Origin of the sequence: Lactobacillus sp. ESL0233 (assembly GCF_003692995.1) — a bacterium.
Taxonomy (GTDB): Bacteria; Bacillota; Bacilli; order Lactobacillales; family Lactobacillaceae; genus Lactobacillus; species Lactobacillus bombicola.
On record NZ_REHH01000009.1, the window covers coordinates 115,343 to 230,685 of the forward strand.

The following is a 115,343-nucleotide window of genomic DNA, read 5'->3' on the forward strand; positions in this document are numbered from 1 at the left end:
TGAATAACAGTTTTAGTGCTGGACCACTTGAAGAGAACCTTGAATAGCAATATCAAAAATATGATATAACCTATTTGAATTACGACAATCTGTAAAAATAATTGCCAAGAAGGAGTTTGTACTAGCATGCCGACCGCACTAAATGAATATTGAAAAGGCAAATAGGACGCTACCTGTTTTAATACTTGCGGATAAAAGTAAGCCGGAAAGACATTACCCGCCAAGATCAAAAGTAGGGCTTCCTTGAAAGTGGCAATCCCCCAGATACTATAGGTATAAAAAGTAAAAGTACCCAAAATCAATTCTAGCTCAAAATATAAAATGTAGGCTAAAACACCTGTAACTAGCACTAACAAAACTGCCAGTAAGTTGAATTGAAAATCCAACACCCAAAAGTAAAGGGCAAGATCAACTCCCTCACGATTACTAACTTGGTGATAGAATAACCTAAACTTTCCCAAAATAATTGGGTGGCAATTGATACTGGTTTTAATAAATCAAGTGCAATATCGCCTGAGCGAATTTGATCATTAAGATCATAGCTTGACTTAGGAAACAAAATACTCAAAAGTTGCATTAAAATAAGATAGCTTAGTGTTTGCTTAAATTCTATTATTGGACGATTAACTAAAACAGCCTGCCATAAAAAATATTGCACCACAATTGAAATTAGTGAAGAAAAAAGATAAAAAAGCAAAATATATTTCGAGGAAAAGCCTTTTTTTAGCCCAAGCTTGAGCAACATCATGCGATAACTCATTGGCGTTCACCTGCTTTACCGACATGGGCGAGAAGGTACTCTAATTTCCCACTTTTGACTTCAATATTATCAATTGGAATTTTAGCCGTAATTTTACTCAAAGTAGCCATAATTTCGTTATGACTAATCCCACTAAGTTGATAGTTGCCATTTTCAAGCAATTGCAACTGTGACCAATTTTTTTGTAAGTCATTGTACCGGCTCTTTTTACTAGTAAATGTGATTGTAGCTGGTACATCAAGATTAGCTAGCTCTTGACTACTCTTATCTAAAACTAGGTATCCTTAATTGAGAATAATTGTACGTGAACAAACTTTTTCTACCTCATCCAAATCATGTGACGTAAAGATAATTGTTTTATTAGTTAGCGTCTTTAAAAAATGAACAATGCTATTCTTACTTAAAACATCTAAGCCAATCGTGGGTTCATCCAAAATAATTAAATCTGGATCATGAATTAAAGCTGCAATAAATTCAACTTTCATTCGTTGCCCCAGACTAAGGCTGCGCACTGGTTGAAAGAGAAAATCTTTCGCATCAAGCATCTGAGATAACTCCCTTACTCGCTGCTCAAAACTTGTTTGTGGTACTTGATAAAGTTCTTGATTTAAACGAAAAGTATCCATCGCCGGTAAATCCCAGCGTAATTGGCTTCTTTGCCCAAAGACCACCCCGATTTTCAGAGCATTTTTTTGACGATTATCTACTGGCACGCAACCAAAGGTTTCTACTTTACCGCTAGTTGGTTGCAAAATACCAAGAATCATTTTAATCAAAGTAGACTTACCCGACCCATTTAAGCCAACCAAGCCGACATGTTCACCTGCTTTAATTTGAAAGGAAACATCATGGACAGCTAGAATTTGCTGGTATTTTTTATGAAATAGTGTGGCTGATACTACTTTTTGGTATTCTTTATAAAGGTTTTTGGTTTCAACAATCATTTATTATTCTCCATTATTAATATTTTTCTTCATAACTACATAAACTCTGCTTTTAGATAGCAATTGAAAGAAAAATATTAGCAATCTGTCATATTTTTATTGATGTAAACCTTAATTATTTTCGCTTTAATTAATATAAACATTTTAATTATATGCAAGCATGATTAAATTATCAATGTTATTTTTATTTTTATTTAATGAATCAAAAATAAAAAAGTATCAAACTACTTAGTAGCCTGATACTTAAATTGGTTAATATTTAACTAAATTACTAAAATGTTGCTTTTTAGTCTAGTGTTGATCTTCTTGATAACGCGTATTAAATAGTGGACTCAATGGCTCATTCTTTTGAATACATTTAATCGCATCACCCATCAATGGACCAACCGAAACTAATAAAGTTTTATCCAATTTCTTTTCTTCAGGTTGGTTAATTGAGTCAGTCAAAACCAAATTCTTAATTGGGGAATCATTTAACCTTTTAATAGCTGGACCTGATAAAACAGCATGAGTTGCACTTGCATAAACCTCTGTAGCACCAGCATCAATTAAAGCTTGGGCTGCCAATGTAATGGTGCCCGCAGTATCAATCATATCATCAATAATAATTGCCCGTTTACCTTTAACGTCACCGATAATATTCATTACTTCAGCAACATTAGCTCGTGGTCGCCGTTTATCTACAATCGCAATGGACGTGCCTAAAAACTCAGCTAATTTTCGTGCTCGCGTAACACCACCATGATCTGGAGAAACAACCACAGCATCTTTTTCCAAATGATTGCATAAAAAGTAATCAGCTAATAATGGTGCGCCCATTAAATTATCAACTGGAATATCGAAAAAGCCTTGAATTTGTGGTGCATGCAAATCTAATGATAAGACTCTAGTTGCACCAGCTTCTTGCAACATATCAGCAACAAGCTTAGCTGTAATTGGCTCACGTGGGCGAGTTTTACGATCTTGACGTGCATAACCATAATATGGGATTACAATATTAATTGTTTGCGCACTAGCCCGACGCACAGCATCAATCATAATTAATAATTCCATTAAGTTATCATTTACTGGAACGCTCAATGACTGAATCAAATAAACGTCTTTCCCACGAACTGATTCATCAATATTAATTTGAATTTCACCATCACTAAAGCGCTGAACACTTGACTTACTTAACGGTATTCCAACTCGCTCGGCAATCTTTTGGGCAAGCGGTACATTTGAATTCAGGGCAAACAACATCATGTTGTCTTTATAAGACATAATTTCCTCCGTCTAATCTTTGGTTAACAACTTATTATTTTAGCAAAAGTTGTCTGAAAAAGTTATTCCTATCTTATTATTCAACTTTACAAAGCGACATTCAAGCCTTTAAGACCAGATATTGTGTATTTTTTTATTTAAACTATTTACTATCAAAATAAAAACCTTAACTTTCAATAGAAATTTAAGGTTTTTATTTTTTAGCCGTTACAATCACTGTAACAATTTATTTAGTTGTTTTTGGCATTTTTAAGAATAAAAGTGCTCCACGGTTCAATTGCATCCAATAAGTCAAGATCGTCTTCTCTTAAATGACCAACCAAGTTACGCCGACCATCATTTTCAAATGGAGTCAAAACCAGTTGCAACTCACCTTTATAACGTGGATATTTGTCATTCACAATTACCACATCACCATAATCAAAAACTTCTTTAATTTCAGTTTGTGCTGGAATCGCTTCGTTTGCATAAACTACTCGTGGTTTAGTATCCCGCAACAAATATGCTGAAGCATCACCACGATACAGATGAACATCTTTTAAGCAAATTGTTTGTTCAATTGGCAAAACATTACCTGTAAATTCTATGCTCAAAGTAGGAAAAGGACTATTAAAAGCAGCAGCCGCTTGAGCCAACTCCTCTTCAGTAGCAAAAGCATTGCCAATAATGATATCATCAATCATTTTACTTAATCTTAAGTGAGTTACTTGACTAAAAATATTTCTGTCGCGATCATTTTCCATCGTTGGCAAACCTTCGTGGACTGGCCAAGGACCAAATTGAGCATGCTTAGATGAAATAAAAGCAGCAGTATGCAACCCATAGTCACGGTATTTTTGTGAATATTCGTAAAAAATCTCTTCACTTAGACCAGTATATTCTTGCGGATAGAAGTTATGACAACCAATTAAATTATCTTCTTCCGGGTCATAAGACATAATACTGTCTAAATAATTAGTACCCCGACTCATATTTAATTCGATTTTTAAGCCATAAGGATTATGCGTCATCGCCGCTTCTTCAATACCACTAAATCCCTCATCTAGCCGTAATCCCCAAACACCTAAATCTTGGAAAAAGCTAAGATCATTATAGTCAATTCTTAATTCTTTAAATAGTGCGGGATTTATATCAACAACTGTTTTGAAGCCTAATTGATTAGCATAATCAACGTCTTCTTTAAGACGGGCCAACAAATCCTCTCCACTATCACTTTTTAATTGTAAAAGTGACGTAAAAATACGCTGGTAGCCATATTTTTTGGCTAAATCCATATATTCCTTATCTTGTATAAAAGTACTTTGTTCAGGATAAAGTGAAATTCCTAATTGTTTCATTAAATATAACTCCTATTAAGCCTCAGCTTGTGTATTAACGTTGTTAGCAGCTTTAACAAATGGCACATAGATTAAGAAACCAATTACCATATTAACTAGTTGCAAAACGACTGCGCGCCAATCCATTGTACCAATAAAAGCATTCAAAATAGGCGGCATCGACCATACAATTTGTGTTCTGACACGTGAAACTAATCCCATGGTTAAAGCAGCATAAGACGTTGATACCATAATCAGAGGTGAAATAACAAATGGAATAAAGTAAATCGGATCTAGCACGATTGGCATTCCAAACATGACTGGTTCATTAATATTAAAAATTCCAGGAACAAGTGATAGCTTAGCTACTGCTCGTTGATCTTCACGCGTTGAAAAGGCTAAAATTGCTAAAATTAGTAACAAGGTGGAGCCAGCACCACCAATCCAAACATAAAGATCAAAATCCGATCTTGTCCACAAATATGGCAAAGATTGACCTTTATGAGCAGCATTCATATTAGCAATTAAAGCTGTAGTCCAGATACTTTCAATTACAGGAGCCAAAACATTTGTACCATGAATGCCGAAGAACCAGAATAATTGCACTAAGAAAGTTATTAATAAAACTGACCAATATCCTTGACTAACTTTCATTAATGGTTCTTGAATTGTCTTTGAAATAAAGTCAATTACAGTCATTTGATTAAGACTGAAAAGATAGTTAATTATTCCCACAAGGTATAAACCTGCAGTTGCTGGAATAATACCGGTAAAAGCTTTTGCTACTGCTGGTGGGACGGTATCGGGCATCTTAATAGTAATATTTTTTTTCATAAGCCAAATATAAATAGTTACCGAAATGGCCCCCATAATCATTACCGTAAAGAAACCAGCAGCTCCAAAATATTTTCCAAAATTAAAATAACCCCATGCACTAACATTTTTACCAGCAACAGTTGCTCCAGCATCAGTCATAGTCTTAATATCACCTTTAGTCAAAACTTCCTTTAAAACTAAAGAAAAATTTTGCGGCAAGCCCATGATAAAGGTTCCTAAAGTTACCAGTCCACCAGTAATGGGTTCAACCTTGTACTGAACACACATTTGGTAGCCAAATGTAAATGAAAATAACAACCCTAAGATAGCAGTTGATCCTGTCCAAACCATTGCATTAATGCCAATTAACCATTGCATTGAGTTGACAAAACCAGTCCAGCCAAATTGATTTGGTAAATCTCTGATTAAAGAATTAATAACATTGGCAACTGAACCCGCTAACATTAATGGCATCATTGCAATGAAGGCATCACGCAAGGCAATTAGCCAGCGTATTGAACCAATCTTAGCAGCGACTGGAACAACATGCTTATTTAACCAATTAATTAAAGCATTCATAATTTTCCTCCTACTATTTTTACTCCCTGTATATTATAGCATAGTATTTGTATCCGCTTTACATTATATAAAAAAACAGATATTAATATTTATTATATAGCAGGCAATGTTTCCTTAACTACATTTAATTAATCATTTAAGGCTTTATTAGCTTACACAATCTAAAGTAATAAATCTAGCTATTTATTAATTCCAGTATATTAGTTTTAACTTTAACCATTAAAAAAAGCAGGTAAAAGTCATATTTGCCTTTTACCTGCTTTTTGAGCTATATCTTTGATTATCTTAATTACTTAACAATAGTTGCATAATCTTCAATATTTAATGTTTGTTCAAACCCATTAGCACTAGTAATCGTTAAAACAGTATTGTTATTACTAAATTTAACAGTATTCTTGTCAACACCGTTAGCAGTAGCTACTAATTGTACTATTTGATTTGCTTCATCCATGGTTAAGTTTTTCAAATCATTAACTACAACCTTCTTACCATTAAGCGCAGCCTTAGCCTTGCTAATTTTATTTACTTCATCTTTAACACTAGCAACAGTTGCATTAGCACTGTTCACTTGGCTACCGGAAGTAATGGCTGCATCGTAAGCATCACGTAAAGCTTTACTTGATAATTTGTAGCTATCACTTGTTTTAATAGTCGTGGCTTCAGTTAACGCAGCTTGTAAAGTCTTCTTATCTGCATCAGTCGCCATAACAGTTTCTTCTTTTGCGGCTTCCGCTGTATTAACAGGGATTAATTTATCACCTGCAATTGTACTAATATCACTTGCTTTAAGGTAGCCATTCTTATCACTTTGTAACTTATAGAATAATTCAGCCTTATTTTCACTTTCAATCCAAATATAACGTAATTCATTTACACGGGCTGTATGACCTTTAGCAAAAGTCTTAGTTGATTGCATAACCCCTTTGCTATTATAAACGTTAGCATCCTGACCTAATGTGGCAATTGTCCCGTTTTGTTTATCATCAGGTTTAGCATTAGAAGGCGTTAATTGCTTACCAGTAATGATGCCAACATTATTTTTCTTAATCCAATTATCATCACCAGGATAATTTTTATCATTTACATGATAAAAGAGATTTTTACCAATGTACTGCAACTTATCAACTTGAATCTTTTGACCGCTCTTAACTACTTTGCTTTTTGAGCTACCTTTACCATCATAAAGATATGAATTATGATTTAAGGTAATTACCGTTGGGTCATTTTGATTGTCTGACGGTGTTTTGTCATCATCTTTTTCTGGCTTCTTATTAATTGGTTTTAATGCAGTACCAGTAGTTGACCCTACATTATTAGCCTTAATGAATTGATTCTTTTCACCACTAATCCGATAATAAAGTTTACCACCAATATAAACTAATTGATCAACTGCAATTACTTGACCCTTCTTGATTTTTTTCTTATTAGTTTTGCCTTTTTCATCATAAATATAGGCATTACTCTTTAATTTAGCTGTGGTAGATGACTGGTCTGTTTTTTCACTTTTTTTAGGATTAACTTTCTTGCCGTCAACATAACCTACATTAGCAGCTTTGACATAAGCATTACCACCAAGGTCATAAAAATCAACATCATTAATTGTCTTTTTAGTATTGTAGTTTAAAGTAACACCCTTAGCTATTACAGTATACTTAGCACTACCCATGTAGCTCTTAAGCCGTTTGCCATTTTTATCATAAACATAAGCATTCCGACTTAATTTAATTGTGCCTCGCTTTGAAGTACTATTCTTTTTTGAACTGGTTTTCTTTGCAGTATCTTTTTTAGAAACAGACTTATTAGTTTTGGTATCAGTTTTATTAGTCTTAGCAGCTTGTACTAATGATGCTTGACTTGCACTCAAAATTGGACTAACGCCAAGAAGCGCAGCAGTTGATACCATCAATAACTTATGACTTAATTTCATTTATCTATTTACCTCACTAAAATTTAATTTACTAATTCTTATTATATACTAAAATGTAATTCTAATAAATCGACTTTAAAATAGCTTACTTTTTCTTAATACTCTACTTACTCTAGGAAACTCAAATTAATTATTTCCAATTTATAAATTAATTTGTGATTTTTTTTGCATTTTTGTTTCACTAACTGCTGTATAAAGTAAAAAAACAAGTGCTAGAATTGATGCACCATATAAGACAGTATTACTTGCTAGCCAACCAAATTTTGCAACTAAAATACCAATCAGTGCTGTAGCTAAAGATTCACCAAAAATATATTGGAAAAAGCCCATAAAGCCAGTAGATGCTCCCACAGCAAATTTAGGGACAACTTCATTAATCATTAATCCAACCAAAGTCAATGGTGCATAAATCAAATTGCCCATGATTATTAAAGCGGCAATAATTAAAGTATGATTATTATTAAAAAAATAAATCGTTAAACAAATTAATGTGCCAAGCACACAAAAAATTGAAACTAATGCTCGTCGACCCTTTAAAGCATCTGAAATAGCACCCATAATGATTACTCCTGGAACAGATGCTAATTCAAAAATACCAATTAACCATTTTGCATTTGCAGGATCAAAGCCCTTATTTTGAACTAAATAAGCGGGAATCCAGCTTTGAATACCATACCTAACTAAATAAAGTGACATCGAAGTTAATGTTACAGCCCAAACTAGTTTATTTTTTAAAATATACTTAATAAAAATTTGGCCAACATTCAAGTCAGTTTGATCAGAAGTTGAAATTTGCCCATCGTTTAGAATAACTCGATCATCCGTATAAGTTGCAATATCTGGGAGTCCAACAACTTTTGGTCGATCTGCTCCTAAAACTAGGATTAATATACAAAGCACAAATGAAACAGCTGATGCCGTATAAAAGACAGCTGCAATTGAACCAGAAAATAAAAAAACAGCCAGTTGAACAATTGCTACACAAATAAAGGAGCCAGCATTATGGGCTGACGACCAAATCGAATACATTGTGCCTCGCATTCGTGGCCCCCACCAAAGTTGAATCATTTTTTGGCATGCAGCAGCCCCCATTCCCTGCGTTATTGCCATTATAAACATCAATGCCATCATGATGTATAAGTTGCTGGTCGACCCTAAAAAGATATTTATAAATGCTGATAATAATAAGCCAACCATTAGGTAGCGATTGGCATCACATTTATCAGCTAATACCCCCATAAATAGCTTAGCTACACCATAACCAATTCCAAAACAAGATAAAATCAACCCAACATTAGCAGTTGTAAAGTGATATGCTTTCATAATGTCATTTTGTTCAGCTGTAAAAACTAGACGAATAATATAGTAACCAATATAACCTATGCAAGTAGCTAACAAGACACCTAATTGATGCCATCTGTAGGTCTTGGCAATTTTTTCTGGTGGTATTTGCTCCTCCTTATCTGGTTGTTTTAAAAGCCAACTAATCATTATCATTCCCCCTTTCATCACTTATGATAGCACTTTCTTATTAAGGACAACATTTATTTTTTAGTAATTAAAAAGCTCTAGTTTAAACTAGAGCTTTTAGCGTTTACTGCCAATTGGGATCATTAGCTAAAGGAAGCCTATGCCAATAATTAGGTTTATTTACTTGTTTACCGCGAGCGATTGCCATATCATATTGACTAACATCTTTAGTTATAGTTGAATCAGCGGCTATAAAAGCATGATCAGCCACATTTACTGGAGCAACCAATGTCGAGCCTGAGCCAATAAAAGATCGGTTACCAACGGTTGTATGATCCTTTTGCACACCATCGTAGTTAGCAAAAATTGTCCCACAACCTACATTGACATCTTTACCCAAAGTAGCATCACCCACATAAGTCAAATGACCAACTTTAGAATTCTGCCCAATTTCAGCATTTTTAACCTCAACAAAGTTACCAATATGAACGCCTGCTTCGATAATAGAATTGGTGCGTAGATGTGAGTTAGGACCTATATCACTATGATCGGCCATTTTTGCTCCTTCAATAGTTGACGAAGTAATAGTCACCTTATTGCTAATTTGAGAATCAATAATACGCGAACCAGCAGTAATTAAACAATTATTACCGATTACTGTTTTACCTTTAATTACGACATTACCCTCAATTACGGTGTCACTACCAATTTTTACATCTGCATCAATATAGGCAGTATCTGGATCAACAAAAGTGACCCCTTCTCGCATATGCTGCTCATTAATTCTTTTTTGCATAATTTTAGTAGCTTGTGCTAAAGCTATGCGGTCATTTACCCCTATGCTTTCACTAAAGTCATGCATTTTATAAGCACCAATACGCTGATTATTATTACGCAGAATTTCTAATACATCAGTTAAGTAGTATTCACCTTGTGCATTATCGTTAGTTACCTGCTTAAGGGCAGTAAAAAGCTGCTTATTATCAAAGCAAAAGACACCTGTATTGATTTCTTTAATTTTCAATTCTTCAGGACTACCATCTTTTTGTTCTACAATCCGTAAAACATTATCTTGTTCATCCCGAATAATTCGACCATAACCATATGGATTAGGTGCTTGTGCTGTTAAAACAGTAGCAGCATTACCTTTATTTTGATGGTAGTCAAACAACTTTTGTAAAGTCTTACTTGTAAAAAGTGGAGTATCTCCTGTAATTACTAAGGTAGCGCCGTCCTCTTGAGCTAACTGCTTTTCTGCTGTTAAAACTGCATCGCCCGTGCCTAACTGTTTTTTTTGTAAAACAAACTCAGATTTCCCAGCTAAAACAGTTTTTACTTTTTCTGCTCCATTACCAACTACTGTAACTATTTTATCTGGTTCTATTGCTTGAGCTGCTTCAACTACATGTTCGACCATTGATTTTCCACAAACTTGATGCAAAACTTTATATAGCTTTGACTTCATTCGTGTACCCTTACCGGCTGCAAGTACAACTACAAATTTTTTCATTAAATTCAGCCTCTTTTATATTCTTAAGTTACTACCATATTTTAACATATCATTTTATATGCTAAAAGCGGTTAAAGTTAGTATGTCCAAGTAGTGTACCGGGTTCAGCTACAATTATCTTTTGCTTATCATTTACATCTTTTATCCTAATTAAAGATAAGTGTCCCTCAATTACTTTTTCATCATCAAAGTCCGCTTCACATAAAACACAAATTCCAGCAATATTACTATTAAACTCTTTTACTAACTGTCTCATCCCCGTCAAGGTACCACCAGCCATCATAAAATCATCTACTAGTAAGACATTTGAATTTTCTTTTAAAGCTCTAGTGGGAAGTTCCATTTTGGAAACACGATCAAGCGAAGAAGAAATATAATTAACGGAGACAGTAGCTCCTTCAGTTACCTTTGACCGCTTGCGGGCTGTAATAAATGGTACATTCAAATACCGTGCAACTGCTTGAGCTAATGATATTCCCTTAGTCTCGATTGTCATTACCACATCAATATTGGAATAAGCATAACGGGTAGCAATTATTTTCCCAATTTTATCTAAGTCTTGTGGATTACCTAAAATATCTGAAAGATAAACAAAACCACCTGCTAAAATTCGTTCTGAACTTTCAATTCTTTTAGCTAAGTCTTGTAAATATTGGGTAACATTTTTTTTGCCCCAAAACGGAATGTACCTTACTCCTCCAGCAGCTCCAGCAACTGTTTCTAAAATACCATCTTGATTATCAGCCAAAGTATGCTTTAAAATAGTTAAATCCTCAGAAATTGATGACTTAGCGGCTCCATAGCGCGTTGCAAAAAAAGGTAATGAAATCAGATTGTGTGGTCGCTCCATTAAATATTTCGTCATATCAACTAGTCTTTCTGAACGTTTCATAAATTATCCTCTCTAATGTTTACTTTTTCTACTATACTCTGAACCACAAAAAAAGGCACTAACATTTTAAAATGTTACTACCAAAAAATTATTTTTACTTTTTACTGTAACTATTCCGTCACATCATCGAACTTTAAAGTGATGTTTTTGGTTAACAAGTCGGTATAACTATATGAGACATGCTCAAAATTATTCTGATCTTGATCTAAGTCAACCACAAAAACTGCTGGAAATGTTTCCCGCAAAATTCCCCGTCTCTTAGTAACCTTCTTCCGACCTGCTCTTGCAACCACAGTTAATGAATCACCCAAATGTGAATCCAATTTTTGCTTAATGGTAATAATTGATGTTGGCACTGATAACAACTCCTTTGGGGGAATTTTACCATGTTATCATTATTTTTTCAATCATTTTTAAAGCTAAATCCGAATATTTTGGTTAATTTTTAATTGGTATGGCTCGGGCTAGGTCAACAAACTGGTCAATCGTCAATTGTTCTGGCCTAGTATGTAAGTCAACACCCAAGTTACTAATCAGTGCTTCCCGTTGGAAGGTATTAGGAATTAAAGTTTTTAAATTATTATTTAATGTTTTGCGTCTTTGGGCAAAACAACATTTGACTACCCAATTAAAATGTTTAATATTACCAACATCTGTTTTTTTAGGCAAAGGCTGCAAAACAACTACACTAGAATCAACCTTAGGTCTTGGAATGAAAGACTTGCTTTTTACCTGTAAGGCAAGGTTTACTTTCATTTGCGTTTGGACAGAGATTGTAAGTGGACCATATTCTTTAGTAGCTGGATGCGCACTAAGCCGCTCGGCTACTTCTTTTTGCATCATTAAAGTTAAACTGGAAAAATTTAACTTTGTATCATTTAAAAAGAAAATAATTGGCGTCGTAATATAATATGGCAAATTTGCCACTACTTTAACTGGTTGAGTTAAATCAAAAAAATCCGCCAAATCAGTAGCAAAATCCGCCTTTAAGATATCCTTAATCATAAGCTTAAAACGCTCTTTTATCGGGACACCATTGATTTTTGCAGGTAATTCATTTTGTAAAATTTCGGGCAAAGTTTCGTCGACTTCATAGGCAAAGACTTTTGCCCCTGCCAATAGTAATTGTTCAGTTAATGAACCTATTCCTGGACCAATTTCAATTACTTGATCATTGGACTTAATCTCTGCAGCTTGAACAATTCCTTCGAGAGCATCTAAGTCAACCAAAAAATTTTGGCCGAGATTTTTCTTAGCTCGTAAAAAATAACGATTAATAATGGCTTGGGTTCTTACACTTGAACCAATTGGCATATCACTATTCATTATTAACCTCCTCTACTACTTTCTCAAGTTGAGCACTAGTTACCCCAAAAGTTTGTAACCGTTTATAAAATTGTTGTGCATTCCCGTAACCTATTCGCAATTTAATTCCTACTTTTTCCCGTAATTTACGCGAATTTAAGTCACTAGCTAAACCTAATTTTCGATATATTGCTCTAGTCAAATCACTGCTTTGCATTTTACTTTCATGTAAATCACTCAAAGCTGTAGTCAGCGTAGCCTTTGAGGCATGCTCAACTCCTAACGAATTTCCTTTTTTACGTGGTCGACCTTCTTGACGAGTGATAAATGCTTGCTTCGCGTTTGGCACTACTTCAGTAACCAACCGTCTAATCCGTTCTCCGTTTAAATCAGGATCAGTTAAAACAATTATATCGCGCTTTTTAGCTAATTCTTTTAATTCTACTAAAACGGCATCTGGCACATCGGAACCATTTGTTTCGATTGTTTCAATTCCCGGGAAAAATTGTTTTAACCTAATTGTGTCATCTTTTCCTTCAACAACAACTACTGCATTAAAATGTTTTTTAGTTAAGCCCATAAATCCTCATTGTATTAGCATAAGTTGCTTGAGCAACCTCTTGTATTGGTATATCTTTCAATTCAGCAATAGCTTGTGCAACATAATAAACGTTACCCGGCTCATTTTGCTTGCCTCTGTATGGCTTAGGTGTCAAAAATGGTGCATCCGTTTCAATCAGTAACCGATCTAGTGGAGTATTTTTGACAGATTCATGCACCTGCGTCGCTTTAGTAAAAGACGCCACACCTGAATAGGAGAAGTTAACATTTAAAGCTAAAAACTTTGCTAACCATTCAACACTGCCATTAAAACTATGCAAGACTGCACCATATTCTAGATTACTATGCCTGAGAATTTCGTAACAATCCGCAAAAGCGTCACGCGTATGGATATCAACTGGCATTTTTAATTCATGTGCAACCTCAATTTGTCGAGCAAATACCTCTTTTTGCTTTTCTCGCGGCGTTTCATCCCAATAATAGTCGAGCCCAATCTCTCCCATCGCTACCACACCAGGAGTTTGCAACTGCTCAATTAATAAATCTTCAGCCTTTTGATTATAAGCTTTAGCAATATCAGGACAATAGCCAACCATTGCGTAAACTTGATCAAAACGCTGGCTTAAGGCAATTGCTTGTTGGTTAAAAGTAGGGTCTTGCCCAGCACAAATTACTTTGGTTACCCCTAATTTATGTGCACGTTCAAGGTAAAACTCTTCTTTTCCTTGAAAAGGTTTGTCTTGTAAATGGGTGTGATTATCAATTAATTCCATTAACCTAATTCTGCCCCAATTTCATGCTCATCACCAACAATAGCTAATTTTACTTGTCCTGCTTTTTCACTAGATAAAAGCATGCCTTGACTAAGTTTTCCTAGCATCTTACGTGGCTTTAAATTAGTTACTGCCAGTACTTTTTTACCTACTAATTCACTTGCTTCTGGATAATATTTCCTAATTCCACTTAAAATTTGACGTTTGTTTCCTGCACCAAAATCTAATTGGAATTGTAATAACTTATTAGAGCCCTTAACTGGCTCAACTGCTAAAATTTGCCCAACTTGAATTTTAATTTTAGCAAAATCATCAATTGTAATTTCTTTGCTTTGCTCTTTTTCACTGCGGGATTGCTTCTTGGGCTTAGCTTTTGCCATTTCATCTTTAATATATTTAATTTCTTCTTCTGGCTTTAAACGTGGATAAATTGGCTGTGCTTTTGCAGCAACTTTGATATTCCAATCGTAGCCACCAAATTTAAGTTGCTTTTGCGCAGAATTATTCCAATCAAGTCCTAATTGCTTGTATATTTTGCCTGCAGTCCGCGTCATAATCGGTGCGATTAATAATGCAATAATACGTAAACTTTCTGCTAAATTAGCCATGACTCGCGCTAAATCATTCTTTTTGTCTTCTTTATTTAAGATCCAAGGCGCTGTCTCATCAATGTATTTATTAGCACGACTGACTAATTGCCATATGTCATCAATTGCTTGCGTAAAGTGAAGCGTGTCCATTTCTTGTTGATAACTATTAATCACTTTATGCGCAGTTTCAGCTAAATTTTTGCCCAATTCATCTTGTTCACTAACTGGCTTAACAAGACCCATTTGATACTGATTAATCATCGAAACGGTCCGATTTAGCAAGTTACCTAAATCATTGGCTAAATCATAGTTAACTCGTTCAACAAAGTCTTCCGGTGTAAAAATACCGTCAGAACCAAATGGTAATGCTCGCATTAAGTAGTAACGTAAAGCGTCTACACCATAACGGCTGGTAATTGACTCCGGATAAACGGCATTACCCTTTGATTTAGACATCTTACCATCCTTCATTAATACCCAACCATGACCAATAATATGTTTAGGTAGCGGTAAATCAAGAGCCATTAACATAATTGGCCAATAAATTGTATGAAAACGAACAATTTCCTTACCAACCAAGTGAACATCAGCTGGCCAATATTTTTTAAACAAAGAATTATCAGCAGAGCCATAACCCAAGGCGGTAATATAGTTTGATAAAGCATCAATCCAGACATAAACAACATGCTTAGGATCACTTGGTACCGGAATTCCCCAAGAAACTGTGGTTCTAGTAACCGACAAATCCTCTAGCCCCGGCTTAATAAAATTATTGACCATTTCCTTTTCGCGCGAATTAGGCAGAATAAATTCAGGATGATCTTGATAGTAGCGGTAAAGTCGATCAGCATACTTGCTCATTTTGAAAAAATATGATGGTTCCTTAACCAGTTGAACCTTATGACCAGATGGTGCCTTACCACCAACCACCTTGCCCGCAGCATCACGATAAACTTCGGCCAATTGTGACTCAGTAAAGTATTCCTCATCTTCAACTGAATACCAGCCAGTATATTCACCAAGGTAAATGTCACCTTGTTTTAACAAACGTTCAAATATTTTTTGAACGCCTTTAACATGTTGCTCATCAGTGGTGCGAATAAACTTATCATAAGAAATATCCAGGCTTTTCCATAATTTTTTGTAATCTGCTGCCATACTATCAACAAACTCTTGTGGCTTGATTCCTTGCTGTTCAGCTTTTTGCTCAATCTTTAGCCCGTGTTCATCAGTTCCAGTTAAAAAGAAAGTATCATAACCCTGACTACGCTTGTATCGAGCCATAACATCAGCAGCAATAGTAGTGTAAGCATTACCAATGGTCAGGCGGCCAGATGGATAATAGATTGGGGTCGTAATGTAAAAAGTTTTTTTATCAGCCATTTTCATTTTTCTCCTTAAGATTCGTATAATTCATTATATTATATAATACTACACCAACAAAAAAGAGAATTCCTCCTGGAATTCCCTTTTTAACCTTTAGCCATATTTTCTAAATTAGAAATTTTTCATCTTTTAAGTAAAAATGCTTTACCAAAGTCGTCAGTAAGATATAAAGGATTAAAATTCCTAAAATAATCCACATAAAGCTTAATGGCATCTTACCAAAACCAAGCTTACCTGCTAAAGAGGAAAATGGAATCAATGTTCCGATAATCCCAGCACCGAAAGTAGACAAGACAACGGTGGTTGTAGCATGTTGCTTAATAAACGGCAAGCGCCGGTCACGCAAGGCATGAATAACCATTTCTTGCGTCCACAGTGATTCAATAAACCACCCCGTATGGAATAAAGCTATAAAAGCTATTTTTTGACTAGGGCTAATTGCATTAAAGCTACCACCAACTAAATACGGACAAATTATAAAGTATAATAAGCCAAATGTTAGAATATCAAAAACTGAAGAAGTTGGACCAAAGTAAAACATAAATTTTGGTAATTTCTTAGTCGACCAAATTCGTGGCTCTTTGAGATAATCATCAGACATTTCATCAAATGGTAATGATAAGCAACTAGTTCCATATAATAAATCTAAAACCAATAGTTGCAAGGGCAGCATTGGTAAAAATGGTAAAAATGAGGACGCAACTAGAATCGATAAAATATTACCAAAGTTTGAAGATAGGGTAATCTTAATGTATTTAGTAGTATTACCAAAGACTTTACGTCCAATTCTAACCCCTGTTTCTAAGACATTCATATCCTTATGTAGCAAAATGATATCGGCTGATTCTTTCGCAATATCTACAGCTGTATCTACTGAAATCGAAACATCTGCCGCTTTCATTGCTGGTGCATCATTAATACCGTCACCCATGTAGCCTACTGTATGACCATTTTGTTTCAACAAGTTGATAATCTTAGTTTTGTCTTCTGGTGATAACTTCACAAAAATATTACATTCTTCTACCATCTTTGCCAATTCATCCGGTTTTTTCCCTTCTAAATCAGCCCCAGAGTAAACCGTATCTACATTTAAACCTACTTGCAAACCAATTGTTCGCGTAACTGCTTCATTATCGCCAGTTAAAATTTTAACTGTAATACCGTCTTCTTTAAGCTTTGCCAAAGCCGCTTTGGCACTTTCCTTTGGGGGATCAAGAAAGGCTAAGAAACCACATAATATCAAGTCTTCTTCATCTTTAACAGAAAATTCTCCCACAGGAGCTGGATTACGCTTATAACCCAACATGATAACCCGCAATCCATCGCTATTCATTTCGTTAACTTTTTCCATTACTTTTTGTTTACGTTCTGGCGTTAGCGGTAAAATTTGCCCATCGACTTCAATTTTAGTGGCAACAGCCATCATCTCTTCAGAAGCGCCTTTAGTTACTAGCAAGTGTTCGCCATGTTCAAGATCAGCATTTTCAACGACTACACTCATTCTTCTTCTAGAAAAATCAAACGGAATTTCATCAATCTTATTATAATCACGTTGAATTTCATTAATATCTAATTCATCACCAGCTGCCTCAATGATTGCTTTATCAATCAAATTTTTCATTCCAGTCTGGTAATATGAGTTAAGATACCCTAATTCTAAAATATGAGGATTTTCATGTAAATTTAAATCATAGTGCCGTTCTAAAACCACTTTATCTTGAGTCAAAGTTCCTGTTTTATCAGTACATAAAATATCGGCTGAGCCAAAATTTTGAATCGAATTCATCTTTTTAACAATTGTGCCCTTTTTGGACATTTCAATTGAACCTTTGACTAAATTAGTTGTCACAATTACAGGCAGCATTTCTGGCGTCAACCCAACTGCAGTTGCAATTGAAAAAATTAAGGCATTAACCCAATCTCCCTTAGTTAAACCATTAATAATAAAAACCAATGGGGCAATAATAGCCGTCATAATTATTAATAGCTTAGACACATTTTTAATTCCCACATCAAATGCAGTGTTTTTTACATCTTGATTTGAAATATCATGTGCCAGCTTGCCGAACATTGTCCGCTCACCTGTAGCAAATACAACACCAAGTCCAGATCCAGAAACAATCGTTGTCCCTTCATAAAGAATATTTGGGTAATCTAAATAATCACGATCTGCGCCAATTTTAGGTTTCTTGGTTGCAATCTTTTCAACTGGATTCGATTCTCCATTTAATGAACTCGATGAGCAAAATAAATCTTTACTCGTTAAAAGACGCATATCAGCTGGAACCATATCACCAGCTGCAAGCCGAATTACATCACCAACTACCACTTCACTAGTATCAATTTCTTGATCCTTACCGTCTCTAATAATGTCAGTTGTAATTGAAACCATCTTTAAGAGTGAATCAACAGCATTTGATGATCTGATATTCTGAATGAAATTAGTTATCCCTGAAATAAAGACCATCGTTAACATAATTATTACCGTTGTTAAATCTTTTTCACCGGCTGGAACAAAAATATAATCGGTACATAATGATAAAAATGCTAAAACAATTAATACTAAACTAAAAGGAGTAATAAAAGCTTCTGTCAAAAAATGCAATTTAGAATTATGTTTGTTAGACGTAATTGTATTTGCACCATATTCTTCTCTATTGCGAACAGCTTGTTCACTTGTTAACCCATCACTGCTAGTATGTAGTCGTGCTAGTGTCTCAGTTCTACTTTCCTTAGCAATACTTTTAACCAGCTCCAAATCTTGGTTAGTAGCTGATTCATTGGCTTTTTTCAACATTATTCTCACTCCTTCTTTTCCAAAATTCAAACAAACTAAAAGAGAGCCCCAATCTGCTTTATCCGCTAGGCGCTCCCTCCTTTTAAACAAGGTATTATCAAGTACTCGTCGTTCAGTTTTAACACTACGTGACGTAAGCCTTAAGCTAGCTATCTGGTTAGCGCCTTAAATCGACGATAACTATTTGACTCATTGGCATCTCTGGATGTTTCTGAGCGATAGCATATGTTCACGTAGGAGTCTCACCTAACAGTTTATTTGTTTTATTTAATTAGCAAATCGATAGTAACACACACGCTTAAGGTGGTCAATCCTTTTACTTATTTTTTATATGTAAATTACTTTTGAAAAAATACGCTAGGCCAGCAATTACAATAACTAAAGCCATAGCAATCGGCAAAGCCAATCGATGCGGATGAATGACTTGCGCCCGTTCCTTACTAGTTAAATCATATTTATCAAGGGCATATTGGTAGCGTTGATCAATGGTCGTTGCACAAGCGCGAAAAACAAATCTCAAGCCCTTGTTAAATTCTTTTTTGTCCTTGCTAAGTAATGCGGCAGATTGTGATCGGATAATACTTCCCCGCACATCTGCTGTAAAAGCACCATGCAAATCCTTACTAGAATAAATTTGGACATTCCGCTTTTCTTTTTTGACCCCTACAACGATAAAGACAGTTTTTTTAGCCTTAGCTAAACGATGTGGCGTCAAATCATTTATTCGTTGAACCGTTTGCACCACAATCTGAGGTTGCTCACTAGTTTGTAAATACCGCCCATTTTTAGCAACAATTAAATGGCTAGTTTCTTTATCTAACAGGTGACATTCATCCTTAATATTAGGATCAGAAAATGCGGTCATCGTTAAAAATAGACTAACTAATACAACTATAGAACTTAATTTAGTTTTCAACATCTTCAAGCTTATGTGCCAGCTGTTCAACATAGTTGCGATTAATTTTAATTTGCCCATAAGGAACCTCACAATCTTTAAAAAGCTCAATTGCCAAGTGATTATCATGATAATCAAAGTAATAGTTTATCTTTTTAATACCCGCTTGAACTAAAGCCTTAGCACAATTATAACAAGGAAAATGTGTAACATAAATTTCCGTATAATCAGTTGAAACACCGTTGCGCGCACATTGAATCAATGAATTCATTTCTGAATGAATTGTCCGCACACAATGATTAGCAACAATCTGATGCCCAATATCATCGCAATGTGGCTCATTGCTAACTGACCCATTATAACCAGTTCCAATAATTCTATTATCTTTTACCAAAACACTGCCTACTAAGGCACGATCACAAGTAGAACGCTGCGCAATTACTAAAGCTTGCATCATAAAGTATTGTTTCCAAGGAATCCGATCACGCATTTTTTACCTCTTAAAGTAGTTTAAGCCAATCGCATCACGTACTTCAGACAATGTTTGATTTGCGACAATATTAGCTTGTTTAGAGCCTGCTTCGAGCATCTCATAAACTTCATCAATCTTTTCTTCATATCGGAGTCGACGTTCACGGATTGGTGCTAATTCCTGCTCTAATACTTTGTTTAAATATCGTTTTATTTTGACATCGCCTAATCCACCCTTTTGATAATCTTCTTTCAATTCTGCCACTTTGGCTGTATCAGAATCAAAAATATCAAGATAAGTAAAGACAGTATTACCCTCAATCTTACCAGGGTCTTGTACATGAACATGCCCAGGATCAGTATACATTGACATAACTTTCTTTTGGACAGTTGCTGCATCATCTGAAAGATAAATTGCATTGCCCAAAGATTTTGACATCTTAGCGTTTCCATCAAGCCCAGGCAATCTTCCCTGTCCTTTAGTCGAAAAGTAACCCTTTGGTTCCACCAAAATATCACAATTATATACACGGTTAAAAGTTCGAACAATTTCTCTTGTCTGTTCCAACATTGGTTTTTGGTCGTCACCTACTGGTATAGTTGTGGCCTTAAAAGCCGTAATATCAGCAGCTTGTGAAACAGGATAATTCAAAAAACCTACTGGAATTGAATCATTAAACCCTTTTTGCTTAATTTCTGCCTTAACAGTAGGGTTTCGTTCCAAGCGGCTAACTGTAACCAAGTCCATGTAATAGGCTGTTAATTCAAATAAGGCGGGAATTTGTGATTGAACAAAAATGGTTGATTTATCTGGGTTGATACCGACGGCCAAATAATCAAGCGCAACTTGAATTAAACTATTACGAACCTTTTCTGGATTACGTGCATTATCCGTAAGTGCTTGAGTATCGGCAATCATAATATATGGCTGATATTCACCAGAATCTTGTAATTTAACTCGATTTCTTAATGAACCAATATAATGTCCAACGTGTAATTTACCAGTTGGACGATCACCCGTAAGTAGTATTTTATTTTTCATTAGTATCCTCCTTGCCGAAAGTTGAAAAAAATTTTAAAATCTTTTTAATGCAGTAATTACAACTAATTCTACCAAAAATCAAGCCATGATAAAATACAGAGGATCAAATGTGTCATCAATTCCAAATACCAAGCTTAGCTGAAATCAAAAAATACTTAATTACCGATTTAAAATTACCATTAATAGAACCAGATTCGAATCTACCGCAAAATTCTAATATTTTTCCCCAAAAAAAGGCCCCTATACTCTTATATCAAAATAATCAGTTACTTTTAATTCCTAAAACTTGGGGCTATCCCAAGCCAATGAATCAAAATCAAGTTATTTTCAATGCTCGGATAGAACGTTTCTTCAATCAACGGCCATCTATGTGGGATTCATCTTTTGCACGTAGACGATGCATTATTGTTACAAACTGCTTTTTTGAAACAGCACAGGAAACTTATATTACTAAATACGGTAAACAAGCACATGAGGAATATAGTTTTCATAATTCTAACGAGCCCCTGACCTTAATTGCTGGTATTTACCAAAACGATTATTTTTCAATGGTTACTACCACGGCTAATCAAATAATGCAACCAATCCATGATCGGATGCCATTAGTTATTGAGCCAGATGAACTACGCCAGTGGTTATTTCAAAATTTTTCTGCACTAATTACGCGTGACGTAAATCTAGTTGCCACTAAAATGGCCCAATAGCCAAAAATTTTGCCGAAAGTTGGTTTTTCTAAAAAACTATGGTAAAATAAATAGGAAATGCGGGTATAGTTTAATGGTAGAATGTTAGCTTCCCAAGCTGAAGATGCGGGTTCGATTCACGCTATCCGCTTAATACTATATAAAAAACGTAGGTCAATCCTAAGGATTTAACCTACGTTTTTTATGTAATTTAATTCTTATAATTGATCCCAAAACAGACCAAGCAATTTAGTTATCTTAATACATTGGTTCTTAAGTTTACGTCATAATTAAAAGTAAAACACCATTTAAAACAGATAAATAAATCGGCATCCATAAAGTTTGTGTATACAAATAAGACCAAGCAAAAATAGCGCCAAAAAAGAAATTGATTAATAATAATGTTGCTGAATTTTGCCAATTAAGCAAACTAAATAAAATTCCAGATGTAATAATCCCCCAAATAGCGGTAGGTACATTATCACGCCTAAAAGCATAGTTAAACAAAAAGCCAGTAATTAAAAACTCTTGTAATATCGGTAAAACTATTCCTAACGCAATCACAAAGAACCAATAATTTGCCACCCCTTCATGGTGTAAATATGTTGTTTGTAGACCGTACAACTGCAAGTGATTATACGATTGCAACCAAGAAATACTGATTCTGAATACAGTAATTAGCAGGGTCATGCCAATAATAAGCGCAAAATTACTAATAATCCATGACCTGGCTAATCCTGGAGCAAAGAAGCGTTGCTCTCGATTAAAGCGATAAATAAAAAATAACAGAACCATTAAGGAAATTGTTGCAAATAAGATAAAATTCCAAATATGAATTGGCAGATTTTCAATAACTAGCTTGATTACGCCAGCTGTCATTAAATAGCAAATAAAATAAACAATATAGCGTATTAGGTTACCTTCTCTTGATGCTGGTGTATTCACAAAACTACCTCTATCTAACTAATTGTATACTCTTCAAAATCCATATTATAGCAAAAAAAAGTAATTTTATGAAATGATCATTAACTTTTCTTAAATAGCTAGCTTTTTCGACCATCCATTTCGAGAAGATTTCTGATTCCTTCCTCGAAACTTAATATCTAAATTCAGATATGACACAACTAATTCCTAATAGGACATATATTACTAACATTAAGTACGACTAAATAGGATGTCTTTAATCGATCGCTTTAATTGTTACTTGATAGTTTCCCGCAGGAGCTATTACCTCTACAGTCGTATTCACAGTTTTTTTCATAATCGCCTGTCCCAATGGTGAATCAAAGGCAAGTTTACCCTTAGTAACATCGGCTTCCATCCGCCCAACAATTTGGTATGTCTCAGTTTCTTTTTCTTGACCAATCTTAAGTGTGACTATTTTGCCTAAATCAACTTTACCATCAGTAGTTTTTTTAATAATTTCAGCATAATTCAACTGCTTATTTAAATAACGTAATCTACTTTGCAAATGTCCTAACTCGCGCTTAGCTTCGGTATATTCGGTATTTTCTGATAAATCACCTAATGCTCGAGCTGCCTGCAAAATTTTAATTCGCCTTGGACGCTCTTTTTTTAAACGAGCAATTTCCATCTCAATTTTTTGATAGCCTTCTGGGGTCATCTTCTGATAATAAGTCAAAACTTCTTCTCCTCATTTTAATAATCCACAAGCTATAATTCTTATAATAAAAGGATAGCCACCACATAATTAGCACTTAAAAAATAAGAGTGCTAATTATTTTTATTTTTCAATGCTGAATACTATAATAATAATTGTACAGAGGAATTGAAAGTCTTCTGTAATAAATTAATTTAATTTTGAAAGGAAGTTTTTACTATGACAAATGAAATGATAAATCGTCACAATGACTTTTTCGATGCAATGAATGATTGGTTTGATCTTCCGAGAAAATTTTTTGATGAGACTGAAATAACAAAATTAATGCAGTCTGATGTGGCTGAAAATGATCATGATTATGTAATTAATATTGATATGCCAGGTATGAATAAAGATGATATTAGCTTAAACTACAACAATGGTATTTTAAGTGTTGCTGGGTCGAGGAAAGCATTTAAGGATGTTGCCCACAATAGTAGTATTATTCACCGTGAAAGAAGTATTGGTCACATTTCTAGAAGCTTTAGATTGCCAAATGTTGCTGCTAATGAAATTAGTGCCAAATATGAAAATGGTGTTTTAACCGTCGTCTTACCAAAGCAAAGTACAGATAAAAATGATAATTCAATAAAAATTGACTAACTTAAATAACACAATTCTGACAAAACTATCAACCCTATAATTCCTAAAAACGAGTTCACTTATTGAACTCGTTTTTCTTTTAGATTAAAATATAAAGTGATTTAAAATTAAATTAAAAGGAGATTCACCTATGGGATACAAACTTACCTTACAAGAATTAGAAAAGTTTTCAGCTGATTTTAATAAAAGCACGCAAAATCAGGTTGTTGCTAGGGCTGCACAAAAAAGTGGTGTCTTAGCTGCTGCTTATAATGATCGGGTGCAAAATGAACTAACCCGCGTTTTTTCTACAGAATTAGCTACTGATAATGTAACCAATCAACGTCAATCTGGTCGCTGCTGGGAATTTGCGACGCTAAATATTTTACGTCATAATTTTGGGCAAAAGTATCATTGTAAAAACTTTACTTTTTCACAAAGTTATAACTTTTTCTGGGACAAAATTGAACGAGCTAATAATTTCTATAACTATATTATTGCAACAGCTAGTGAGCCACTTGATTCTCGTATTGTTAGAACTCATCTAAATAATGCTGGCAAAGATGGCGGGCATTTTCAAATGGCAACAGCCTTAATCGAAAAGTACGGTGTTGTACCTTCATATGCAATGCCGGAAAGCTTTAATGCAAATAATACAGCTGGCTTTGGCAAAGCCTTAGGCGATAAGCTTAAAAAAGACGCATTGGTTCTACGTAAATTAAAGCAGGCAGGAGAAGATGAAAAAATCAAACTCGTTCGTGAACAATTCTTAAGTGAGGTTTATCGAATGACAGCTATTGCTGTAGGAGAGCCACCTAAGAAGTTTGATTTAGAATATCGTGATGATGATAAAAATTATCACTTAGACAAAGAATTAACCCCACTAGAATTTCTACATAAATATATGGGCGATGTTGACTTTAATGATTATGTACTTCTAGCTAACGCTCCAGACCATGAATACAATAAACTTTATAGTTTGCCCGATGCCAATAACATTGATGGCACTTGTCACATTCAATGGCTCAATGTTCCCATTGAATACTTAGAACGTGCTAGTGTTAACCAGTTAAAAGATGGCGAAGCTGTTTGGTTTGGCAATGATGTTGGTGAGCAAAGTGATCGGCAAAAAGGCTATTTAGATAGCAACTTATATCAATTAAGTGACCTATTTGGGGTTGATTTAAAAATGTCAAAAGCTGATCGATTGCGAACTGGTGCCGGCTACTTTAGTCATGCCATGGCTCTTGTTGGCGTCGACGAAGATCAGGGTCACATTCGCCAGTGGAAAGTAGAAAATTCCTGGGGTGAAAAAAATGGTGACAAGGGCTTTTTTGTAATGAACAATGAATGGTTTAAAGAATACGTTTATGAAGTTGCTGTTCATAAGAAGTATCTAACTTCTGAACAAATCACTTTAGCCGAAGGTCCTGCAACTGAATTACCAGCTTGGGATTCATTGGCTTAAGCCGGCGAGGATTCTAGTATAGATTGCTTCTAAAAATTAGCCAGTTTTATAAATAAAAAGACTAACTCAGTATTTTATTGAGTTAGTCTTTTTGGTTGACTTCTAACTACTTGTTTACATTTTGCTTTTTCATCCTTTTAGTATCTAGGTAGACTACTCTTCTAACTAACTATCTTCTCATTCTTTGTACTAAATGATATAAAAAAATAATTTAATTTAAATCACTATAAGTAAGTATATATACTCACTTTATTTATAATAAAGCAAAAAAACAGCTCTAAACTAGAACTGTTTTTATAGTTTTACTTAGTCTGCATCATTAATTCATCAAACTTTTTAAAGAAGAAGTCCTTATCAGCTTTGGTTACTAAAGTAATCTCCCGCCCATTTTCATCATCTTCCAAACGACCCGCAGCATTACCCACGGTACGTACTTTAACTGTTCGCTTTTCCGAAGCTAGAACCACTTCTGGATATAAAGCATTAATTGTCGTCAATACATCCCAAAAATAAAGTTGGGCACTTTGAATTGGAGGATTTACTAATAAGCTATATGCTTGACCTACTAAATCAACTACCGGATATTTTCTCAAACTTGCCCAGTGCATCTTAAGATCATTGGTTAGTGGTAGTTCTTCACTACTCTCTAGCCCAATAACTTGCATTGGAATCTCAGATTGAAAGACTCGATCAACCGCAAATGGATCCCAAAAAGCATTCCATTCTTGTGTTCCATCAGCATTTACTTGTACCACATTTCCATGACCATCAAGTGAACCACCCATCCAAAATAAACGATCAATTTTTGTTTCAATTTTGGGATCAACTTCTAAAGCACGGGCTAAGTCAGTTAAAGGACCCGTCATAACTAAAGTAACTGGCTTAGCTGCCTTTCTTAGTTTATCAATCATATCTAAATGCGCTGGTTCAGCGGCTTCACCAGTTGTTATTTTTCCAGACTCATTTAGTAATGGTAGTGAATTAAAGGAATATGATGCCGTACGCCACGCTTCTGGAAACTGGTTAACTGCCCGCGAATTCGACTTAGCAATAGCTAGCTTATCACCACGCAAATTAAATTGATCCGTCATTTTTCGACAAACTTCTACTGATGGCTCAAGATAACCATCGGCGTCAATTGCACTAACACCAAGCAACTTAATATCTGGTGCTTGTAATAGCAATAAATAGGACACTAAGTCGTCAATATTGCCATCATGATTAAAATAAATTTCTTTCATTGTTATCTTCCTATTTTGACTTAATATAATTTTGACCATCAGCTGCTGGAGCAACTGACTTACCAAAGAATAACACTAAAATTATAATTGTAATTACATAAGGAGCAATTTGCATATAAACAGACGGAATATGATTAAAAAATGGTAACTGATTGCCTATAATACTGATACTTTGGGCAAAACCAAAAAATAGCGAAGCAAGCATTGCTCCTAAAGGATTCCACTTACCAAAAATCATAGCTGCCAAAGCCATAAAACCTTGACCGACAATCGTCGAAATCGAAAAATTACCCGAAATTGCTTGTGCAAATACTGCACCGCCAATACCGCCAAGAAAGCCTGAAATTAATACACCAGCATAGCGCATACCATAAACATTGACTCCCAGCGTATCAGCTGCTTGGGGATTTTCACCGCAAGAGCGTAATCGTAAACCAAAACGAGTTTTATATAAAATCCACCACAAAAAAACCGCTACAAAAATTGCAACCCAAGCTGGAGCAAATGTATTTTCAAAAAGAATTGGTCCAATAAGCGGCAGCTTAACTAATCCAGGAAAGCTAAAGTACCCAAAACTTTGTGTAATATTTTCTGTTTGCCCCTTATCATAAATTGCTTTAATCAAGAACACTGCTAATGGTGGTGCCATCAGATTGAGTACAGTACCACTAATGACATGGTCGGCATGAAAATTAATCGTTGCAACAGCATGCAAAAGTGAGAATAGCAACCCGACTACTCCTCCTACAATTAACCCCAACCATGGGGTCAATTTGCCGAAAAAAGTAGCAAAAGTTAAATTAAAAACTACTGCCGAAAAAGCTCCCATGGTCATGATTCCCTCAAGTCCAATGTTAGTAATTCCTGAATTTTCACTATACACTCCACCAAGAGCAGTAAAAATTAAGGGAGTTGAATATACAATGGTTGATGACACTAGCAAAGATAAAATTGCAACTAAATTCATTATTGCTCTCCTTCAGTAATATGCGAGACTTTTTCTATATCTGGGGTTGAACCTTTATCCTTAAATAACAAGCCAATTACATATTGAATGGCAACAAAGAAGATAATTGCAGCAATCACAATGGAAACTATTTCATAGGGAATACCCGCAATTGTCTGCATACCTAGACCACCAATTTTCAAAATAGAAAACAATAACGCAGCAAGCAATATACCGACTGCAGTACCACCACCAAGTAAGGCAACTGACAAGCCATCCCAGCCAATATCTAGGCTAGTTGTTTGCGTGAAGTAATTCTGATAAGTCCCTAGTCCCTGTACTACACCACCTAAGCCAGCAAAACCTCCAGATAACAACATCGAAAGGATAATATTCTTTTTAGTCGACATCCCAGCATAGCGACTGGCAAAAGGATTAGTTCCAACTGACCGAATTTCAAAACCAATCGTTGTCTTCTTCATTAAATACCAATAAAGAAAAACAGCAATAATTGCTAGAAAAATGCCAGCATTAATTCTGGAATCACCAAACATTGAACTTAACCAATTAATTTTTAAACTTCCATTAGCTGAAATTGTTTTTGTTGTGTCAGTATCAATACGCAAACGACTTGGCATAATTTGTTGCATCAAATACTGCGAAGAATAGAGCACAATGTAGTTAAACATGATGGTGGTAATAACTTCATTTGTTCCAAATTGTGCCCGTAACCAACCAGCAATACCAGCCACAATTGCTCCAGCTATTATACCCGCAACGATTGCTAGTGGAAGTAGCACAAACTTAGGCATATTAGGATTAGCTAATACAAGCCAAATCGAGGTTAGCCACCCCGCCTGTGCTTGACCCGGTAAACCAATATTAAAAAAACCAGCATTTGAAGCAATTGCGAATCCAATCGCTGTGAAAATTAATGGTGTCGCTTCACGAATAGTTTCACCAAGCCCATTCATATTCCCCAGTGCACTCATAAACATTGACGAATATGCTTGTAGCGGGTTATAACTCCAAACGAGCATAATAACTGCCCCAACTAAAAAGCCCGCCAAAATTGAGATAATTAGTACTAAATTCTGTTTAGTCTTGGAAGTTACTTTAAGCAAAAGTTGTACCTTCTTTCTTAACTCCAGTCATTAATAAACCTAATTCCTTATCACTAGTATCATCTGGTTTAACTTCCCCAGAAATATTACCATCATGTAAAACAATTATCCGATCCGATAGTTGCATAATTTCATCTAGTTCATAAGAAATTAATAAAATTGCTTTCCCTTTAGCTCGCTGAGCTAGCAGTTGGTGATGAATATATTCAATTGCACCAACATCCAACCCTCTTGTCGGTTGAAAAGCAATAATTAAATTACTATCTCGGCTCAATTCTCTAGCAATAATCACTTTTTGTTGATTTCCACCAGATAGATCACTTACTGGTGACTCAACTCCTGTAGTTCGAATGTCAAACTGGCTAACTAATTTTTGAGCATGTTGCTTTATCAAATCATGATTAAGTACATGATGATGAGAATACGGTTTTTTATAATATGACTGAATAGCTAAATTATCAGCAATTGAAAAGGGTAAGATTAAGCCAAACTTTTGACGATCAGCAGGAATACATGAAACACCTTTTTCGGTAATTTTACGGACTTCTTGATTAGTTGTTTCTTGGTCATTGATTAGAACATGACCTGAATCAATATGTGTTAAGCCAGTTAAAGCTTGTACTAACTCATCTTGACCATTACCATCAATACCTGCAATACCTAAAATTTCTCCCGCTCGTAAATTAAAAGATAATCCTTTTAAAGCAGGAATATTTTGCTTATTTTTAACATTTAAATTAGCAACTTTTAAAATTGTTTTACCAATTATGGCAGGAGCTTTATCTAATTGCATATTAACATGTCGTCCCACCATTAATTCAGCTAAGCGATTATTACTTACATCAGTAACTTTAAAATTACCGACACTTTTACCCGCACGAATAACACTTACTCGATCAGCTACTTGCTTAATTTCTTCTAACTTATGAGTAATTAAAATTATTGATTTACCTTCGTTAGCTAACCCATGTAATATTTGAATAAATTCAGTAATTTCTTGGGGTGTCAATACTGCTGTTGGCTCATCAAAAATCATAATATCTGCACCACGATATAAAATTTTAAGAATTTCAACACGTTGCTGTTGAGCCACTGTAATTTCACTAACTTTTTTTAAGGGATCAACATTTAAATTATAACGTTGCGACAACTCTTTAATTTCCTGTTGTGCCTTCTTAAAATCTAACCTTATCCCTTTAGTAACTTCATGCCCTAAAATAATATTTTCCAATACAGTAAAAGAATCCATCAACATAAAGTGTTGATGTACCATACCAATTCCTAATTTTTTAGCAATTATCGGATTTTTAATGGTGACTTTTTTCCCACGAACAACTATTTCACCAGCAGATGGCGTAAGCAGCCCCGATAAAATACTCATCAAGGTAGACTTCCCAGCACCGTTCTCCCCAAGGAGTGCTAAAATTTCACCTTTTTGCAAAGTAAGATTGATATCGTTATTAGCTTTAAAGCCATTAAAGTCTTTGACAATGTGGCGCATTTCAATTACATTAGTCGTGTTTTTCATTTAGCCCTATTTCCTTTTATAAAAAACTCTTTGTGGATACAAAGAGTTTTTATTTTACCTAATTACTTTTTATTATTTCACCTTAACTCGACCAGATACAATTTGTGTTTTGGCTTTTTGCACGGCAGTCCAAGCCTTAGGTGACATACTTCCTTTAGTCACGGATACACCATTATCCTTTAAAGAATATACCAAATGTTTACCACCAGGGAACTTACCTTTTGCCGCTTGATCTGCAATTGACTTAGTTGCAACATCTAATCTTTTTAAAACAGAAGTTAAAGTAAAGTTACCCTTTTGCCCATCCTTTGACTTGTAATTTCCCAGTTTTGCTTGATCAACATCAACGCCAACAACCCAGACTCTTTGGCTAGCTGATCTCATTTGATTGTATGCTTTGGCCTCCTGAAAAACGCCATTTCCAGCTGAGCCAGCGGCATGAAAAATCACATCATATTTATTGGCATATAACGATTGCGCCATTGATTTTGCCTTATCAGTTGCAGTGAAATTACCGATATATTGCTCGGTAACTTCAATTTTTTTATTTAGCGCCTTAGCTGCATCAGTAACACCTTGTTTAAAACCACTTGCAAAAGATTCAATTGTTACAGCCTTAGCCCCACCAATAAAAGCAACTTTATTTGTTTTAGTTGTATAGGCAGCCGCCACTCCAGCTAGATAAGCCGCTTCATTACTTTTAAAAGTTACGGATGTAACATTTTTTTGCTTGGTAATTATGTCATCAATGATAACAAAATTTTTCTTTGGATTTTTCTTAGCAGCTGCCTTAACAGCATCTTTCAACATATAACCAATACCATAAATTGTATCATAACCGGACTTAGCTGCTTGATCAAAATTTGGGGTAAAGTCAGTGGCACTATTGGATTCAAAATATTGATATCCGGATCCTTTTTGTAAATTATGCTCTTTACCGTAAGCTTTGAAACCTGCCCATGCGGCTTCGTTAAAGGATTGATCGCTAATTCCGTTACTGTCTGTAATCAGAGCAATACTATCTTTTTTACTCTGCCCAGTTGAACCTTGTTTTTTGCCTGTACAAGCAGTAAAAAGTAAGATAGCAGAAGTAGCTACAACCCCTAGTGATAATAATTTCGTAATTTTTTTCCCCATGTTTATTATATCCTCCAAAAACACGAACTTTATAACTTTAATTTTATTATAAAATACGTTTAATTTCAACTTTTATCGTTTTCCAGCAGATATAAAAACAATTATCAATCAAAATACGAACTATTTATTTGGGATGAATTGGCACCTTGATTTTATTTTTAATGATTTGTTCCCTTGCTATACGTGAATATTCCCAAGCTTTACTATTGATTTGCCCACGTTCAATCGATACACCATTAGTATTTAAGCCATAAACTAGCTGCTTGCCGCTAGGGAACTTACCGTTATATGCGCGATTAGCAATATCATGAGTTGCAACATTTACTCCGGTAATTACAGAAGTTAAAACACAATTACTTTTCTTTCCGTCTTTATCTTTATAATTGCCAAGGTATGACTGGTCAACATCTACACCAATCGTCCAAACTTTTTTATTGGCTGGACGATTTTGGTTGATTGATTTAGCTTCTTGGAAAAGACCATTACCGGCCATCCCAGAAGCATGAAAAATAATATCAGCCTTTTTGGCATACATTGATTGTGCAATAGCTTTTTCTTTATCAGCACTAGTAAAGTCACCAACATATTGATTTAATAATGTGATTTTTTTATTTAATTTTTTAGCTTGATCATGAACACCCTTAGTGAATCCGGCGTCAAATAGATCAATAATATCGCCATGTGTTCCACCAATGAAACCAATCGTATTAGTTTTAGTTTGCGTTGCTGCAACTACTCCTGCTAAATATGCTGCCTGTTCACTTCTAAAGTTAGCCGAGGCCACATTTTTTTGTCCCTTAATTACTTCATCAATGATAACAAAATTCTTTTTGGGATACTTTTTGGCTGCTGCACTAACCGCATCTTTCAAACTATAGCCAATGCCAAAGATTGTTTGATAGCCCGACTTAGCCGCTTGATCTAGATTTGGTTCAAAATCAGCTGAACCGCTTGATTGAAAATATTGATAACCATTGCGGCCTTGCTTTAAGCCATGCTCTTTACCATAAGCTTTAAATCCGCGCCAAGCAGACTGGCTAAAAGAATTATCATTAACACCCGTTTGATCAGTAATTAATGCAATTGAATTTTTTGCACTTCCACTAGAATTACCATTTCCACCCTGTTTTTTGCCTGAACAAGCAGTCAATGCCAGTCCAGTAAATAATGCGATGGTAGCAAAAGAAACAATTTTTTTGATTTTCATTTTATGACCTCCTAGATATTCCAGTTAATAAAATATCAACATTTAGTGGTTATGTCAAAGCTGTTATACAATATAAAGTGTTGATGTAGCAATGTTCTTGTTTTGGCGTAAAACTTGTCATAGCTTGCCGATTAGGGCTTTTGTATGCAACAACTAAATTTTTTTATTTTTATTTTGCGGTAAACAAAAACTGAGATTCTTATTTAAAATCTCAGTTTACTTACTAAAAATATTTATTAAACATTCCATTCAGCCATAAATTGATCGACAAACTTATGCATAAACTCAGTGCGTTTATGTGCTTCTTTTTTGCCACCAAGAGTATTCATTGTATCTTCAAGCTGAAACAATTTTTCGTAAAAATGATTAATTGTTGTCTCAGTATGCTTACGATATTGGTCATGACTAATTAGCTTTTCTGGCTTGATCTTAGGATTATAAATATCAATGCCATGCAATCCGCCATAGGTAAAAGCACGTGCAATTCCTATAGCACCCAGACTTTCGAGTCGATCTGCATCTTGAACATATCTACCAGATAATGGTAACTGATAATGATGCCCAATATTTTTAGAAAATGACATATGTTGTATTGTAAACAAAATATCTTGAATTTCTAATTCCGTAAACTTAGCCTGCTTCAACACAACTTTTATTTGCTGGATTACAGTTGCTGGATTACTACAAATTTTTTCATCAATTGTATCATGTAAATAGCCTGTTGCTTGAATAATCCCTATTTTTCGACTAGCCAAGTCAGCAGTCGGGTTATCTTGCAAATAAAGTTGCCGTGCCAAATGAGCTACACGTTGACCATGATAAAAATCATGGCCTGTTTTTTCATTTTTCAATTTTTCCTTAACAAAGCAGATTACTTTAGTTATATCCACAAGATCAACTCCTTATCCTTAAGCCGCTTCCCAGATTTGAACTGTGGGACCTCCTCCTTACCACGGCGGTGCTCTACCTGCTGAGCTAAAGCGGCATATTTATTGTAACAAAAAAGTATTCACATAGAACGAGAATACTTTTTTATCTTAATTATTCATTATGTGCTACATATTTTACTGCTGAACCATAGGCAACAACTGATTGCATGTCATTACCAATTGACCCGGAATCATAGCGCATCATTACCACCGCATCTGCACCCAATTTTTGTGCTGATTCACGTAATCTAATCATTGCCTGTTCACGTGACTCTTCTAGCATTTTGGTATAACTACGAATTTCTCCACCAACCATTGACTTTAGTCCTGCACCAAAATCTTTTAAAAAATTTTTAGATTGAGTTGTTACTCCAAAAACTTCACCAATGATTTCATATTCTTTACCAGGTATCTTCTCTGTTGTTGTAACTAAAATTGATTGGTTATTCATACTTATCTCCTAAGATTATATTTAATAATATAAGGCTATATCATTAAATATGATTATGAATAAATAACTATAATTTGTCAATTACAGCGCTATTATAATTTTAAGCATTGTCTGCTGCTAGCCTTGCTGCTATTTGTGGTGGCATTAAATTAATCTTAGCTATATCTTTAAGCTTAACCCATTCTGGATGATAGATGTTAGTACTACTTGACCGCGTTCTTTCTTCACCTTGAATCAATGGGGCCCTAATTAATTTGGTTGTCGCTTTAAAAAAAATTTGTTTTTCGTCTTGGTCTAATTGATATAGTAGAGTTAAATCTCGAGCCGCTAACTCAATCCCTAACTCTTCTTTAAACTCCCGAAGGGCCGTTTCACTGGCAGTTTCTCCCTTGTGTGCTCGACCACCTGGTACTACCCAATAATCACGCTTATTAATGCGGTGAATTAATAAAACAGCTTTTATCGTTGGACAATAAAGGATAATTCGCGCTCGCATTTTTTCCTTTCTATAAATAAAATACCTGCTAATAACAGCCATTTCACTTAATCTAACCCTTAATTTTCACTAAAGTATACTTTTTCTTTCCTTTACGAACAATTACATATTTACCGCTAAATGCTTGACTTGGGTCTACATTGAAATCAAGTGACTGCTTTTTTTCACCATTAATATAAATTGCTCCATTTTGAACATCTTCGCGGGCTTGACGCTTAGAAGATTCAATTTGAGTCTCAACTAAAAACTCAATAATATTTTTGCTTTCAGAAGTTGCTGTAGCCATCGGAGCATGCTTAAGCCCTTGCTCAATTTGCTTAACCGTTAAGCTTTTAATCTCACCAGAAAAGAGGGCAGTAGTAATCGTTTCTGCTTCTGCTAATCCTGCTTCACCATGAACAAATTCTGTTACTTCTTTAGCTAATACTTTTTGGGCTGTTCTCTTCCAAGGCGCCTTTGCTACTTGTACCTCTAGTTCTTCAATTTCTTCATGGCTTAAAAATGTAAAGTATTTCAAATATTTAACTACATCACGGTCATCTTGATTAAGCCAAAATTGATAAAATTCATACGGACTGGTCTTTTCTGGATCAAGCCAAACAGCACCACCTGCTGATTTACCAAATTTAGTCCCATCGGCTTTCAGCATTAACGGTATAGTTAAGCCAAATGCAGGTTGCTCTGAACCGGACAATTTATGAATTAAATCGATGCCCGCTGTGATGTTACCCCACTGATCACTTCCGCCAATTTGCATCTGCACATTATGATCTTTATTCAGGCGATAAAAGTCAATTGCTTGAAGTATTTGGTATGAAAACTCCGTAAAGGAAATACCATTTTCCAAACGGCTAGCGACTACATCTTTACTCAGCATATTATTCACCTGAAAATGTTTTCCATAATCACGTAAGAAATCGATTAAACTTATTTGATCTAACCATTCTGAATTATTTACAATTTCAAAATTAGCAGTACCAAACAATTTTTCCATCTGCTTAGTTAAAGCTACTTCATTTTGATGAAGCTTCTCTGGGCTTAATAGTACCCGTTCTGATTTACGTCCAGACGGATCACCAATTGAACCTGTTCCTCCTCCAATTACAATTACTGGATGGTAACCAGCTAGTTGAAACCTCTTAAGAATCATGAACGGAATTAAATGTCCAATGTGGAGCGAATCACCTGTTGGATCTGTACCACAATATAATGCAAAATCATCATGATCTTGCAAATATTTAGTTAAGCCGGATTCATCCGTTTGTTGATTAATTGCCCCGCGCCATCTTAAATCTTCTAAAATGTCAAAGTTTGCCATCTTTTTCCTCCAAAAAAAATCCCTAGATTCCAAAATAGAATCTAGGGACGACTAAATTACTTTTCTTAGCCGTGGTACCACCCACGTTTACGCTCAATATAGCGCCTTAACTGAAAGTCGATATTGGAACTACCCAAATCTGTATTTTGCAACCTTCAACCTGCCTAGCTCACACCAAATGCTAGTTCTCTGAACCCTGAATCAAAGTGCTACTTAAATATTATAACGTGATCATACTAATTTTTTTTTAATATGTCAACAAAATTATTTTTACTTGTAAAAGCCATCAATCTTCAATCCATACGCTTTTCCAGCTGTCATATCATACTGAATTGTCTCATAATCAGCAAGTAATGCTTGTTGTTTTTTAGTCAAATACTTGGGATCAATTACTTGTCCCTTTCGACCAATTAATTCAAATCCTTTGTCCCCTTTAAAATTAATGGTAATTGCCGGCAATTGTTTATGAACTTCTGTTAATAACGCTTGATAAGGAGTGACCTTTGAATCGGTCTGCTCTAGCATCATAGCAATAAAGTCACTTGAGCTAACAAAATTATTAGCTTTACGCGGTAATCTTAGCTTTGCACCATGAGCACGCGCATATTTGTTTGAATAAATGAAGTAACGCGTTGAATGCATCTCTACTGGGTATTTAGCAGTGTAACTTTGTGAAATAATACTTGGATAATGATCTCCATAAAAGACTAGTGTAATTGGTTTTTTGATTTTATCAATTTCACCAATAAACTGTTTTACAGCCTTATCCGTATATTGCGTTCCTTTAACGTATGTTGCCATTTGCTCACGAATAGCCGGTGTATTAAATAGTTCGCCAGAAATTTTGCCGATGTATTCATTATGAGGATACCAATTGTTATACGGCATATGGTTTTGAATCGATATCAAATTGATAAATTGCCCACCGCTACGTGAATTGATTTGGTGTAATCCATTGGCATAGGTAGTAAAGTCTGAATTATAACCACTCTTACCTAATTTCTTTTGATCAATAACTTTATATTTAGACCCAGTATAGACGAATTTATCAAATTTAAACCGATGGTAATCCTCTCTTCTTGAATAATACGTACCAATAAATGGGTGAACCGCAGATTTATAATCAAAATTCATACCGATTGTTGGATAAAAATCAAAATTAGGTACGATTTGGACATATGGGGTCAAAGTTGATTTAAACATTCCCATGTTTAAACCAGTTAATGTTTCCCATTCCATATTCGCCGTACCACCACCATAGCCAGCACTAAGCATCGTACCATATGAAGAACGAGACTTCATTGATTCAATAAACTTAACTGGATTTGAAACAGAGTGGTCAAATCTAATAGTTGGAAAAGTATTAGGATCAACAAAACTTTCACTTAAGTTAAAGACAATTGTCTGGTTATGTAAATCATTCTTACGCGTTTTATTAATTCTATCTGCAACCTTAGCATATTTATTACTTAAAGTCTTAATTGATGAGGCCGAATAGTTATCCGGTTGGTCCATAATTTGTAAATCAATATAATTTAGAAAATTTAATACCGGACCATTGACTTGAATATCACGTTCAGGGTTGCGGAATGTTTGTTTATTATCAAACCCTCGATTAACGTGGTAGATTGCACCACCATCATGATTAAAACGAAGTGGGGTCATAAACAGTAATAAACTGACTAAGGCCCAAATACCACGCCGTTTCCAGGAGCCTCTTTTCTTAATCGGAAACTTAATTTCTAAAAATACATTAAGCAAAATTACAAGTAAAATTGCAAGTAAAATTACAATTACAGTTGTTTTACCAATCATTGGAAGCAAAGTTTTCCAATTTACAATTTCACTTATTTCAGTTGGGTAGATTGGTTCACCACGCAATAATAATTTAATCTTATTCGCTACTGCCCAACCAATCGCAATTAAACTAACTAATGTATTTGAGGTCCAATAACGTGTAGTTACAAAATAAAATACCGAAAATAAGGCATCAAGTAAAATAGTAGTTAAAATAATAGCAAAGAATCTCGTCCCCAATAAGTAGACGATGGCATTAATTGTCTTAGCGGTACTGATTTGAATTCTAAGATTATCTGATTCAATTAAAAATGAGCCAAAACTCAAAAGATAGAACCAAGCCCAGGTCAACAAGTTAACTCGATTAGAGATAATAAACTTAATAAAAACAGCCCACAGTTTTTCACAAATTTTTGCTAAATTAGATTCATGATCAAGATAAGTAATTACTCGCTTAAAGGGCTTAAACTGAAACAAATAGCGCTCAAGAATTAGATCCCATATACCAATAATTACTAAGACGGCAATAATCACCAGTAACTTATTAATAGTTGAAGAACCAGTAAACCGAAAAGAGCCCATAAATTTTGCCGAAATTGGTGCATCCATGAGTATAATTAATGGAACAAATAAACGCATTTGCTTAGTATTAAAGGTCAGAATAATTTTCTTAAATAGTAAGAAAATAGCCACTACCATTAAAAACATAAATGGTGATGAGGGATTGTTTAGGAATTCGCGATTCCAATCGCCGCCCCCATTACCAGCAACTATTTGTGACCAATAAACTGCATCAAAGCCAGGTACACCTATCAAAACAACAACCAGTGATATTAACCCACCAGTAACTATTAAACTTAATGCTTTACCATTAATTGACACTTGAGCTAAAAACATACCCCAAGCAAAAAAGAGAATTAAGTATAAGCCATAAATTGAATATTGAAATGTAAGATTGCCTGCACTGAGAGCAAAGCCAAAAATAGTAAGCAAGCTTAAAATAAGCCAGCTCTGCTTGCTTGTCAATTTATGCAACAAATCATACAAATGTGACTGAACTAATAAACTGAAAAGCAATCCCGCAAATAAAACTGAAGTACTTGCAATAATCGGAAATAACATGCCCCATATGCGCCACATATTAAAATGACCAGGTAACTTACAGAAAAAAAGTACATAATAAATAATAAGCGTTGCACTAGCCATTAGCCAATACTTAAAGCTTTCACTTGCACTCAATTTTTTTCTACTATATACTGCTCCAAAAATCATTGGCACTATTATCAGAGTCATATTATGTAGCATATCAGGCACGAAACGAATGAATGAATAGTGTGTTCTAGCAGCAATTCCCTTCAAGTTAAACATTTGAATCAACATGAAAAGAGCTGCAACCAGTAAGCAAATAATCTGTGCAACAGTTAAAGATTTTTTATTTTTATTCATATTTCTAGTATATATCCCTCACTAAAAATGATGTTATTAACCAGTGTCTATACTTTTTACACTGCATTATAATCGATTATGTATAAATATGATCCTTGTAACTTATAAAATCAACCAGCAAAGTAGTACTTACTAAACTTAGCTGTAGCTACTGCTGCTCGATTATAATAAACTCAGGTATTTCTCCCTAACGCTCGGAAACTATGCCTTAAAATTGCCAATACTAAATCCAAACACACACAAGAAAGTGTTAATGATGCTATAAATATCATTAATTATCACCTTCTTCCTGTATTTGATTCTGATAATCATTAAATATAGTATAATCCTGAGTTTCAGGATCATTAAAGTCAAAGCCACGCTCTTTATTACGTTTATTCTGATACGTCTCATTATTATCAATCAACTCAGATTTTAAGCCCAATTCCTGGCGCAAACGATCCGAAATTCGCTGTAATTCCTCAGTTGATTGGACTTGATAAGAAGCATCGTAAATTGTGGCATTATGACCATGAAGATAATCATTTTGTGCCTTCTTAGTCGAACTGCGATAGTTAAGTGCAATTTGTTGCAGAGCATCAAAAGGAAGATTTGTTTTAACACTACCTGAAACTGAAGTTAACACTGAATCAAGTTTTGTTAAAGTACCCGGTGAAACCGTCTTTTCTATAAGTGTTGTAATTACTTGTCGTTGACGTTTCTGGCGACCGTAATCTCCTTCTGGGTCATCATATCTCATTCGTGAATATGCTAAAGCACCGCCGCCACCCATATGGGTTAACTGTCCCTTCTTAAAAACATATCCACCATACTCAAAGCTAAGCATTGGCTTCAATTTGATACCACCAGCGTAGCTTACTAAGCGCATGATTCCTTTCATATTAACTAAAGCATAATATTTAATCGGTACATTAATTAACTTAGAAACACTTGCCATTGCCATTTTGGCGCCACCAATCGAATAGGCAGCATTAATTTTTTCTACCTGAAAGTTTGGTGTACCAATCATCTGTGCCATAGTATCTCGTGGTACAGACATTAAAGTGTATTGCTTCTTTTTTGGATTAACTACTGCAACAATAATAGTATCAGTATTACCCACTTCATCAGTTCGATCCAAAGCTCCGGTATCCGTACCCATCAATAAAATTGCGAATCTATTCTTACCATTAAATTCCCCATGCTTAATTTGCACATGGGCACTATTATCATAAGTACTATCAACAGCCTCTTTAGTTCGAAAATAGAGATAGGCCGAATACGCTACAATTACAAAAACAATGATGCTAAGGAGTAAAATTAAGGCATATCGCCTTTTTTTATAATCCTTTGCATGTTTTTCAACCCGACTTTTGCGTGGATGATTATGATTGTGATTCATATTTCTTTACTTACCCAATTTAATTATACAATGGATATATTATAGCAAAAAAAACAAGCCGTTGTCGGCTTGACTCTGATATCTTATTAAAAACATTAAATTGTTTACGTTAATAACAATGATAGACCAAATTCTTCACCATGATCTTTTTCTAATTCTGCTTGTTTCATTGCAGCAACAATTTGATTGTTCTTTACTGCTAAGGCAAGACTAGACGAGATACACTGTAATTTAACAGCATTCTTGCTTAAAATAACTTCATTTACCTTTTCCTCTTTTGCCCAACCATCAGGTATATCAACTGCTAAAGATAAAGAAAATGGCATAGTTTTATGGGAATTGTTTTTCAAGTAATATTTAATATCAACTCGATTACCTTCAACAGCATAAGTTAAAATCACTTCAAAATGATAAGGAAATTTCTTATAACTTGAATTGTCATCAATCAAAGCCAGACTTATCCTTGAATCACCTTTATCAACAATTGTCCAAGGTAGAATTTTTGCTAAATTTTCATTTTGATTTTTGCCAGTAAAATCAACTATCAGGTTCCTTTGCAGATCACCATCTTTAAAATAATCGATTTGATTATTTTGAGATATAAGATTAACTAACCTTGCCCTTTTTTCATCGATTGCAATACGCAAAATCGAACTTTCAATTATTTGCATAGCTTACTCCAAACTTTCTTCTCATACAAAAAATATCACTTAACTAGGCTTGATGTCAATCATGGAAAACGAGTGTCCTAGCTTCACTATGACAAAATAACAATGATACAATAATAAAAAATTATTATTATCAAAGAAAATATTTTATATAAATAGAATAAAATATTAGCAAAATCAGTTCTAATATATTATAATAACATTGTTCCCGAGAATTATAAAAATCAGTTTTTGGAACAAGTTAATAAAAAGAGCACCCCTATAATAGGGGTGTTTTTTTGCTTATAATTTCCCAAGCAATCACTAGATTTTTTACCACTAATAAGTTTACCATTTTATAGTTACTATTGCTGTTTAAAAAATACAAACAATTAATCAAAATACAAGATAATATTTCAAATAAAAACACCACAATTAATCTCTATTATCTCAAAACATGAGATAAATCAACATCAAATTGTAGTGCTTTAAATAAATATAATATTTTTAATTTAATTTTTTCTAAACAAACGCCAACCACTTAAAATTACAGTTACTAAACAGATAATCATCGAAATAATAAAAACAACATGCATGCCATAAATAAAAATTTCTGGTTGTTTCGGTAAATAGGCCGTTACTCGCGCACCCTTAGCATGACTCATTGCTGCAAAAAGAACAGTAGTTGCACTCGATATTCCAATTACCATCCCTAAATTTCGTGAAAGTGAATTAATACTGCCAGCAATTCCTAAATCTTTTTGCTGAACTGAACTCATTACTAATGAATTATTAGGTGAAGTAAAGATGCCACTTCCTAATCCCATAATTGCAATGCTACCAACAAATAGCCAAATTGAAGAATTAAGATTACATAGTGAGTAACAAATTTGGCTAACTAATAAAAGAACTAAACCAATGAAAGTTAACAATTTTGGATTCATTTTATCAGAAAGTGCACCAGCAACTGGAGCCGCAAAAAATTGAACTATTGGTAAAATCATCAAAATATAGCCTGTTTGACTTGGCGCTAAATGACGTGCATTCTCCAAATAAAATGGAGTAACTACATTAAAAAAGAAGTTAGTAATAAAAACTAAAAGTGCACATAATAAACTTACTGAAAAATCGAGATTTTTAAACAATTTAAATTGTAATAATGGATTTTCAGCGTGGTTTTCAATTGAAACAAACCATATAAAGCTAATAACGCCAACTAGTAGCATTGCTAAAACTGGTAAAGACGTAAAGCCAAATTGTTGTCCTAAGAAAATGCCCCCAAACAACGCAATCATTCCCAAGGCAAAGCTAAAAGACCCCATTTTATCAAGGCTTGAAGTAGTGAAGGTAATATCCTTAGGAAGATAAATTGCACCTATTATTGCAGCAACAATCCCAACCGGAACATTCAGCCAAAAAATATATGACCATGATAGCTTACTTAAAATAAGTCCACCTAATCCTGGACCCGCAATTGATCCTAGAGCAACAAAAGATCCTATTGTCCCTAGTGCTTTACCTCGTTCCGTTGTAGGAAAAATTTCTGTAATGATACCATTGTTAGTGGCCATAGTCATTGCGGCCCCGATCGCTTGGATAGCTCTTGCTACAAGTAAGAATAATAGATTTACTTTAATCCCTGATAACAAAGATCCAGCAATAAAAAAAATTGCTCCAAAACGAAAAATTTTAATTTTTCCGTGAAGATCACTTAACTTACCGAAAAACAAAATAAAACTACAAACAACGATTAAATAAAGTGAAGCAACCCATTCCGATTGACTCATTGGTATATGTAAGTCGTTGCTAATTACTGGCAAAGCAATATTGACAATTGTTCCGTCAAGCGTAGACATAAAAGTAAAAAGACCTACAGCTACTAATATCCACCAGCGATTTTTTTGTACTTTTTGATTATTTTGGTAACTTAAAGTTTCCATCATTTCTACTAGTCTCCTTAGTTTTTAATTTTGGTTAGGTACCTTATAAGATTCAATTATACACTTTATTTTCACTAATGCAAACTAATCAAAAGCGACCACCTTATTTCTGTGGTCGCATTCTTTTTCATATTTATTAGTCCAATTAACAGTAAGATAAATTAATATTTTTTAACTACCATTTTATTTAAAAGCATAATAAAATTTGGCGTACTTCTCGAATAGATTTAGCCTTAAGCAAGCGCAAAACATTTTCTTTATCCCTAACTATATCAATTAGTTGTTCCAAAGCCTTTTCATATTCACGTTTCATTCCTGGTGATAAGACAAACATACAGGTCACAATTTCTTTTTGTTGACAAGCTTCTATTACTAAAGGATGATCTAATAAAATTAACACTATACCTGCTTTTTTACTACTAGTATCAGGTGCAGCATGTGCTAAAAAGATATTATTAGCAATAAGCATATACGGTCCATATTGCTCAATTAAATGTATAATCTTCTCGCAATAATATTCATCGATAATCCCATCTTGTTCTAAGATTTCACATCCAAAATGTAGCACGTCCTGCCAATTCCAATCATCATTATTATGTAAAAACTTGATACGATTTGCAGATAACAGGTTACTTAAAGTTGGTAAATTATAATGAACAGATTTTTGATTTTTTGGAAAAATAAAGCGATCTAAGCTCGTTCTTAAACCATTTTCATCTTTAACATCTGCATACTCATTGATGATAGAGACTAAACTATTAACAGCACTTTCATTATGCTCAATTTTACGTGAAATTTTTTGGCGTAATAATTTTTCAATCGCACTTTGATCATGCTTAGTCAGAACAGCTCTAACATTTACAACTGGAATAGGATATACGGTATCAGTTAAATTAGCCGTGCTAATAATTAATTTTGCTTGATAAGACCGCTTAAAAATTTGCGGTAAATCACGAATTTCTAGTGGTAAAGAAAATTTTATCAATGGATACATTTTACTGAGTTCTTGATAAAGCATAGCAGATGTACCTATTCCACTAGAGCAAACAACTAAAACATCTGCTAATGCTGCTCGTTGTAACTTGTCCATATCTGAAAAATCTTGATAATTTTTATGGCTAACTGATCCAAAATACAAGTATATTAAAGCAACTTCATTGCTTGATAATCTTTTATGTAAGAATTGTTCAAGTGGTGCACATGCAACTGCTGTAAATTTAACCAATTCTGGATACTGCCGTTTGATTTCATCTACTTCATTTGAAGAAAATGGTAAATCAAACTTCACTCGGAAAAAAGTGGCATACAAATGGTTACATAAAACTTGAGTAAATAATTTATCAGAAATTTTTTGCTCTGTTAATTGCTCATAACGAAAAATAATTTCTTGGGCAATACTATCTAAATTATGGTATAAATCGGCCTTAACACAATTAACTTTAGTAGCTTGTGAACACAAAACAAATTTACTAAGAAAAACCACTTCACCTCTAGGCACCTTTTTTCCAATTAATGATTGTAATATTTTTTCACAGGTAAATAAAACATTGCTTGTATTAATTTTTATCCACTCTAAGTCTGCTGTGCTAAAAATACATAATCCATGCTCAATCCGCCATCTTGTAAAAGTTAACAAATATGCTAACTGTTCAATAGAATTTTCCGAAAAAGTCATTTCTAACTGCTTTTGCGCAGTACTAATTATTGTCTTAGCTTCAGTAATTGAAAAATCCAAATGCTTGATAAATTTAAAAACCAGTTTATTTTGATAAAGCAGCAATTCGTATATTACTCCTCGTATTGTCGACTCATCACTAATAATTCGATGCCCGAATCTAGAACTAGCGATTTTGAGTTGCGGAAAGCGCTCATTAAGTGCTTTAAAATCCTTAATGATTGTATTACGTGAGCAGGAAAATTTTCTTGCCAATACATTAATTGAGCAATATTTATTTTCCCCGATTAGCATCAAAACAATCATTATTTGTCGATCAGCGGCGTTGACACTTTTAATTTGACTATACCTAGATACGGTTTCCATTATCCCAGCATCAGCCAACAATTTCTTTTTTGTCTGATTAGTAATTTTATAACCATATTTAGGAACGTTAATGATTTCGTCTAAATTATTTTGACGTAAAGTTTGATTAATTAATTTTAACCAATTAAAAGCTGTTCGCCGCGAAATACTAAAAGTTTCTAAAATTTCTTTTAAACTTACAAAATCAGGGGATTTAACCAAATAATTTAATAGCCTTTTTTCCTTAACGGAACTGGCAGAATTGCTTGTCATCATGTTAATCACCCTTCAAATTTTAGTATCTTAGCAATTTGACAAAATAAAACTAAAGACCCAATTTGTTAACTACTTCATCGATGATATTTTCAACACCAATATTTGTTAACAATGGTAAGCCATTAATTACTGGTGTATTAATAGCCTCATTATCATATTGAGTTGTGGTAATCACTAGGTCGTAGTCATTAGCCAATGATTCGACTTGGGCCACAGAAGACTGACCTAAAGTATATTCAGCTGCAGAAATTCCTCGATTAGCTAATTCTTCTTGTAACTTATTCATTGCCGACGTACTTGTAACTACCCCAGCTCCACAGGCAACTAAAATTTTTTTCATAATATATTCTCCTTAATTTTACTTTTTATCTTGAATAGCAACTTCTCTATGCTTTTCTTCTGCAATAATCTTTGTTCTATTCCACCAACAAAGGCCAATGATCAAAAGTAACCCAACTGCATATGCGATTAGCTTAGCTGGAGCTACTTGCACAATTAGCCACGGATATGGATTAGAGCCATAATCAATACTTGAAATTAAGGATGATCCTTTAGGAATAGTAAAATGAGCTGCCCTTGCGCTGCTAGTAACTAATGGTGCTAAATCCGTACCTATCCATAATCCTAAAACTACATTAACTGCACCAATAATAAATGACCTAAAGAAATCACCATGAGTGATTGAAACAATTAATGGAAACATAAAGACAAAGCCGACTAAACCAATTGTGGGTAAGAATTTATTACCTGGTAAAATAAAAGCAAATAATAATGCTACCGGAATCATCAAAGTAGCACAAGCTAACACAACAGGACTACCAATTCCCACAGCAGTATCCATTCCGATATAAATTTTTCTTTTGCCAGAAAACTTTTTTTGAATAAAAGATTGAATTGCATCAGAAACTGGAACTACTCCCTGCAAAAGTAAAGCAGCCATTTTGGGCGTAATGATCATTACTGCAGACAAAGTAACACCCATCAGCATTATCTTCCCTAGCTTCGTAGCCACAGTGATGCCCGGAATAAACCCATATGCCAAAATTCCAATAATAATCCCAATAGCAAATCCTAGGAGTGTTGGCTCACCCCACGAGCCAAACTTTTTATTAAAATCTTTAGCATCCAGATGAATCTTATTAACACCAGGAATTTTATCCATCACCCAGTTAAGAATAACCGCAATAGGTACAAATGAACCTGCATAAGCATGTGGAATTGAAATTCCTGGTAATCCTAAATATTTCTCCGAAAGCGGCGCAGTTCTATCCGCAGTAACCATAATGACAATCATATTTACACTGGCTAAAAATAAACTGAGCACAATATCTTTAGTTAAGGCATAAACTAATGAGCCACTAAAGGCAAAATGCCAAAAGTCCCAAATATCAACATCAATCGTTGATGTGGTCTTAGTTACTAACATTAAAACGTTAATTGCAATTCCTAGCGGAATCATACTCACACCTACTGCCGTACCATAGGCAATCGCTGACGCTGATGGCCAACCAACATCAATTACTTGTAAATTCAAATGCATAACTTGAATCATATTCTTAATTGCTGGATTCATAACATCAGTTAAAATTGAAACAGTTGCGTTTAATCCAATAAAACCGATTCCGACCATTAATCCACCTCGGAGTGCTTTAGTAAATGGTACACGGACACATAGGCCAAAAATCAGCATAATAATTGGAATTAAAACAGTTGGACCTAAGCCAACAATATACATAATGAAATCAATTATCGGTTTCACAATAATTCCTCCCAAAATAAATTTTATCTAAATATGTTCAGAAATGACCTGATATAGTTTTTGACTACTAGTGATGCCCTTAAGTTGTTTTAATAGCTTTTGATCTTGAAACAAGGCCATTAATTTTTGTAACATTTCTACTTGACTATGTGGATCTTTTAATGCCAGCATTACTACAATTTGAACCCTTAAAATCTCATCTGTTATTGCCATATTATGAAATTCTATTGGCTGAGACAAAGTAGCAAATGTAATCGCTGCTTCATTAACGTAATCAACATCTGTATGGGGGATTGCTACTGCGATTTCACCGCTAGGCAGGCCAGTAGGGTGAAGTAACTCTCGCTTTTTGACTGCTTGTTCAAAAGAAATCTTAACTTTACCCTTATTTTGCAGCTTCTGTGCTAAATAATGAATAATTTCATCACTACTAGTTGCTTTTACATGGGCAAAAACCAAGTCTGGTTCTAAAATTTTCATTTATTCACTCCTTTCTTTATTTTATAATTTAAGCACTTACATAGTTACTATATAAGTAACTGTTACCATTAAATTCCAGTGCAATTACTGCACCAATCAAATTATGCTTATGTGCACGTTAAAGGTTAAAATCACACTAAAAAGAGTTACTAACTAGTTTTAAATAAATAAAGCACATCACTAAGGATGTGCTTTTATTTATCATAATTTTTAGCGATCACAAAAGAGACTTTATTAATCAAAATTAATAATAACAACCAAATATTTCATTTTGGTAAACCTAGCCTTTTGTATTACAATTAAAGTTAATTTATAGAAAGAAGATGTAATCATGTGGCTAATTTAAGTTGAACAATAGCGATGTAATTTACCAATTAAATTTTCAAAGAAAGAATAAGAGGCTTAAATGATTAATAATATCCCTCAACCAATCAAAGCATTTCTCGCTGGCGTCAATTTAAATGATCCCAATTTTGATTATTATATGACTGAGCTCGCTAATTTAGCCACAGCAGCCAATTTAGATGTAGTTGGTCAAGCGCGCCAAAATGCTACTCAAGTAGTCACAAGTACTTATTTAGGTATTGGAAAAATTAATGAAATTAAAAACATAGCCCATGGCTTGAAAGCACAAGTATTAATACTAAATGATGAACTGTCACCTATGCAAATTCGTAATTTAGAAAAATTAACAAAATTGCGGGTCATTGACCGGACAGAACTTATACTTGAAATTTTTGCAAGCAGAGCACGGACTAAACAAGCTCAATTGCAAGTTAAACTGGCTCAACTACAATACGAATTGCCACGATTGCATCCATCAGAAAACAATTTAGATCAACAACGTGGTGGTAGTTTGGCCAATCGTGGTGCAGGTGAATCCAAATTAGAATTAAACAGAAGAACTATTGGTAAACAGATTGCGGCTATTAAGCGCGAACTAGAACATGTTACAAAGCAAGAAGCGATAAAGGCTAAACGCCGTAATCAAAACCAAATTCCTAAAGTGGCATTAGTCGGTTACACTAATGCAGGTAAATCTACTACAATGAACGGTTTACTTACAAAATTTTCCCAAGAAAATGAAGCTAAGCAAGTTTTTGTTAAAAATATGCTTTTTGCAACTTTAGACACTAGCGTACGCCGAATTAAATTAAATAATAATTTTAGTTTTATTCTTTCAGATACAGTGGGATTCATTTCAAAATTACCACATAATTTAATCGAATCCTTTAAGGCAACATTGCAGGAAGTAAAGGATGCTGATCTTTTAATTAACGTTGTCGATGCCACTGATCCCAACATGCTACAAACGATTCATACTACACAAGCGGTCTTAGCCGAGATTGGTATAAAAGATACACCAATGATTACTGCTTATAATAAAGCAGATAAAACTGAACGTGACTATCCACAAATTGAAGGGGATAATCTTTTATATGCTGCCACTAGTCAAGCATCTATTACTGTCTTAGCACAATTAATTACTCAACATCTCTTTGCAGCATCCCAAAAAGTAGAATTACTTATACCCTTAACCGCTGGCAAAATATTATCCCAGCTTCACGAGCAAACACAAATAATTGACGAAAAGTACCAATCTGATGGGGTCCACTTATATGCTCGTTTAACACCAGATAAAAGTTTACAATTTAAAAAATATATAATTTAAAATTTTGCGCAGAAGAACCAATTCCTATTTAAGCAGTAATTGGTTCTTCTTTACTCGTTAGAGATTTAGAAAACAGTCTAAATTAAGACAAACATTCTATTTTAAACGATAAATTACATATTCAATTTTAAGATAACTAAATTTAGTAATTTTTAGGCAATTAAAAAATTACCCGCTTAGCCACACATGGATAAAAATATGAACTAAGCACTTGTTGAACTACTCCTTGCTCAGGGGTTGCGGCATGAATAAATTGATTATTACCTATATAGATACCTATATGATATGGGGCATTGACCGCCCCCCAATAAAGTAAATCTCCTGGCTTAAGCTTATCCATTGAAACTGTACTACCAACTTTTACTTGATCTGTTGTAACACGGGGTAACTTAACTCCACCAACTTGATTATAAATATACTGGACTAACCCAGAACAATCAAAATTATCCGGACCGTTACCACCCCACACATAACCTTTGCCAACTTGAGCTTTGGCCATATCAACTACTGCTTGTATTCGTTGCGCTGCATTGACCCTGTTCTGTGCATTTAGCCCACGATTATTTTTTGGCTTGTTAGTAGGTACCACTAACTGCTGCTCAACTTTTTGTCCTTTTGTTTTTTTATGGTTTTTGGTTTCTTTACTTGCTTTATCTGGCAGTAGATGTAATTGTTTTTTATTATTTGGCTTTTCTTTTTCAAGATCTATCGTATAACGTGCTTCAATCCACTCATTTTCGCCAATTTTATACCACAGACGATCTTTATGATCGATTGCTATTTCTGCAACATTCCATTTACTATTATTTTTGGCACGAAAAGTAATTAATTGTCCACCTTCATAATTAGTCCAAATTTTTACGCCCTTGCCAGGCAAATAATTAATTTGAACACGTTTAATTGGCGCTTTCATAGTTGTAGCATTGACCGACTTAAGTGGTGCAACTACAGTTACTCCAGTCATAGTTAGTGTAGTTGCCAGTCCCATTTTCCAAAAATTACGCTTCATTTAAGTCAATTCTCCTTTAATAGCATGAAAATGATCAAAAAATAACATTCCACTTTATCTTAACCGCTTCAACTATTTAATCAAGTCTACTTACTTAAATGATAACAAAAATTTTAGAGATCATGTTATCTAATTTTTGAATTAGCACTAAAAAAACACTTAAAAAATTATTTTAAGTGTTTTTTATTATTTCATTTTTAGTCAAGCACGCGCTTAGCAACTGAAGGGTAGAAGTATGAACTTAAATTTTCTTTAACAACGCCTTGTGCAGGAGTGGCCGCATGAACAAACTGATTATTACCAACATAAATCGCCACATGATATGGAGCACTTGCTGAACCCCAAAATAAAAGATCACCTGGCTTTAGATTTTGCATTGAAACTTGCTTACCTTGTTTAACCTGAGAATAGGTTGTGCGACTAATTTCCTTGCCAGCTTTACTATAAACATATTGCGCTAAACCAGAGCAGTCAAACGCGTCAGGACCATTACTTCCCCACACGTATGCCTTACCAACTGCAGCTTTAGCCAAATCAGCCACCCTTTCCCCTTGCGAAGAAGCCTGTACATAAGCTGTTGCGGTTCCTTTAACAACTTTTTTCTTTAATTTTTTAGTATAACATGCTTGAATCCACTGATTTTCCCCAATTTGATACCAGGTTTGCCCAGATGCATCGACTGCATTACTGATGACATTCACAGTCTTCCCATGCTTAATTCTCTTGCCAGTAAAATCAGGATTCTCATAGTTATCCCAAACATTTACACTATAACCAGGAATATAGTTAATCTTGACTTTTTTGGTTGCAGCTTCAACCTGAGTCGCAGTTGTCTTAACATTAGTAGCATTAGTAATACTAATTCCTGTAATAGTCAAAACTGCAGCAGTAGTAAATTTTATTAAATTACTCTTAACCTTCAAAATCAGATTCCCCCTATACTTTAAGTAAAGTTGATAAATAAAATAATTTTAGCTCTACTTCATCTCGCTAACGGTAATTTTACTCGCAAAATATTACAAAGCAGTTACAAATATGATACTAGTAAGTAAAAAAGCCCTCAGAAGTAAATTTCCCCTGAGAGCTTTTGCTTTATTTATTTTTTAGAAATATCGTTGAACTAAGAACTTTAATTATTCTAGTACCCGTTTTGCAGCGGAAGGATAAAAGTAAGTACTGAGTGGTTGTTGTCTGACACCTTGATCAGGAGTGGCCGCATGAACAAACTGATTGTCACCTACATAAATAGCTACATGGTATGGAGCAACTGTTGACCCCCAGAAAAGTAAGTCTCCCTTTTTTAATTTCTTCATTGAAACTTTTCTGCCTAAACTTACTTGTGAATATGTTGTTCTAGGTAAAACAGTATTGCCCGCCTTTTTGTAGACATATTGAACTAACCCCGAGCAATCAAAGGCAGACGGACCAGTAGCGCCAAATACATAGCTCTTACCCACTTGTTTTTTAGCAAGCTTCGCTATTTTATTGCGACTCTTGGTTATTGTACTAGCACTAACATCATCAGTAGTCGCATTTACTGCTGTCGCAGTGGTCACGCCTGTAAAAAATAATACTATAAATGCAATTAATTTAATTAAGTACTTACGTCCGTATTTCAAAATTAGTTCCTTTTCTCAAACAAATATTTCATAACTTCTAAATCAACTTTCTCTATCTTAACCATTAAATATTACATATACATGTCAAATGAGCTACAAAACTATAAGATTTAGTTGTTAAAAAAACCACTTTTGAAACATTTACTCCTTTAGCCTTGTAAATGACGGATGATCGCTGTCAATCTTCTTTCTGTTTCAATCCAATTATCATTAACTAAAATATGGGCATCTTTTTGCAAATTTTGCGGTAAGGGGTTTAATTCACTACCGCTAAGTCTTTCTTTAATTTTAGCTAAGTTGTCGCCCCGTCTTAATAGTCGCTGCTGCAATTCTTTCTTAGTGCTTGCAGTTACATACAAAAAATATACCTGCCCCCTGATTGCATTAATATACGCTTCAACTCCGCTTATATCCACAATCAGAGATACTAGCTCACTTTTTTCCCAAGCCTTATCAAGAGCTTCTCTACTTGAACCATATTGGTAAGATCCATATCTAGTATGCTCAAAAAAATGCAATTTTTCAAAACTAGTATTAGTTTCAAAATGATAAGATTGATTCACAATTTCTTCTGGACGTTTGGGCCTAGTTGTGTGCGTAACCACCCGTGGAATGCAAAATTTTTCTAGCAGATATTCTGAAATCGTTGTTTTTCCTGCACCACTCGGGCCAGCTATTAAAATTAATTTTCGCATAATCCAGGCTCCCTCTACTTGAAAACAGTTTATTTTTATATTAGTATCTTTCTATTATAATTAAACATGGGTAAGAGAGGAAGTAAAACTCATCATGAAAAAGACAGATATAAAATTAGATGATATTTTGAGTGCAAAATCTGAAGAAGAACTTACTAAACCCTTTTTGGGTAAGGTTGAAAAAATTTATGAAAATTCTGCCCTGTTATCAATTATCGACTACGATAAAGCTGATAAAACGGCAGTTAGTGACCTCAATAAAAAAATTGTTGTTAATTTTAAAAATCTCAAGAGTGCTCCCAAGCGTAAAATTAAAGAAATTCAAGCTTTAGCTAAAAGTGACGTTAAGATTGAAAAAATTGCTAAAAGTGACCTCAATAACATCGAAAATCCCACTGACAAAAATAAATAGATATACTTTATAAAAGTAGTGCTTATCCCACTACTCTTTTTTTAACTATTTTACTTTAAGCAAAATAATAATTATGGAGAAAAAAAGTGAAAGAAAAAACAAGAACTATTTTATTTTGGTTTATCTTAAGCCAACCCTTTTTAGATCTTTATTGGTTTTATCATGGACAATTAGCTAATATTTTCCCCTTTACCTTACCAACCATTATTCGCATTTTGGTAGTTGGCACATTAATCGCCCTTTTTTTTAGCCAAAAAAGGTCTTGGCAAAAATTGACAAAAGAAAAACTGTTATTAGTTTATTTGCTACTATTAATGTTTTATTCTGCGTTGCACTTATATCACGTCCGTAATTTTACTAGCATAAGTTTAAGTGATTATGGCTATTCAACTAGTAGCGAAATTTTTTATTTAATTAGAATGGTTTTGCCTTTAATTGTTTTATATCTAACTAAAGAAGCAAAATTTACGCAAAAGCAATTGCAGCAAGTAATTGAAGGTATTTCTGGTCTTTTTTCTGGTACAATCGTAATCTCTAATCTATTTGTAATTTCCTTAAAATCTTACGAAACAGGCACAATCAGTGCTAATATCTTTTCCTGGTTTACTAACCAAAATATTGGTTATTCACATATTGCATCAAAAGGCTTCTTTAATTTTACCAATATGATTTCGGCAGTACTGTTCATGTTATTACCTTTAATGCTCTACTATATGTTTACCTCTTGCAGTTGGCACACTGCTTTTCTGACTAGCATTCATGCCTTAGCTATGGTAGAAATTGGTACTAAGGTAGCTGCCATTGGTCTAATTGGTGGACTTAGCATTTGTTTACTTTTATTCTTATTTCATAAATATGTGATTAAAGATGTCAAAAACGGTAATTGGGCCTTATTAATTACTATTTTTATTGGTTTAAGTTCACTGGGGCTAACAGCTATTGGTCCAGCTGTGCAACGTTACAATTATGAAATTTATTTAGCAAAACAGTCTGACCATGATTTGACAAGTGAAAATCACAAATTAAATCAAGGATTAAAAAAATACCCCACTGGCAAAAAGCGAGCAGAATTTTTATGTAAATTTATCCAACACAATTATCAAGCATATGCTCTTAATCCCAAATTTGTTTTTAAAAGTTATCCATATCAATCTGACCCTGAATTTTGGTTAGCAATTATGCGCGAACCCGGTCAAAGTCGCATGGGAAATCGCCATATTGAGCAAGCCATGCTTAAACAAGTTGTTAAAACTAATAATAACCATTGGGATAAGTTCCTTGGCATTTCTTATGTGCGTGAGAACAATATTTTTAATCTGGAACGCGACTTTGTAGCTCAAATCTATTCTTTAGGTTGGATTGGAATGCTCTTGTTTGTCGGCCCTTATTTATTAGTTTTATTTTATGCAACTTATAGATGGTGCCTAAATAAATCAACTCGTACTTACTTAATCAGTTCACTACTTGTTGCTAGTACTTTCGTCCTTTTGGCGGCATTTTCTTCTGGCAATGTACTTGACTTTTTAACTGCTAGTTTTATTTTAGCCTTTATTGAGGGTAACTTATTAGTCTGTCTAAAAAGTAACAATACAAAAATGATGGTCTAATTAACCATCATTTTGTTAAAATTATTTTTGCTTAATAAACGAAGCATCGGGAATTCTGATTAAATAATATCTAGTTGCTACATGACCCGCATGCAAGCCAATTCCATTTTGCCAATCTTTCTTATATTTTGCTGTATAAATAGCAACATAAGCATGCTGAAATTTTTGATCCATTTTGCGCAATTCCTGTTCACTATAAGGAATTTTAGCTGCGTTAATGTCTAACGGACTTTTACCGTAAACTACAGTTGCAAAATCACTTGATACTTTAGCTTGCCTGCCATTACGATAATAAGTATAAGTCTGTGTACCAATTCTTTTCTTTTTAGAGTCAATCACAACATAACTAGAATTACCTGAGCCAGTATTCATGATTAATGGCTCATAAATAACGGTTGCAGCAATTTTACTAGTATCTTCTAAATCAGGATTATCTAGCACAGTCCTTCCGAAAAGCCATAACGTACCTACCAATAAAATAGCTACTTCTAAAAAATCAATAGCTAAATTTAACCAGCTGAATTGCTGGTGTTTTTTTATAATCATCGTAATATGGCGCTTACGAATATTTTGAACCACAAAAAATAAATACAGAATAATGATTACCCATAGTAAAACACCAAGTAAATTCCAGCTAAACATGATCGACCTCCCGTAATATCTTCATTATATTGTAAAAAATTGCTTTTGGATAGTCATCTCAATCAAACTTACAATGCTCAATCAATCTTCTTAGCTTTATTTTCTGCCTTACTTTTACTTGTCTTAACCGTTTTCTTAACGGCCGTAGTCGGTTTTTCATATTCTCTAACTTGTTTAATCTTTTCGACCATCAAGTCTGTTAATCGCTCAATTAGCTCAGGTTCAGTTTCTTGCATTTCTTTTTCAGTGGCTAATTGGTCAATCCTAAAACCCGATGCGTTTAAAAATTCTGACTTAGTTTCAAAATAAACAAAAACTGGATAAGACTTATCCTCTTCAAAAAAGTTAGCAATTTTTTTGTAATTACTATACGGCAAATTGATGATGTTAATTTCTAAAGCAAATGTCACTGGTCGCTGTCCAGTTACTTCAACTGCAATACGACTCAATGAATCATGCTTAATAGCAGCTACTGTTTCTTTAATCATTTTAGAGGCAATAATTTTTATTTTACCCTTGGATTTACTAATATCAGCATATTTAACCGTCTCTAAATCCTGTAAATAATCCTCTTGTTCAATTTTTTCAGTTAAATCTGTTAAGTTAATTTTCAAATTACAAATTCCTTTATTTCTATATTAGTCCTATATACGATACTCAAATTTTAGTTCAAAAACAATTTTTTTTGATTGCTTTTAAAATTATTTTTAAAAAAAACATTTTTTAAAAAATATAATTTTTTTCAACCTTTTCTAAATTAATATTATGCTATTTGTACTATTGGCATGGGGCTGTCAGGCTAAAAAAATAACACTTTTTCGTTTACTATTACTTAAAAGTTACATATAATAAAGCAGCTGAAAAAATATAAAGCCCCATGCTTTACAAGCGTTTTCACAAAGAGTAAATTTAGTATATATCAAAAAATTTAGCTAAATTTTTTAATTGAAAGGTAGACAAACATGTCAGATAAAGTTTACACAGATTATTTTTATAATTCAAAAGATTTTGATAAAAATCATGGTATGGGCTACAAAGAACTTCATATTCCAGAAGGTGTTGAAGCACAACCACTAATTGTTCCACCAGTTTTGGAACCAGACAAACAAGAGTACAATGATGTTTGGTATACCATTGAATCTCAAGAAGGTGATTTCCAATTTTTACCTGGTAAAAAAACCCATACTTGGGGCTATAACTTCCCAGTTCTTGGTAAAACAATGGTATTGACTAAGGGGCAACATGTTCACGTAACATTGAAAAATAGTCTACCAGAGTTAACCACCTACCACTGGCATGGTATGGAAGTATCTGGTCCTGGTAACGATGGTGCTTGTCACTCCCCTGTATATCCAGGTGAAGAAAAACACATTGACTTTGTCGTTAACCAACCTGCAGCACTCACTTGGCTACATGCTCATCCCTGTCCATCAACTGCTTCACAAGTTTGGATGGGACTAGCTATGGGTGTGGTCGTTACTGATGCTAACGAAGCTCAGTTGCCAATTCCTAAAACCTACGGCAAAGATGAATTTCCAATTATCTTGCAGGATCGTATCTTCCATGAAGATAATCAATTTGACTATAAAGCTGATTATAATGCAATGGGTATCTTCGGAGATACACCTGTTATTAACGGTGTGGTCCGCCCTTATGTTGATGTCACTACTCAGAAAGTTCGTTTAATTTTCTTAGGTGGGTCTAACCGTCGTGAATGGCGCTTACACTTTAGTGATGACTTAGTAATGACCCAAATTGGTGGTGATGACTCATTCTTAGAGCATCCAGTTAAAATGACTAAAGTTTTAATCGGGCCAGGCGAGCGCCAACAAGTAGTTGTTGATTTTAGCGACTATAAAGAAGGCGATGTGGTTAACCTTTACACTGATGACTTTAAGTTAGTTGAATTTAGAATTCACAGCTATGAAAAAGATGATAGCGTAATTCCTGACACTTTGTTCAAGCCATATGATCCAGTTGTTAATCCTAACTCACCCGTTCCCCATGTTACGATGGACAACCATAACATGATTAATGGTAAGTTATTCTCAATGCAAAGAATTGATTTAAAGCAGGAATTAATGAATGCTGAGTACTGGGATGTAACTAATACCAATGATACCACTCATGGGATGCTACACCCCTTCCATATTCATGGAGCGCACTTCCTAGTTGTCTCACGTAACGGCGAAGCACCTTATCCAAACGAACAAGGGGTATACAAGGATACTGTTGAAGTTGCTCCACAAGAAACGGTTCGGTTGAAAGTTTACTTCCAAAATACTGGTGTCTTCATGTACCATTGCCATATCATTGAACACGAAGATGCTGGTATGATGGCCCAAATTCAAATTGTTGATCCAAAAGATCCTGATAAAAAATATCACTTAATGGATATGGAAACCCTAACCAAGGCTTTTGCTGAAGAAAAGGGTATTCCAATGGATGAAGTCTACTGCCCAGGTATGGATACTGAAGGGATGGCTGTTAAAGGTGAAGATCATACTATGGATGCATTTTCAGGTGCAAGTCACCACTAATTAATTTTAATTAATACAAAAGCGTCAGGAATTTATTCCTGGCGCTTTTATATTATCTCTAGCTAGAGCAAAATAATATTTTCTAATATTTATTAAATTAATTCTTCTAATTTTGCGCTTCTGCTACTTTCATGCTATAAATAGCTTCATGAATAGAAAAAAACAGCTTACTAAATATTTGACATACCTGGCAATTAGCCTTATTATCCTAGGGCTAGTTTTTATTGGACACAATTTTAATCAAATCAAAGACAAATATGATTGGTTAACCATTAAATCAGAACAAAAATTAATGGTTCCGCTCGAAAATCAATATCCCGATTTACCCAATGGGTGTGAAGTCACGTCATTAGCGATGCTTTTACGCTATTATGACATTAAAGTCTCCAAATTAGATTTATCCGAAAAAATCAAACATGTATCTTCCTTCTCCCAAGATGGGCGCTACCGCGGCAACCCACATGTTGGCTTTGTCGGCTACATGAGTCAAGCCAATGCTGGCTGGTGCGTTTATAATGAACCCTTAGAACAAGTGGGTCAGATATATACAAATCACATAGTCAATTTTACCGGTCATGATTTCATTCAAGTTCTGCGGTTAGTTTCACAAGGACATCCTGTATTAATTATCACGACTACTAATTTTAACCATGTTACTGACATGCAAACTTGGGTAACGGCCCAAGGTCCTGTCCATGTAACACCTTCCTCTCATGCCTGTGTAATTACAGGCTATAACAAGGATAAACAAATCGTCTACGTTAACGATCCATTTGGCTATCAAAATAAGCCTGTATCTTGGCACGGTTTAGAAAGAAGCTTTAATCAACAAGGCAAACAAGCTTTATATATCAACTAAAAAAGAGCAGATTCACTTAAGAAACTGCTCTTTTTACTTAAGGCCTATTGTTAAAATAGGTGACCACTTCTGTTCACATCAGGTTAGTCAATCACCAACACTTCCCATGTCTGCCATTAAAGGCGGGTGTCCTCTTATCTAAAAGGCGCAATTGCGCTTTGTCGACTCGCAAAGATTATTATAGGCAACATTTACTTATTTGTAAATCTTTTTTATTCTAAAAAAGATTTCGACACACATATTAGATAACAACATTCCTAAGGCTATCGCCCCAGTCACAATAATTACCCGCAGAATCGCATCACTGGCACCATTAAGATTGCCAGCTGTCAATTCACGCACTGCCTGATAGGCTGGCACTCCTGGAACTAGTGACACAATTGCTGGTATATAAAAAACGGTTGCTGGACATTTTTTCTTCCGCGCAAAAATAATTCCTAAAATACCTACGGCAAATGAGCCGAATAAATTTGCCAGCAAGCGTCCCATGTTAGCTTGCATCGCCAGCCAATAAATTAGCCAACAAATAATCCCACTAATTCCTGCTAAATTGAGCACTCGTCTAGGCACATTGTTAATAATCGCAAAGCCAAGAGAAGTAAGGTAAGCAAAAATAATATTAATAACTATTTCTAACCAGAAAGGCATTTTACGCTCCCAAAAATTTCAAAACAATGCCGACGCCACCACCCAAAGCAAAAGCGGTTATCCCTGCCTCACATATCTTAACCATTCCCGAAAGTAAATCTCCTTTAAAAAGATCACGCAAAGCATTAGTCAGTGCAAGTCCTGGTACTAATGGCATTATCGCTCCTGTTAAAATGTTATCAATTATCATCTGTGGAAATATATGAACCAATCCTACAGCAACAGCTGTCATAACAATAGCTGCCACTAATTCTGATAAAAACTTAATTTTAGTATAGTGCTTAAAATAATAAAAAGAAATAAAACCAAGTGCACCAACAACTGCAGCTGCTGGGAAATCAATCCAATCATAATTATCCATAAACATTACCATTAATGTAGCACTTGCAATTGCAGCACTAAGTACTTGCAACCATAAAGGAAAAGTGGGATAGCCACCTTGGGCAATTTTATTAACTTCCTGTCGTACCTGCTTTAAAGTAAGCTCTTGGTTTGCAAAGGAACGGGATAATGAATTAATCCGATCGACTAGTTCAAGATTAATATTACGTTCATGAATTTGGATTGTTTGACAATAATTACCACGATCTAAACTCATAAAAATTCCAGTTGGAACAATAAAAACGCGGGGATCAGTTTCACCTGCACTTTTGGCAATCCTAATCATTGTATCCTCGACACGATACATTTCACTGCCGCCTTCAATCATCAGTTCGCCTACTTTTAAGCAAGTATCCAATAAATCCTGATAAAAAAGTTTTTCATTTTCGTTGCCCATTTTCCCCTCAAAGTTTATTCATCGTTTCAATATCAATTGTCTTATCAATCCAGTTGCCTTGGAAAAAGTCACGTTCATGGCTGACAATAATTACAGCACCAGAAAACCTAATAATAGCTTGTCTCAAGGCATCTTTTGCATCACGATCTAAATGATTTGTTGGCTCATCTAAGAAAAGTAAATTAGCCGGTTCAAACTGCATCTTAGCTAATTTGACTTTTTCTTGTTCCCCACCAGATAATTTTTTCAATGGGCTCATTGCCTGCTGAGCAGTTACGCCTAGCCTAGCTAAAGCACTACGCAATTCTTTAGGTTTTTGCTGTTCAAATTCTTCTTGTAAATATTGTAGTGGCGTCATATTATTGTTTGGCCAAATTAAATCTTGCTTAAAATAAGCTATTTTAGTAGCTACTGAAATTTCAAAATGCCCTGAAATCGCAGGTAACTTCCCTAACAAAGTTTTTAGCAAAGTTGATTTACCAATGCCATTAAAGCCAGTAATTGCTACTTTTTCATTGCCACCAAGCGAAAAGTTAAAAGCCTGTTTCACAAGCGGTCGATCATAACCAATTACTAAATCTTGTGTTTGTAAAAGCAAATTAGCCGCGGTGGCCACATAAGGAAATTCAAATTTGACGTGCCGATTACCCTTAGGTGGATTAAGAACTTCTAGCTTAGCTAATTGCCTTTCTCGTGACTTAGCACTTTTAGCTCTTGTTCCAGCCTTGTTTTTGCGAATATAAGCCTCAGTCTTAGCAATCTTGCGTTGCTGATTAGTGTAAGCTTTCAGATAAGTTTCTCGATTCGCCGCCTTTTGCTTCATAGCTTGCTTTAGCGTTCCCGTATAGTGGGTAATAGTACCTAAATCAATGTCAATAATGCAGTTAGCAATGCGTCCCAAAAAATCATAATCATGACTGACCACAATAAAAGCACCTGCAAATTCATTCAAGTAATTCACTAACCAGTCAATATGTGAAACATCTAAATAATTAGTTGGTTCATCTAAGACTAAAACATCCGGAGCTTGTAGTAGTAATTTAGCTAAAATGATTTTCGAACGTTGTCCACCCGATAATTCAGATACATCATGGTCATAACCTAATTCAGCTAAGCCTAGACCCGATGCAACGCGTTCTATTTCAGTGTCAATGCCATAAAAATTATGTTCTTCTAGATAAGTCTGTACTTTACCTGCTCTTTCTAGCAGGTTATTATCGCCGCTTTCTCCATACTGAACATATAAATCATTTAATTCGTTTTCTTTTTGATAAAGTGCCGTAAAAGCTGTCTGCAAAAAAGCCCGAATTGTGACCCCAGGCGTCAATTTAGCATATTGATCAAGATAACCTACACTCACCCGATTCTGCCATTTAACCTGCCCTTCATCTGGTAAAATTTCGCCGGTTAAAATTTTAATTAAGGTTGATTTACCAACCCCGTTTTGACCAGTAACGCCCAAATGATCCTCTTTTTTTAACACAAAATTGGCATTTTCATATAGTGTCTTATCTACAAAGTGCTGGCCTAAATTACTAACTGTCAACAAGCTCATCGTCCATCTTCCTCAATTAAAAATACACTTGCTTTAGTATATAATAAAGTCGATTTTTTAGCTTGTTTTTGATAAAAGATTAGACAATTTCTAGAAAATTTTTAGTAGTACCTCTTATTTTGCGGTAAAAAAAGCGAACACGCCATTCCTACAAAAGCTAAGCAAGTTAGCAAAATAAATGCTGCATGAAATCCATTAGCAAGTGCCACTGTCTTATTAGTTGAGCTATTAGCAGTAAGTGATACTATTAGCATAGCAATTGCTGTCCCAAATGAACCCCCAATTTGACGTAAGGTAGAAGCAGCAGCATTAGCATGTACTGTCAAATTTGGTTTCACTAGATTAATTCCAGCAGTAAAAGTATTCATCATCGTAAATGAAATTCCTATCATCCTGATTGCATAACATATACTAATATTTAATAGATTAGTTTGAGCATTGAAAAAAAGCATTGGTAGGGTTCCTAAAATAAGCATTGTGAAACCAAATAATGAAATTTTTTTAACTCCTAATTTATCATATAAACTACCAGCAATAGGATTGCAAATCATCATTATAATTGCTCCTAGCATAAGAACCAATCCAGAAGTTAAGGCACTTTCAGCTCGTATGGTTTGCAAATATAGTGGCAATAAGAGTTCCACGGCTACCATTGCAATATTGCTACATGTACTTAACAAGCTACATAGATCGAATTGCCAATTTTTAAACACTCGAACATCTAATAATGGCTGCACTAAATTTAATTGACGATGGACAAATAAAGCAAGTATAACTATGCCTAAGCCGAATAATACTAATAATATTGGTGTAACCTTACCAGTATTACCAACCTCTGAGAGAGTATACAGTGTCAACCCAAATCCAATTATTGATTCAACAAAAGAAACAAAATCCGTTGCTCTACTTTTTGGAATGGTAATATTTTTCACTACCGAAATTGCCGCAACCATGACTAGTAGGCTAGCAATACTTAATGTCAAAAACAACATACGCCAACTAAAATATTTTAGAATCAAACCAGAAATGGTTGGACCAATTGCTGGACCAAACCCAATTACTAAACCCGTAATTCCCATTGCCATTCCGCGTTGCTCTTTAGGAAACAAAAGTAAAATTACATTTTGCGTAAATGGCATTAAACTACCAGCGGCTACCGCCTCAATCAAACGTCCCAACAATAAACATTCAAAGTTTGGAGCTGTTAAACAAATTAACGAACCAATTAAAAAAATTGACATCATTGTTAAATAATTACTTTTCAATTGAAATGATTCAAAAATCCAAGCAGAAATAGGTATCATTAGACCAACAACTAACAAATATGCAGTAGTTAACCACTGAGCTGTTGTTTGACTAACATTTAATGAATTCATGATTGTAGGTATTGCATTATTAAGGAAGGTTTCAGCTAATAATGCTACAAATGAACCAAATAAAAGCACAATCATCATTGAATTACGACTACTTTTTGATATTTTTTTAAAATTTTGTTCCATAATTTCCTCTTTAGTGTAGCAAACTACACTTTTGACAAATAATTATTTTAAATTATTTATGATAACATCTAATATAGCAACCAGCTTATTTCTCTCACTTTCAGTTAGATGCGCGCTGATTTTATGATTAACTTCATTCATTACAGCATATATTTTATCAATTTGTGCCCGCATTAGGTCCCTTCCCTTGAGGGTTAAATTCAAAGTCACCTGCCGATGATCACTGGCTAAAAAACCGGTTTGAACCAATCCAGCATTTTCTAAGCGTCTAACAACACTACGAATAGTTGGATGACTTAACACAAACTTGTCAGCTAATTCTTTTTGAATTATAGGTTCATTATCTGCCTCATAAAGAACAACTAAAATCATACTTTGGACACCAGTAAGACGATAATTACCAAATATACTACTCATTTGATTATTAAGCTCGCGTTCAATTAAGGTATTTGCAACTTTAATCTTTGACCCAATTTCTTTTTTCATTTTTACCTCACAAATGTGTAGTTTACTATATATTTTATAAAAAGCAATAGTAGCAAGTAAATTTTTTAATAACCTTACTACGATTTAGCTTAAAGTGATTTTCTTTCCCGTTCATACTTTTGTAGCGCATCTAAAACCCTAGGCCAATAATGTTTAGGTAAAATCAACTGTAACTTATTATTATAGATGGGGAAATCTGTTTTTTTCATTCCAGTAATTTGAGCTAAATCTTCATCTGATAAGTTAAATTCACTAGCTATGCGCTTAATTTCAACAGAGGCATGACCACGAAACCATGACAAAATGAAAAAAATAATTGCAAAAAAACTAGCTACTAAAATTGAAAGAGATACTTTCCAGTTAAAAGAATGCTGAGCAATAAAAAAAACAGCAATAAAGGCAATTAAAGCAGAAATCAAACCATAAACTATAGGGAAAATTGATTGTTTTTTCATTTTGATCCTTTCTACTTTTTACTCAAAAAAATTCTATTTATCGATTGCATTAACATTTACACTTGTATCAGCGTTACTTTGAGATTTATTATCTTCTTCACTCGAAATAACTGAATGATAGATTTGATAATTAGTAAATGGATTGGGATCTTTCCATTTAATATTATTATTTTGTTCATTCATGGTGTTCAATCGCGTTTCATCATTATCCAATACTTCTTTTGTCAGATTTAAGTTAGTACGTAGTTTATTGGAAGCTTTTTGCAGTTCACTGGTTGGAGCCACTTGAATTGATGAACCATTTATCCAAGCATCATGACCTTGAATATAATTACTATCAAGATTTTGGGAACAATTGCGATAATTTAAGGCCAACGCTAGCATGTCATTAAAGGTCAGATTAGTTTTCACATATTTGGTAAAAATTTTGACTAGTTTGCGATAATTGGCTACAGAGTCTACTGAAATTGCTTTATTAACGACGGCCGTAATTACTTGCCGTTGCCGCATTTGCCGGCCATAATCTCCCCGCGGATCATCATGCCGCATCCGCACATAAGCTACCGCATGACGACCATTCAAATGCTGCTTACCTTTATGAAAATCACACCAATCATAAGAAAACTTAAAGGGTACGTTAACATCTACCCCACCAACTGCATTCACTAGATTTTTAAGCGCCTGCATGTTAACTTCCACATAATAATAAATAGGGACATTCAGAAGTGCTGATACCGTGCGCATTGAAGCGGAGCTCCCCCCAACACCATAAGCAGAATTTACCCGAAAAATATTATATTTATCACCAGGATCGCCTAAAATATTGGCTAATGTATCACGCGGAATTGAGGTCATCGTTGCCTTACTCTTATCTGGATTAGCTGTTGCCAAGATTAAAGTATCTGAATTACCCCGATCATGGCGGCCTTCGATACCTTGATCAACTCCCAGAATTAAAATTGAAATTGGTTGCTTATTTGCAATCCGCGCTGAAGTAGCAAAATCACCATTTTCGCCATCAATTGCACTATGCAAGGTAAAATACATATGCGCAGCCCATGCTAGACTGCAACAAATCCCAAAAACCACAATAATACCACAAATTCTAGCAAATACATTACCTTTGTTGGTCACTTTGGGTTTAGCAAAAACTTGATTACGATAAAGATTCGTAGACGCTCTCCTTCTACGATAGTCTTCTCTACGTTTTGAATTTGGATTCATTACTTTTATTTAATCCCTTCATGATTTGTCCATGTTTATTTGTATCACTTTCAAAGTTGAATTAGAATATTAACAAATATAATTAATAATATCTTATTTTTTGCTTTTTGGCATAATTATTATCAAACATATATAAAGGAGAAACTTTAATGACCATTCCGAAAAGAAAAGATGTACCTGTCAATCTTACTTGGGACTTAACCCGCGTTTATCAATCCGATAATGCTTGGGAGGATGCATATAATCAGATAAAAAAAGAAATATCTACTTTAAACGATGTACAAGTTAATTTTACTAATTCCGGTCATAATCTTTATGCTGGTTTAACTAAAATATTACTAGTCCAGCGCCAACTAGAAAAAATCTATGTTTACGCTACAATGTCAAGTGATGTTGATACAACTAACGCACATTACTTAAATTACGTTGCTCGTGCTCAAGCGATTGCCAGTGACTTTGCAGCTGCAACTGCCTTCATTAATCCCGCAATTTTAAATCTTTCTCAAGAAAAGCTGACTGCATTCAAGCAAGAGGAGCCACGCCTTAGCGAATACGACCACTTATTAGAACAAATTGCCCAACTTAAGCCCCATACACTAACTTTTGAAGAAGAAAAGCTTATTGCCGCTGCCGGTGATGCACTAGAAACTTCTGAAAACACCTATAATGTATTAACTAATTCTGATCTAGAATATGGTTATGTCGAAAATGATCAGCAAGAAATGGTACAACTATCTGATGGCCTATACTCTGTTTTAATTCAATCCCAAAACCGTGCTGTTCGCCAAGGTGCCTTTGAATCAATGTACACTACTTATGAGCAATTTCAAAATGCACTGGCCTCAACCCTTGCAGGAGTTGTTAAAAAGCATAACTATATTGCCAAGGTTCATCATTATGATTCCGCCCAAAAAAGTGCGTTAGCTGAGAATAATATACCTTCAGTTGTTTATGACACTCTAATTAAAGCCGTGGACAAGCATCTAAATTTATTGCACCGCTACGTTAACTTACGTAAAAAAATCCTTAACCTTGATGATTTACAAATGTGGGATATGTATGTACCTTTAACGGGTAAACCTTCCCTGACATATACTTTTGAGCAAGCTAAAGCTGAGGCTAAAAAGGCCTTAATCCCTCTGGGCAATGATTATTTACGTCAAGTAGACTATCTATTTAATAATCGCGTTATTGATGTGGTTGAATCGCAACATAAGACTACGGGAGCTTATTCAGGTGGGTCTTATGATACTGACGCATATGAGCTTTTAAATTGGGCCAATAATGTCGACTCTCTTTATACATTAGTTCATGAAACCGGACATTCGGTTCACAGTATGTTTACAAGACAAAATCAACCCTACGTCTATGGTGATTATCCCATTTTTGTCGCAGAAATTGCTTCAACCACTAATGAAAATATTTTGACTGAGTACTTTCTTCAAAATATTACCGATCCTTTGACGCGAGCCTTCGTACTTAATTACTATCTTGATTCATTCAAAGGTACACTGTACCGGCAGACGCAATTTGCTGAATTTGAGCAATACATTCATCAAATGGATGCCCAGGGTGAACCATTAACTGCTGATTTTCTTAATAGCGCCTATGGTAAACTTAACCAGCGCTACTATGGCAATGCAGTTGAAGCTGGTAGCGCTATTGATAAAGAATGGGCTCGTATACCACACTTCTACTATAATTTTTATGTGTATCAATATGCAACCGGATTTGCAGCCGCTACTGCTTTGGCCAATAAGATTGTTTATGGCACAGTGCAACAAAAAGAAGCTTATATCAACTTTTTAAAATCGGGTTCTAGTAATTACCCCGTAGCAATTATGCAAGCTGCAGGTGTTGATATGACTAAGCCTAATTATTTAGAAGAAGCCTTTGCTACCTTTGCTAAACGACTTGAAGAATTTGAAACTATTGTGAATAATAATTTTAAATAATATTTATATAAAAAGCACTTTCGTTAGAAAGTGCTTTTTAGTTATCGCCTTCTTATAATTAAATATATTCTTGCCAAAAGCGCCAAGCTAATACCTGATACAATTTACATCCTAATAAGTAGTCCTCTATTTTAATAAATTCATTTGGTTGATGATCAGTTTTACCTTCCGCTGGCCCTAAAATAATTACAGGAAAATTGCCAGCTTGAATATATTCAGAGGCATCAGTCGCACCTGTTCCTGCTGTAAATTCGCAGTCTTTACCAAATTCTTGCTGAACAACTTCTTGTGCCAATCTGGCTAATTGACTATTAGATTGATCTGGTAGGGGTACTTCAGGATAACTGTAACGAATTGAAAGCTTTGCTCCTTGAGAATTTAATTTTGCAATTATCCGTTCTAACTCACCACAAATTTGATCATTCGGATATTTCGGAGTTGTCCGAATATTACCAGAAAGCCAAGCCTGATCTGGCACAGAATTAATTTGATTACCACCCTGAATCTGACTAATCACATGTGTCAAAGAACCTAAAATAGGATCTTTTTCTTGGTGACTATCCATTAAAGATTGCGCCTGTTGTGCAAACTGAATTAGTGGCATAATAGCATTTTTACCTTCTTGTGGGATAGAGGAATGTACGCATTTTCCACTTGAAGACACATAATAATCGATTATCCCTTTATGTGTTACTCGAATATTAAAATTGGATGGCTCACCAATAATAAGTCCGTCCAAGTCTTGAACATAACCTTTCTTGGTTAGTTGCGCAGCCCCATATTCACCAGTTTCCTCACCAACTGAAGCCAAAAGACGAATTCGACCAGGTAACTTTTTGCCACTCTCAAGTAAGTCAAGCATTGATACAATCATCGCAGCTAATCCAGATTTCATATCGCTGGCTCCACGACCATAAATTTTTCCATCATAAAGCGTTGGTGTAAACGGTGGAAATTGCCAATTGGTTTGATTCCCAGCATCTACAACATCTTCATGACCAGAAAAGCCTAATAACGGTCCCTTATTGCCTAGTGTAACAACTAAATTATCCCGACCAGGTTTATAAGTAATACGCTCAATTTGGACTGGGTAATTAGCAAATAAAGCTACTATATAGTCTGCCACTAAGCTTTCATGATCGTTCGCCGAATCAATTGCTAATAAATCAGTCAAAATCTTTATTGCACGCTTCTCATCCACAATTTTTCCTCTTACGTTTCTAATACCTTCGCCAAAAAGTCTTGAGCCCTTTGTGTTTTTGGGTGTGAGAAAAATTCTTCTGGTTTCGCTTTTTCTTGGATATAGCCATCAGCCATGAACCAAATTTCATCAGCAACGTTTTTGGCAAACCCCATCTCATGCGTTACAACAACCATCGTCATTCCTTTTTGTGCTAAATCCTGCATTACTTTAAGAACTTCACCAACCATCTCGGGATCAAGTGCAGACGTAGGTTCATCAAATAACATTACTTCTGGTCCCATTGCTAAGGCCCGCGCAATAGCAACTCGCTGTTGTTGCCCTCCAGAAAGACTGGCTGGAAAAGTATCAGCCTTATCTTCCAGTCCCACTTGTTTTAAGAGCTCAATTCCCGTTGCTGTAGCCTCTTTATCACTAACATGCTTAACTTTCATCGGAGCTAACTTAATATTTTCAATAATATTCATATGGGGAAATAAATTAAACTGTTGAAAAACCATACCCATTTTTTCACGTAAAGTATCAAGTTGATTTTCACTTAAAGCTGTTAATTCTTTGTTTTTAAATAAAACTTTCCCCGCAGTTGGCTGATCCAACAAGTTAATACAACGTAAAAAGGTACTTTTACCAGCACCAGATGGTCCAACTAAACAAATAACCTGACCATCCCGAACCTCAGCATTAATATCCTTTAAAATGTTATTTTGACCAAACGATTTTTTTAAATGTTCAACTTTAATCACTGTCTCATTAGTCATGTTTCATTTTCCTTTCAAATACTTTCATTAAGCTGGATAAACTAAAAGTAATAATAAAGTATAAAATCATCGTGATGACTAAGGGCATAACACCTCGATAAGTATCCGCTTGAACAATTCGCGATTGGTAAATTAAATCCTTAACTCCAATGACCGATACAATTGAACTTTCTTTAATAAGGGAAACAAATTCATTACCAAGTGCTGGCCAAATATTTTTCATTGCTTGAGGCATAATCACATAACGCATTGTTGCTGAGCGAGAAAGCCCTAATGAACGTGAAGCCTCTGTTTGTCCTTTGGCAATTGAACTAACCCCCGAACGAATTACTTCGGCCACATAAGCAGCTGAATTAAGAGCAACAGCAATAATTCCTGATAATAGTGCTGGAATATTAATAATTAGCCCTAACCCAAAATAAATAAAAAGCAACTGTACCATTAATGGCGTTCCCCGGACAAATTCAATATAGGCCGTAGCAATTGTATGAGCAAATTGATTATGGCTTAACCGCATTAGCGCTAAGATTGCACCAAGTAAGAAGCCAAAGAAAACCGAAATTGCTGAAATGAATAAAGTATACCCCACACCAGCTATAAAGAAATCCTTATATGCCCACATTGAATTAGAGGCCTTAGCAGCCTTTTGGCTTTTACCATTGATCAAATATTTACCAGCTTTAGGTAAATAAACCTGATTAATCAGGTCTTTTTGTTTAATTTCTGCTATCGACTTATTAGCTGCATTTACTAAGCTCTTTGCCCCTTTATGAAAAGCAATTGCTGAGCCAGCTGAATCAACCTTAAAGCCTGATGGAATAGCAGTAATACCAGAGGTATTCTTTGCAAAAGCACCGGCAGTAGCCGTATCAACAGCAACAGCATCAAACTTTTTGGTTTGCAAACCTAAAATCAAATCACTATCTTTATCCATTGTTTTTAATGTAACTTTTTTAGCCTGCTCTTTAATAAGCGTGGCCTGTAAACTACCGGTTTGTGCACCAACTGCCTTGCCGGCAAATGAGTGATAATCATGATATTTATTCTTGTCAGAAGTTCTGATTAAAAGATCCTGACCACTTTTGTAATATGCATGACTGAAGTCTACACTTTGTGCCCGTTTTGGCGTTGCATCCATACCGGAAATAACCATATCAATTTTGCCAGTTTCTAATGCTACCAGTAATGAATCAAAGTCCATTGTCCGGACAACCAGCTTAACACCTAAATCGTGCGCCACCTTTTTTCCGATTTCAACATCGATTCCCTCGACTTTCGACTTGCCATTAATATTTTTGACAAATTCATATGGAGGAAAATCAGGACTAGTCCCCATTATCAGTTCGCCTTTTTGTTTAACTTTTTGTAAATAATTATCTGTCACCTTGGGTGCTGTTTTACCAGCAGCACCAACATTTTGCGGGATTATGGTTAGTAGTATCATTAACAATAGAATACTTTCAAGCCATTTCCATGCTTTTTTCATTGTTTTCCCTCCGTGTATGTAATAAAAATAATTATAATAATCAAAAAATAAAAGTACAACGACTAATTCAAAATTCGGCATAGATAGCAGTCATCCAAAGAACCTATCACAAAAAATATAATAATTTAATTATATTATTTTAGTTAATTAATAACAAAAATAAATAAACATAATTATAATTTAATTTATTTTATAGAATTACAATTTAAATTTCAATATTTTAGTATGTCTCCTAAATTTGATTATAATAAAAACTCCGAAGTTAAGACAACTTCGGGGTTTTTATCAATTTTTACAATAGTAATCTTTTTCAAAATTAAACAAAGCCCAGCAACAGGTAAAAACAATTAATTATAAATGAGATGCACCTGAAACAGTATCCGTGCCACCAGCTTTAAGTTGGTTTTCCTTAGTTACAGGATAAGGCTTGATTCTTTCAGGGTCTGTATTTGATCTTAGATTATCAGCCGTATAATTAATATTAGTGATTTTAGCATGCCGAATGTCAGCAACAGTTTTACAACCCGTCAATTGCATATCAATCAAAAGTTCCTTATTTAATTGCTCAATTACTGATTGCACCCCTTTAGCTCCACCTAGAGCCAAACCATAAAGATATGGTCGCCCAATTCCGACTAAATCTGCTCCTAGTGCTAATGCTTTAAAAACATGAGAACCACGGCGAACACCCGAGTCAAAAACAATTGGTACACGATGGTCAACCGCCTTAGCAATTTCAGGTAGCATATCAATCGTTGCTGGTCCACCATCAATTTCACGACCGCCATGGTTGGTAACAACAATTCCATCAGCACCAGCTCCTATTGCTAAATAGGCATCTTCAGCACAAACAACTCCCTTAACGAAGACTGGCAACCCGGACATTTCCTTAATCCGCTTAATATCTTCAGGACCTATCTTTTGAGCAGAAGAGGCATACATTTGAGCAACAGTTTGCCCCTCTCCTTTTGTACCTTGATAGCGAGTGAAAAAGTCAAGGGGAACTGGAAAGGCGAATTGTGTACGTAGATTAGCTTCACGAAAGCCAGAAACTAGCGCATCTACAGTTAAAAAGATACCTTGATAGCCTGCTTTTTTAATTGCATCAAAGACCATTTGATTAAAATTCCAATCTTTACTTAAATAAAGTTGGAAAAAGCGTGGTGCCTCAGGAGCGGCTGCAGCAATGTCTTCTACACTCTTATTAGCATAGGTACTCGAACTAAACAATGCTCCTGCTGCGGCTGCTCCTTTTTGAGTAGCCACTTCCGCATCTTGATGTGCAATTCCATGACATGCAATCGGTGAAATCATTATTGGTGTCTTCAACTTCATTCCCATAAAATCGGTATCAAGCTGCGGATCTGCCATATTAGTCAAAGCGCGCGGAACAATCTGAAAATGATTAAAAGCAACGGTATTATTTCGCCATGTCCATTCATTTTCTGAACCTGATGCAATATAGTAATATGCGCCCTCCGGCATTACTTTTTTGGCACGTTCCTCAAGTTCATCAAGGTTAATCATCTTTATATATTCATCACGATCACTTTGGGGAAAATCATTATAATAAACTGTCATAAAAAAAAACTCCTTTATACGTATAACTATCTAAATACTATTATACATGAAAGAGCTTTCTTGAGTTAGTGAAATAAAATAAAATTAGCTTTAATAATGGTCTTATCATTGCTTATTTTTTCACAATATAGGTAATTAATAATAACATCACTACTTTAAATCACAAATTATGTCTAAACATATTAATAAAGTAAATTATTAAGTAAATAGCTACTTCAATTACAGCAATAAAAAAGGTTACTGGTAAATTAGTAATAAAACCCAGATATAACCCTAGCCAGACTCCAATCAGGGCAAAGAAGACTGACCAAGCAATCATACTGGGAACAGTTTTACCAAGGTAATTGGCTGTAGCTGGTGGTAAAGTCAATAAAATGAACACCAAGAGCGAACCAACTATTTGTGCACCAATAGAAACAGACATGGCTAAAGCTACTAAAAATACTAAGCTAACTATTCCAGTTTTTATGCCGTGTGCGACTGCACCAATATGGTCAAAGGAATCAAAATTTAACGATTTTTGCATTCCAAAGATTAACATTAGAACAATTACTGATAATATAATCAGTTGCAAAACTCCTTGCTTATCAACACCAATAATACTACCAAATAAAATGTTAGTCGCATAATTGCTATTACTACCAGAAATCGCTAAAAATAAAACACCTAAGCCAATAAACAAAGCAGAAATTGCACTAATTGATGATTCTTTTTGCTCACTTCGCAGCGATAATTCACCCACACTAATTGATCCAAGCAAGGTAAACAATAACATTCCCCAAAGTGGACTTATTCCCAGCCAAACTGCAAAAGCTGCTCCAGCAAAGCCAATTTCTGATAGCGTATGGGCCAGAAAACTAAAATTACGTGAAACAACATAAACGCCTACCGTACCACAAGTTATTGCAATAAAAGTACTCGCTAAAAAAGCATTGCGCATAAAGTCAAATGCAAACATTATTCATACGCCTCCTCAAATTGGCTCATTTTACCTTGCTCGATTTGGCGATTATTTAAGTAAAGGTAATTTTGCATATATTTACGGGCCAATGGGACATCATGCGTCACAAATAAAACAGTTATCTTATGCTTTTCATTAAGATGCTTAATTAGTTGCATTAATTCATCTTTAGCTAAAGGATCCAGACTAGCTGTTGCTTCATCTAAAATAATCATATTAGGGTTGTCTAGAAGCGCTTGGGCTAAATAAGCCCGTTGCTTTTGACCACCAGATGCCTCGCCCATTCTTGTATGGCGAATTTTGTATAAATTCGTCTCTTCTAGTTGCTTTTTAATAGCAGACTTAGTTTTCTTGGTTTTAAAAATGGCAGAATTTAAACCAACAAAAGCTTCAATTGATAGCGGATACTCTGCATCAATATTACGAAATTGCGGTACATACCCTAAACGAACCGTCTTTGCAAACGTAAAACTACCAGATGTAGGTACTAACATATTCATTAAAATATTGATTAAAGTTGTTTTTCCTGTCCCATTTGGACCTAAGAGTGCAGTCATAGAACCCTGTTTCAGTTTAAAACTTAAATCCGAAAAAATCGTCTTTTTATCAAATTTCATAGATAAATGACTTACTTCCAAAATATCAGCCAATTTGCACTCCTTACTTAATTATTTAAAATTACCAACTTTAACAAATTGATTTAAACCAATTGGATAATATTTACTACTTTGTATTTTTACTGCACCACCATATGTGCGCAAATCAATTCCACGAAGTAATTTTCCAACCTTAACGCGATAACCATTACTATCATAAACAAAGGCATTATGGGTTAAATGTCTTAAACTACCCTCAACATTGCTAGCAACAACATACTTGTTAAGATCAATTTGTAAAAATTTCCGCCCTTTAATAATCTTATCACCATAAATTGTCAACTTAACGCCAGCTTTTTTCAAGGGCTCAGTTGTTGCCAGACCATTACCATCATAAATTAGGGCATCATGCAATAAAATCTTGGTACCAACTGGTTTAGGTAATACTTTATCAGTTGAATTATTATCTGTATCATTATTATCATTAGGAGTCTGTCCAGTGTTATTATTGCCATTGTCGCTAGGAGCGTTGCCAGCTCCACTATTACTACTACCAGTTCCAGTATTGGCGTCTGTATCGTCTAACTGGTCATAATAATATTTAATTAAATCAAAGAAACTATCCATTGAATAGCCCCATTTAGCAAAATAGCCATCAGGATCACCATGATCTGTTCCCCCCAAGAACTTAGATACGGCACTATGTGACCATACTGTTCCATTGCCATCATGGACTGCATTAGTTGGCGTAATATTATACCTATGCATTATTTGTGCTACATAAATTGCATCATTATTTATGCTTTTCGCAAAATCATTAATATTATTTTCTTGACATAATTCTACTTGAAAGAAGCGATTATTAGCATTAGGACCTGCTCCCCAAACGCCATAATTAGGTGTCATCATCTGAATTACCCCATTATGATCAACAAAAGCATGAACATATGAGTACATATTCATCCATTCACGATTGAAATAAATTGCTTCATCATGAGCACTTGCATTAGGCGTCGCAGTTTCATGAATTACCACCCCTTCTGGCTTACCCTTACGATAATAGAGGGGATTATCAGCATAAAAGCAGTTATACGGTATACCTTCTTGCTGCAACATTTTATAAAGATAAGTCAAACCACTATATGTATTCTGCTTAGCTAGATCATTGATTTTATCAGCTTTAACAGTAATTGGCCTGACCATGGTTTCTACGCTACCAACAATTAGCCCTGTTGCTAAAGCTAAAACTGCAATAATTTTTTTCATTTTCTTTTTCCTCGTATAACTATTACTTAGCAATTTTAGCTAAGCTTTGATAATTATCCGTCATCCAATCAAGATAAGTAGTTTTAACTGGAATGGTTTCTCGTACTTTTAAAACGGGAATTTTTTCCTTTTGTGCTAAGCGCACAAAGTTATTTACTGTTGTACTAGACGTTTGTGAGTTAACTACAAAGAAAGCAATTTTGTGTTTCTTAATACCGGCAGTCATTTGTTGAACAGTTGCTGGACTAGGATCAGTATTATTTTGAATTGCTTTTTCAAAATCTTGATTTGCTATTTTAAAATTGCCAGCTTGGAGTGCATAATCAAATACTGGTTCACTGACGTAGACAGGCTTCGAATGATGTTGCTCAAGTTGATTAACATTTTGTTGAATATCTTTGATTTTAGCCAAGTATGCTTGCCCCTTTTTGCGATAATAACTTGCATGCGTAGGATCTTTCTTACTTAATCGCTGAACTAAATCATCAACATATTTTTTGGGCATTGCCAAATCAAACCAGATATGCGGATTGGCCCCTTTCTTTAATCCTAATAGTTCTTCACCGACTAGAACCGGCTTTTTATCAACTGAAGAAGCTAGCTTATTCATCCAACTATCATATCCTAAACCGTTTGCGACTATTATATCTGCACTTGCCAATTTCTTAGCATCATTTGTTGTTGGTTCAAAGTCATGCGGATCGGAATTCGGATTTTTAATAATCGCTTCTGCCGTACCGTATTTACCAACTACATTTTTGGCAATATCTGCATAAATATTAGTTGTTGTTACAATTGTCATTTTGGTATTTTTCTTTGGCGTTTGCGTACAAGCAGTCAAAGTTAATACTATAAGCCCTAGCAAAGTGGTTAAAGTAAATAATTTTTTAAATTTAAATAAATTCATTATTATTGTCGTTCCTTTTTATAATATTTTAAAATAACGCGACCAGCAAATCTAACAAAATTTAATAGCCACTTACTTTTAATAACTATTATACACTAAAAATGCGCCACTATTTAAGTGACGCATTTTAAACATATGTTACATCTTATTCACTAATATTACTTATTAATTGGCTTCTTCCACAATCCCAAAATCACACCTGCGACAATTGAGCCAATGATTGTGGCTACAAAGTAAAGTAAAATATGGTTAGCTAGCGGTGATACCCATAAACCACCGTGAGGTGCTGGCACACCAATCCGCCAAAAACCAACTAAAGCTCCACCTACTGCTGACCCAACAATACATGAAGGGATAACATGCTTAGCATCAGCTGCAGCAAAAGGAATTGCTCCTTCAGTAATAAATGAGAAACCTAAAATCCAGTTAGTAATACCTGCACGACGTTCATCTTCAGTAAACTTATTCTTAAAGAAAGTAGTCCCGATAGCTGTCGCAAAAGCGGGTACCATTCCACCAACCATTACAGCAGCCATCATCACTGCTGCAACTGTTGAATGAGGATCATTAGCAAAAGCACCAGATGCAAATACATAAGCTGCTTTATTGAAAGGTCCACCCATATCGATTGACATCATCGCTGCTAAAATAGTTGTTAGCACTACTAAATTACCTGTCCCCATTTGATTTAGGAAATTAGTAATTGCAAAGTTAATTGAACTAAAAATTGGATTAACAATGTAGTACATGATAAGCGCAATCAATAGCAACCCTAGAATTGGGTAAATTAGCATTGGCTTCATACCTTCTAGAGATTTAGGCAGCTTGGCACACAGTTTCTTTAGGCCAACTACTAAATATCCAGCAATAAATCCGGAGGCAAGTCCACCCAAAAATCCAGCTGGTGATTTTGCATTAGTTACTACATTCGCCACATATGCTCCACCATATGCACCACTATAAACTGTTGCCATAAATCCACCAACAAATCCCGGCATTAAAGCAGGTAAGTCACCGATTGATTCAGCGATATAACCCGACAAGATTGGTACCATAAAGGCAAAGGCCATATTACCAGCATTATTCAAAAAGATGAAGGCTGGCGATTTTGGTCCACCAGCATAGTTTTCGATAATGAATGAAATAGCCATCAATATACCACCGCCAATGACAAATGGTAGCATATGAGAAACGCCGTTCATCAAGTTCTTATATACTGAACCCCAGAAGCTTTGCTTAGTGTTATCTTCTTCAGCTGATACTTGATCATCAGAATGATAAACGCTGGCTTTATCATTTAAAATATTATCAATCATTTCATCTGGTTTATTGATACCATCAACAACAGGACGATTAACTAAAGGCTTACCATCAAAGCGGGGCATATCAACTTTTTTATCAGAAGCAATCACTACACCCTTGGCACGACTGATTTCAGCTGCAGTTAACTTATCTTTAACTCCTTCAGAACCATTAGTCTCAATCCGTACCTCAACACCACGCTTTTTACCAGCTTTAATTAAAGCTTCTTGAGCCATGTATGTGTGCGCGATACCATTGATACATGCCGTAACACCAACGATTAAAGGCTTATCAGTATCACTAGCTGGTTTTTCATTTTCAGCTTTCTTAGCCGCATCGGTTTTTTCTTCCGCTTCTTCGAATAAAGCAATAACTTCTTCAGGTGTCTTGGCCTTCTTCAAAGCACTTACTAAATCTGGATTAATTAGTAAACTTGATAATTTGGCTAAAGCTTCAAGATGGGTATTGTCAGCGCCAGCAGGGGCAGCAATCATAAAGAAGAGGTAAACTGGTTGACCATCAAGCGAATTGTAGTCAATTCCTTGCTCACTTTTAGCAAAAAGTACGCGTGCCTTATTAATTGACTCATTACGAGCATGTGGCATTGCAATTCCGTCACCAATTCCAGTAGTTGATTCATTTTCTCGTGCCCAAATTGACGCAATAAAATCAGCTTCATTATTAACAATTCCAGTTTCAACTTCCAAATCAGCCATTTCTTGAATAGCATCTTCTTTGTTAGTCGCCTTCAGTGACATAATCACTGATTCTGGAGCTAAAATATCTCTTATTTTCATTTCAATCTTTCCTCATTACGAAATCTGTTCTACTTTAATTTGTGGTAAAACAGCATCAATTTGACTTTTAACTGCAATATCTTTAGTAAATGCTGTTGCTGCGCCACAAGCCATTCCAATTCGAAAGCTTTCTGCTGGATCCCCTGTTTGTACATAGGTTCCAACAAAGCCAGCAATCATTGAATCGCCGGCACCAACAGAATTAACAGCGGTACCAACTGCTCCTTTAGCATTATAAAAATGATCATGAGTAATCAAATAACCACCTTTACCAGCCATTGACACCATTACATTTTGTGCACCCATCTCAAGTAATTTATGAGCGCAAGTCAACATCTCTTCATCAGAATTAAAACTAGTGTTAAACAAATCGGCTAATTCATGATGATTAGGTTTAATGACCAATGGCTTATATTCTAAAGTATCTAAAAGAGCTGCTCCAGTTGTATCAACAACAAATTCTGCTCCGGCTGCTTTAATTGTTGGCAGTAACTGTTTATAAAAATCTCTAGGTAAGCCTGGTGCTAATGATCCACTTAAAACTACAATATCACCTTGTTTTAAATCGCTTAAACGGTCTTTAAAAGCCGTAATTTCTTGTGCAGTAATCTTAGGACCAGCAGCATTAATTTCAGTTTCTTGTTCAGCATGAATTTTTACATTAACGCGAGTAACATCAGAAATTGTCACAAAGTCATTAACAATACGGCGTTGATTTAATTGTTGCACTAGTTCTTTACCAGTAAAGCCACCGACAAAACCCCAAGCTGTATTATCAATTTTCAGTTGATTTAGGATTTGGGAAACATTAATCCCTTTACCTCCCGCTAAAAATGAACAGTTATTGCTTCGATTGACCTCACCACCGTTTACCTTTTCTAATTGAATCACATAATCAAGTGCTGGATTAACAGTGACTGTATAAATCATTAATTGGCCTCCCTTAAATTAATCTTAGTAGGTAATAAACCTTTTTGTTGTGCTTGAAGCACATTTGTAATCACAGTAACATCCTTTACATTGCCAAAAATTGCAAAGCTACGCTCACCAATTTTAGACGAATCAGCTAGAACATAAGTACAATCTGAACGTAATTGCGCTCTTTTTTTGATAGTCGCTTCATCAGGATCTGGTGTAGTTAAACCACCAGCATGGTCTATTCCATTTGTACCGATAAAACTAGCTGCAAAATTCATATTTTCTAGCTGTTCAAGTGCCGCTTGTCCAACCACAGCATGGGTATCATCTTTAATTCTGCCTCCCAAAAGTATGGTATTAATATTATGAGTAAGAGCACTCAAAGCCGTTTCTAAACCATTAGTAATCAGCGTAATTTGACCAACTTCAGCCAAGAAAGGAACCATTTCATAGGCAGTTGTCCCCGCATCTAGAAAAATATAGTCTCCTTCATGCACATAATGGGTAACTGCGTAATGAGCAATGCTAATCTTTTGTTCGTGATTCATTGTGAAGCGAATATGTTGCGAAACGTCATGAGCAAAATTATTAATGGATTGCGCCCCACCATGAACGCGCTTAATTCGCCCTTCATGCTCCATTTGAATTAGATCACGGCGAATTGTAGATTCTGATGTTGCAGTCATTTTACACAAATCACTGACATGACACAGTTCATATTGATTAACGTAGTTTTCAATTAATTTTTGTCGCTCCTGCGTTAGCATCCGCTTCACCTCTCTGGTTATTTTAGGCGGTTCAACCATTAAAAGCAATCATTTTCGCTCAAAATAATTCATTTTTATGCAAAATGAGTCTAAAATTCTCCTTTGGTGGTTGTGGTAGAATAAATATAACTTTTTAAGAAAGGCAGTCCCAGTTAATTATGGCAGTCAATGATATGCAACATCATTTATCAGCAAAACATCACATGAAAATCCATTGGAAAGATTTTTATAAAAGTGCTGATGATACCCTAATCAAAGATATTACTCTAGTTGAAAAAAGTTCGTTAGTTGGCAGAATTGGGGGGATGCTTTTAGAATGTGGTACAGGAGCCTGGCGCGTTCGTGACTCAATGAATTCAATTGCACGCGCATTGGACATTACCTGCTCGGCTGATATTGGATTAGTGACAATTGAATATACTTGTTTTGATACTGATAACCTATCTTATTCACAAACATTGGCACTAGCTTCAACCAATGTCAATATGAACAAACTAAACGCACTTGAAGATTTTGTTAGACGGTTCGAGCGGGACAACGATTACTTAACTATTGGTGAAGTTGATTATAATCTTAAAAAAATTGAGCAGCATACACGTAGCTACCCCCTGTATATTGCAGCTTTAAGTGCTGGCATAGCATGTGCTAGCTTCATTTTCTTACTTGGTGGTGGACTACCAGAAATGAGCTGTACTTTTCTAGGGGCACTAATTGGTAACTATATTCGAGGCTTAATGGGTGAACATAATATCACCTTAGTAGCCAAAATTGCTACCGGGGTAGCCGTTTCTTGTGCAGTTTATTTTATTTGCTTTAAGTTAGGACAGAAAATTTGGCTTTGGGATGCCAGTCACTCCTATGGCTATATTGGATCCATGTTATATGTTATTCCGGGCTTTCCCTTTATTACTTCTGGACTAGACCTCTCTAAACTTGATATGCGCTCAGGATTAGAAAGGATGGCTTATGCTATCTTGGTCATTATGATTGCTACAATGGCTGGTTGGGGAATGGCCACGCTACTCAATTTAGCACCAGGTACGATGCCTAAACTTAATTTAACACCATTTTTATTAACTATTTTCCGTCTACTTGCCAGTTTTTGTGGCGTATTTGGCTTCTCAGTAATGTTTAATTCTAAACCTTCGATGGCCCTAGTTGCCGCTTTAATCGGGGCAATTGCTAATACATTAAGGTTAAGCTTAGTTGAATTTAACCATATACCGGCCGCAATGGCTGCTTTTATTGGTTCCCTTTTAGCCGGCTTACTTGCCAGTTTTGTACGTGACAAGGTTGGCTTTCCTAGAATTGCAATTACTGTACCTGCAATTGTAATTATGGTTCCGGGCCTATACATGTATCAAGCAGTCTTTAATTTTGGAATAACTAATATTAATATCGGGGCTTATTGGATTATGAATGCTTTAATGATCATTATTGCCCTACCAATTGGCCTATTAATTGCTCGAATTTTGACTGATGCCAAATGGCGCCATGCAGATTGATTTTTGTTATTAAGAAAAGCCACTCCCTTAAGTAGCCCCGTCGACAAAACCGGTAAAACCAAATCAAGACCTAAAATATTGCCGTCCATTCTCCCAGTAATTAAAAAAGCCAGTATTTTACATACTGGCTTTTTATTATTTGCTCTTTCCTAAAACAAATTAATATGCTTAAGTTCCGAATCACTGCTTAAATCAATTTTTAAACAAAGTCACTCATTTTTTTGGCACTTACTTTTTCAAATTCAAAAATTTAACTTCCATAATGGCCTGACATACCTAAAGTTTTACTACATTATCCATATTCTGTAAGCTTTTTTCTTAGTCACCATTAAATAAAGCATATATCTTTAAACCGATTAATTAGTTTTACACTAATATGTAGTTATCTTTTGTAATGGCCAATAACGTAATTTTACAACACCAATTATCTTATCTTTACTAACATAGCCAATCTCTCTGCTATCTCTGGAAACATTGCGATGATCTCCCATTACAAAATATGAATCTTGTGGAACTTTAGCAATACCATGCGTTACCTGCAATTTATCCAAAGTGAAATCAGATGTATATAAGGCACCGTTGGCATAAAGCCGCTTCCCCTCAGTTAAGTATGGCTCAGCCGTTTTTTGATTATTAATATACAAAACATCATTTTTAAATTTAATTCTATCTCCAGGCATGCCTATCACACGCTTAATATAAAGAGCACGATGTGGGGCCTTTAATATTACAATATCATTCCTTTTTACCTCGGTATGTTTAACAGAAATAACCCTATCTCGATCTTCAAAATTTGGTTGCATGGATATTCCAGATACAACATCATTACTTAAAATAAAAGTAAAAAGTAAATAGAAAAGCGCCATAAAAAACAATCCTATAAAAATTGTTTGGCTAATTATTTTAGCTATTGAATCTTTTTGTTTATTCTTCATAATTATTTAGTATTATATCCTTTCGTAAAAAAAGATAAAAATATTTATTTGCTTATTAATAAGCAATAACATAAAACTTAATCTCACCTTTATTATAAGCATAATAAAAATAAGCTCAACAAGTATTTAACCGGAAAAGCTTATTTTTATTTGATTATTAAAATTACTTATTAACTATACTTTGAATAGCATTTCGTCCAGAAAAAATACAATACCCAGCATGGGTTCCTGGCACATTAACACCGTAAGTATCACCATATAAGACCGCTGACCCGTCACCACCAATTGCATATAAGCCACTAATTAATCGGCCTTCAGTGTCTAAAACTTGATTATTGACATTAACCCGCAAACCATCACCTGTAGTATAGGCTCCAACACCTAACTCAATGGCATAAAATGGACCATTGCCATCAACAGGTAATAGATATTTAGCAGGTTTATGGAAATCCGTATCTTCGCCGTTTGCTGCCATTTCATTGTAATGTTTTACGTATGAAACCAAATTTGGCGTATCGATTTCTTCTGCTAATTCTTCAAGGGTATTAGCTTTGTGTAAGTACTCACGACCATCTTTTTCAGCCTGCTCTATATCATCACGCAAGGTTGGATAACGATCTTCAGGCACAAAAGGCTTCATTGATCTTGGATATGATCTGTCTGTAAAGTCATCTAAGATTTTTTGACTAAAAATACAGAAAATTCGCTCTTGGCGATTCATAGCATTGCCTTCATTAGCCCAATTAACAACCGCTGCGCTTTCATCAACAAAGCGTTCGCCCATTTCATTAACCCAACATTGCGGTTGATCACATACAGAACTCCAAATCGCTGTCCCCCACAACTTATAAGCAGGAATGGTCGGGTCTTTTAATTGGCCCCCGAACATCATTGCCATTCCAGTAAAGAATTTTTTGGCCCCCAAATTCCATGCTAAGCGCAGACCATCACCGGTATTTTTGCCAGAATTAACAGGAATAATATTTTGCGGATTTTGATGAACAGTATTGGCTAATAGTTCTTGATCGTTCAAATAACCCCCAGTTGCTAAGACTACATTCTTAGCTTTAACCACTCGCTCTTTTTCATCAATCATTTGAAGTAAAGTTACTTCATAAGAATTATCAGTTTCTTGCTTTAAATCGATAACTCGCGTTTGCGTAACCAGCTTCACACCCTTTTCTTTGGCATATGGCTCAAGTCCATTATGAATAGCGTCATGACCCTTACCGGCAAAGAGGTGCCATGTTCTAGCCCCAACACCCAAATTCGCAACTATCGCAATTTTAGCGCCTCGCTCTTCTAGCCAAGTAACATTTTTACCAGCTTGATCAATGTACTTTTGCCACATTCTGCCATCGGCACGATAATGAGAATAAGTTAATTCTTCTTGTAAAAGCTCTTTTTTGTCAATAACCGCATCTTCTTGCTTTTGTATTACTGAATCGGCAGCAAATACCCCTTCAACATAATTACCTGTACCACCTGTCGTTTTTCCTTTTTCAACAAGTAAAGTTTTTAAGCCTTGATCACCAGCTTCGGCTGCTGCGGCAAACCCAGCAAGACCAGCACCAACAATTACTACATCATAATCTTCCATTCTTTAGACCTCATTGCTTTAGTAAAGAACATGGTCAATTCAGTTAATCCATGCTCTTTAAATTTAATTACTTTCTTTAGCAGTTTCTGCTGCATCAATTCCGGCTAAACGACCAGAAATGTAAGCAAAACCCAGAGTCCCACCTTCAAAATCAACATAAGCCTTGCCATACATCCCGGATGCATCAGCACCAGCAATATATAAATTGGCAACTGGTTCGCCGTCAGGCTTTAAAGCCCGCATCTTTTCATCAATTGTGGCACCGCCTAGAGTCCCAAGATTACGGGCAATAAACTTAACAGCATAAAATGGGCCCTGTTCAACTGGAATCATGCGCTTAGTGTCAGAGAAGAATAACTCATCTTCCCCCTTCTTCTTAGCTTCATTGTACTGGTCAACTGATTTTTGCAAGTTGATTGCGTCAACTCCCATCTGCTCAGCCAATTCAGGAATGGTCTGACCAATAAAGACAACATTCGTTGATGATAATTGTTTCAAAAGAGTCGTAAAATCAGTCTTCTCATGCTCACGCTTAATACTTTCATCAGTATCCGTTGGGAAGTTAAATTCCATGTAAAATTCGCGCTTGTTCTTCCATTTGCCATAGTGATCTTCAATTGCGATCGTGCCGCCTTCCTTAATCTTATTAAGCATGGCCTGATCTAAAATAACAAATTCGGTTTGCTGCGGTTGTTCAGATAATTCCGCTCCGTGGACTGCAAAGTCTAAAGCATGGGTTTCACTAGCATAACGTTGACCGCGATTATTGACCCGCAAATTAGGAAAATCAGCTAAAGCATTTAAAGGCATCCAACCAGGACCAACTAGCTTAGCCATTTTACCGATATCCTCATTGCTGAAAGTTTGCCAGAAATAATGAGTTGAACCATTAATATGACGAGCTGTTCCAGCATCCCAAGCCATGTTCAAACCGTCTCCAGTATTTTGTAGAACCTGACCTTGCGTACTAACATCACCTAGATATTCTTTGCGCATTTCGTCATTACCGCCAAAGCCCCCAGTTGCAATAATGACCTTCTTAGCGTTGACTTGTAATTCCTGCTCATCACTTTGTGCAATTAAACCAATAACTTGCCCTTGATCATCCTGCAATAACCTTTGACCGGCAAACCCAAAATAAATTTGTCCGCCCAGTGCTTTAAACTTTTCAATCAGTTTAGTAACGGCTTTTGTACCACCTTCTTGATAACCATGCAAAGTTGCCGGCATCCCAATATGATCGAAACTGCCACCTGTTCCGGCATCAACTAACTTCATAATTGCGCCATTTTCATTGAGCCAGTCAACCGTTTTGCCAGATTCATCAATAATCCGGCGTACTAAGATGGAATTCATATAGCCTTGTGACGCATCCATATATTCATTATAAAGCCACTTTTTAGAAACGACTTGGTCTTGATCTTTTTGTTGCTGACTATCACCAGCAAACATTCCACCAGCAAAAGTACTAGCACCAAGGGGAGAAATTGTCTTTTCTAAAAGAGCAACACTTGCGCCATGTTGTCTGGCAGCAAGTGCTGCAGCTACACCGGCTCCACCAGCACCAACAACCGCCACATCAACTGTAATTTCCCTTTTAGTAGTTGTACTAGTTTGAGCACTATTTTCTTTTAAAGTAGCAAAATCAACTTCAGCTTTAGTCAAAGCACTTTTGACACCTTCAATAATCCCGCGCGAAGTTTCAGATGCCCCTGAGACTACATCCACATCAATTGACTGCTGATCAACAATCTTTTGCGCCATCTTCTGAAAAGCATTATCTGCTAAACTAGCTGGAGCATATCGATCAAGTGAGTTTACCCTAATAATTTGGTCACTACCCACCTCAACTTCAAGGTTGATTTGACTCTCTTTTCCTTGTCCTGAACCGGTATATTTACCTGGCTTATCTGTAATTTTTTTGGCCATTTTAAAAATCCTCTTAGTTTAAATTAGTTACTATTTACGCCGCCGTGCATCATTTGCGTCGGGCAAAATAGCAATGAAAATAGCAGTTAACATCAAAACAATACCTTGAATAATAAAGGTCAACATATAGTTGCGCCCAGCAACCAAAGAAATAATAACTGGAATACAGTATGAGAAAAGTAATGATACAGTGCCAATTAATCCACCAGCAGAACCCGCGTACTTCGGTCCAATTTCTGGAAAAGTAATCGGCATTGCTTGCATCAATGGGCCAGTCATTGCGCCAAATAAACCACCTAGAACCAAACTAATAATTATAGGTAAGCCTAATGGAATAAACCATGTGATAGCAATTAACATCCCAGCTAAAAGTGTCACTAAAATCATCAACGGCTTTGCCTTTCTTGCTTTACCAATAATTGCAGGACCAAAAAGAGAACCACATAAACTACCAATAGTTGCAATTGCAGCAATTGTATTGCCTTGAACAGAAGATAAACCTCTGGCAGCAAAAGCTGGTGGCATAATACTTGAAAATGCTTCGCTCGCACCCATTCCAACACCGACACTAATTGCAACAATCCATGTCTTCTTACTACGAGCTGCAGCCTTGAAAAATTCCATTGATGATTCAGTATGATCTTGCTTTACTGCTTCAGGGGGAAGTTTTTCACCTGCAGGCATATCTTTCATAAAAAATAACCAGCAAATTGCCAATACAAGTAGCAAAATCGATGAAAACATATAAGCTGATTGTACACTCGGAAATCTTGGACTAGTAATCCGAGATAAGATGATGCCAACACTAGCAGACGCAAAGAATATTCCCATTGCAATGTTTGTATCTTGTTTAAACCACATGCCAAAAATTTTTAAAGTATTGGCATTTAATAACGCCATATAGACACCAAACAGTAGTAACATCAGCATCATAGTCATAAAGTTATGAGCAATTAAGCGACCAAATGCACCGATAACTGAAATAATCAAACCAATTGAAACAATTTTTTTAGCACCAAACTTATCAGCTAAAGTACCTGCTGGAATACTCAAAAAAACCGCAATCAACATTGGTGCCATAACTAGGCTTTGAAATTGAGCAGTCGAAATATGAAGCATTGGCATAATTTGAATAGCTAAAGCTGAGATTTGAAATTGAATATAATTACTCGTTAAATCTAGTAAGGCGACAATGGTCAAAATTACCCAGCGATAATTTAAAAGCTTGGGCATTTGTCTTTCATCCATCATTTTTAAAACTCCTTTTTAAATTAAACTAATTTTCTGCTGCGAATTGACCGGCTAACCTACCGAAAGTTTGTGCGTGACTGCAAGTTAAGCTCGGAACACGGTCTGGATATGAGCCCCAGAAGAAACCACCACTAGCATTACCTGCTGCATATAAGTGCGGAATTGGGTTACCATCTTTATCAATCACTTCCATCTTAGAATTGATCCGTAAGCCATCAAGCGTTGCAAGAAGACGTCCCCCCATTATGACACCATAATATGGGCCATGTTCGACCGGGTATAATCTGAATTTTTCTTTGCCAAAATCGGTATCTACACCTTGCTTACACATCTGGTTATATCGTTTAACTGTTTCAACCAACCTATCTTTTGGTAAAGCTAATTTTTCAGCCAGTTCTTCAATCGTATCGGCTTTTTGCACCATTCCATCATCAAGACGGCGTTGAATTTCGGCCTTATTTTCTTCAGTATTATAAATTCCTGGCCAACCTAAGCGAGAACAGCCTTGCGTATCAAACTGCGCTAAATGATCCATAGTTTCTTCAGACCAAATTTGTGCTTCAAGATAGCCAGGTTGTTTTGACATGGCATTAATATCAAATTGATAAGGAACACTTTCATTACCGAAGCGTTCACCATTTAAATTAACCTTTAGTAAGGGATAGGCACCTAACCAAAAGTACCCCGGACCTTTAAAGTCAATTTTATAAAAATCTTCAGCCTTAGTTCCTACCGGCACCGCCCCGCGATCAAAAATAATTTCAGCGGGTTCTTCATCTCGCGCTGCGCCTACTTTTAGACCAGCAAGAATACTGAGCCATCGTCACGTGGTCCATCAGAGTAGACATTCTTCTTATAACCTAGCGGATTCCATTTCTTCATTAAATCAACATTGCCACCATAACCGCCAGTACAAATAATAACGCCCTTAGTGGCTTGATATTGTGTTTTTTTACCACTAGCACGGTCACTAGTAATAACGCCAGTTACTTTTCCTTGATCATTGGTTAAAATTTCTTCCATCTTGGTATTGTACTTAAGCGTCACACCTAATTGCTGCGCTTTATTGAGTACCCACTCACCATAGTGCGCCCAACCATTATCTGGCGTAGCAATTGCTAGTTCAGTATTAAAAGCGGTATTAACGATAGTTTCATAATGAGCATCTTTTTGTGGTCTTAAAACACCACCATTTGGTTTCAAAATCTGATCTTCAAGCCAATTAGCTGTTTCATCAGCATGGTTAGCCCAAGTCCAAAGTAATCGTTCATCAACATTGTCTTGGAAAAAAAGTGTTAAAAAATTTAATAATTTAGCTTTATCAACCTTAATTCCTGCTCTTTTTTGCGCATTGCTATTAAGTGCTGCAAAAAAAGAACGAAAGAGAAATTGTGAACTTCCTTGCTTATCAATTAATAAAACCTTGGCCCCTTTTTCAGCCGCTGCACATGCTGCCATTGCTCCCGAATTACTTGCCCCAGCAACGATTACATCATAAGCATTCTCCATTTTTATCCCTCACTTTTAAAGTAATCTTTTAAGCACTTTTATCATACTATCAATTTAGTGAATCTTTGCACTAAATTAAGAATTTAAGATTACTAAATGGAATAATTACCAAAATGATAAAAAATAAGTAACAAAAAATGCTTGTATGGCGCCTTTTTTCTAGACCACAAGCATTTACTTAATATTTTTAATTTGTGCATTATTTATTTTTTTGCTTTAAATATTCTGTGATTGCTTTATTTAAAGTCGTAATCACTTCTTTTAAAACCGACTCATTAGTAAAAGATTTCATATAGGCAATGCCATATGGAGAAATATCATGATAATCGATTGGGACATAGCTGATATCAGTAGCTTGATAATCAGCAATAAAATTAGGCAAAATACCATATCCCCAACCGCCACGAACATAAATATTCATTGCCAAAAAATCTTGAACAAATTTAATATGATCCATTCCCATATGGTTAATCAATTCATTTTGAAAATTGACCTGTACATTAAGTGAACTATTTGGATCGAGCAAAAACAAATCCTGTTTAATCAAATCTGATAAAGAAATTACTTTTTTTTGGGCCAAAGGTGAATCAGGGGGACAAGCTACTACTACCTGACCCTGAATTAAATGTTCAAACTGAACGTCATCTACCACATTGACATCGTCACGTGCAATAGCGCATAAATCAACATGATGATTAAGCAGCTCGCCAATTGAGTTATTTAGAACAAAAACAAACTGGATATTCAAATTACTTCCAGCCTCGCGTAACTTACGCAAAAAAAGGGGCAAAACACTTTGCTCTAATGGCGTATCACATACACCGATTCGCAAGAGGGTCTCTGGGTCATTTCTTTTACTTTGTAAATAGGCAACAGTATAATCCATATCATCTACCACATTACGTGCCACACGATAAAAATATTTACCCGCATCCGTAAGTGAAATGCGATGATGTCCCCGGTTAATCAAGGTTACGCCGATGGTATTTTCTAAGTCTTTAATATTCTTTGAAACTGCTGATTGAGAAAAGTTCATTCTCTCTGCTGCAATTGTAAAACTTGAATTATCTACTGCCTTGATAAAGCAACGTAACTGAGTAAAATTCATTTTTATTCTCCGCCATCAATAAATTCTTTATTCAAAATATAATTACTCTATTTTACTCATTATAACTAAAGTTTTTTGACTACACAAAAAGATCATTACTAATAATGACCTTTTTAACTATCTTTATTTAATCTTGCTCAAGGCATCATTAACGGCATCTCGTAGTCCCCTACTGGTACTGGAAGCACCGGTAATCGCATCAACATCAGTACGATTTTGCTTGACCATTTCCTTAGGTAAAATCTCAATTGCTTTTTGTCCATAATCAGCTGATTCTGCCTGCTTCAACACTTCAATTTCTTGCAAATTCTTATTTTCATCAACAGTAACTCGGACTACAATTTCGTCACCCATACCGCGACTTGAACGACCAATGTATTGATTTTTAGCTGTGGGGTAAGTTTCCCGCCTTAAATCAGAATTCAAATGTTTCTCACTTACCGAAGCACCACTTGCTACATCAGCTTCATTAGCCAATTTTGGTATGGCAGCATTTTCCCCAGCAATCTTACCCCAAATCAAACATTCGGCTAAGTTGCCACCACCTTGGTATTGATTGGCACTAATCCCGCCTAATTCTCCTGCTGAATATAAGTGTGGAATTACTTGACCCTTAGTACCAATAATCTCAGCTTTCACATTTCTTCTGGGACCGCCTTGAGTATTAAGCATCGTTTGTTCCAGCTTAACTGCAAAAATTTCAGCTCCAGTAAAAGCTTGTAGCGTAGTTGACGCACGATGAAATTCGGAATCGTTATGTTCTTCACATGCATGATTAAACCTAGCTACCGTCTGATTCAAGACCGCTGGTTCAATTTCAATTTTTTCTGCTAATTCTGCTGGTGAACTAGCACTAATTATCTGATTATAATATGGTGCATAACTACCAATTATTGGATCATGATCAAGCTCCTCTTTCTTCTTGCTGTCAAAAATTAGATAGGGGTGGACTTGATTCATTGGCACTTTCCATTGACCATGATTCTTAATATGGCCATGTCGATTTTCTTCTGCTTCATTAAAATATCTTGTACCATCATCACCAATCACAAATGCGCTGCCATGAGCAACTTTTTCATTTTGTTCACCTAACATTAGACGACCGCGCTCACCTTGAGGTACAGCAAAAGCCATTCCGTGTAAGAGACCCAATGACTCAAAATTATGCATATGCCAAAGATCAGCACCAACTTCTTGGGCCAGCCGAACACCATCACCTTTATTGTAAAGTGTACCTAAAGGAGCTAATTTTTTTGCTCCTAAATAATCTTCAACCATGCGCTGATTATTTTCAAAACCGCCAGTAGCCAGTACTACACCATTTTTAGCTTGAACGTTTAGCCTCTTATTATCACGTTCAATTACAACGCCCTCAATTACTCGAGTTTGACCATTTTGAATTAATTCAATGGCTAGTGTGTTAAACAAAACATCGATCTTGCTTTGTCTTTTGCTTACTTGATTTTTTAAAATTTGCCATAAAGATGCATCAAACCATGATTTGGCGACCATGGTAAAGTCATGCGTTTCTGAACCTTCATATTCAGGAAATTCTTCAAACGCCCAACGTGATTGAGGTGCATAGTCTTTAGCACTGCATGGCTCTACTTCTAAATACTTAGAAACATATTCAGGCATTGCCACCATACCTTTAATATAAGTGTCAATCATCTCTTCATCTAATGACATCGGTGCTGTTAGTTGTTGGTAATATTTTTTCATTTTGTTAAAATCTTCACCAGTTCCCAATAGCTGAGCAGAATAACGCGTATTCCCACCCTCATGGCCTTCTGGAGCAGCATCGACCAACAAAACCTGCGCATCTTGGTCCGCAGCAAAACGGGCAGCTGTTGCCCCCGCACCACCAAATCCTAGTACTACAACATCATAATTGGCATTCCATTCAATATCTGCTTGGTAAATCATAGGTCTTCCCCTATATGAAATCGCTTTCATATATTTATGAGAATAATAGCACATATTACAACCCCAAACAATAAATAATTTATAGTTATTTATTATCTATAAAGTTAGAAATAAAAATCGTTCACCTGTGATGAACGATTTTTATTTAATTATTAATATATTTTTTTAATTCTAAGCCTGATAAGCCTGCACTCAAGCCAACCAATAATTTAATTCTCGCCTTTTGCCCATTTAAGCCCCGACAATAAATAATTCCCATCTTATTTAAGTTAACTCCGCCGCCTTGATAATCATAGACTGGCTCAGCAATTCCATTAAAGCAACGTGAAACTAAAACTATTGGAATCTTATGTTCAACAAGTGCTTGAAGCTCTGATAAGGTTTCAGGCGGCATATTACCAGCTCCTAAAGCCTCAATTACAATACCATTAGTTGTGGTCTGGTTCAAAGCCCGAAACAATTCCGTTCCCATCCCTGCGTAAGCTTTAACTAAAAATACTTGATCAACTACATAATTAATTGGTAGATGTTGTTGCGGTTTAATTGTCTGTACATAATTGACATGACCTTCTGAAACAATACCAATTGGCCCAAAGGTTGGCGTACGAAAAGTGGCAACATTTGTAGTATGGGTCTTAGTTACATAACGTGCTGAATGAATTTCATCATTCATAACTACGACCACGCCTTTACCCACTGATTCTTTGGAACTAGCTACCATGATTGCCGTCCGAAAATTATATAGACCATCACTTCCAATTTCATTAGAAGAGCGCATTGCCCCTGTGACTACTACTGGCATGTTACTAGAAATAGTTAAATCTAAAAAAATTGCGGTTTCTTCTAAGGTATCCGTCCCGTGAGTTACCACCGCACCATAAAATCCCTCTGCTTCAGCCTGACGAATTCTGAGTGATAACTGTAACATTCGTTCTGGATTCATATGCGGCGAAGGTACATTAAAAATTTCTTCAGTTACTAGTTCAAGTTCACTTTTATTTTTTAGAGAAATATTAGCGAGTGGATTGCGTTCATTGGGTTTAATCTTACCTGATTCATCTTCTGACATTGAAATTGTACCGCCAGTATGTAAAATAAGGATTTTTTTAGTCATAATTGGTAACCCCTTCATCAATATAAAAATGTTGTTTTTACTTAAACACATTATAGCCGATTTGACTGGCTCTATTGCTGAAGTAGGACAATTTTAAAAAAATCACTTATTCTCCATAAACCTCTTTTACCAAATCAAAAGTCGACCAAGCTTTAGGCCAGCCACAATAAAAGGCTAAATGAGTAATAATTTCAACCATTTCTTCTTTAGTTACCCCGTTATTTTGAGCAATTTTCAGATGCGCTTTTAATTGCGGAAAAGCACCTTGAGTCATTAAAGATGCGCAAGTAATTAAACTACGTTCCCGGGCAGATAATTGCTTTTCACGTGACCAAACTTGACCAAATAAAACATCATCATTCAATTCAGCAAACTTCGGGGCCAGCTTACCTAAATTATCACGTCCAGCTGTTTGTTTCTTCATCATTAATCCTCCAATTGTTGATATACTTCATCTGGTACTGGTTCAAGCCATTCTGGTGTACCACTTGTAATAGCCACATGCGCAAACCAACTATCCTTAGTCGCTCCATGCCAATGCTTGACTCCATCATGGACTACCACAACATCACCTGGATAAAGTTTTCGAGCCGGTTGACCCTCTGCTTGATACCAACCTTCACCAGCAGTTACCAATAAAATTTGAAACCCACCATTATGTTTATGCCAGTTATTACGACATCCAGGCTCAAAACTAACATTAGCTACATTAACATTGAGCTTGGGATCAGCTACTAAATTTTGCAAATAGCTTTGTCCAATAAAATATTTTTGGTAGGCCGTATTTTTTTCACCTAATGCAAATAGGGCTTGCTTAACTTCATTTTCATGTTTAATCATTTTGTTTCCTCTCCTTAATTCGATTTAAATAAGCTACAAAAGTTTCATCATCGGCAATGGTTGCATTTTTCTTACCTTCGTACCAAGCAATTTTTTGTTTAACAATGGTTAAACTATTTTTTAAATTAAATAATTGCGCTTCAGCCTGAACTTGGACTTGCTTGAGTAAAGCTAGGCGCTGACTAATTGTCTCATCTCCTTGAGCGCGTAAATCAACATATTTTTTCAGGTCAGTAATGGTCATCCCCGTGTCTTTTAAATGTAGGATAAAATTTAACCAAGCTAAATCTGCATCAGTATAAAATCGTTGACCCAAACTATCACGTTTTGGCGCCAACAAACCTTCTTGCTCATAATAACGCAAAGTTGCTGCTGACAAATGAGTTACCTGACTAAATTGACCGATGCGATACTTATTCGCCCTGCTCATTAATTACTCCTAATTTTAATTTAGACAAGAATCCTGTCTGTTTTTACTAAATTATAGGATAACCATACTCCTTAAAGTTAACTTTAAGTCAAGTATTTTAAATGTAAAACTTAGTAAAATATTTGGTTAGTAAATTTAGTAATTATAAAAACCGCTAGTTACAAGCGACTAACGGTTTGATTTCTTTTTTTATAGCTCAATTAATATCAATTATTAATTCTGGTAAACTGGCCTAATTAACCCAAAAATGTTCCACTATTTTGTGTTCTGGGTTGGAGCTTGATAAGCACTATCCTTAATATAAATATACTTGACTACTTGTGCTTCTGCTTTAAAGCGTCCCTTAGCATTATCTGTCCGCTTTTTTAGTAAATACCCTTTAACCGGCTTGAAGACCGAAGCATAACTAACTCCTTCTTTCCCCCTTAAAATTTCACTTTGGGCAATCAAATTATTATCTTCATCCACATAGTTAACTAGAACCTGGCAATTACTAGTAGTTCCAGCTGTTGAATGCGGGGCTGAAACTTCAGGTTCAGTCACAGTCTCACTAGCAGCTGTAGTAACTGGTAAAATTTCTAATGCCGATGCTTGCTTATCAGTCAATTTGTTTTTGTCAAAATTACACAATTTTTGTACAGCATTACCCATCACTTGCAATTGTTGTTTTGCTCTTTTTTTAAAATTAGTTTTATCAGCTAACAAATCGTGCCAACAGATGCACTTGCCCTTCATTGATCGCTGCTGAAAATAAAAAAAGCTAACTGCCGCTGAAAGTACAATGCCACTCAACATTAATTTGGTGTGATGCTGATCGCTTCTTTTCATTTTATTCACCAATTACCCCTTCAATAATACAAAAAAATAAACTTTGCTTATAGTATAGCAAGTTAATTCAATACATGCACCGTTTAATAACTATTAAAAATTTTTTATAATAAAAAAGACCATTTAGATTCCTCTAAAATAGTCTTTTATTGATTAATTAATCATCTAGCTTTTCTTTGTTAACAACCTTTAATTTGTCATCAAAAGTGTAGACAACTGGTTCACCAGTCTTCATTTCCAAATCCATAATATCTTCATCAGAAATGTTTTCAATGTACTTAGTCAAGGCACGAAGTGAATTACCATGAGCAGCAATAATAACGTTCTTACCAGCTAGTAAGTCAGGAGCAATATGATCTTCCCAGAATGGCATTACTCGCTCTAAGCAAACCTTTAAATTCTCTGTCCGTGGAATGATGTTCGGATCAAGATCAGCATAACGACGATCGTGCACTTGACTAAATTCTGAATCATCTTCCAATTTTGGTGGCAAAACATCATATGAACGACGCCAAATGTGAACTTGATCATCTCCATACTTGTCAGCAGTTGCTTGTTTATTCAAACCTTGCAAACCACCATAGTGACGTTCATTTAAACGCCATGATTTAGTTTCTGGTACCCATAGTTGGTCACTTTCAGCTAAAGCATAGTGCAAAGTCTTAATTGCACGTGTTAAAACTGAAGTATAAGCTTGGTCAAACTTAAGACCATGCGCTTTAATTAAACGACCAGCATTTTTGGCTTCTGCAACACCTTGTTCTGAAAGGTTAACATCAACCCAACCAGTAAACTTGTTTTCAAGATTCCATTCACTTTGTCCATGACGGATCAAAACTAATTTTGACATGAAATATCTCCTTTGCAAATTAAAAGCTTCACTTATTATTTTACACATTTAAATTTTGTTTTCATAGGGTTTAGAACTAAAAATCGTTTTTTAATTTAACATTTTACGATACAATAGAGATATTAATGATTATAAGAAAAGAGATTTTTTAACAAAATGAGATTAAAAAAAGTATTACTTGGTATGGGGCTCATTGTAGCACTGATTAGTAGTGGTTGTGCAGCACAAAAAAAGCCAGCTGAACCGGTTCTAAACAAATCAACCGTAATCAAAAAGTCACAACAAACTTTTAAAAGTGGCCAAGCCAAGCAACTAATTAATTTAAAAACTGATACAGAAAGTCAAGTTATCACTTCTACATATACCTTTGGTGGTAATCCAACCATTTTTCATTTGAATTATCAAACTCAAGCTAAAGGCAAAAGCAGTAATTTAGAGGAATGGATCAGTAATACTAATAAGGCTTATATTAACGGGCAAAGTACGTGGTATGTTACTCCCCTTGATAAACTAACTGGACATTCATATAACGATATTGTTGACGCGGTTATGAATAACAAAATGCTACTAGATCCACCTAACAAACTCATTAATGCCTATCAAATGAAGCGGTCAAATAATAAATATACTTTAACTGCAACACTTACTGATAAAAAAATAATGCAGGCTACCGTTCAGCCAATCTTTGGGACAAATAACCAAAGCAAAAAACAATTACCAGCTTATAAACAACTCACTCAAAAAGGGACCTATCAAAAAATGGACGTTAAACTTGTTGTTAAAAAGCAAAAATTGGTATCTTTTAATTATAAGGTATATATGAAAATAGGAAAAATGATGCAACTTGAAGTTGGTCAAAGCTATGCCAATATTGGCACCCATGATTTTTTAAAGATGCCAGACAATGTTTTAGATGCGAAGCCTTTACCGCAAAAGAAAAAATAAAACTAATAAAAACACACTATAACCTTAGTTATAATGTGTTTTTTATTTTAGAGAGACAAGCGCGCCTATTGCCCATCTATATCGAATCATCTAAGATTGAAGTAGTAATAGATATAATTTTTAAAAGGAGGATTATTCATGAAATTAGGAATTATTGGTAGTGGTATGATTGTACACGATTTTTTACAAACAGCAGATAAAATTACCAATATGAAAATAACCGCTATTTCAACCACTGAACGCAGCCAACACGTTGCCCAAAGTCTGGCCAAACAATATAACATTAAAGATGTCTTTACAAATAACGAACTTTTATGTAACGATAACAACGTTGACACTGTTTATGTGGCTGTACCAAATTCATTACACTACCAAGTAGTAAAACAAGCTATTTTAGCTGGTAAAAATGTAATTTGTGAAAAGCCTTATGTAGCAACAGTTGCCGAGGCTGCTGAGCTCAAACAATTGGCTGACCAGCACAAGGTAATTATTTTAGAGGCAATTACAAATATTCATTTAAAAAATTATCAAGTAATCAAAAAAATAATAAATAAAATTGGACCCATTCACATTATTTGCCTCAATTATACTCAATATTCTAGTCGTTATGATGACTTTTTAGCCAATAAAATTGCGCCTGTTTTCGACCCAACTAAGGGTGGTGGAACCTTAATGGACCTAAATATATATAATATACACCTAGTAGTTGGTCTTTTTGGCAAACCGATTAGTGTGCAATATTATCCGGTTATGCAAAAGGGTGTTGATACTTCAGGTAGCTTAAATTTAGTTTACCCAGATAAGCAGGCCATTCTTATTGCAGCTAAAGACTGCTATACTACACCCCGTTCTTTTATTGAAGGAGAAAAGGGTTCTATTTATTTTGATGGATCTACAGGTGTTATTAACGACTTTACAGTTGAAATGCGTAATGGAGAAACCAACCGCTTACGTTTTAATCAATATTCACACCGTATGGCTAGCGAATTCAATAATTTCAGTAAAATTATTGATCAACATGATCAGCAAATGGCTAACAAATTATATGAGCATAGTACTGCTGTCATTGAAGTTTTAGCTAAAGCTAAGGCATCAATTAAAAATTGATTTTTCTACATAAAAAAACAGTCCAAGGAAACAACCTACATCACTAAATAAAAATGCTCTTAGTGATTACTAAAGATTTTCTTTGAACTGTTTTTAATTACTTAAAATTAGTTACTTTCACAAATTGGCTAGCATTAATTGGATAATAAAATTCACCTGCAATATTGATTGGACTACCATAAACTTTAACTGCTTGATTACATTTAAGTTCAGGTTCATTTATAAGCACACCAGCTGTATCATAAATATAAGCATCCTGCTTCAAAGTTCGCTCTGTACCAATAATATTACTTGCATCAATATATTGATTATCATCAATTTTTAAGTATGACTTACCATTTATAGTCTTAGAGCCACTCAAGGTTACTTGCGTTCCTGCTAACTTTAATGGGGCACTAGTTAACTCGCCATTAGCATCGTAAATATAGGAATCGTGCATCAAAGTCTTCGTTCCTGCTGTCTCAGATTCATTTATGCTAGAATTATTAGTACTATCATTTTTAGGAGTAGGACTAGGCTCTGCTCCTTGCAAATTATAGTAATATTTCAGTAAGGCATAAAATTGATTCATTGAATAACCCCACCTAGCGAAGTAATCATCAGGATCAGTATGATTTGTTCCACCTAAAAAACGCGAGACTGCATGATGTGACCAAACTGTACCCTTGCCTGTATTGCAGGCGTTACTTGGTTTAATATTATAACGATGAAGTAGCTTAGCTGCATAAATTGCATCATTATTTACACTTTTAGCAAATTTAGCACGCGTGTTCTCCTGACATAATTCAATTTGAATATAGCGATTGTTAGCAATTGCTCCTGCACCCCATACACCATAATTTGGCGTCATCATTTGAATTACCTGGCCGTGATCGACAAAGGCATGCACATATGAATACATGTTCTTCCACTCACGATTAAAATAAATCGCCTCATTATAAGCTGATGCACCAGGAGTGGCTGTTTCGTGAATAACAATTCCTTCTGGCTTACCCTTACGGTACTTAATTTTGTTACCATTAGCATAAAACTTATTATAGCGAATGTTTTGTGTTTGCAACATTTTATATAAAAAAGTAACATTGCTATAACTATTTTGCTTAGCAATTGAATTTACGGTAGCAGCTTCAACTACTTGATTTTGATTTATTTTAAAAATAGGGATAACTAAACCTACTCCGATAGCAATAGTAGTTATTAGTTTCTTTATCTTCATCTAAAAGTTAGTTCCTCATTTCTTGCTGATAGGGGGTGGTTAATTAAGGCTAAAATCTGCGCGCTTAATGTATTGGTTGACCCCAATACGGTAATATTGCACACCATAAATAGAAATTGCTGCACCATAAGTGGCTACAGATTTACCTTTTTTCATAATTTCTTGGTTATCACGATTACCATAATTGTTATAAACATAGGTATCATGTTTTAAAATTCTCATTGTACCGTCAATATTACCACTGGCAATATAATGGTTTTGCCCAATACGGTAATATTTTTTATTATTAATAGTCTTGGTACCATAAGTAGCAATTACCTTGCCGCTACCACTAACCTTAATGGCTTTCATACCTTTAGCTTTATTACCTTTAGCATCGTAAATGTAAGCTGTATGCATTAAAGTCTTGTTAACTTTCTTTTCATTCTTTGGTGCCTGCGCTGCCGGTGGTAAGGCACTACCCATTTCCAAAGCTGAGTCATTTACCCAGCCTTTACCTGAAATATATAGGCGTTGTTTGCCATTATAAAAAGTAATAGTCTTTGTAACTGTCACCGCATCACCCTTACTAATCGAATCAGTCTTAGTCGTTACACTGTGATCAGTTGGCCAAGCATAAGTTGCACCTGACTTTTTAACAACATAAGACTTGCTGGTACTAGACACTTGCGGATCATATTGGGTTAAATTGTAAGTTGTAATTCTATTATTTAAGATGGTGTTGTAGTTATTGGCAGTCGCATATGTTCCTGTCAAAGCTTTAGTTGCATCAGTGTATGAAGTGGCATTTTCAAGCCAAGCACCCTGATAACGATCAGGTTGCCAAGAAACACCTTGGCGCAACTTCTTGCCATTATCATCAAATGAGTTTTGATAACTAGGATATTTTCTAAATTTAGCAACGATATAATAGCTCTTGCCGTTTTTATCTTCTTCTCGCGTTCTCGCTGCATACGTTTCACCTGGCCAGCTATCATCAGCTTTCATGCCAAATAAATTATTAGCGTTTACTGCTAACCCTGATTGTCCCCAATTAGATTCAACAATTGCTTGTGCAATCATAACTGATGGGTATAAACCATATTTTTTAGCAACTTTTTGTGCTTGTGAAGCTGCAGTATTTAAAAATTTAGCTTCATTAGCTTGAGCTGCTGAAACTGGCTTAGTTTGCCAAATAGAATTGGCAATCAGGTTGTTGGTAACCGGTCCAACAGCAGTTGTTGCAAGTACTGCTGCCGAAATACCGGTGATTAGTTTCTTTTTCATAAATTATGTTTCCTCCTTAACCGACACTTTTATTGTATCGAGCAATCCTACTATAAACAATAGGTTAGTTTTAATTGTAGTCAAAAAGTAATATTGAATACGTTATATTACAAATCGTAATCTAAAATCAAAATTTTCCGTAAATGGACTAATAGCTGACGTTTAACTCGTTGCAATTGTACTCGATTAATCTGATTCTTTTGCGCAATAGATGTAATTGATTGTCCATTAATTAAATGACTATAAAATAACATTTTTTCAGTATTGTTCAGCTTAGGAAGCTCTTGTGCTAACGCCAAGTTGAGCTCAGCACTATTAAATTGTCTATTTGTTATTAATAATTTCAAAACATGTTCAAGATTTTGGTTACGCTTTTCTTTACGTAATAAATCGATTGTATGCCAAACTACTTTTCGAAAACTCAAGCGGTTCAATTCCCTTGTCAACTTTCCATGTAGTTCAATCATTCCAGCATAAGTGATAATTCCTTCTTGAAATAAATCTTCATAACCTTGATAAGTTCGGCTAACATGTACATATTTCAAAGCATCTCGGACTAATTTTTGATTATGCCAAGCCAGCAAAAATGCCTGCTCACTAATCTTCATTTGTGACATTCCTTTCAATATATTGTCACAAGCGCTTGTGCATCATCAGATTAGCAAGTTTAAATTAATTCTGAAAACCATAATTAACCTGAGCTAAAATACCATTAGCTTAATTAACCTTATTTTCTAGTATTATTAATATTTTACGCGGGCTTTTAACTGTAGGCGGCCAAAATCCGGTTAAAAAACAGCTAAACCGAATTGGTTTAGCTGTTACTTTAATATAAAGTATCTGGTCGTTTACTTAAATAATATACTGTCTTATTTGCTTCAATTAAATAGGGCATTTCAAATTCGTCAGCTAAATAGTGCACATACCTTAGTTGCCTTTTTTGATTAACAGCAGAAATAATACTCTTCAAGGAAAGATCACCTATTGCCTTATGCGGATGAAAATAATCAGATTGGTCAATCAACGAGGGGCCGCGTTTTTTGGATAAAGTAATCCCAAAATAAATAGCTGCATGATTTGCTAATAATTTAGAAATTACATGATTAAAAAATAAAGCATTAGATATATTTTCAAATAAATATTTACTATGCTTATCGAAAATAAAACTGTACCGATGCCCGTTATAGTTAATTGTTTTAAAAATAACGGTTGCTGAACTTAAAAACTTAAATTTACTAATTTGATGTAAGGCTATCCAGTCAACATTACTACTATTATAGCTTTGGAGGGAAAAGTAGGCTAAATTACCAGTTGCAATTACATTATGTCCTTTTAAATTAAGTTTATCGGCTAATTCTCGTTGAAATTCTAACCCGCCAAGTAAGGCTTTTTGTGCAAAAGTAGTGATTAGGGTACTACTACTTTGCTGACAAAGTATAATCCCTTCTTGACAATCAAAAATTACACTTTTATAAATTCCTAAAAACGGTTGCTGCTGAAATTCATAAATTGCAAGTGTGTTGACATTAAGCAAATAAGTGTTAGTCCTAATTAAATATTGCTCTACTGCCTTATCTTTTTCAATTCGTTCCTGTAATAACTGCTTTGACCAAACTTGATAGCGCGGGCTATGTGGTAAGTGACAAGTAGTATGCGTCTTATTCATGATAATACTCCTTTCTAGCATAATAAAATATACATTTATAGTAATACTATCATGAACAACTTTAACTTAAACACCAAAAAACGGAAACGATAATCGTTTCCGTTCTGGTAATTAATTATTTAATTGACTAATTAATTAAAAGTTAGCAACTTTAACGTATTGCTTAGCAGGTCCACCGATACGGTAGTATGACTTACCGTTCTTGAACTTGTAAGGGTTACCGTAAGTAGTTACCTTGTCACCCTTGCGCAATACACGACGGTCAGCACGCTTGGTGCTAGTCTTGTAAACGTAAGCATTGTGAGTTAAAGTACGTACAGTACCATCAATGTTGTCAGCCATTACGTATTGGTCATCACCAATCTTGTAAACTAGGCTACCATCAGCAAGCTTAGTAGCTTTACCATAAACGTCAACGTTAGTGTAAGCTGCTAAAGTCTTGTCACCAACACGCTTGTGGTTAGCATCGTAAATGTAAGCATTGTGCATAACCTTCTTAGTTACCTTGTCGCCAGGTTTAACTGAACCATCAACGTACTTAGTTTCTACGTAAAGGTCTGAATCAGCACTGTTAATACGAGTGTATGATTTACCGTTAATTACAATTGCATCACCATAGGTAGCAATTTGGTCACCGTTCTTAACAACAGTCTTAGTGTCAGTTACAGTGTTACCAGTAATCTTGTAAACTGGAACATCTACATCTGATTGAACAATCTTGTAAGAAGCATCCTTAGCACCAACAGTTAACATGAAGGTTACCTTAGTAGTCTTCTTTTCAGCGTTAGTAGCAGTAACAGTAACTGGGTACTTACCAGCAACCTTAGTGTTTACCTTGCTGATATCAACAGTTGGAACAATAGCATTTGTATCTGTCTTGCTTACAGTTGTTTTAAATGAATTTTGAATTCCCTTAGTATCTACAACACCATTAACTGGTACGTAATTCCAAGTAATGCTGTCTGGAAGAGCATCGATAGTTGCATTGCCCTTGTATGCCTTAGCTGTATCTGTTTCACCATTAAAGAACATGAATGGGAATGAATCATCACTAGTTGTAGCGCTAGGGTTGACAGTAAATACAAAAGTATTAGTCTTACCATTGGTTGAAGCTAGGTTCAAAGTAATTGGAAATGAAGCTGCTGGTTTGTCAAAAGAACCATCTGCTTTTACAGTAATACCTGCTGCTTTAAGTCCTGCACGAACAGAACCCTCAAAGTCAGTAATACTTGGAACAGCAGCACCTGTACCAGTAGTAGTATTTGCTACTGCATACTTCTTATCAAAGTCAGACTTAATACCTGCAACACTGTAAGTAGTAAGATCAATTGAGCCAGAATCTACAGCTGAACTTTTGGCAACATCCTTAATGTAAGGTGCGCCTGTCAATGCTGGATTAGGAATAGCAAATTCTGCACTTGTAAGTTCAACATCAGTAGCGATACCAGAACCATTTACAGTAACAGCAGTCCCATTAACTTTAAATGCGCCAGCATCAGTAGCTGATTTACCAGCAAAACTAGTTAAACCAGTAATTGAAACTTTAACTTTAACAACATAGCTTTCACCTGCAACTAACTTATCAGTAGTTGGAGTAGTAGCAACACTATTAGTACCATCAGTATTCTTAGTTACTTTATAAACATTTGCCTTAGCTGGTACTACAGCAGCACCTGTTGGTAAACTTGGGGTTGCAATAGAAGCTGCAACTTTAGCAGGTGAGTCATTGGCAACCAAACTAGCAACGTTAGTTACGTTTAACTTGATTGAAGCTTCAGCTGGAGCTGTACTAGTAGTTCCACCTTCAACCGGTACGTTAGTATCAGCTGAAACAGTTGATACAACAGAAGTAGCAACTGGGGCTACGGCTAATAATGCAGCAGCAGCAGCACTAACAATTCTTAAATTTTTCTTCATGTGGTCTTTCCTCCTTGTGTATATACAAAATAGTAATAGGCTATAGGTTCAGTCGTTTTGATCCTACATTGTTACAACACCCTTCGAGTCGAATTCATAAGTTTATAACTCTTATGAGGTAGCTCTCCAACTGAAGAACGCGCATGCGTACAGGCTGTCGAACCTGAAGCATAGCTATTACTTACCACATTCCATATTGTACCTAGCTTTAAACTAAAATGCAAGGTATGGGGTTATTTTACATACTTTTGTAATAAACGGTTTCATTTTTTTCAAAATGACTAAATTTTGCAATATTAATTAAGCCTATGAATTCAGTTTTTTTATTAAATTAAAGTTATAACCGTTATTTTATTTTGCTTTTTATTTTACAAAATATTAACAAAATAATTTGAATATATCAAAAAAGTCACGCGTTTTATAGTTTGCGTGACTTTAACGGTGAAATAATTATAGTTTACGCCATAAATGGCGCAGTTTATAACTTATCTTTTGCAGTATCATCAGAATTTGCAGATCTACTTTCCTAATTTCTAGTATGGTCGAACAAACTAGTAACAGTTCGTTCAATATATGAAGCAGACTGAGGAATTTTATACAAATCAACTCCATCCTTACTAAAACTGTCTGCTTGAGCAATTTGATTCATTGCCCTTTCAACAGTGACTGCAGTTAAATTTTCAATTGCATCAGGTAAAGCAACATTAGTCTTTTTACCAGCACCATTTAAGAATGTTAATTGCAAAATTTTACTTTTTACGGACATGATTTTTGCCTTTCTTCCTATAATCATTAATCTTTAGTCTTGCTCATTTAACTTAATTGCTTGCTTTTGAATTAAAGTCGCACTACCTAAGCTATTACCTTGCAAACTGGCAATGGCGGTGCCAAATTGGGCCAATCCCGTTGCTGTTGCTCCCTTTTTAACATGGGGAAAGATACGACTTTTGCCTTTTTTAGAATTATTGTTTTCATCGACAAACATATATTCTATTGCTTGATCAATTAGTTCAAAATTCATTTTTATCAACCTTCCTTAATTAAAACTATTTTAAGTAATCAATCTGCGCGCTAGATGTCTTACACTATTAATAACGAGTTGAAAAACCAAAATGTAACATTTTTAAAAAAATTGACTTTCTTTTATTAAAAATAGCCCTTAGGTGGTCAAATCAATCCAAACCAACTATAATTAATATTAATATTAGTAAGGAGGACAAATTCCTATTATGAAAAAAACTACGATTTGGACAATTGTAGCTGCAGTAGTTGTTGTCTTAGGGGGAAGTTTCTTTTTTGTTAAGCAAAATTCAACTAATAACCAAGTTGAAGCTTCCTATAATCAAGCAATTACACATGGTAAAAAAGCAGTCGCAAATAAAAATTATGCTGAAGCTAGCAATAAGTTTAAGCAGGCACTAAATATTAAAAAGACCAAACAAGCAGCTGCTTATAAAAGTCAGGCTGATAACATGCTTGTTACAATTAAATATGCCCAAGATGGTAAATATAATCAGGCATTAAAAGCTATCAATCAAGTCATCACTAAAAGTAATGGTTATCCTGTTTTAACCAAACAGGGAGAAAAGTTGAAGTCTCTTGTTGAAGACGTAGAAGATGATTATAAACACGAAATTAAGCCAATTTTTGCAACCGCCTCTCAAGCTGAGGCTGATAAACAATATTTAAAAGCTATTGAACAATACCAAAAAGTTTTAAATTTACCTTACATTGGCGATAAATACTACCAAAAATATAAAAATATCGCTCAAGCAGGAATTAAAAAGGATAAAAAAGCTGCCACTAATGGTAAATCTGCTATTCAGGGTTATGCCGCTATCTCAGGTAATGGATCCAGTTCAAATAACCATGCTAAAAGCAATAATGCCCAAAATAGTATTGGCGCAACTGGCAATGCTGGCAAAACTGGTGAAGGCTCAATGGGCAATCACCAAGTTAACGGTAAAACTGTTGCCAAAAATCAAATCGCCCAATTACGCAAACGTGTTGGTAAGTTAGGTTACGATGCTATGTCATGGAGCCCACAGGACTTAATCGATCTTTACCGTAGTTCTAAGCGAGCTAATCCTAATCTAATTACTAAAAAGGATGTGCAAAAATATCTAAAGCCCTAATTTAACTCCAAAAAATCGCCCTTAACTTGGGCGTTTTTGGTTATCTTGTACTATTGCTAATGGAACTACTCGTTTTACTCATGCATATAGTAAGAAAGACTAACCCTATTAAGCAGCCATCATTAGAATAGTTGCTTTTACTAGCTAAAGTCGGTAAAATTACTATTGACTTTCACGTTTCCTATTTTTATTAAAGGAGTGTCCGCTTTGACTGAAAAAGAAAATAATATCAAAGATACAGATAACGAAAAAGAACAAGATAAAGAAAAAGAATTAAAAGAAGAAGAACTAAAAGTAGTTATGCCTGAAGCAACATGGACTACTATGCCACAGACTGAGTTTACTGAACAGCCTGACTATCTCCAAGTTTTTACTTACTTTTACATTGCTAAATTCAACCAACAAGATTTGGAAATCATGAATTTATATGATACCAATTCTAATATGGTTGACATTAACCATTACCTACTTGATAATATTCATTTTGAACAAAAAGAGCTTATGCGGCATGCTTTACAATACCATGCGCAAAATCTCCAAAATATTGTCGATGAAATTATTCGTCAAGATAATATCAAAGCAGCAGAGATGACTTCATATGACGATTGGGATAATTGGTATGAAAATCGTCGTGATAATATTTCTACTTCTTTGTCATAATTTACTTGTACTATAACTAAAAAAAGAACAAAATATATCCTTAGATGAGAATGTCAAATTGACATTCTCTTTTACTTAAACAATTTTTATATTAATCTATTGGAGTATAGAATAACTATGGATCAAAAAAAGAAACGGATTTCAGTAGCAGGCCTGCTGATTACGATAGGAATTGTTTACGGTGATATTGGTACTAGTCCGCTATATGTTATGAAATCAATCGTAACTGGCAACGGCGGTATTGCCAATGTTAACCGTGAGCTAATTTTAGGTTCAATTTCTTTGATTTTTTGGACTGTTACCTTATTGACGACTGTTAAGTATGTAATGATTGCTCTCAACGCAACTAATCACGGCGAAGGAGGGATTTTTGCATTATATGCACTTGTTCGTAAAAGAGCTAAGTGGCTAGTAATACCAGCATTAATTGGCGGTGCAGCATTACTGGCTGACGGTACTTTAACCCCTGCAGTAACAGTAACAACATCAATTGAAGGGCTAAAAAATATGCACTTTGATTCAAGCATCCCTGTTCCTGATCAAAATTCTGTCATTATCATTACTATTGTAATTTTATTACTATTATTTTCAATTCAAACTTTTGGTACTAGCATAATTGGTAAGGCATTTGGACCAATTATGTTAATCTGGTTTAGCTTCTTAGGCTTAATTGGCCTCCACAATATGATGCAAGATTGGTCTATTCTAGAGGCACTAAATCCTCTTTTAGCTATCAAAGTTTTATTTAGTCCTGCTAATAAAGTTGGTATCTTTATCTTAGGTTCAATCTTTTTGGCAACAACAGGCGCAGAAGCCTTATATTCTGATGTAGGTCATGTTGGTCGTGGTAATATTTTGGGTTCTTGGCCATATGTCTTTATTTGCTTAGCGCTAAACTACCTGGGACAAGGCGTTTGGATTTTGCAAAATCCAAACTACCATACAAACGGGACGGAGCTAAATCCCTTCTTTGAGGCGGTACCCGCTAATTTACGTTTATTTGCAATTATCTTAGCAACAATTGCTGCTATTATTGCTTCGCAAGCTTTAATTACCGGATCTTTTACCCTTGTGTCTGAAGCAAGTGGTCTTAAATTCTTACCGAGAATGAAAATCAACTACCCTACAACTGAACACGGGCAGATTTATATCCCTGCTGTTAATAAAATGATTTGTGTAGTTACGATTGCAATTGTTATGTTCTTCCGTACTTCAGAGCATATGGAAGCTGCTTATGGTCTGTCTATCACGGTTACCATGTTAATGACTACCTTACTTCTATTTGAATATTTAGGTGCCAAAAACCACCCACTGATTTTACGTCTTTGTTTCCTTATCGTTTTTGGTTTTATCGAAGGTATGTTTTTAATTTCTAGTTTAACTAAGTTCACCCATGGTGGTTATGTTACAGTCTTAATTGCTGGCTTCATTGGAATTATTATGTTTATCTGGTTCTTCGGTAATAAGGTTCGGGACAAACATGAAGGAGCAAACACTTATGTTCGTTTAGATAAATATACTGATATGCTGACTGATCTTAGTCACGATGATGATTATCCAGTCTATGCTACTAACTTAGTCTACATGGCTAAAGTGAAGTACAATAAATTTATTAAACGTGAAATTTTATATTCAATTTTGGATAAAAGACCAAAAAGAGCAGGGGCCTATTGGTTTGTTTCCGTAAACATTACTAATGAACCATATACAGCAAAGTATGCCGTAAATACTTATGAAACTAAGAATGTAATTAACGTTCAATTGTATTTAGGTTTTAAAAAGCAAACTAGTGTAAATGTTTATTTACGCCAAGTGGTTCACGACTTAATTAAAGATGGAACGATTGAATCGCAACCACAAGAATATACAACCTCACCTGGAAGAGAGGTGGGTGACTTTTCATTCGTCATTGTCAAAGATGTCGTCAGCCCATTAACTAAATTAAAAGGCTTTGAAAAATGGATTGTTACGGCTCGCGTTTGGTTACAAAATTTGTCCTCTAATCCTGCATCTTGGTTTGGCTTGGAATATACTGATACTGTAGTCGAAAGTGTACCATTAATCTTAGGTCGACCAAGTAGAGATTTACATATTAAACGAGTCGCCCCATGTGATTACTCTCATTTGAAAAATGAAGATGAAGTAATTCAATAGTTAATAATCCTGCATATAAAAAACACTGATCAGAAATTTTTGATCAGTGTTTTTTGTTATGTTGTTTGCTAATTACCAAATATCTACGCGTTTATCAGGATCTAGCCACATGCCATCTTCAGGTGTTACCGCAAAAACTTTATAAAAGTCATCTTGGCATTGAATTTGTACATTAGCCCGCAATGGACCAGGTGCATGCACGTCAACGGCTGTTTGCGTCTTGATTGATTCAGTTAATTGCTTATTTGCCCAAATACGAGCAAAATTCTCAAATAGTTTCTTTAAATCATCATTTTCATTCTTAGCAGCTTCAACAGCAGCAGTCAAGCCTCCTTGATCAGCAATATTTTCCGAAACAATTTGCTTACCGTTCAATTTCACTGGTCCATATTCAATACCATCAAACAAATCAATTTCTTCTTGTGTTCGCTTTTTGAATTCAGCATAGTCTGCTTCAGTCCACCAATTAGTCATGTTACCTAATTCATCAAATTGAGCACCATTATTATCAAAAGCATGTGAAACTTCATGTGCAATAACCGTCCCAATGCCACCAAAATTAGTTGCTCTATCCTGCTTTAAATCATAAAATGGTGCTTGCAAAATTGCTGCTGGGAAAGTTAAATCATTTCTTTGGGGATCATAACAGGCATTAACCAAATTACCCGGCATTGCCCAAACCGTACGATCAACCTTTTGATGTAGTTGTTCAATATTGTACTTTTGTTCTGCAACAGCAAAGGCGCGCTCATTAGAATAAAGGCTACCACCTTGACTAGCTGGAATCACTTTCAGCCGATTGTAAATTTCTTCTATCTTATCTGGGTACCCAATCTTAAGCTCTAAAGCCTCAAGTTTAATGATTGCCTTTTTCTTAGTTTCAGCAGACAGCCAGCTATTTTGCTGTAAACGATCTTTATAGACATCCAACATCCGTTGAATCATATCTTCAACATCTTTTTTTGCATTAGCACCAAAGTATTCTTTACCATAATACACACCAACTACTTCACTAAAGCTGCCATTAGCGATATGGTAAGCTTGTTTATTGCCCTCAGCTAATTTAGGTTGACCAGATAGGGCTTGACTAAATGGAAAAGCAGCTTCACGAAACTCTTGCGACAAGTCAGAGGCAGCACCGTTAATAAAGTTAACAATCATCCAGCCTTTTATTTCAGCGAAATTATCCTTATTAATAATTTCATTAATATGATCAAGATAACGTGGCTCTTCAACAATAATCCGCTCGGGTTCTTCACCAATTACTTCTTTAAGATAATATTGAATCTTAAATTCACTAAATTTATCTTCAAAATCGGCAATCGCCATTGGGTTGTAGGTAGCTGGATAATCAGCCCATTCTTCAGAAGACTTGACTACTTTAGCCAACTTAGCATCAAATTCAATAGCAGCTGCCGCATATTTTTGAGCTTCATCTTCAGCAATACCAGCCATTTGAAGTAACTTAACTGATTGCTGTTGTAAAATTGTCAATAACTTGGGAGCATCTGCGGTTTGATAAGTGGTAGTATCTGGTAAAAATGTACCTGGACCAGCAAAATATAATACATTAACTTTGGTATTTTTCATATCAGGTTCCACATCAAAACCAAATGGTAGCGATGCAAAGGTAGTCAAGTCAGGAGCAGTTAAATTAAAATCAGAAAAATCCTTGATACCGGTCAAAATATTCAAATCGGCTTTGATTGGTTCAGCACCTTCTCTGTTACGCTTATCAAAATCACTAGCTAATTGATATAATTTGACTGCCTCTGCTAAATTAGGAATAGCAGGAATTGCTTTTTTACCAGTAGCAAAGTCTGCAAAATCTTGCATTAAATGTTTCTCAACATTAACATCAATACCATCAAAAGAGGCCATTCGCGAGCGATCTCTCGGAATCTTTGTCTTTTCAATCCATTCCGAATTGACTGCCAAATAAATATTGTCTTGCGGCCTAGTACCTACTTTAGGCTCAATTACATCACCGCTACCGCCACGAACTGCAAAATTTTTTCTCATGCTAACACTCCTTTTAAATTAAAATTAAAATTCGAATAAATTAATATTGTCATTTTAATTATACAGCTTATCAACAAATATTTAACACATTATTTATATAACTTAATATATTTCCTTAACTTAGCATACAATGGTAAAAGTAGTATTACCATTAAAAATATCCCACCAGCAGCAATAATAAAAAAGGGAATATATCCTGCACGATCAATTATCATTCCCCCAAATAAGGGACCAAAAGCTTGGCCAATTCCCCGCGCTACATTAATCACGCCCTGATACTTTCCCTTACTGCTAAGCGGAGATAGCTCATTAACATATGCTGGAACTGCGGGAAACGCCGTTGCTTCACCTAAGGTTAAAATTACCATTGATAAGGCAAAATGAACAAAATCACGAGCAAAAATAAGTGTAGCAAAAGAAATAGCAAACATTAATGTCCCAAAAATAATTTGTTGAAATAGGTTTTTAAATAAATGGGGGTAACGTGCTAAAATTACTTGAACAATTACGATAATTGCCCCATTAAGCGTCCATAGCAAACTATATAAATGAAATGGTATACCTAATGACACCATGTACACTGAAAGGTTCGATTCCCAATTCATATACATTAACCAAGTGACTGCCAAAGACAATAAAAAACCACACATTAACATCGTATTGTACTTAGGCATTGGTTCAAATTTGTGTTTTTCCCCAACTTTTACACTTGTATGCCTTTGCCGGTGAAAATTACTAATTGGTCGATAGTGAATTGCTGCGTTAATACAACCAATTATAAATAAAGATGCCGCTAATAAAAATAAGAATTCAATTGAAAAATCATACAAATAACCCACTAAAAGAGTACCTGTGACAGTACCTACATTTTGGGCAAAATAAATCAAATTAAACACATATTTTCCTGGATATTTACGCAAACTTGTCGCAATTGAATTAATTAGTGTTCCGTCCCAGCCACTAGCAAATCCTGTCAAAACAAGCCAAAACCAATATTCAGGCCAACCATGAAAGAAAGCCATCAAAATTAAAATTAAAGCATCAATTCCCAAACCAATTACAATTAGTGGGTATGGGTTATATCTATCATAAAGCCAACCTGCTACAATTGATCCTAAGACATTACTGGCACAATTACAAAATAATACAATACCAATTACTGACAAACTAATATGCAATTGCTTATTCAAATAGACTGAGGTCAACGGCCAAACAAAGCTTGACCCAATCCAAGTTACTAATTCGCCTAGTAACAGCCAACGCAATTTGACCTCTGTTTCATTATTTGATCCATGTGAGAGTTTCATTTATTCCGTCCTTCCCAATTAGCATTCCATTTACCAGTTTAACAAGAAGTGTGCAAAAAAACACCCCGACTAATAATCTAAATATTATAAAAATCAAGTTATTGCCTTGGAGACATTCTAAAATCATTAAAAAGCTCATCTCTTAAGTGAGATGAGCTTTTAAAATTATTGTTTCTTCTGCTGATTAAAGAACTGTCCTTTATTCACTTGATAATACTTTTGATAACGACCTATATAATTATGGAACATATATTTAAGTAGTAGCCAACGCTTAAAATTACGATCTTTTTCATAAAAAACCGTGGTACCATAGCGTCCCTCATGAATTAATTCTTCAGCTAGACGTTTAGCATCATTATTAGTAGCATACTGCTTAAATACTTTTACCGGAATTCCTAACCATAAAGTATGTTGCGACTTAAGTTTATTACCATAAACTGGCTCTTTTTCCTGCAAGCTATCGGTAACATAATCATCAACGTACCATTTAGCCAAATTATAACCATTTAAAGTAACGTAAAAGCTTGATCGACCTTGCCGCAAATTAATTTCGAAAAACTTATACTTACCATCTCGATTATCATATTTAATATCAAAATTAGCCATCCCGACATAATTTAATTTTTCTAAAAATGATTCAACTTGTTCATACAGCTTTTCATCATATTCAGGCAAAATCGCCATATAATTACCAATTGCTTGCGGAGTAGGATCCTCTAGCAATGGGTGACCTAAACACATCATTTTAACATGATAATTTTTATCTACATAAGCATTTAAAACACGCATATTAGAATCATCACCCGGAATAAAGTCCTGTAAAATTAAATCTGCTTTGTAGCCATTGCTATAAATTTTACTAATAATATCTTTTAATTCAGCTTCATTATGAATTGTAAAAGCTTTTTTGCGTCCTTCAAAATGAACATCAAGCCAAGATACAGGATCTTCTGGCTTTAATTCGATTGGATAATCGAATGGAAGCTTTAAATAATTTTCTGCTTGATAATCAGCTACAGTAACAATCTTAGTCTTAGGATAGGGAAGCCCATATTCTTCGGCAATTTGATAAAAGCCCTCTTTTGAAATTAACTTTTTCAACAAGTCATAATCAATATATGGAACAATGAAAGTTGCTTCAAGTTCTTCCTTGTGTTTAGATAATAGTTCGGCATAGCCATCACCACAAGCAATTAAAATCACCGGTTCTTGATGATCTTGATAGATTTTCATCTGGTCACGCATAACTTCCATAAAAGTTGGATCTTCACTAAAACCTTGATGTAGTTCAACGCTTACAATTTTGGAGTAACGAGTTGGCGCCAATTGACTATCAGCTAGTGCTTTAACTTTAATACCATATTCCTCATTGAATGAACGAGCCATACCATAAACGTTAATATCACTACCTAGTAGAATTGGTGTAAAATCCTGTTTCATTTTTTAAAATCTGCTCCTAATTAGACTAACTTGCCTTGTTCAATTAAGTTAGCTACTTCCGGTTGTACATGCTGATAGCGATTGACTGTCTCATCATAATCAACAAAGAACAATTTGTACCAAACAAGGAAAGTATAAATTGTCCAAATTTGTCGCCGATGCGAACCGTCACCCTTATAATTATCATCAAGTAGCTGCAAAATTTTATCCTGTTCAAAAATATCCTGAACAAAAGCTTCACTAAATAGTTCTCGTACCTGTTTATAAAAACGAGGTTCTTGTAGCCATTGTTTAATTGGAGTTGGAAAACCTAGTTTAGGACGTTTAGCCCATTCAGCTGGTAATACCTTTTCAGAAGCCTTCCGCAAGGCATACTTAGTATCATGCTTATTAACAAGATATTCTGTGGGGATTGAATTAGCCCGTTGCGCTATTTTTTTATCCAAATACGGTACCCTTAATTCCAAAGAGTGCGCCATGGAAATCTTATCAGCCTTCTGCTCAATATCATTAAGCATAAAATGATGCAAATCAATATACTGCATCTGACGAACATTATCAAGGTCTTTAACCTTTTTAAAGTCCGTTTGATAGATACCATTAACAGTTAATTTGTTACGATAAGATGGTTTCAAAATACTATTAGCATCTTGAGAAGTAAATATCGTTGGATAATCCAAATCATAAATAACCGATTGACCAACATAAAATTCACTTGGTTCAGCTAAGTTAGTATAAAGATGAACTTTCCCAGGAAAATTCGGCATTTTTTTGATTTGATGAGCTAACTTAACTTTAGTCTTCTTAGGTAATTTTTTGCATTGATTTGTAAATGCTTTGATCACATTGTTATGGGTGTGCATACCATAATTAACATAACCTGCAAACAGTTCATCTGCACCTTCGCCTGATAATGCTACCGTAACATGCTTACGTGCCATCTTACACAAGTACCATAAAGGGATAATGGATGGATTAGCATCAGGCTCATCCATATGATATTGCATCTCAGCAAAGTCATGCATTGCTTCATCAGCATTTACCTTATCTGAGAAAAATTGCCAACCTTTAATATCAGCTAGTGCCTTAGCCTTAGATGATTCATCATAAGTAGCATCATCAAAAGAAATCGAAAAAACATCATCCGGATTTAAAATACTAGTAATATAGCTGGAATCGACTCCCTCTGATAAAAAGGCACCCACTGGAACATCAGCATTATGATAGAGCTCAACTGTTTCACGTAAATCTTCATCAATCTTATTAACAGTTTCTTCAAAGCTTAAATTATTTGCTTTATATTCCGCATCCCAATATTGATGCATCTTCATTTTGCCAGCTTTATACTCAAACCAATGTCCAGCCGGAAAGCGATGAATCCCTTTAAAAAAAGTTTCCGCCAAATCATTATATTGATTCATTAAATATGGCTTAACTGCTTCAGTATTTAAACGACGTTTAAAACCTGGAAATTGCAAAAAGCTCTTAATCTCGGAGCCCATAAGTAGCTGACCATTGTCGTCACTATAATATAATGGTTTAATGCCAAAAAAGTCACGTGCACCATACATTGTTTGTGTATTATCATCCCAAATAATAAAGGCAAACATACCTCGTATGCGCTTAAGTAACTCAGTCATTCCCCATTCCTCATAGCCGTGAAGTAAAACTTCAG

104 protein-coding genes, 2 tRNA genes and 1 riboswitch (2 of these 107 running past the window's edge) are annotated in these 115,343 nt (G+C 35.1%); of the genes, 16 read left to right on the forward strand and 90 right to left on the reverse strand.

All coding sequences use genetic code 11. The features are described from left to right. The 20 genes from F5ESL0233_RS06875 to trpS form a co-directional block, all read right to left on the reverse strand. Window positions 1-350 carry the 5' portion of a hypothetical protein gene (locus F5ESL0233_RS06875; RefSeq protein WP_122059409.1) on the reverse strand. Its footprint begins 10 nt before the window's first position, so the window shows 350 of its 360 coding nt (coding positions 1-350); the start codon lies at window positions 348-350; the stop codon falls past the left edge of the window. Next, on the reverse strand, window positions 350-760 hold the full coding sequence (locus F5ESL0233_RS06880) for an ABC-2 family transporter protein (RefSeq protein WP_122059410.1): 411 nt from the start codon (window positions 758-760) through the stop codon (window positions 350-352). The genes F5ESL0233_RS06875 and F5ESL0233_RS06880 overlap by 1 nt, the downstream gene beginning before the upstream one ends. Then, window positions 757-927 (reverse strand): hypothetical protein, encoded by a 171-nt coding sequence (locus tag F5ESL0233_RS08295; RefSeq protein WP_158593142.1) that lies wholly within the window; start codon window positions 925-927, stop codon window positions 757-759. Before F5ESL0233_RS08295 ends, F5ESL0233_RS06880 begins: the two co-directional genes overlap by 4 nt. Before the next feature lie 117 nt (window positions 928-1,044). Then, entirely contained in the window at window positions 1,045-1,704 is a 660-nt protein-coding gene (locus F5ESL0233_RS06885; protein ID WP_122059412.1) for an ATP-binding cassette domain-containing protein, read from the reverse strand. Between the two features lie 291 nt (window positions 1,705-1,995). Next, the gene (locus tag F5ESL0233_RS06890) at window positions 1,996-2,967 is read right to left on the reverse strand and encodes a ribose-phosphate diphosphokinase (RefSeq protein ID WP_090092432.1); all 972 of its coding nucleotides are present in this window, start codon (window positions 2,965-2,967) and stop codon (window positions 1,996-1,998) included. 230 nt (window positions 2,968-3,197) lie between these two features. Further along, window positions 3,198-4,304 (reverse strand): DUF871 domain-containing protein, encoded by a 1,107-nt coding sequence (locus F5ESL0233_RS06895; RefSeq protein ID WP_122059413.1) that lies wholly within the window; start codon window positions 4,302-4,304, stop codon window positions 3,198-3,200. A gap of 15 nt (window positions 4,305-4,319) precedes the next feature. Then, entirely contained in the window at window positions 4,320-5,678 is a 1,359-nt protein-coding gene (locus tag F5ESL0233_RS06900; RefSeq protein WP_122059415.1) for a PTS sugar transporter subunit IIC, read from the reverse strand. A gap of 289 nt (window positions 5,679-5,967) precedes the next feature. Further along, a complete protein-coding gene (locus F5ESL0233_RS06905; RefSeq protein ID WP_090092438.1) occupies window positions 5,968-7,605 on the reverse strand; it encodes an SLAP domain-containing protein in 1,638 nt (545 codons plus the stop codon). Between the two features lie 141 nt (window positions 7,606-7,746). After that, window positions 7,747-9,096: an MFS transporter gene (locus F5ESL0233_RS06910; RefSeq protein ID WP_122059416.1), complete on the reverse strand. Its 1,350-nt coding sequence runs from the start codon at window positions 9,094-9,096 to the stop codon at window positions 7,747-7,749. A gap of 103 nt (window positions 9,097-9,199) precedes the next feature. Further along, window positions 9,200-10,585: a bifunctional UDP-N-acetylglucosamine diphosphorylase/glucosamine-1-phosphate N-acetyltransferase GlmU gene (gene glmU, locus F5ESL0233_RS06915; protein ID WP_122024936.1), complete on the reverse strand. Its 1,386-nt coding sequence runs from the start codon at window positions 10,583-10,585 to the stop codon at window positions 9,200-9,202. A gap of 61 nt (window positions 10,586-10,646) precedes the next feature. Next, on the reverse strand, window positions 10,647-11,477 hold the full coding sequence (gene purR / locus F5ESL0233_RS06920) for a pur operon repressor (protein ID WP_090092441.1): 831 nt from the start codon (window positions 11,475-11,477) through the stop codon (window positions 10,647-10,649). 110 nt (window positions 11,478-11,587) lie between these two features. Then, window positions 11,588-11,833 carry a Veg family protein gene (locus F5ESL0233_RS06925; RefSeq protein ID WP_090092443.1) on the reverse strand — a complete coding sequence of 82 codons (246 nt, stop codon included), beginning with the start codon at window positions 11,831-11,833 and terminating at the stop codon, window positions 11,588-11,590. A gap of 82 nt (window positions 11,834-11,915) precedes the next feature. Further along, on the reverse strand, window positions 11,916-12,803 hold the full coding sequence (rsmA, locus tag F5ESL0233_RS06930) for a 16S rRNA (adenine(1518)-N(6)/adenine(1519)-N(6))-dimethyltransferase RsmA (RefSeq protein WP_122059418.1): 888 nt from the start codon (window positions 12,801-12,803) through the stop codon (window positions 11,916-11,918). Beyond that, the gene (gene rnmV, locus F5ESL0233_RS06935) at window positions 12,796-13,362 is read right to left on the reverse strand and encodes a ribonuclease M5 (protein ID WP_090092446.1); all 567 of its coding nucleotides are present in this window, start codon (window positions 13,360-13,362) and stop codon (window positions 12,796-12,798) included. Before rnmV ends, rsmA begins: the two co-directional genes overlap by 8 nt. Beyond that, window positions 13,349-14,116: a TatD family hydrolase gene (locus tag F5ESL0233_RS06940; protein ID WP_118896072.1), complete on the reverse strand. Its 768-nt coding sequence runs from the start codon at window positions 14,114-14,116 to the stop codon at window positions 13,349-13,351. The genes rnmV and F5ESL0233_RS06940 overlap by 14 nt, the downstream gene beginning before the upstream one ends. After that, window positions 14,116-16,089, reverse strand: coding sequence for a methionine--tRNA ligase (gene metG / locus F5ESL0233_RS06945; RefSeq protein WP_122059419.1), 1,974 nt, complete (start codon window positions 16,087-16,089; stop codon window positions 14,116-14,118). Before metG ends, F5ESL0233_RS06940 begins: the two co-directional genes overlap by 1 nt. A 109-nt stretch (window positions 16,090-16,198) precedes the next feature. Then, on the reverse strand, window positions 16,199-18,889 hold the full coding sequence (gene mgtA / locus F5ESL0233_RS06950) for a magnesium-translocating P-type ATPase (protein ID WP_122059421.1): 2,691 nt from the start codon (window positions 18,887-18,889) through the stop codon (window positions 16,199-16,201). 96 nt (window positions 18,890-18,985) lie between these two features. Continuing rightward, window positions 18,986-19,150, reverse strand: a riboswitch (M-box (ykoK) riboswitch). Window positions 19,151-19,205: 55 nt separating this feature from the next. Continuing rightward, complete coding sequence (locus tag F5ESL0233_RS06955) at window positions 19,206-19,808, reverse strand: TPM domain-containing protein (protein ID WP_090092453.1); 603 nt, start codon at window positions 19,806-19,808, stop codon at window positions 19,206-19,208. Beyond that, window positions 19,795-20,274, reverse strand: coding sequence for a deaminase (locus F5ESL0233_RS06960; RefSeq protein ID WP_122059422.1), 480 nt, complete (start codon window positions 20,272-20,274; stop codon window positions 19,795-19,797). Before F5ESL0233_RS06960 ends, F5ESL0233_RS06955 begins: the two co-directional genes overlap by 14 nt. A 3-nt stretch (window positions 20,275-20,277) precedes the next feature. Beyond that, window positions 20,278-21,297 carry a tryptophan--tRNA ligase gene (gene trpS, locus F5ESL0233_RS06965; RefSeq protein ID WP_122059424.1) on the reverse strand — a complete coding sequence of 340 codons (1,020 nt, stop codon included), beginning with the start codon at window positions 21,295-21,297 and terminating at the stop codon, window positions 20,278-20,280. Between the two features lie 107 nt (window positions 21,298-21,404). Here trpS and F5ESL0233_RS06970 point away from each other — a divergent pair, with 107 nt between their 5' ends. Both F5ESL0233_RS06970 and F5ESL0233_RS06975 read left to right on the forward strand, forming a co-directional pair. After that, entirely contained in the window at window positions 21,405-22,001 is a 597-nt protein-coding gene (locus F5ESL0233_RS06970) for an SOS response-associated peptidase family protein (protein WP_122059426.1), read from the forward strand. Window positions 22,002-22,060: 59 nt separating this feature from the next. Then, window positions 22,061-22,131 (forward strand) — tRNA-Gly (locus F5ESL0233_RS06975). A gap of 128 nt (window positions 22,132-22,259) precedes the next feature. On the opposite strand, the gene F5ESL0233_RS06980 is transcribed toward F5ESL0233_RS06975, so the two are convergent. Further along, window positions 22,260-22,925 carry a CPBP family intramembrane glutamic endopeptidase gene (locus F5ESL0233_RS06980; protein WP_122059428.1) on the reverse strand — a complete coding sequence of 222 codons (666 nt, stop codon included), beginning with the start codon at window positions 22,923-22,925 and terminating at the stop codon, window positions 22,260-22,262. A 235-nt stretch (window positions 22,926-23,160) separates the two neighbouring features. Beyond that, window positions 23,161-23,622 carry a transcription elongation factor GreA gene (gene greA, locus F5ESL0233_RS06985; protein WP_122059429.1) on the reverse strand — a complete coding sequence of 154 codons (462 nt, stop codon included), beginning with the start codon at window positions 23,620-23,622 and terminating at the stop codon, window positions 23,161-23,163. Window positions 23,623-23,820: 198 nt separating this feature from the next. On the opposite strand from greA, the gene F5ESL0233_RS06990 reads away from it, so the two are divergent. Continuing rightward, entirely contained in the window at window positions 23,821-24,243 is a 423-nt protein-coding gene (locus tag F5ESL0233_RS06990) for an Hsp20/alpha crystallin family protein (protein ID WP_090092460.1), read from the forward strand. Window positions 24,244-24,373: 130 nt separating this feature from the next. Next, complete coding sequence (locus tag F5ESL0233_RS06995; protein ID WP_090092461.1) at window positions 24,374-25,690, forward strand: C1 family peptidase; 1,317 nt, start codon at window positions 24,374-24,376, stop codon at window positions 25,688-25,690. A 302-nt stretch (window positions 25,691-25,992) separates the two neighbouring features. Here the strand turns inward: F5ESL0233_RS06995 and F5ESL0233_RS07000 are convergent, their stop codons facing one another. The 19 genes from F5ESL0233_RS07000 to F5ESL0233_RS07090 form a co-directional block, all read right to left on the reverse strand. Continuing rightward, a complete protein-coding gene (locus F5ESL0233_RS07000; protein WP_118896090.1) occupies window positions 25,993-26,931 on the reverse strand; it encodes a nucleoside hydrolase in 939 nt (312 codons plus the stop codon). Window positions 26,932-26,941: 10 nt separating this feature from the next. Beyond that, window positions 26,942-27,898, reverse strand: coding sequence for an ABC transporter permease (locus F5ESL0233_RS07005; RefSeq protein WP_122059431.1), 957 nt, complete (start codon window positions 27,896-27,898; stop codon window positions 26,942-26,944). Next, window positions 27,898-29,001: an ABC transporter permease gene (locus F5ESL0233_RS07010; RefSeq protein ID WP_090092465.1), complete on the reverse strand. Its 1,104-nt coding sequence runs from the start codon at window positions 28,999-29,001 to the stop codon at window positions 27,898-27,900. Before F5ESL0233_RS07010 ends, F5ESL0233_RS07005 begins: the two co-directional genes overlap by 1 nt. Continuing rightward, entirely contained in the window at window positions 28,994-30,529 is a 1,536-nt protein-coding gene (locus F5ESL0233_RS07015) for an ABC transporter ATP-binding protein (RefSeq protein ID WP_122059432.1), read from the reverse strand. The genes F5ESL0233_RS07010 and F5ESL0233_RS07015 overlap by 8 nt, the downstream gene beginning before the upstream one ends. A 72-nt stretch (window positions 30,530-30,601) precedes the next feature. Beyond that, window positions 30,602-31,666, reverse strand: a complete 1,065-nt coding sequence (locus F5ESL0233_RS07020) for a BMP family protein (protein ID WP_090092468.1) — start codon at window positions 31,664-31,666, stop codon at window positions 30,602-30,604. A 124-nt stretch (window positions 31,667-31,790) separates the two neighbouring features. Then, the gene (locus F5ESL0233_RS07025; RefSeq protein WP_090092469.1) at window positions 31,791-32,873 is read right to left on the reverse strand and encodes a BMP family protein; all 1,083 of its coding nucleotides are present in this window, start codon (window positions 32,871-32,873) and stop codon (window positions 31,791-31,793) included. A gap of 236 nt (window positions 32,874-33,109) precedes the next feature. Beyond that, a complete protein-coding gene (locus F5ESL0233_RS07030; protein WP_122059434.1) occupies window positions 33,110-33,763 on the reverse strand; it encodes an HD domain-containing protein in 654 nt (217 codons plus the stop codon). Between the two features lie 21 nt (window positions 33,764-33,784). Continuing rightward, window positions 33,785-33,858 (reverse strand) — tRNA-Thr (locus F5ESL0233_RS07035). Between the two features lie 56 nt (window positions 33,859-33,914). Further along, the gene (locus tag F5ESL0233_RS07040; protein ID WP_122059436.1) at window positions 33,915-34,253 is read right to left on the reverse strand and encodes a heavy metal-binding domain-containing protein; all 339 of its coding nucleotides are present in this window, start codon (window positions 34,251-34,253) and stop codon (window positions 33,915-33,917) included. A 100-nt stretch (window positions 34,254-34,353) separates the two neighbouring features. Beyond that, window positions 34,354-34,749, reverse strand: a complete 396-nt coding sequence (locus F5ESL0233_RS07045; RefSeq protein ID WP_158593143.1) for an NUDIX domain-containing protein — start codon at window positions 34,747-34,749, stop codon at window positions 34,354-34,356. Window positions 34,750-34,801: 52 nt separating this feature from the next. Then, window positions 34,802-36,067, reverse strand: coding sequence for a tyrosine--tRNA ligase (tyrS, locus tag F5ESL0233_RS07050; RefSeq protein ID WP_122059440.1), 1,266 nt, complete (start codon window positions 36,065-36,067; stop codon window positions 34,802-34,804). 270 nt (window positions 36,068-36,337) lie between these two features. Then, window positions 36,338-39,310, reverse strand: a complete 2,973-nt coding sequence (locus tag F5ESL0233_RS07055; RefSeq protein WP_122059441.1) for an LTA synthase family protein — start codon at window positions 39,308-39,310, stop codon at window positions 36,338-36,340. 271 nt (window positions 39,311-39,581) lie between these two features. Beyond that, window positions 39,582-40,691: an LCP family protein gene (locus tag F5ESL0233_RS07060; RefSeq protein ID WP_090092478.1), complete on the reverse strand. Its 1,110-nt coding sequence runs from the start codon at window positions 40,689-40,691 to the stop codon at window positions 39,582-39,584. 104 nt (window positions 40,692-40,795) lie between these two features. After that, window positions 40,796-41,362, reverse strand: coding sequence for an aldose epimerase (locus F5ESL0233_RS07065; RefSeq protein WP_122059443.1), 567 nt, complete (start codon window positions 41,360-41,362; stop codon window positions 40,796-40,798). 488 nt (window positions 41,363-41,850) lie between these two features. Beyond that, window positions 41,851-43,278 (reverse strand): MFS transporter, encoded by a 1,428-nt coding sequence (locus F5ESL0233_RS07070; protein WP_122059636.1) that lies wholly within the window; start codon window positions 43,276-43,278, stop codon window positions 41,851-41,853. A 187-nt stretch (window positions 43,279-43,465) separates the two neighbouring features. Beyond that, entirely contained in the window at window positions 43,466-45,574 is a 2,109-nt protein-coding gene (locus F5ESL0233_RS07075; RefSeq protein WP_122059444.1) for a BglG family transcription antiterminator, read from the reverse strand. Between the two features lie 49 nt (window positions 45,575-45,623). Next, window positions 45,624-45,914, reverse strand: a complete 291-nt coding sequence (locus F5ESL0233_RS07080) for a PTS sugar transporter subunit IIB (RefSeq protein ID WP_122059446.1) — start codon at window positions 45,912-45,914, stop codon at window positions 45,624-45,626. 18 nt (window positions 45,915-45,932) lie between these two features. Continuing rightward, window positions 45,933-47,333, reverse strand: a complete 1,401-nt coding sequence (locus F5ESL0233_RS07085; RefSeq protein WP_122059447.1) for a PTS galactitol transporter subunit IIC — start codon at window positions 47,331-47,333, stop codon at window positions 45,933-45,935. Between the two features lie 27 nt (window positions 47,334-47,360). Further along, a complete protein-coding gene (locus tag F5ESL0233_RS07090; protein WP_122059449.1) occupies window positions 47,361-47,813 on the reverse strand; it encodes a PTS sugar transporter subunit IIA in 453 nt (150 codons plus the stop codon). Window positions 47,814-48,219: 406 nt separating this feature from the next. On the opposite strand from F5ESL0233_RS07090, the gene hflX reads away from it, so the two are divergent. Then, window positions 48,220-49,485, forward strand: a complete 1,266-nt coding sequence (gene hflX, locus F5ESL0233_RS07095; protein ID WP_090092489.1) for a GTPase HflX — start codon at window positions 48,220-48,222, stop codon at window positions 49,483-49,485. A gap of 160 nt (window positions 49,486-49,645) precedes the next feature. On the opposite strand, the gene F5ESL0233_RS07100 is transcribed toward hflX, so the two are convergent. The 4 genes from F5ESL0233_RS07100 to F5ESL0233_RS07115 all read right to left on the reverse strand — a co-directional run bounded on the left by F5ESL0233_RS07100 (window position 49,646) and on the right by F5ESL0233_RS07115 (window position 52,808). Further along, window positions 49,646-50,494, reverse strand: a complete 849-nt coding sequence (locus F5ESL0233_RS07100) for a C40 family peptidase (protein WP_122059451.1) — start codon at window positions 50,492-50,494, stop codon at window positions 49,646-49,648. Window positions 50,495-50,691: 197 nt separating this feature from the next. After that, window positions 50,692-51,417 carry a C40 family peptidase gene (locus F5ESL0233_RS07105; protein ID WP_122059452.1) on the reverse strand — a complete coding sequence of 242 codons (726 nt, stop codon included), beginning with the start codon at window positions 51,415-51,417 and terminating at the stop codon, window positions 50,692-50,694. A gap of 210 nt (window positions 51,418-51,627) precedes the next feature. Then, window positions 51,628-52,113, reverse strand: a complete 486-nt coding sequence (locus F5ESL0233_RS07110) for a C40 family peptidase (RefSeq protein ID WP_090092493.1) — start codon at window positions 52,111-52,113, stop codon at window positions 51,628-51,630. A 149-nt stretch (window positions 52,114-52,262) separates the two neighbouring features. Next, window positions 52,263-52,808 (reverse strand): guanylate kinase, encoded by a 546-nt coding sequence (locus F5ESL0233_RS07115; RefSeq protein ID WP_118896125.1) that lies wholly within the window; start codon window positions 52,806-52,808, stop codon window positions 52,263-52,265. A gap of 94 nt (window positions 52,809-52,902) precedes the next feature. Between F5ESL0233_RS07115 and F5ESL0233_RS07120 the strand changes: the two genes are divergently transcribed. Both F5ESL0233_RS07120 and F5ESL0233_RS07125 read left to right on the forward strand, forming a co-directional pair. Beyond that, entirely contained in the window at window positions 52,903-53,220 is a 318-nt protein-coding gene (locus tag F5ESL0233_RS07120; protein ID WP_090092496.1) for a DUF2187 domain-containing protein, read from the forward strand. Window positions 53,221-53,306: 86 nt separating this feature from the next. After that, window positions 53,307-54,827 (forward strand): O-antigen ligase family protein, encoded by a 1,521-nt coding sequence (locus tag F5ESL0233_RS07125; protein ID WP_122059454.1) that lies wholly within the window; start codon window positions 53,307-53,309, stop codon window positions 54,825-54,827. Between the two features lie 21 nt (window positions 54,828-54,848). Here the strand turns inward: F5ESL0233_RS07125 and F5ESL0233_RS07130 are convergent, their stop codons facing one another. Then, window positions 54,849-55,469, reverse strand: a complete 621-nt coding sequence (locus F5ESL0233_RS07130) for an LVIS_2131 family protein (protein ID WP_090092499.1) — start codon at window positions 55,467-55,469, stop codon at window positions 54,849-54,851. A gap of 77 nt (window positions 55,470-55,546) precedes the next feature. Continuing rightward, on the reverse strand, window positions 55,547-56,083 hold the full coding sequence (locus tag F5ESL0233_RS07135; protein ID WP_122059456.1) for a hypothetical protein: 537 nt from the start codon (window positions 56,081-56,083) through the stop codon (window positions 55,547-55,549). 348 nt (window positions 56,084-56,431) lie between these two features. Between F5ESL0233_RS07135 and F5ESL0233_RS07140 the strand changes: the two genes are divergently transcribed. After that, window positions 56,432-58,009: a multicopper oxidase family protein gene (locus F5ESL0233_RS07140; protein WP_090092502.1), complete on the forward strand. Its 1,578-nt coding sequence runs from the start codon at window positions 56,432-56,434 to the stop codon at window positions 58,007-58,009. Window positions 58,010-58,157: 148 nt separating this feature from the next. Then, on the forward strand, window positions 58,158-58,868 hold the full coding sequence (locus F5ESL0233_RS07145) for a C39 family peptidase (protein ID WP_122059457.1): 711 nt from the start codon (window positions 58,158-58,160) through the stop codon (window positions 58,866-58,868). A gap of 195 nt (window positions 58,869-59,063) precedes the next feature. Here the strand turns inward: F5ESL0233_RS07145 and F5ESL0233_RS07150 are convergent, their stop codons facing one another. The 7 genes from F5ESL0233_RS07150 to F5ESL0233_RS07180 form a co-directional block, all read right to left on the reverse strand. Beyond that, entirely contained in the window at window positions 59,064-59,516 is a 453-nt protein-coding gene (locus F5ESL0233_RS07150) for a threonine/serine exporter family protein (RefSeq protein ID WP_122059459.1), read from the reverse strand. A gap of 1 nt (window position 59,517) precedes the next feature. Continuing rightward, on the reverse strand, window positions 59,518-60,294 hold the full coding sequence (locus F5ESL0233_RS07155; protein ID WP_118897702.1) for a threonine/serine exporter family protein: 777 nt from the start codon (window positions 60,292-60,294) through the stop codon (window positions 59,518-59,520). Window positions 60,295-60,301: 7 nt separating this feature from the next. Continuing rightward, entirely contained in the window at window positions 60,302-61,849 is a 1,548-nt protein-coding gene (locus F5ESL0233_RS07160; RefSeq protein ID WP_122059461.1) for an ABC-F family ATP-binding cassette domain-containing protein, read from the reverse strand. A 101-nt stretch (window positions 61,850-61,950) separates the two neighbouring features. Further along, the gene (locus tag F5ESL0233_RS07165; RefSeq protein ID WP_122059463.1) at window positions 61,951-63,348 is read right to left on the reverse strand and encodes an MDR family MFS transporter; all 1,398 of its coding nucleotides are present in this window, start codon (window positions 63,346-63,348) and stop codon (window positions 61,951-61,953) included. Between the two features lie 42 nt (window positions 63,349-63,390). Further along, window positions 63,391-63,834: a MarR family winged helix-turn-helix transcriptional regulator gene (locus tag F5ESL0233_RS07170; protein WP_122059464.1), complete on the reverse strand. Its 444-nt coding sequence runs from the start codon at window positions 63,832-63,834 to the stop codon at window positions 63,391-63,393. 89 nt (window positions 63,835-63,923) lie between these two features. Continuing rightward, window positions 63,924-64,289, reverse strand: coding sequence for a hypothetical protein (locus F5ESL0233_RS07175; protein ID WP_090092513.1), 366 nt, complete (start codon window positions 64,287-64,289; stop codon window positions 63,924-63,926). A gap of 33 nt (window positions 64,290-64,322) precedes the next feature. Next, a complete protein-coding gene (locus F5ESL0233_RS07180) occupies window positions 64,323-65,513 on the reverse strand; it encodes an LCP family protein (RefSeq protein WP_122059466.1) in 1,191 nt (396 codons plus the stop codon). A gap of 149 nt (window positions 65,514-65,662) precedes the next feature. Here F5ESL0233_RS07180 and pepF point away from each other — a divergent pair, with 149 nt between their 5' ends. After that, on the forward strand, window positions 65,663-67,468 hold the full coding sequence (pepF, locus tag F5ESL0233_RS07185; RefSeq protein ID WP_122059468.1) for an oligoendopeptidase F: 1,806 nt from the start codon (window positions 65,663-65,665) through the stop codon (window positions 67,466-67,468). 58 nt (window positions 67,469-67,526) lie between these two features. On the opposite strand, the gene F5ESL0233_RS07190 is transcribed toward pepF, so the two are convergent. The 11 genes from F5ESL0233_RS07190 to F5ESL0233_RS07240 all read right to left on the reverse strand — a co-directional run bounded on the left by F5ESL0233_RS07190 (window position 67,527) and on the right by F5ESL0233_RS07240 (window position 80,008). Further along, the gene (locus F5ESL0233_RS07190; protein ID WP_122059469.1) at window positions 67,527-68,669 is read right to left on the reverse strand and encodes an ArgE/DapE family deacylase; all 1,143 of its coding nucleotides are present in this window, start codon (window positions 68,667-68,669) and stop codon (window positions 67,527-67,529) included. A gap of 11 nt (window positions 68,670-68,680) precedes the next feature. After that, window positions 68,681-69,427: an amino acid ABC transporter ATP-binding protein gene (locus tag F5ESL0233_RS07195; RefSeq protein WP_118896146.1), complete on the reverse strand. Its 747-nt coding sequence runs from the start codon at window positions 69,425-69,427 to the stop codon at window positions 68,681-68,683. Beyond that, complete coding sequence (locus F5ESL0233_RS07200; RefSeq protein WP_122059471.1) at window positions 69,420-70,913, reverse strand: ABC transporter substrate-binding protein/permease; 1,494 nt, start codon at window positions 70,911-70,913, stop codon at window positions 69,420-69,422. The genes F5ESL0233_RS07195 and F5ESL0233_RS07200 overlap by 8 nt, the downstream gene beginning before the upstream one ends. Before the next feature lie 351 nt (window positions 70,914-71,264). Beyond that, window positions 71,265-72,494: a lactate oxidase gene (locus F5ESL0233_RS07205; RefSeq protein ID WP_122059473.1), complete on the reverse strand. Its 1,230-nt coding sequence runs from the start codon at window positions 72,492-72,494 to the stop codon at window positions 71,265-71,267. A 160-nt stretch (window positions 72,495-72,654) separates the two neighbouring features. Next, window positions 72,655-73,452, reverse strand: a complete 798-nt coding sequence (locus F5ESL0233_RS07210; RefSeq protein WP_090092520.1) for a metal ABC transporter permease — start codon at window positions 73,450-73,452, stop codon at window positions 72,655-72,657. Beyond that, window positions 73,452-74,072, reverse strand: coding sequence for a metal ABC transporter ATP-binding protein (locus F5ESL0233_RS07215; RefSeq protein WP_118897756.1), 621 nt, complete (start codon window positions 74,070-74,072; stop codon window positions 73,452-73,454). The genes F5ESL0233_RS07210 and F5ESL0233_RS07215 overlap by 1 nt, the downstream gene beginning before the upstream one ends. A 51-nt stretch (window positions 74,073-74,123) precedes the next feature. Then, window positions 74,124-75,317 (reverse strand): SLAP domain-containing protein, encoded by a 1,194-nt coding sequence (locus F5ESL0233_RS07220; RefSeq protein WP_090092521.1) that lies wholly within the window; start codon window positions 75,315-75,317, stop codon window positions 74,124-74,126. 22 nt (window positions 75,318-75,339) lie between these two features. Then, window positions 75,340-76,224: a metal ABC transporter solute-binding protein, Zn/Mn family gene (locus F5ESL0233_RS07225; RefSeq protein ID WP_122059474.1), complete on the reverse strand. Its 885-nt coding sequence runs from the start codon at window positions 76,222-76,224 to the stop codon at window positions 75,340-75,342. 158 nt (window positions 76,225-76,382) lie between these two features. Beyond that, complete coding sequence (locus F5ESL0233_RS07230; protein WP_122059476.1) at window positions 76,383-78,323, reverse strand: fructose-specific PTS transporter subunit EIIC; 1,941 nt, start codon at window positions 78,321-78,323, stop codon at window positions 76,383-76,385. A 15-nt stretch (window positions 78,324-78,338) separates the two neighbouring features. Further along, entirely contained in the window at window positions 78,339-79,253 is a 915-nt protein-coding gene (gene pfkB / locus F5ESL0233_RS07235; protein ID WP_122059477.1) for a 1-phosphofructokinase, read from the reverse strand. Further along, window positions 79,253-80,008, reverse strand: coding sequence for a DeoR/GlpR family DNA-binding transcription regulator (locus F5ESL0233_RS07240; RefSeq protein WP_118896155.1), 756 nt, complete (start codon window positions 80,006-80,008; stop codon window positions 79,253-79,255). The genes pfkB and F5ESL0233_RS07240 overlap by 1 nt, the downstream gene beginning before the upstream one ends. Window positions 80,009-80,166: 158 nt before the next feature. On the opposite strand from F5ESL0233_RS07240, the gene F5ESL0233_RS07245 reads away from it, so the two are divergent. Next, window positions 80,167-81,513 (forward strand): threonine/serine exporter ThrE family protein, encoded by a 1,347-nt coding sequence (locus tag F5ESL0233_RS07245; protein ID WP_122059479.1) that lies wholly within the window; start codon window positions 80,167-80,169, stop codon window positions 81,511-81,513. A 371-nt stretch (window positions 81,514-81,884) separates the two neighbouring features. On the opposite strand, the gene lepB is transcribed toward F5ESL0233_RS07245, so the two are convergent. The 14 genes from lepB to F5ESL0233_RS07310 all read right to left on the reverse strand — a co-directional run bounded on the left by lepB (window position 81,885) and on the right by F5ESL0233_RS07310 (window position 95,833). Then, window positions 81,885-82,448, reverse strand: a complete 564-nt coding sequence (lepB, locus tag F5ESL0233_RS07250) for a signal peptidase I (protein WP_122059481.1) — start codon at window positions 82,446-82,448, stop codon at window positions 81,885-81,887. Between the two features lie 163 nt (window positions 82,449-82,611). Next, a complete protein-coding gene (locus F5ESL0233_RS07255) occupies window positions 82,612-84,048 on the reverse strand; it encodes an FAD-dependent oxidoreductase (RefSeq protein ID WP_122059482.1) in 1,437 nt (478 codons plus the stop codon). A 63-nt stretch (window positions 84,049-84,111) separates the two neighbouring features. Further along, window positions 84,112-85,977 (reverse strand): FAD-dependent oxidoreductase, encoded by a 1,866-nt coding sequence (locus F5ESL0233_RS07260; RefSeq protein ID WP_122059484.1) that lies wholly within the window; start codon window positions 85,975-85,977, stop codon window positions 84,112-84,114. Window positions 85,978-86,007: 30 nt separating this feature from the next. Then, window positions 86,008-87,228, reverse strand: coding sequence for a nitrate/nitrite transporter (locus F5ESL0233_RS07265; protein WP_122059485.1), 1,221 nt, complete (start codon window positions 87,226-87,228; stop codon window positions 86,008-86,010). Between the two features lie 25 nt (window positions 87,229-87,253). Continuing rightward, on the reverse strand, window positions 87,254-87,967 hold the full coding sequence (locus F5ESL0233_RS08330; protein ID WP_233554979.1) for an FAD-binding protein: 714 nt from the start codon (window positions 87,965-87,967) through the stop codon (window positions 87,254-87,256). A 56-nt stretch (window positions 87,968-88,023) separates the two neighbouring features. Then, window positions 88,024-88,737: an FAD-dependent oxidoreductase gene (locus F5ESL0233_RS08335; RefSeq protein ID WP_199692580.1), complete on the reverse strand. Its 714-nt coding sequence runs from the start codon at window positions 88,735-88,737 to the stop codon at window positions 88,024-88,026. 199 nt (window positions 88,738-88,936) lie between these two features. Then, window positions 88,937-89,845 carry a LysR family transcriptional regulator gene (locus tag F5ESL0233_RS07275; RefSeq protein ID WP_122059487.1) on the reverse strand — a complete coding sequence of 303 codons (909 nt, stop codon included), beginning with the start codon at window positions 89,843-89,845 and terminating at the stop codon, window positions 88,937-88,939. Window positions 89,846-89,968: 123 nt separating this feature from the next. Next, window positions 89,969-91,771 (reverse strand): FAD-binding protein, encoded by a 1,803-nt coding sequence (locus tag F5ESL0233_RS07280; RefSeq protein WP_122059488.1) that lies wholly within the window; start codon window positions 91,769-91,771, stop codon window positions 89,969-89,971. A gap of 145 nt (window positions 91,772-91,916) precedes the next feature. After that, window positions 91,917-92,885 (reverse strand): asparaginase, encoded by a 969-nt coding sequence (locus tag F5ESL0233_RS07285; protein WP_122059490.1) that lies wholly within the window; start codon window positions 92,883-92,885, stop codon window positions 91,917-91,919. A gap of 106 nt (window positions 92,886-92,991) precedes the next feature. Then, a complete protein-coding gene (locus F5ESL0233_RS07290; protein ID WP_090092544.1) occupies window positions 92,992-93,312 on the reverse strand; it encodes a carboxymuconolactone decarboxylase family protein in 321 nt (106 codons plus the stop codon). Further along, window positions 93,312-93,725 carry a cupin domain-containing protein gene (locus F5ESL0233_RS07295; protein ID WP_090092545.1) on the reverse strand — a complete coding sequence of 138 codons (414 nt, stop codon included), beginning with the start codon at window positions 93,723-93,725 and terminating at the stop codon, window positions 93,312-93,314. The genes F5ESL0233_RS07290 and F5ESL0233_RS07295 overlap by 1 nt, the downstream gene beginning before the upstream one ends. After that, a complete protein-coding gene (locus F5ESL0233_RS07300; RefSeq protein ID WP_122059491.1) occupies window positions 93,718-94,155 on the reverse strand; it encodes a MerR family transcriptional regulator in 438 nt (145 codons plus the stop codon). The genes F5ESL0233_RS07295 and F5ESL0233_RS07300 overlap by 8 nt, the downstream gene beginning before the upstream one ends. 255 nt (window positions 94,156-94,410) lie before the next feature. After that, the gene (locus F5ESL0233_RS07305; RefSeq protein ID WP_147442593.1) at window positions 94,411-94,983 is read right to left on the reverse strand and encodes a MucBP domain-containing protein; all 573 of its coding nucleotides are present in this window, start codon (window positions 94,981-94,983) and stop codon (window positions 94,411-94,413) included. 157 nt (window positions 94,984-95,140) lie between these two features. Beyond that, window positions 95,141-95,833 (reverse strand): 2,3-diphosphoglycerate-dependent phosphoglycerate mutase, encoded by a 693-nt coding sequence (locus F5ESL0233_RS07310; protein WP_090092548.1) that lies wholly within the window; start codon window positions 95,831-95,833, stop codon window positions 95,141-95,143. A 156-nt stretch (window positions 95,834-95,989) separates the two neighbouring features. Here F5ESL0233_RS07310 and F5ESL0233_RS07315 point away from each other — a divergent pair, with 156 nt between their 5' ends. Both F5ESL0233_RS07315 and F5ESL0233_RS07320 read left to right on the forward strand, forming a co-directional pair. Beyond that, window positions 95,990-96,778, forward strand: coding sequence for a hypothetical protein (locus F5ESL0233_RS07315; protein ID WP_233554980.1), 789 nt, complete (start codon window positions 95,990-95,992; stop codon window positions 96,776-96,778). Window positions 96,779-96,916: 138 nt separating this feature from the next. Continuing rightward, window positions 96,917-97,885: a Gfo/Idh/MocA family protein gene (locus F5ESL0233_RS07320; protein WP_122059494.1), complete on the forward strand. Its 969-nt coding sequence runs from the start codon at window positions 96,917-96,919 to the stop codon at window positions 97,883-97,885. Window positions 97,886-97,982: 97 nt separating this feature from the next. On the opposite strand, the gene F5ESL0233_RS07325 is transcribed toward F5ESL0233_RS07320, so the two are convergent. The 7 genes from F5ESL0233_RS07325 to F5ESL0233_RS07355 all read right to left on the reverse strand — a co-directional run bounded on the left by F5ESL0233_RS07325 (window position 97,983) and on the right by F5ESL0233_RS07355 (window position 104,971). After that, window positions 97,983-99,101, reverse strand: coding sequence for an SLAP domain-containing protein (locus F5ESL0233_RS07325; protein WP_122059496.1), 1,119 nt, complete (start codon window positions 99,099-99,101; stop codon window positions 97,983-97,985). A gap of 39 nt (window positions 99,102-99,140) precedes the next feature. Beyond that, a complete protein-coding gene (locus F5ESL0233_RS07330) occupies window positions 99,141-100,367 on the reverse strand; it encodes a glucosaminidase domain-containing protein (RefSeq protein WP_122059497.1) in 1,227 nt (408 codons plus the stop codon). A gap of 107 nt (window positions 100,368-100,474) precedes the next feature. Then, complete coding sequence (locus F5ESL0233_RS07335; protein ID WP_090092556.1) at window positions 100,475-100,975, reverse strand: sigma-70 family RNA polymerase sigma factor; 501 nt, start codon at window positions 100,973-100,975, stop codon at window positions 100,475-100,477. A 218-nt stretch (window positions 100,976-101,193) separates the two neighbouring features. Next, on the reverse strand, window positions 101,194-102,033 hold the full coding sequence (locus tag F5ESL0233_RS07340; protein ID WP_122059499.1) for a hypothetical protein: 840 nt from the start codon (window positions 102,031-102,033) through the stop codon (window positions 101,194-101,196). 135 nt (window positions 102,034-102,168) lie between these two features. Beyond that, window positions 102,169-103,950 (reverse strand): SLAP domain-containing protein, encoded by a 1,782-nt coding sequence (locus tag F5ESL0233_RS07345; protein WP_122059501.1) that lies wholly within the window; start codon window positions 103,948-103,950, stop codon window positions 102,169-102,171. Between the two features lie 526 nt (window positions 103,951-104,476). Then, entirely contained in the window at window positions 104,477-104,719 is a 243-nt protein-coding gene (locus F5ESL0233_RS07350; protein ID WP_370448352.1) for a DUF2922 domain-containing protein, read from the reverse strand. Window positions 104,720-104,749: 30 nt separating this feature from the next. Beyond that, window positions 104,750-104,971: a DUF1659 domain-containing protein gene (locus F5ESL0233_RS07355; protein ID WP_122059503.1), complete on the reverse strand. Its 222-nt coding sequence runs from the start codon at window positions 104,969-104,971 to the stop codon at window positions 104,750-104,752. 208 nt (window positions 104,972-105,179) lie between these two features. Between F5ESL0233_RS07355 and F5ESL0233_RS07360 the strand changes: the two genes are divergently transcribed. The 3 genes from F5ESL0233_RS07360 to F5ESL0233_RS07370 all read left to right on the forward strand — a co-directional run bounded on the left by F5ESL0233_RS07360 (window position 105,180) and on the right by F5ESL0233_RS07370 (window position 108,899). Continuing rightward, window positions 105,180-106,085: a hypothetical protein gene (locus F5ESL0233_RS07360; protein ID WP_122022269.1), complete on the forward strand. Its 906-nt coding sequence runs from the start codon at window positions 105,180-105,182 to the stop codon at window positions 106,083-106,085. 207 nt (window positions 106,086-106,292) lie between these two features. Beyond that, entirely contained in the window at window positions 106,293-106,745 is a 453-nt protein-coding gene (locus F5ESL0233_RS07365) for a hypothetical protein (protein ID WP_118897672.1), read from the forward strand. 117 nt (window positions 106,746-106,862) lie between these two features. After that, complete coding sequence (locus tag F5ESL0233_RS07370; RefSeq protein ID WP_122059505.1) at window positions 106,863-108,899, forward strand: KUP/HAK/KT family potassium transporter; 2,037 nt, start codon at window positions 106,863-106,865, stop codon at window positions 108,897-108,899. Between the two features lie 72 nt (window positions 108,900-108,971). On the opposite strand, the gene F5ESL0233_RS07375 is transcribed toward F5ESL0233_RS07370, so the two are convergent. The 4 genes from F5ESL0233_RS07375 to asnB all read right to left on the reverse strand — a co-directional run. Further along, on the reverse strand, window positions 108,972-110,921 hold the full coding sequence (locus tag F5ESL0233_RS07375; protein ID WP_122059506.1) for a M13 family metallopeptidase: 1,950 nt from the start codon (window positions 110,919-110,921) through the stop codon (window positions 108,972-108,974). An 89-nt stretch (window positions 110,922-111,010) separates the two neighbouring features. Then, window positions 111,011-112,228, reverse strand: coding sequence for an MFS transporter (locus F5ESL0233_RS07380; RefSeq protein ID WP_118896179.1), 1,218 nt, complete (start codon window positions 112,226-112,228; stop codon window positions 111,011-111,013). A gap of 165 nt (window positions 112,229-112,393) precedes the next feature. Continuing rightward, on the reverse strand, window positions 112,394-113,668 hold the full coding sequence (locus F5ESL0233_RS07385; RefSeq protein ID WP_122059508.1) for a carboxylate--amine ligase: 1,275 nt from the start codon (window positions 113,666-113,668) through the stop codon (window positions 112,394-112,396). Window positions 113,669-113,688: 20 nt separating this feature from the next. Further along, window positions 113,689-115,343: the 3' portion of an asparagine synthase (glutamine-hydrolyzing) gene (gene asnB / locus F5ESL0233_RS07390; protein WP_090092576.1), read on the reverse strand. It continues 295 nt past the right edge of the window; 1,655 of the gene's 1,950 nt are visible here — the last part of the coding sequence; the start codon falls outside the window, past its right edge; it ends in the stop codon at window positions 113,689-113,691.

Excerpts from the sequence above, each read along its gene's own strand:
- F5ESL0233_RS07240 (WP_118896155.1), bottom strand. The coding sequence starts at position 80,008 with ATGCTAACGCAGGAGCGACAAAAATTAATTGAAAACTACGTTAATCAA.
- F5ESL0233_RS06960 (WP_122059422.1), bottom strand. The coding sequence starts at position 20,274 with ATGCGTGATCGGATTCCTTGGAAACAATACTTTATGATGCAAGCTTTA.
- F5ESL0233_RS07145 (WP_122059457.1), top strand. The coding sequence starts at position 58,158 with ATGAATAGAAAAAAACAGCTTACTAAATATTTGACATACCTGGCAATT.
- F5ESL0233_RS07060 (WP_090092478.1), bottom strand. The coding sequence starts at position 40,691 with ATGAATCACAATCATAATCATCCACGCAAAAGTCGGGTTGAAAAACAT.
- F5ESL0233_RS07015 (WP_122059432.1), bottom strand. The coding sequence starts at position 30,529 with ATGAAAAACACGACTAATGTAATTGAAATGCGCCACATTGTCAAAGAC.
- F5ESL0233_RS07315 (WP_233554980.1), top strand. The coding sequence starts at position 95,990 with ATGAGATTAAAAAAAGTATTACTTGGTATGGGGCTCATTGTAGCACTG.
- mgtA (WP_122059421.1), bottom strand. The coding sequence starts at position 18,889 with ATGTTGAAAAAAGCCAATGAATCAGCTACTAACCAAGATTTGGAGCTG.
- glmU (WP_122024936.1), bottom strand. The coding sequence starts at position 10,585 with ATGAAAAAATTTGTAGTTGTACTTGCAGCCGGTAAGGGTACACGAATG.
- F5ESL0233_RS06880 (WP_122059410.1), bottom strand. The coding sequence starts at position 760 with ATGAGTTATCGCATGATGTTGCTCAAGCTTGGGCTAAAAAAAGGCTTT.
- F5ESL0233_RS07140 (WP_090092502.1), top strand. The coding sequence starts at position 56,432 with ATGTCAGATAAAGTTTACACAGATTATTTTTATAATTCAAAAGATTTT.
- F5ESL0233_RS07080 (WP_122059446.1), bottom strand. The coding sequence starts at position 45,914 with ATGAAAAAAATTTTAGTTGCCTGTGGAGCTGGGGTAGTTACAAGTACG.
- F5ESL0233_RS07180 (WP_122059466.1), bottom strand. The coding sequence starts at position 65,513 with ATGAATCCAAATTCAAAACGTAGAGAAGACTATCGTAGAAGGAGAGCG.
- F5ESL0233_RS06890 (WP_090092432.1), bottom strand. The coding sequence starts at position 2,967 with ATGTCTTATAAAGACAACATGATGTTGTTTGCCCTGAATTCAAATGTA.
- rsmA (WP_122059418.1), bottom strand. The coding sequence starts at position 12,803 with ATGAATAGTGATATGCCAATTGGTTCAAGTGTAAGAACCCAAGCCATT.
- F5ESL0233_RS07225 (WP_122059474.1), bottom strand. The coding sequence starts at position 76,224 with ATGAATTTATTTAAATTTAAAAAATTATTTACTTTAACCACTTTGCTA.
- F5ESL0233_RS06990 (WP_090092460.1), top strand. The coding sequence starts at position 23,821 with ATGACAAATGAAATGATAAATCGTCACAATGACTTTTTCGATGCAATG.
- F5ESL0233_RS07355 (WP_122059503.1), bottom strand. The coding sequence starts at position 104,971 with ATGAATTTTGAACTAATTGATCAAGCAATAGAATATATGTTTGTCGAT.
- F5ESL0233_RS06885 (WP_122059412.1), bottom strand. The coding sequence starts at position 1,704 with ATGATTGTTGAAACCAAAAACCTTTATAAAGAATACCAAAAAGTAGTA.
- F5ESL0233_RS07195 (WP_118896146.1), bottom strand. The coding sequence starts at position 69,427 with ATGACTAATGAGACAGTGATTAAAGTTGAACATTTAAAAAAATCGTTT.
- F5ESL0233_RS07335 (WP_090092556.1), bottom strand. The coding sequence starts at position 100,975 with ATGAAGATTAGTGAGCAGGCATTTTTGCTGGCTTGGCATAATCAAAAA.
- F5ESL0233_RS06955 (WP_090092453.1), bottom strand. The coding sequence starts at position 19,808 with ATGTTGAAAACTAAATTAAGTTCTATAGTTGTATTAGTTAGTCTATTT.
- F5ESL0233_RS07220 (WP_090092521.1), bottom strand. The coding sequence starts at position 75,317 with ATGAAAAAAATTATTGCAGTTTTAGCTTTAGCAACAGGGCTAATTGTT.
- F5ESL0233_RS07070 (WP_122059636.1), bottom strand. The coding sequence starts at position 43,278 with ATGGAAACTTTAAGTTACCAAAATAATCAAAAAGTACAAAAAAATCGC.
- F5ESL0233_RS07230 (WP_122059476.1), bottom strand. The coding sequence starts at position 78,323 with ATGAAAATAAGAGATATTTTAGCTCCAGAATCAGTGATTATGTCACTG.
- F5ESL0233_RS06940 (WP_118896072.1), bottom strand. The coding sequence starts at position 14,116 with ATGGAATTAATTGATAATCACACCCATTTACAAGACAAACCTTTTCAA.
- F5ESL0233_RS07255 (WP_122059482.1), bottom strand. The coding sequence starts at position 84,048 with ATGGAAGATTATGATGTAGTAATTGTTGGTGCTGGTCTTGCTGGGTTT.
- metG (WP_122059419.1), bottom strand. The coding sequence starts at position 16,089 with ATGGCTGATAAAAAAACTTTTTACATTACGACCCCAATCTATTATCCA.
- F5ESL0233_RS07065 (WP_122059443.1), bottom strand. The coding sequence starts at position 41,362 with ATGCAAATAATTGAAAGTTCGATTTTGCGTATTGCAATCGATGAAAAA.
- F5ESL0233_RS07285 (WP_122059490.1), bottom strand. The coding sequence starts at position 92,885 with ATGACTAAAAAAATCCTTATTTTACATACTGGCGGTACAATTTCAATG.
- F5ESL0233_RS07345 (WP_122059501.1), bottom strand. The coding sequence starts at position 103,950 with ATGAAGAAAAATTTAAGAATTGTTAGTGCTGCTGCTGCTGCATTATTA.
- F5ESL0233_RS07130 (WP_090092499.1), bottom strand. The coding sequence starts at position 55,469 with ATGTTTAGCTGGAATTTACTTGGTGTTTTACTATGGGTAATCATTATT.
- F5ESL0233_RS07020 (WP_090092468.1), bottom strand. The coding sequence starts at position 31,666 with ATGGGGAAAAAAATTACGAAATTATTATCACTAGGGGTTGTAGCTACT.
- F5ESL0233_RS07120 (WP_090092496.1), top strand. The coding sequence starts at position 52,903 with ATGAAAAAGACAGATATAAAATTAGATGATATTTTGAGTGCAAAATCT.
- F5ESL0233_RS06970 (WP_122059426.1), top strand. The coding sequence starts at position 21,405 with ATGTGTCATCAATTCCAAATACCAAGCTTAGCTGAAATCAAAAAATAC.
- F5ESL0233_RS07115 (WP_118896125.1), bottom strand. The coding sequence starts at position 52,808 with ATGCGAAAATTAATTTTAATAGCTGGCCCGAGTGGTGCAGGAAAAACA.
- tyrS (WP_122059440.1), bottom strand. The coding sequence starts at position 36,067 with ATGGCAAACTTTGACATTTTAGAAGATTTAAGATGGCGCGGGGCAATT.
- F5ESL0233_RS07175 (WP_090092513.1), bottom strand. The coding sequence starts at position 64,289 with ATGAAAAAACAATCAATTTTCCCTATAGTTTATGGTTTGATTTCTGCT.
- rnmV (WP_090092446.1), bottom strand. The coding sequence starts at position 13,362 with ATGGGCTTAACTAAAAAACATTTTAATGCAGTAGTTGTTGTTGAAGGA.
- F5ESL0233_RS07370 (WP_122059505.1), top strand. The coding sequence starts at position 106,863 with ATGGATCAAAAAAAGAAACGGATTTCAGTAGCAGGCCTGCTGATTACG.
- purR (WP_090092441.1), bottom strand. The coding sequence starts at position 11,477 with ATGAAACGTTCAGAAAGACTAGTTGATATGACGAAATATTTAATGGAG.
- F5ESL0233_RS07290 (WP_090092544.1), bottom strand. The coding sequence starts at position 93,312 with ATGATGAAGAAACAAACAGCTGGACGTGATAATTTAGGTAAGCTGGCC.
- F5ESL0233_RS08335 (WP_199692580.1), bottom strand. The coding sequence starts at position 88,737 with ATGGAGAATGCTTATGATGTAATCGTTGCTGGGGCAAGTAATTCGGGA.
- F5ESL0233_RS07170 (WP_122059464.1), bottom strand. The coding sequence starts at position 63,834 with ATGAAAAAAGAAATTGGGTCAAAGATTAAAGTTGCAAATACCTTAATT.
- F5ESL0233_RS07310 (WP_090092548.1), bottom strand. The coding sequence starts at position 95,833 with ATGTCAAAATTAGTTTTGATCCGTCATGGACAAAGTGAATGGAATCTT.
- F5ESL0233_RS07260 (WP_122059484.1), bottom strand. The coding sequence starts at position 85,977 with ATGGCCAAAAAAATTACAGATAAGCCAGGTAAATATACCGGTTCAGGA.
- F5ESL0233_RS07385 (WP_122059508.1), bottom strand. The coding sequence starts at position 113,668 with ATGAAACAGGATTTTACACCAATTCTACTAGGTAGTGATATTAACGTT.
- F5ESL0233_RS07155 (WP_118897702.1), bottom strand. The coding sequence starts at position 60,294 with ATGGGCAACGAAAATGAAAAACTTTTTTATCAGGATTTATTGGATACT.
- F5ESL0233_RS07275 (WP_122059487.1), bottom strand. The coding sequence starts at position 89,845 with ATGAATTTTACTCAGTTACGTTGCTTTATCAAGGCAGTAGATAATTCA.
- F5ESL0233_RS06910 (WP_122059416.1), bottom strand. The coding sequence starts at position 9,096 with ATGATTAGTTGGCTTTTAAAACAACCAGATAAGGAGGAGCAAATACCA.
- F5ESL0233_RS07075 (WP_122059444.1), bottom strand. The coding sequence starts at position 45,574 with ATGATGACAAGCAATTCTGCCAGTTCCGTTAAGGAAAAAAGGCTATTA.
- F5ESL0233_RS07245 (WP_122059479.1), top strand. The coding sequence starts at position 80,167 with ATGGCAGTCAATGATATGCAACATCATTTATCAGCAAAACATCACATG.
- F5ESL0233_RS07330 (WP_122059497.1), bottom strand. The coding sequence starts at position 100,367 with ATGAAAAAGAAACTAATCACCGGTATTTCGGCAGCAGTACTTGCAACA.
- F5ESL0233_RS07100 (WP_122059451.1), bottom strand. The coding sequence starts at position 50,494 with ATGAAGCGTAATTTTTGGAAAATGGGACTGGCAACTACACTAACTATG.
- hflX (WP_090092489.1), top strand. The coding sequence starts at position 48,220 with ATGATTAATAATATCCCTCAACCAATCAAAGCATTTCTCGCTGGCGTC.
- F5ESL0233_RS07295 (WP_090092545.1), bottom strand. The coding sequence starts at position 93,725 with ATGATTAAACATGAAAATGAAGTTAAGCAAGCCCTATTTGCATTAGGT.
- F5ESL0233_RS07055 (WP_122059441.1), bottom strand. The coding sequence starts at position 39,310 with ATGAATAAAAATAAAAAATCTTTAACTGTTGCACAGATTATTTGCTTA.
- F5ESL0233_RS06895 (WP_122059413.1), bottom strand. The coding sequence starts at position 4,304 with ATGAAACAATTAGGAATTTCACTTTATCCTGAACAAAGTACTTTTATA.
- F5ESL0233_RS07215 (WP_118897756.1), bottom strand. The coding sequence starts at position 74,072 with ATGAAATTTGATAAAAAGACGATTTTTTCGGATTTAAGTTTTAAACTG.
- F5ESL0233_RS07045 (WP_158593143.1), bottom strand. The coding sequence starts at position 34,749 with ATGCGAGCGCGAATTATCCTTTATTGTCCAACGATAAAAGCTGTTTTA.
- F5ESL0233_RS07005 (WP_122059431.1), bottom strand. The coding sequence starts at position 27,898 with ATGAATTTAGTTGCAATTTTATCTTTGCTAGTGTCATCAACCATTGTA.
- pfkB (WP_122059477.1), bottom strand. The coding sequence starts at position 79,253 with ATGATTTATACAGTCACTGTTAATCCAGCACTTGATTATGTGATTCAA.
- F5ESL0233_RS07150 (WP_122059459.1), bottom strand. The coding sequence starts at position 59,516 with ATGCCTTTCTGGTTAGAAATAGTTATTAATATTATTTTTGCTTACCTT.
- F5ESL0233_RS06905 (WP_090092438.1), bottom strand. The coding sequence starts at position 7,605 with ATGAAATTAAGTCATAAGTTATTGATGGTATCAACTGCTGCGCTTCTT.
- lepB (WP_122059481.1), bottom strand. The coding sequence starts at position 82,448 with ATGAAGAATAAACAAAAAGATTCAATAGCTAAAATAATTAGCCAAACA.
- F5ESL0233_RS07325 (WP_122059496.1), bottom strand. The coding sequence starts at position 99,101 with ATGAAGATAAAGAAACTAATAACTACTATTGCTATCGGAGTAGGTTTA.
- F5ESL0233_RS07280 (WP_122059488.1), bottom strand. The coding sequence starts at position 91,771 with ATGATTTACCAAGCAGATATTGAATGGAATGCCAATTATGATGTTGTA.
- F5ESL0233_RS07360 (WP_122022269.1), top strand. The coding sequence starts at position 105,180 with ATGAAAAAAACTACGATTTGGACAATTGTAGCTGCAGTAGTTGTTGTC.
- F5ESL0233_RS07165 (WP_122059463.1), bottom strand. The coding sequence starts at position 63,348 with ATGGAACAAAATTTTAAAAAAATATCAAAAAGTAGTCGTAATTCAATG.
- F5ESL0233_RS06995 (WP_090092461.1), top strand. The coding sequence starts at position 24,374 with ATGGGATACAAACTTACCTTACAAGAATTAGAAAAGTTTTCAGCTGAT.
- F5ESL0233_RS07040 (WP_122059436.1), bottom strand. The coding sequence starts at position 34,253 with ATGAATAACCAATCAATTTTAGTTACAACAACAGAGAAGATACCTGGT.
- F5ESL0233_RS07200 (WP_122059471.1), bottom strand. The coding sequence starts at position 70,913 with ATGAAAAAAGCATGGAAATGGCTTGAAAGTATTCTATTGTTAATGATA.
- F5ESL0233_RS07205 (WP_122059473.1), bottom strand. The coding sequence starts at position 72,494 with ATGACAGTTTATTATAATGATTTTCCCCAAAGTGATCGTGATGAATAT.
- F5ESL0233_RS07025 (WP_090092469.1), bottom strand. The coding sequence starts at position 32,873 with ATGAAAATCAAAAAAATTGTTTCTTTTGCTACCATCGCATTATTTACT.
- F5ESL0233_RS07300 (WP_122059491.1), bottom strand. The coding sequence starts at position 94,155 with ATGAGCAGGGCGAATAAGTATCGCATCGGTCAATTTAGTCAGGTAACT.
- F5ESL0233_RS07380 (WP_118896179.1), bottom strand. The coding sequence starts at position 112,228 with ATGAAACTCTCACATGGATCAAATAATGAAACAGAGGTCAAATTGCGT.
- F5ESL0233_RS07090 (WP_122059449.1), bottom strand. The coding sequence starts at position 47,813 with ATGAAAATTTTAGAACCAGACTTGGTTTTTGCCCATGTAAAAGCAACT.
- F5ESL0233_RS07375 (WP_122059506.1), bottom strand. The coding sequence starts at position 110,921 with ATGAGAAAAAATTTTGCAGTTCGTGGCGGTAGCGGTGATGTAATTGAG.
- F5ESL0233_RS07000 (WP_118896090.1), bottom strand. The coding sequence starts at position 26,931 with ATGAAAGAAATTTATTTTAATCATGATGGCAATATTGACGACTTAGTG.
- F5ESL0233_RS07305 (WP_147442593.1), bottom strand. The coding sequence starts at position 94,983 with ATGAAAAGAAGCGATCAGCATCACACCAAATTAATGTTGAGTGGCATT.
- F5ESL0233_RS06900 (WP_122059415.1), bottom strand. The coding sequence starts at position 5,678 with ATGAATGCTTTAATTAATTGGTTAAATAAGCATGTTGTTCCAGTCGCT.
- F5ESL0233_RS07320 (WP_122059494.1), top strand. The coding sequence starts at position 96,917 with ATGAAATTAGGAATTATTGGTAGTGGTATGATTGTACACGATTTTTTA.
- F5ESL0233_RS07340 (WP_122059499.1), bottom strand. The coding sequence starts at position 102,033 with ATGAATAAGACGCATACTACTTGTCACTTACCACATAGCCCGCGCTAT.
- F5ESL0233_RS07210 (WP_090092520.1), bottom strand. The coding sequence starts at position 73,452 with ATGTTTGCATTTGACTTTATGCGCAATGCTTTTTTAGCGAGTACTTTT.
- F5ESL0233_RS07265 (WP_122059485.1), bottom strand. The coding sequence starts at position 87,228 with ATGATGGATGAAAGACAAATGCCCAAGCTTTTAAATTATCGCTGGGTA.
- trpS (WP_122059424.1), bottom strand. The coding sequence starts at position 21,297 with ATGAAAAATAAAATACTACTTACGGGTGATCGTCCAACTGGTAAATTA.
- F5ESL0233_RS07160 (WP_122059461.1), bottom strand. The coding sequence starts at position 61,849 with ATGAGCTTGTTGACAGTTAGTAATTTAGGCCAGCACTTTGTAGATAAG.
- pepF (WP_122059468.1), top strand. The coding sequence starts at position 65,663 with ATGACCATTCCGAAAAGAAAAGATGTACCTGTCAATCTTACTTGGGAC.